This is a genomic window from Mycolicibacterium sp. P4_G11, assembly GCF_056555145.1.
In genome coordinates, this window is record NZ_JBFUJW010000006.1 from 1 (window position 1) to 115343 (window position 115343).

At 66.6% G+C, this 115343-nt stretch carries 108 protein-coding genes and 1 pseudogene (1 of these 109 running past the window's edge); 46 read left to right on the forward strand and 63 right to left on the reverse strand.

Going from position 1 to position 115343, the window contains the following annotated elements:
* The 3 genes from AC1U2B_RS14260 to AC1U2B_RS14270 all read left to right on the forward strand — a co-directional run.
* The coding region (locus AC1U2B_RS14260; RefSeq protein WP_480217735.1) for a DUF3237 family protein at window positions 1-159 on the forward strand (159 nt) is incomplete at its 5' end.
* Window positions 156-1088 (forward strand): alpha/beta hydrolase, encoded by a 933-nt coding sequence (locus AC1U2B_RS14265; protein WP_480217310.1) that lies wholly within the window; start codon window positions 156-158, stop codon window positions 1086-1088. The genes AC1U2B_RS14260 and AC1U2B_RS14265, both read left to right, overlap by 4 nt.
* A 101-nt stretch (window positions 1089-1189) precedes the next feature.
* Entirely contained in the window at window positions 1190-2035 is an 846-nt protein-coding gene (locus tag AC1U2B_RS14270) for an LLM class F420-dependent oxidoreductase (RefSeq protein WP_480217311.1), read from the forward strand.
* 15 nt (window positions 2036-2050) lie between these two features.
* On the opposite strand, the gene AC1U2B_RS14275 is transcribed toward AC1U2B_RS14270, so the two are convergent.
* Complete coding sequence (locus AC1U2B_RS14275) at window positions 2051-2611, reverse strand: TetR/AcrR family transcriptional regulator (RefSeq protein WP_480217312.1); 561 nt, start codon at window positions 2609-2611, stop codon at window positions 2051-2053.
* Window positions 2612-2725: 114 nt separating this feature from the next.
* Here AC1U2B_RS14275 and AC1U2B_RS14280 point away from each other — a divergent pair, with 114 nt between their 5' ends.
* Window positions 2726-3817, forward strand: coding sequence for a saccharopine dehydrogenase family protein (locus tag AC1U2B_RS14280; protein ID WP_480217313.1), 1092 nt, complete (start codon window positions 2726-2728; stop codon window positions 3815-3817).
* Between the two features lie 48 nt (window positions 3818-3865).
* Here AC1U2B_RS14280 and AC1U2B_RS14285 read toward each other — a convergent pair whose 3' ends face one another.
* Window positions 3866-5149, reverse strand: a complete 1284-nt coding sequence (locus AC1U2B_RS14285; RefSeq protein ID WP_480217314.1) for a PucR family transcriptional regulator — start codon at window positions 5147-5149, stop codon at window positions 3866-3868.
* Between the two features lie 348 nt (window positions 5150-5497).
* Window positions 5498-6868: an amidohydrolase family protein gene (locus AC1U2B_RS14290; RefSeq protein ID WP_480217315.1), complete on the reverse strand. Its 1371-nt coding sequence runs from the start codon at window positions 6866-6868 to the stop codon at window positions 5498-5500.
* A 90-nt stretch (window positions 6869-6958) separates the two neighbouring features.
* Here AC1U2B_RS14290 and AC1U2B_RS14295 point away from each other — a divergent pair, with 90 nt between their 5' ends.
* A complete protein-coding gene (locus AC1U2B_RS14295) occupies window positions 6959-7585 on the forward strand; it encodes a TetR/AcrR family transcriptional regulator (RefSeq protein ID WP_480217316.1) in 627 nt (208 codons plus the stop codon).
* A 44-nt stretch (window positions 7586-7629) separates the two neighbouring features.
* Here AC1U2B_RS14295 and AC1U2B_RS14300 read toward each other — a convergent pair whose 3' ends face one another.
* On the reverse strand, window positions 7630-8571 hold the full coding sequence (locus AC1U2B_RS14300) for an SDR family oxidoreductase (protein ID WP_480217317.1): 942 nt from the start codon (window positions 8569-8571) through the stop codon (window positions 7630-7632).
* A gap of 178 nt (window positions 8572-8749) precedes the next feature.
* On the opposite strand from AC1U2B_RS14300, the gene AC1U2B_RS14305 reads away from it, so the two are divergent.
* A complete protein-coding gene (locus AC1U2B_RS14305; protein ID WP_480217318.1) occupies window positions 8750-9622 on the forward strand; it encodes a helix-turn-helix transcriptional regulator in 873 nt (290 codons plus the stop codon).
* Here AC1U2B_RS14305 and AC1U2B_RS14310 read toward each other — a convergent pair.
* Entirely contained in the window at window positions 9612-10550 is a 939-nt protein-coding gene (locus AC1U2B_RS14310; RefSeq protein WP_480217319.1) for a helix-turn-helix transcriptional regulator, read from the reverse strand. The two genes, AC1U2B_RS14305 and AC1U2B_RS14310, sit on opposite strands and share 11 nt — an antisense overlap.
* 440 nt (window positions 10551-10990) lie before the next feature.
* Between AC1U2B_RS14310 and AC1U2B_RS14315 the strand changes: the two genes are divergently transcribed.
* From AC1U2B_RS14315 to AC1U2B_RS14335, 5 genes are all read left to right on the forward strand, one after another.
* On the forward strand, window positions 10991-12451 hold the full coding sequence (locus AC1U2B_RS14315; protein WP_480217320.1) for an FAD-dependent monooxygenase: 1461 nt from the start codon (window positions 10991-10993) through the stop codon (window positions 12449-12451).
* A 52-nt stretch (window positions 12452-12503) separates the two neighbouring features.
* Window positions 12504-13202, forward strand: a complete 699-nt coding sequence (locus tag AC1U2B_RS14320; RefSeq protein WP_480217321.1) for a DUF899 domain-containing protein — start codon at window positions 12504-12506, stop codon at window positions 13200-13202.
* Window positions 13199-13684: an SRPBCC family protein gene (locus tag AC1U2B_RS14325; protein WP_480217322.1), complete on the forward strand. Its 486-nt coding sequence runs from the start codon at window positions 13199-13201 to the stop codon at window positions 13682-13684. The genes AC1U2B_RS14320 and AC1U2B_RS14325 overlap by 4 nt, the downstream gene beginning before the upstream one ends.
* A gap of 246 nt (window positions 13685-13930) precedes the next feature.
* Complete coding sequence (locus AC1U2B_RS14330; protein WP_071289264.1) at window positions 13931-14386, forward strand: DUF5994 family protein; 456 nt, start codon at window positions 13931-13933, stop codon at window positions 14384-14386.
* Window positions 14387-14472: 86 nt separating this feature from the next.
* Window positions 14473-14676, forward strand: coding sequence for a cold-shock protein (locus AC1U2B_RS14335; RefSeq protein ID WP_043396795.1), 204 nt, complete (start codon window positions 14473-14475; stop codon window positions 14674-14676).
* Window positions 14677-14716: 40 nt separating this feature from the next.
* On the opposite strand, the gene AC1U2B_RS14340 is transcribed toward AC1U2B_RS14335, so the two are convergent.
* Window positions 14717-15268, reverse strand: a complete 552-nt coding sequence (locus AC1U2B_RS14340; RefSeq protein ID WP_231575607.1) for a DUF5994 family protein — start codon at window positions 15266-15268, stop codon at window positions 14717-14719.
* 300 nt (window positions 15269-15568) lie between these two features.
* Window positions 15569-16435, reverse strand: coding sequence for a MaoC family dehydratase (locus AC1U2B_RS14345; RefSeq protein WP_480217323.1), 867 nt, complete (start codon window positions 16433-16435; stop codon window positions 15569-15571).
* Between the two features lie 88 nt (window positions 16436-16523).
* Here AC1U2B_RS14345 and AC1U2B_RS14350 point away from each other — a divergent pair.
* A pseudogene (locus tag AC1U2B_RS14350) lies at window positions 16524-18464 on the forward strand (SDR family oxidoreductase); the annotation flags it as partial.
* Here AC1U2B_RS14350 and AC1U2B_RS14355 read toward each other — a convergent pair.
* Window positions 18365-19789: an ammonium transporter gene (locus AC1U2B_RS14355; protein ID WP_480217324.1), complete on the reverse strand. Its 1425-nt coding sequence runs from the start codon at window positions 19787-19789 to the stop codon at window positions 18365-18367. The pseudogene AC1U2B_RS14350 and the gene AC1U2B_RS14355 sit on opposite strands and share 100 nt — an antisense overlap.
* 203 nt (window positions 19790-19992) lie before the next feature.
* Between AC1U2B_RS14355 and glnT the strand changes: the two genes are divergently transcribed.
* The 8 genes from glnT to AC1U2B_RS14395 all read left to right on the forward strand — a co-directional run bounded on the left by glnT (window position 19993) and on the right by AC1U2B_RS14395 (window position 28681).
* On the forward strand, window positions 19993-21330 hold the full coding sequence (glnT, locus tag AC1U2B_RS14360) for a type III glutamate--ammonia ligase (RefSeq protein ID WP_480217325.1): 1338 nt from the start codon (window positions 19993-19995) through the stop codon (window positions 21328-21330).
* A 62-nt stretch (window positions 21331-21392) separates the two neighbouring features.
* Window positions 21393-22304, forward strand: a complete 912-nt coding sequence (locus AC1U2B_RS14365) for a class II glutamine amidotransferase domain-containing protein (protein WP_480217326.1) — start codon at window positions 21393-21395, stop codon at window positions 22302-22304.
* Entirely contained in the window at window positions 22301-22981 is a 681-nt protein-coding gene (locus AC1U2B_RS14370; protein ID WP_480217327.1) for a protein glxC, read from the forward strand. The genes AC1U2B_RS14365 and AC1U2B_RS14370 overlap by 4 nt, the downstream gene beginning before the upstream one ends.
* A gap of 13 nt (window positions 22982-22994) precedes the next feature.
* Entirely contained in the window at window positions 22995-24350 is a 1356-nt protein-coding gene (locus AC1U2B_RS14375) for an FMN-binding glutamate synthase family protein (protein ID WP_480217328.1), read from the forward strand.
* On the forward strand, window positions 24350-25528 hold the full coding sequence (locus tag AC1U2B_RS14380; RefSeq protein ID WP_480217329.1) for an NAD(P)/FAD-dependent oxidoreductase: 1179 nt from the start codon (window positions 24350-24352) through the stop codon (window positions 25526-25528). Before AC1U2B_RS14375 ends, AC1U2B_RS14380 begins: the two co-directional genes overlap by 1 nt.
* Window positions 25529-25611: 83 nt before the next feature.
* Window positions 25612-26928, forward strand: coding sequence for an allantoate amidohydrolase (locus tag AC1U2B_RS14385; protein WP_480217330.1), 1317 nt, complete (start codon window positions 25612-25614; stop codon window positions 26926-26928).
* Entirely contained in the window at window positions 26882-27529 is a 648-nt protein-coding gene (locus AC1U2B_RS14390) for a helix-turn-helix domain-containing protein (RefSeq protein WP_480217331.1), read from the forward strand. The genes AC1U2B_RS14385 and AC1U2B_RS14390 overlap by 47 nt, the downstream gene beginning before the upstream one ends.
* A gap of 93 nt (window positions 27530-27622) precedes the next feature.
* Window positions 27623-28681 (forward strand): nucleoside hydrolase, encoded by a 1059-nt coding sequence (locus tag AC1U2B_RS14395; RefSeq protein ID WP_480217332.1) that lies wholly within the window; start codon window positions 27623-27625, stop codon window positions 28679-28681.
* Window positions 28682-28753: 72 nt separating this feature from the next.
* Here AC1U2B_RS14395 and AC1U2B_RS14400 read toward each other — a convergent pair whose 3' ends face one another.
* From AC1U2B_RS14400 to AC1U2B_RS14410, 3 genes are all read right to left on the reverse strand, one after another.
* Window positions 28754-29176: an organic hydroperoxide resistance protein gene (locus AC1U2B_RS14400; RefSeq protein WP_071289271.1), complete on the reverse strand. Its 423-nt coding sequence runs from the start codon at window positions 29174-29176 to the stop codon at window positions 28754-28756.
* A 48-nt stretch (window positions 29177-29224) separates the two neighbouring features.
* Window positions 29225-29656, reverse strand: coding sequence for a MarR family winged helix-turn-helix transcriptional regulator (locus AC1U2B_RS14405; RefSeq protein WP_043396805.1), 432 nt, complete (start codon window positions 29654-29656; stop codon window positions 29225-29227).
* Window positions 29657-29731: 75 nt separating this feature from the next.
* The gene (locus AC1U2B_RS14410) at window positions 29732-31036 is read right to left on the reverse strand and encodes an alpha/beta hydrolase family protein (protein WP_480217333.1); all 1305 of its coding nucleotides are present in this window, start codon (window positions 31034-31036) and stop codon (window positions 29732-29734) included.
* 87 nt (window positions 31037-31123) lie between these two features.
* Here AC1U2B_RS14410 and AC1U2B_RS14415 point away from each other — a divergent pair, with 87 nt between their 5' ends.
* Together AC1U2B_RS14415 and AC1U2B_RS14420 are read left to right on the forward strand one after the other, a co-directional pair.
* A complete protein-coding gene (locus tag AC1U2B_RS14415) occupies window positions 31124-31711 on the forward strand; it encodes a TetR-like C-terminal domain-containing protein (protein ID WP_480217334.1) in 588 nt (195 codons plus the stop codon).
* Entirely contained in the window at window positions 31708-32646 is a 939-nt protein-coding gene (locus AC1U2B_RS14420) for a fumarylacetoacetate hydrolase family protein (RefSeq protein WP_480217335.1), read from the forward strand. Before AC1U2B_RS14415 ends, AC1U2B_RS14420 begins: the two co-directional genes overlap by 4 nt.
* Window positions 32647-32698: 52 nt before the next feature.
* On the opposite strand, the gene AC1U2B_RS14425 is transcribed toward AC1U2B_RS14420, so the two are convergent.
* Both AC1U2B_RS14425 and AC1U2B_RS14430 read right to left on the reverse strand, forming a co-directional pair.
* On the reverse strand, window positions 32699-34279 hold the full coding sequence (locus AC1U2B_RS14425; protein ID WP_480217336.1) for a DNA polymerase Y family protein: 1581 nt from the start codon (window positions 34277-34279) through the stop codon (window positions 32699-32701).
* Window position 34280: 1 nt separating this feature from the next.
* Window positions 34281-34976, reverse strand: a complete 696-nt coding sequence (locus AC1U2B_RS14430; RefSeq protein ID WP_480217337.1) for a DnaE2-dependent mutagenesis accessory factor ImuA' — start codon at window positions 34974-34976, stop codon at window positions 34281-34283.
* A 207-nt stretch (window positions 34977-35183) separates the two neighbouring features.
* Between AC1U2B_RS14430 and AC1U2B_RS14435 the strand changes: the two genes are divergently transcribed.
* Genes AC1U2B_RS14435 through AC1U2B_RS14445 form a run of 3 tightly spaced genes read left to right on the forward strand, consistent with a single transcriptional unit; the run spans window position 35184 to window position 39051 of the window.
* On the forward strand, window positions 35184-35450 hold the full coding sequence (locus AC1U2B_RS14435; protein WP_043396811.1) for a hypothetical protein: 267 nt from the start codon (window positions 35184-35186) through the stop codon (window positions 35448-35450).
* A gap of 59 nt (window positions 35451-35509) precedes the next feature.
* A complete protein-coding gene (locus tag AC1U2B_RS14440; protein WP_480217338.1) occupies window positions 35510-37144 on the forward strand; it encodes a S53 family peptidase in 1635 nt (544 codons plus the stop codon).
* Between the two features lie 23 nt (window positions 37145-37167).
* Entirely contained in the window at window positions 37168-39051 is a 1884-nt protein-coding gene (locus tag AC1U2B_RS14445; RefSeq protein WP_480217736.1) for a zinc ribbon domain-containing protein, read from the forward strand.
* A 3-nt stretch (window positions 39052-39054) separates the two neighbouring features.
* Here the strand turns inward: AC1U2B_RS14445 and AC1U2B_RS14450 are convergent, their stop codons facing one another.
* From AC1U2B_RS14450 to AC1U2B_RS14460, 3 genes are all read right to left on the reverse strand, one after another.
* Entirely contained in the window at window positions 39055-39366 is a 312-nt protein-coding gene (locus tag AC1U2B_RS14450; protein WP_480217339.1) for a DUF732 domain-containing protein, read from the reverse strand.
* A gap of 113 nt (window positions 39367-39479) precedes the next feature.
* Window positions 39480-41039, reverse strand: a complete 1560-nt coding sequence (gene guaA, locus AC1U2B_RS14455; protein WP_480217340.1) for a glutamine-hydrolyzing GMP synthase — start codon at window positions 41037-41039, stop codon at window positions 39480-39482.
* Window positions 41040-41048: 9 nt separating this feature from the next.
* Window positions 41049-41606, reverse strand: coding sequence for a TetR/AcrR family transcriptional regulator (locus AC1U2B_RS14460; protein WP_480217341.1), 558 nt, complete (start codon window positions 41604-41606; stop codon window positions 41049-41051).
* Window positions 41607-41672: 66 nt separating this feature from the next.
* Here AC1U2B_RS14460 and AC1U2B_RS14465 point away from each other — a divergent pair, with 66 nt between their 5' ends.
* Window positions 41673-42542 (forward strand): TauD/TfdA dioxygenase family protein, encoded by an 870-nt coding sequence (locus AC1U2B_RS14465; RefSeq protein ID WP_480217342.1) that lies wholly within the window; start codon window positions 41673-41675, stop codon window positions 42540-42542.
* A gap of 61 nt (window positions 42543-42603) precedes the next feature.
* On the opposite strand, the gene AC1U2B_RS14470 is transcribed toward AC1U2B_RS14465, so the two are convergent.
* From AC1U2B_RS14470 to guaB, 3 genes are all read right to left on the reverse strand, one after another.
* Window positions 42604-44328, reverse strand: coding sequence for a GMC oxidoreductase (locus AC1U2B_RS14470; protein ID WP_480217343.1), 1725 nt, complete (start codon window positions 44326-44328; stop codon window positions 42604-42606).
* Window positions 44329-44395: 67 nt separating this feature from the next.
* A complete protein-coding gene (locus tag AC1U2B_RS14475) occupies window positions 44396-45523 on the reverse strand; it encodes a GuaB3 family IMP dehydrogenase-related protein (RefSeq protein ID WP_197063808.1) in 1128 nt (375 codons plus the stop codon).
* A gap of 32 nt (window positions 45524-45555) precedes the next feature.
* Window positions 45556-47097 carry an IMP dehydrogenase gene (gene guaB / locus AC1U2B_RS14480; protein WP_043396833.1) on the reverse strand — a complete coding sequence of 514 codons (1542 nt, stop codon included), beginning with the start codon at window positions 47095-47097 and terminating at the stop codon, window positions 45556-45558.
* Window positions 47098-47240: 143 nt separating this feature from the next.
* On the opposite strand from guaB, the gene AC1U2B_RS14485 reads away from it, so the two are divergent.
* Window positions 47241-47645, forward strand: coding sequence for a DUF5319 domain-containing protein (locus tag AC1U2B_RS14485; protein WP_020102483.1), 405 nt, complete (start codon window positions 47241-47243; stop codon window positions 47643-47645).
* Window positions 47646-47836: 191 nt separating this feature from the next.
* Here the strand turns inward: AC1U2B_RS14485 and AC1U2B_RS14490 are convergent, their stop codons facing one another.
* From AC1U2B_RS14490 to AC1U2B_RS14500, 3 genes are all read right to left on the reverse strand, one after another.
* On the reverse strand, window positions 47837-49087 hold the full coding sequence (locus tag AC1U2B_RS14490) for an anti-sigma-D factor RsdA (RefSeq protein ID WP_480217344.1): 1251 nt from the start codon (window positions 49085-49087) through the stop codon (window positions 47837-47839).
* Window positions 49080-49658 (reverse strand): sigma-70 family RNA polymerase sigma factor, encoded by a 579-nt coding sequence (locus tag AC1U2B_RS14495; RefSeq protein ID WP_480217345.1) that lies wholly within the window; start codon window positions 49656-49658, stop codon window positions 49080-49082. The genes AC1U2B_RS14490 and AC1U2B_RS14495 overlap by 8 nt, the downstream gene beginning before the upstream one ends.
* 91 nt (window positions 49659-49749) lie before the next feature.
* On the reverse strand, window positions 49750-50571 hold the full coding sequence (locus tag AC1U2B_RS14500) for a hypothetical protein (RefSeq protein WP_480217346.1): 822 nt from the start codon (window positions 50569-50571) through the stop codon (window positions 49750-49752).
* Window positions 50572-50994: 423 nt separating this feature from the next.
* Between AC1U2B_RS14500 and AC1U2B_RS14505 the strand changes: the two genes are divergently transcribed.
* The gene (locus AC1U2B_RS14505) at window positions 50995-51285 is read left to right on the forward strand and encodes a WhiB family transcriptional regulator (RefSeq protein WP_043396841.1); all 291 of its coding nucleotides are present in this window, start codon (window positions 50995-50997) and stop codon (window positions 51283-51285) included.
* 84 nt (window positions 51286-51369) lie between these two features.
* On the opposite strand, the gene AC1U2B_RS14510 is transcribed toward AC1U2B_RS14505, so the two are convergent.
* A complete protein-coding gene (locus AC1U2B_RS14510) occupies window positions 51370-52866 on the reverse strand; it encodes a potassium/proton antiporter (protein WP_480217347.1) in 1497 nt (498 codons plus the stop codon).
* Window positions 52867-52961: 95 nt separating this feature from the next.
* Here AC1U2B_RS14510 and AC1U2B_RS14515 point away from each other — a divergent pair, with 95 nt between their 5' ends.
* Window positions 52962-53621 (forward strand): potassium channel family protein, encoded by a 660-nt coding sequence (locus AC1U2B_RS14515; protein WP_480217737.1) that lies wholly within the window; start codon window positions 52962-52964, stop codon window positions 53619-53621.
* On the opposite strand, the gene AC1U2B_RS14520 is transcribed toward AC1U2B_RS14515, so the two are convergent.
* Window positions 53618-54289, reverse strand: coding sequence for a hypothetical protein (locus tag AC1U2B_RS14520; RefSeq protein WP_480217348.1), 672 nt, complete (start codon window positions 54287-54289; stop codon window positions 53618-53620). The genes AC1U2B_RS14515 and AC1U2B_RS14520 overlap by 4 nt on opposite strands.
* Window positions 54290-54293: 4 nt before the next feature.
* Window positions 54294-54767: a nuclear transport factor 2 family protein gene (locus tag AC1U2B_RS14525; RefSeq protein WP_480217349.1), complete on the reverse strand. Its 474-nt coding sequence runs from the start codon at window positions 54765-54767 to the stop codon at window positions 54294-54296.
* 91 nt (window positions 54768-54858) lie between these two features.
* On the opposite strand from AC1U2B_RS14525, the gene AC1U2B_RS14530 reads away from it, so the two are divergent.
* Window positions 54859-55476 carry a TetR/AcrR family transcriptional regulator gene (locus AC1U2B_RS14530; protein ID WP_480217350.1) on the forward strand — a complete coding sequence of 206 codons (618 nt, stop codon included), beginning with the start codon at window positions 54859-54861 and terminating at the stop codon, window positions 55474-55476.
* A 10-nt stretch (window positions 55477-55486) separates the two neighbouring features.
* Window positions 55487-55933, forward strand: coding sequence for an OsmC family protein (locus tag AC1U2B_RS14535; RefSeq protein WP_480217351.1), 447 nt, complete (start codon window positions 55487-55489; stop codon window positions 55931-55933).
* Here AC1U2B_RS14535 and AC1U2B_RS14540 read toward each other — a convergent pair.
* Both AC1U2B_RS14540 and AC1U2B_RS14545 read right to left on the reverse strand, forming a co-directional pair.
* Window positions 55930-57033, reverse strand: a complete 1104-nt coding sequence (locus AC1U2B_RS14540; protein WP_480217352.1) for a ferritin-like domain-containing protein — start codon at window positions 57031-57033, stop codon at window positions 55930-55932. The genes AC1U2B_RS14535 and AC1U2B_RS14540 overlap by 4 nt on opposite strands.
* Before the next feature lie 79 nt (window positions 57034-57112).
* Window positions 57113-57886 (reverse strand): enoyl-CoA hydratase, encoded by a 774-nt coding sequence (locus AC1U2B_RS14545; RefSeq protein ID WP_480217353.1) that lies wholly within the window; start codon window positions 57884-57886, stop codon window positions 57113-57115.
* Window positions 57887-57966: 80 nt separating this feature from the next.
* On the opposite strand from AC1U2B_RS14545, the gene AC1U2B_RS14550 reads away from it, so the two are divergent.
* A complete protein-coding gene (locus AC1U2B_RS14550; protein WP_480217354.1) occupies window positions 57967-58800 on the forward strand; it encodes a mycofactocin-coupled SDR family oxidoreductase in 834 nt (277 codons plus the stop codon).
* Here the strand turns inward: AC1U2B_RS14550 and AC1U2B_RS14555 are convergent.
* Both AC1U2B_RS14555 and AC1U2B_RS14560 read right to left on the reverse strand, forming a co-directional pair.
* Window positions 58741-60078, reverse strand: a complete 1338-nt coding sequence (locus AC1U2B_RS14555; protein ID WP_480217355.1) for an adenylate/guanylate cyclase domain-containing protein — start codon at window positions 60076-60078, stop codon at window positions 58741-58743. The genes AC1U2B_RS14550 and AC1U2B_RS14555 overlap by 60 nt on opposite strands.
* Window positions 60079-60238: 160 nt before the next feature.
* A complete protein-coding gene (locus tag AC1U2B_RS14560; protein WP_480217356.1) occupies window positions 60239-60613 on the reverse strand; it encodes a group I truncated hemoglobin in 375 nt (124 codons plus the stop codon).
* Between the two features lie 215 nt (window positions 60614-60828).
* Between AC1U2B_RS14560 and AC1U2B_RS14565 the strand changes: the two genes are divergently transcribed.
* A complete protein-coding gene (locus AC1U2B_RS14565; protein WP_480217357.1) occupies window positions 60829-60999 on the forward strand; it encodes a hypothetical protein in 171 nt (56 codons plus the stop codon).
* A gap of 58 nt (window positions 61000-61057) precedes the next feature.
* On the opposite strand, the gene groL is transcribed toward AC1U2B_RS14565, so the two are convergent.
* The 7 genes from groL to AC1U2B_RS14600 all read right to left on the reverse strand — a co-directional run bounded on the left by groL (window position 61058) and on the right by AC1U2B_RS14600 (window position 69357).
* Window positions 61058-62677 (reverse strand): chaperonin GroEL, encoded by a 1620-nt coding sequence (gene groL / locus AC1U2B_RS14570; RefSeq protein ID WP_480217358.1) that lies wholly within the window; start codon window positions 62675-62677, stop codon window positions 61058-61060.
* An 80-nt stretch (window positions 62678-62757) separates the two neighbouring features.
* On the reverse strand, window positions 62758-63060 hold the full coding sequence (gene groES / locus AC1U2B_RS14575; protein ID WP_029367666.1) for a co-chaperone GroES: 303 nt from the start codon (window positions 63058-63060) through the stop codon (window positions 62758-62760).
* A gap of 351 nt (window positions 63061-63411) precedes the next feature.
* Window positions 63412-64446, reverse strand: coding sequence for an HNH endonuclease signature motif containing protein (locus tag AC1U2B_RS14580; protein ID WP_480217359.1), 1035 nt, complete (start codon window positions 64444-64446; stop codon window positions 63412-63414).
* A gap of 104 nt (window positions 64447-64550) precedes the next feature.
* Window positions 64551-65333 (reverse strand): universal stress protein, encoded by a 783-nt coding sequence (locus AC1U2B_RS14585; protein WP_480217360.1) that lies wholly within the window; start codon window positions 65331-65333, stop codon window positions 64551-64553.
* A gap of 24 nt (window positions 65334-65357) precedes the next feature.
* Window positions 65358-66767 (reverse strand): DUF445 domain-containing protein, encoded by a 1410-nt coding sequence (locus tag AC1U2B_RS14590; protein ID WP_480217361.1) that lies wholly within the window; start codon window positions 66765-66767, stop codon window positions 65358-65360.
* A gap of 30 nt (window positions 66768-66797) precedes the next feature.
* Window positions 66798-67643 carry an Abi-alpha family protein gene (locus AC1U2B_RS14595; RefSeq protein WP_480217362.1) on the reverse strand — a complete coding sequence of 282 codons (846 nt, stop codon included), beginning with the start codon at window positions 67641-67643 and terminating at the stop codon, window positions 66798-66800.
* A gap of 445 nt (window positions 67644-68088) precedes the next feature.
* Window positions 68089-69357, reverse strand: a complete 1269-nt coding sequence (locus tag AC1U2B_RS14600; protein ID WP_480217363.1) for a PucR family transcriptional regulator — start codon at window positions 69355-69357, stop codon at window positions 68089-68091.
* Between the two features lie 167 nt (window positions 69358-69524).
* On the opposite strand from AC1U2B_RS14600, the gene AC1U2B_RS14605 reads away from it, so the two are divergent.
* The 4 genes from AC1U2B_RS14605 to AC1U2B_RS14620 are packed head-to-tail and all read left to right on the forward strand — an operon-like array spanning window position 69525 to window position 74494.
* Window positions 69525-70769 carry a cytochrome P450 gene (locus AC1U2B_RS14605; protein WP_480217364.1) on the forward strand — a complete coding sequence of 415 codons (1245 nt, stop codon included), beginning with the start codon at window positions 69525-69527 and terminating at the stop codon, window positions 70767-70769.
* Window positions 70766-71740: a PDR/VanB family oxidoreductase gene (locus AC1U2B_RS14610; protein WP_480217365.1), complete on the forward strand. Its 975-nt coding sequence runs from the start codon at window positions 70766-70768 to the stop codon at window positions 71738-71740. The genes AC1U2B_RS14605 and AC1U2B_RS14610 overlap by 4 nt, the downstream gene beginning before the upstream one ends.
* The gene (locus tag AC1U2B_RS14615) at window positions 71737-72768 is read left to right on the forward strand and encodes a Rieske 2Fe-2S domain-containing protein (RefSeq protein ID WP_480217366.1); all 1032 of its coding nucleotides are present in this window, start codon (window positions 71737-71739) and stop codon (window positions 72766-72768) included. The genes AC1U2B_RS14610 and AC1U2B_RS14615 overlap by 4 nt, the downstream gene beginning before the upstream one ends.
* A gap of 10 nt (window positions 72769-72778) precedes the next feature.
* Window positions 72779-74494 (forward strand): GMC oxidoreductase, encoded by a 1716-nt coding sequence (locus AC1U2B_RS14620; protein WP_480217367.1) that lies wholly within the window; start codon window positions 72779-72781, stop codon window positions 74492-74494.
* Window positions 74495-74498: 4 nt separating this feature from the next.
* Here AC1U2B_RS14620 and AC1U2B_RS14625 read toward each other — a convergent pair whose 3' ends face one another.
* From AC1U2B_RS14625 to AC1U2B_RS14670, 10 genes are all read right to left on the reverse strand, one after another.
* On the reverse strand, window positions 74499-74945 hold the full coding sequence (locus tag AC1U2B_RS14625) for a nuclear transport factor 2 family protein (protein ID WP_043396882.1): 447 nt from the start codon (window positions 74943-74945) through the stop codon (window positions 74499-74501).
* 34 nt (window positions 74946-74979) lie between these two features.
* Complete coding sequence (gene tsaD, locus AC1U2B_RS14630) at window positions 74980-76005, reverse strand: tRNA (adenosine(37)-N6)-threonylcarbamoyltransferase complex transferase subunit TsaD (protein WP_480217368.1); 1026 nt, start codon at window positions 76003-76005, stop codon at window positions 74980-74982.
* Window positions 76002-76502, reverse strand: coding sequence for a ribosomal protein S18-alanine N-acetyltransferase (gene rimI / locus AC1U2B_RS14635; RefSeq protein ID WP_480217369.1), 501 nt, complete (start codon window positions 76500-76502; stop codon window positions 76002-76004). The genes tsaD and rimI overlap by 4 nt, the downstream gene beginning before the upstream one ends.
* Window positions 76499-77122, reverse strand: coding sequence for a tRNA (adenosine(37)-N6)-threonylcarbamoyltransferase complex dimerization subunit type 1 TsaB (gene tsaB / locus AC1U2B_RS14640; RefSeq protein WP_480217370.1), 624 nt, complete (start codon window positions 77120-77122; stop codon window positions 76499-76501). Before tsaB ends, rimI begins: the two co-directional genes overlap by 4 nt.
* Window positions 77119-77580, reverse strand: a complete 462-nt coding sequence (tsaE, locus tag AC1U2B_RS14645) for a tRNA (adenosine(37)-N6)-threonylcarbamoyltransferase complex ATPase subunit type 1 TsaE (RefSeq protein WP_043396892.1) — start codon at window positions 77578-77580, stop codon at window positions 77119-77121. Before tsaE ends, tsaB begins: the two co-directional genes overlap by 4 nt.
* Window positions 77573-78664, reverse strand: a complete 1092-nt coding sequence (locus AC1U2B_RS14650) for an alpha/beta fold hydrolase (protein ID WP_480217371.1) — start codon at window positions 78662-78664, stop codon at window positions 77573-77575. The genes tsaE and AC1U2B_RS14650 overlap by 8 nt, the downstream gene beginning before the upstream one ends.
* A 5-nt stretch (window positions 78665-78669) precedes the next feature.
* Window positions 78670-79815, reverse strand: a complete 1146-nt coding sequence (alr, locus tag AC1U2B_RS14655) for an alanine racemase (RefSeq protein ID WP_480217372.1) — start codon at window positions 79813-79815, stop codon at window positions 78670-78672.
* Window positions 79816-79914: 99 nt separating this feature from the next.
* Window positions 79915-81294 carry a glutamate decarboxylase gene (gene gad, locus AC1U2B_RS14660; RefSeq protein WP_071287932.1) on the reverse strand — a complete coding sequence of 460 codons (1380 nt, stop codon included), beginning with the start codon at window positions 81292-81294 and terminating at the stop codon, window positions 79915-79917.
* Window positions 81295-81313: 19 nt separating this feature from the next.
* Window positions 81314-82726 (reverse strand): NAD(P)H-hydrate dehydratase, encoded by a 1413-nt coding sequence (locus AC1U2B_RS14665; RefSeq protein ID WP_480217373.1) that lies wholly within the window; start codon window positions 82724-82726, stop codon window positions 81314-81316.
* 73 nt (window positions 82727-82799) lie between these two features.
* Window positions 82800-83873, reverse strand: coding sequence for a zinc-dependent dehydrogenase (locus AC1U2B_RS14670; protein ID WP_480217374.1), 1074 nt, complete (start codon window positions 83871-83873; stop codon window positions 82800-82802).
* A gap of 192 nt (window positions 83874-84065) precedes the next feature.
* On the opposite strand from AC1U2B_RS14670, the gene AC1U2B_RS14675 reads away from it, so the two are divergent.
* On the forward strand, window positions 84066-86069 hold the full coding sequence (locus tag AC1U2B_RS14675; RefSeq protein ID WP_480217738.1) for a PTS mannitol transporter subunit IICBA: 2004 nt from the start codon (window positions 84066-84068) through the stop codon (window positions 86067-86069).
* Window positions 86070-86093: 24 nt separating this feature from the next.
* Complete coding sequence (locus AC1U2B_RS14680) at window positions 86094-86852, forward strand: DeoR/GlpR family DNA-binding transcription regulator (RefSeq protein ID WP_480217375.1); 759 nt, start codon at window positions 86094-86096, stop codon at window positions 86850-86852.
* 3 nt (window positions 86853-86855) lie between these two features.
* Here the strand turns inward: AC1U2B_RS14680 and AC1U2B_RS14685 are convergent, their stop codons facing one another.
* Window positions 86856-87965: a GGDEF domain-containing protein gene (locus tag AC1U2B_RS14685; protein ID WP_480217376.1), complete on the reverse strand. Its 1110-nt coding sequence runs from the start codon at window positions 87963-87965 to the stop codon at window positions 86856-86858.
* 199 nt (window positions 87966-88164) lie between these two features.
* Window positions 88165-90033 carry a glutamine--fructose-6-phosphate transaminase (isomerizing) gene (glmS, locus tag AC1U2B_RS14690; protein ID WP_260937630.1) on the reverse strand — a complete coding sequence of 623 codons (1869 nt, stop codon included), beginning with the start codon at window positions 90031-90033 and terminating at the stop codon, window positions 88165-88167.
* A gap of 85 nt (window positions 90034-90118) precedes the next feature.
* Here glmS and AC1U2B_RS14695 point away from each other — a divergent pair, with 85 nt between their 5' ends.
* Entirely contained in the window at window positions 90119-90970 is an 852-nt protein-coding gene (locus AC1U2B_RS14695) for a dienelactone hydrolase family protein (protein ID WP_480217377.1), read from the forward strand.
* Window positions 90971-91190: 220 nt separating this feature from the next.
* On the opposite strand, the gene AC1U2B_RS14700 is transcribed toward AC1U2B_RS14695, so the two are convergent.
* Both AC1U2B_RS14700 and AC1U2B_RS14705 read right to left on the reverse strand, forming a co-directional pair.
* Window positions 91191-92564: a hypothetical protein gene (locus AC1U2B_RS14700; RefSeq protein ID WP_480217378.1), complete on the reverse strand. Its 1374-nt coding sequence runs from the start codon at window positions 92562-92564 to the stop codon at window positions 91191-91193.
* A gap of 2 nt (window positions 92565-92566) precedes the next feature.
* The gene (locus AC1U2B_RS14705; protein WP_043987011.1) at window positions 92567-92863 is read right to left on the reverse strand and encodes a hypothetical protein; all 297 of its coding nucleotides are present in this window, start codon (window positions 92861-92863) and stop codon (window positions 92567-92569) included.
* Between the two features lie 107 nt (window positions 92864-92970).
* On the opposite strand from AC1U2B_RS14705, the gene AC1U2B_RS14710 reads away from it, so the two are divergent.
* On the forward strand, window positions 92971-93546 hold the full coding sequence (locus AC1U2B_RS14710) for a 3'-5' exonuclease family protein (protein WP_043400861.1): 576 nt from the start codon (window positions 92971-92973) through the stop codon (window positions 93544-93546).
* A gap of 11 nt (window positions 93547-93557) precedes the next feature.
* Here AC1U2B_RS14710 and AC1U2B_RS14715 read toward each other — a convergent pair whose 3' ends face one another.
* From AC1U2B_RS14715 to AC1U2B_RS14765, 11 genes are all read right to left on the reverse strand, one after another.
* Window positions 93558-95411 (reverse strand): putative nucleotidyltransferase substrate binding domain-containing protein, encoded by a 1854-nt coding sequence (locus tag AC1U2B_RS14715; protein WP_480217379.1) that lies wholly within the window; start codon window positions 95409-95411, stop codon window positions 93558-93560.
* 19 nt (window positions 95412-95430) lie between these two features.
* Window positions 95431-97017, reverse strand: coding sequence for a GMC family oxidoreductase (locus AC1U2B_RS14720; RefSeq protein WP_480217380.1), 1587 nt, complete (start codon window positions 97015-97017; stop codon window positions 95431-95433).
* A 52-nt stretch (window positions 97018-97069) separates the two neighbouring features.
* Complete coding sequence (locus AC1U2B_RS14725; RefSeq protein WP_480217381.1) at window positions 97070-98590, reverse strand: APC family permease; 1521 nt, start codon at window positions 98588-98590, stop codon at window positions 97070-97072.
* Between the two features lie 12 nt (window positions 98591-98602).
* Window positions 98603-100072, reverse strand: coding sequence for an aldehyde dehydrogenase family protein (locus AC1U2B_RS14730; protein WP_480217739.1), 1470 nt, complete (start codon window positions 100070-100072; stop codon window positions 98603-98605).
* A gap of 181 nt (window positions 100073-100253) precedes the next feature.
* Complete coding sequence (locus AC1U2B_RS14735; RefSeq protein ID WP_480217382.1) at window positions 100254-101381, reverse strand: aromatic ring-hydroxylating oxygenase subunit alpha; 1128 nt, start codon at window positions 101379-101381, stop codon at window positions 100254-100256.
* Between the two features lie 49 nt (window positions 101382-101430).
* Window positions 101431-102630, reverse strand: a complete 1200-nt coding sequence (locus AC1U2B_RS14740) for an NAD(P)/FAD-dependent oxidoreductase (protein ID WP_480217383.1) — start codon at window positions 102628-102630, stop codon at window positions 101431-101433.
* Window positions 102627-102989 carry a bifunctional 3-phenylpropionate/cinnamic acid dioxygenase ferredoxin subunit gene (locus tag AC1U2B_RS14745; RefSeq protein WP_043400847.1) on the reverse strand — a complete coding sequence of 121 codons (363 nt, stop codon included), beginning with the start codon at window positions 102987-102989 and terminating at the stop codon, window positions 102627-102629. The genes AC1U2B_RS14740 and AC1U2B_RS14745 overlap by 4 nt, the downstream gene beginning before the upstream one ends.
* Before the next feature lie 152 nt (window positions 102990-103141).
* On the reverse strand, window positions 103142-104683 hold the full coding sequence (locus tag AC1U2B_RS14750) for a BCCT family transporter (RefSeq protein ID WP_480217740.1): 1542 nt from the start codon (window positions 104681-104683) through the stop codon (window positions 103142-103144).
* Window positions 104684-104993: 310 nt separating this feature from the next.
* The gene (locus AC1U2B_RS14755) at window positions 104994-105776 is read right to left on the reverse strand and encodes an IclR family transcriptional regulator (protein WP_480217384.1); all 783 of its coding nucleotides are present in this window, start codon (window positions 105774-105776) and stop codon (window positions 104994-104996) included.
* Between the two features lie 51 nt (window positions 105777-105827).
* Entirely contained in the window at window positions 105828-106505 is a 678-nt protein-coding gene (locus AC1U2B_RS14760; protein WP_043987004.1) for a GntR family transcriptional regulator, read from the reverse strand.
* Between the two features lie 136 nt (window positions 106506-106641).
* On the reverse strand, window positions 106642-107322 hold the full coding sequence (locus AC1U2B_RS14765) for a GntR family transcriptional regulator (protein ID WP_480217385.1): 681 nt from the start codon (window positions 107320-107322) through the stop codon (window positions 106642-106644).
* A 117-nt stretch (window positions 107323-107439) separates the two neighbouring features.
* Between AC1U2B_RS14765 and glyA the strand changes: the two genes are divergently transcribed.
* From glyA to AC1U2B_RS14790, 5 genes are read left to right on the forward strand one after another with little or no spacing between them, the layout of a single operon-like run.
* A complete protein-coding gene (gene glyA, locus AC1U2B_RS14770) occupies window positions 107440-108756 on the forward strand; it encodes a serine hydroxymethyltransferase (RefSeq protein WP_480217386.1) in 1317 nt (438 codons plus the stop codon).
* An 11-nt stretch (window positions 108757-108767) separates the two neighbouring features.
* The gene (locus AC1U2B_RS14775; protein ID WP_480217741.1) at window positions 108768-109991 is read left to right on the forward strand and encodes a sarcosine oxidase subunit beta family protein; all 1224 of its coding nucleotides are present in this window, start codon (window positions 108768-108770) and stop codon (window positions 109989-109991) included.
* A 15-nt stretch (window positions 109992-110006) separates the two neighbouring features.
* A complete protein-coding gene (locus AC1U2B_RS14780) occupies window positions 110007-110282 on the forward strand; it encodes a sarcosine oxidase subunit delta (RefSeq protein WP_043400840.1) in 276 nt (91 codons plus the stop codon).
* On the forward strand, window positions 110282-113131 hold the full coding sequence (locus tag AC1U2B_RS14785; protein WP_480217387.1) for a 2Fe-2S iron-sulfur cluster-binding protein: 2850 nt from the start codon (window positions 110282-110284) through the stop codon (window positions 113129-113131). Before AC1U2B_RS14780 ends, AC1U2B_RS14785 begins: the two co-directional genes overlap by 1 nt.
* Window positions 113124-113708, forward strand: a complete 585-nt coding sequence (locus tag AC1U2B_RS14790; protein ID WP_480217388.1) for a sarcosine oxidase subunit gamma — start codon at window positions 113124-113126, stop codon at window positions 113706-113708. Before AC1U2B_RS14785 ends, AC1U2B_RS14790 begins: the two co-directional genes overlap by 8 nt.
* A 218-nt stretch (window positions 113709-113926) precedes the next feature.
* Here AC1U2B_RS14790 and AC1U2B_RS14795 read toward each other — a convergent pair whose 3' ends face one another.
* Together AC1U2B_RS14795 and AC1U2B_RS14800 are read right to left on the reverse strand one after the other, a co-directional pair.
* Complete coding sequence (locus AC1U2B_RS14795; RefSeq protein ID WP_480217389.1) at window positions 113927-114559, reverse strand: MBL fold metallo-hydrolase; 633 nt, start codon at window positions 114557-114559, stop codon at window positions 113927-113929.
* Window positions 114556-115343: the 3' portion of an S-(hydroxymethyl)mycothiol dehydrogenase gene (locus AC1U2B_RS14800; protein WP_043986999.1), read on the reverse strand. The gene runs 298 nt beyond the window's last position; 788 of the gene's 1086 nt are visible here — the last part of the coding sequence; the start codon falls outside the window, past its right edge; it ends in the stop codon at window positions 114556-114558. Before AC1U2B_RS14800 ends, AC1U2B_RS14795 begins: the two co-directional genes overlap by 4 nt.

Genomic DNA, 115343 nt, shown 5'->3' on the forward strand with positions numbered 1-115343 from the left:
CCCGGCACCAACTACGGAGACCACTACTTCGTCACCACCCCACGCCTGGAATCCGGAGACCCCCGATACGCCTGGGTCAACCAAACCATCTTCGTCGGACAAGGACGCGTCCAACCCGGACCCGTCGTCGAATTCCAAGTCTTCCGCGTCACCGCATGAGCGGGCTGAATACGCAGGTTCAGCAGTTATTGCAGTCTTTGCCTGAACGCCCTGCCGCGCAGCCGTGGGAGATGTCGATCGCGGCTTACCGCGAAGCCGGCGATAAGTTGATCGCGCTGGCGGGTGACGTTGAAACACGCTGCACGGTAGATGATTTCACCGTCCCGGTGCGGGAAGGGACGGTCACTGTACGCCGCTACCGGCCCAGCGTAGCCGGACTGGCGTTGCCGGGCGTCGTTTATCTACACGGCGGGGCATTTGTCCGCGGAAGCCTTGACACCCATGATCGGCTCTGCCGAAAACTCTGTGTCAGAGGCGAATTCATCGTGATCTCTATTGCCTACCGCCTGGCACCGGAGCATCGCTTTCCCCGTGCCCACCACGACGGAGCCGATGCTTTTTCGTGGGTCGCTGAGCACGCCGACGAGCTGGGCATCGATGCCGACGCCCTGGCGATCGCCGGAGATTCTTCCGGGGGCGCACTCGCGGCAAGCATCGCACTTGCCTCACGTGAACAGGGCCCTCCGGTCAAGGCACAAGGTCTGATGTGCCCGGCGCTCGATGCCACCATGAGCAGCGACTCGGTCGAACGGTACAGGAACGGCCCGTTTCTCACCCGGGCCGCGCTTGAATGGGCTTACGACATGTACGTACCCGAGACCGACGACCGCCGTTCAAGTCTCGCCTCGCCGTTGCTGACGCATGATCTCCAGGGCGCCCCGCCCGCCGTGATCGTCAGCGCTCAGGTGGATCCCGTCGCCGGCGATGCCCACCGCTACAGCGAAAGGCTCGCTGCCGCGGGAATCAAAGTCCGAACCCATGAGTACGCGGGCATGCCACACAGCTTCCCATTGTTGGCGGGCGTACTCGACGATGGCGACGTCGCCATCTCCGTATTCGCGAGAGAACTCGCTGCGTTGCTCAAATAGACGATGCCGCAATCGCTTCTTCACCGGTTGCCATACATTCAAAGCCGCAGTGCCGCAGTCTATTTCCAACATTCTCGAGTGCACGACAGGTGAACCGAACCATGACTGGACCAGCTCTGGGCACCTTCGGCGTATTCGGCCTGTTCCAGCAGTGGAAGCAAATGACCGCCGCCCAGCTGAGCGATATCGAGGCGCTCGGCTACGGAGCAATCTGGGCCGGTGGCTCGCCGCCGGCCGAACTCGACTGGGTTGAGTCAATCCTTGAGGCGACCAAGACGCTGAAGGTGGCAACCGGCATCGTCAACATCTGGTCGGCGACCGCCGATGCGGTCTCCGAGTCGTTTCACCGCATCGAGGCCGCCCATCCCGGCCGATTCCTGCTCGGCATCGGGGCCGGGCATCCCGAATTGACCGCCGAGTACAAGAAACCCTACGACGCGCTCAACGAGTACCTCACCAAGCTGGACGAATACGGGGTGCCCAAGGATCAGCGCATCGTCGCGGCGCTCGGTCCCCAGGTCGTCAAGCTGGCCGCGCGCCGTAGCGCGGGAGCCCATCCCTACCTGACCACCCCACAGCACACTGCTCAGGCGCGCGCACTGGTCGGACCAGATGCGTTCATCGCCCCCGAACACAAGGTGGTGCTGACCACGGACGCCACCCAGGCCAGGGCCATCGGACGGAAGGCTCTCGCCGTCTACCTCAACGGGACCAACTACGTGAACAACTGGAAGCGATTGGGGTTCAACGACTCCGATGTCGCCGCACCCGGTAGTGACGCCCTGATCGACGCGCTCGTCGCGTATGGCGGCACTGACGACATCGCAGGCAGATTGAAAGAGCATCTCGCCGCTGGCGCGACCCACGTGCCCGTGCAGGTTCTGACCGGACCTCGCCAGCTGATTCCCTCACTTGCCGAATTGGCCGGACCGCTCGGCCTCAACTGAACCACATTGCGCGGATCAAAGGCCCGCGTCGCGAAGGTCATCCGTGACTGCCCGCAAGCAGGACGTGAAGTCCTTGCTTCCCTGCCCGTCGATCCACAGGTCGAAGGCATTTTGGAAGGCGATCGTGGCGACCTGTGAAACCAGCTTCGCTGTGCGAGGCTCGACGTGGCGGCACTGGAGCGCTTCGTAGATCGCGGTAGTGACAGCGGCGAGTTTGGTGCGTTCGCGTTCGGTGAGCTCTCCGCTCGCGGCAATCACCGCGCGGCGAGTTGCCGAGTTCTCCACGTGCTCGACAAGGCGTGTGCCGGCGTCGGCGACGGCGCTCAGGGCCGCAGACAGTGGAGCGGCGGCCTCATCGGCAGCGAGGACGGCATCGTGCACAGCGGCCGGAAGCCGTTCCGAGCCGGCGAACAAGACCTCGCGTTTGTCGGCGAAGTACCGGAAGTACGAGCGACGGGTGATACCGGCACGCTCGGCGATCTGCGTCACGGTCACATTGTCGTAGCCGTGCTCTGCGTAGAGCTCCAACGCGGCCTTGGTGAGGCGTTCTTCGGTTCCCGGATCCCACCTCGCCATGGACGGAACCCTAGCAAGCGATGTCTCAGCGTGTCATTACTGATAGCCTTGTGATGACACACTGAGACATCACTCGGTTCAACCCTTCGACGCGGCCCGAAGAGAGGAGTACCAATGGCGCACAACACGTTCGGTAACAACGGTGAGGTATGGATCTTGGGCGCGACCGGCCGGATCGGTGTCGCCGTCGCCGCGCGCCTGGCCGCCCGAGGCTTACCGGTGACGCTCGTCGGACTCGACCGCGCACGGCTGGACAAGGTGCGGACCGATCTCGGCCAGAGTGATCTGGTGAAGGTCGTGGTGGCCGACTCTTCGGCGAGCATGGCGGCTCTGATCACCGCCGAGCGCCCGGCTGTGGTGTTCAACGCCATGGGCTCGTACACCGAGACGGCGGTGCCCATCGCCCGCGCGTGTATGCCGGGCGGCCACTACGTGGACCTTGCCGCTGATCTCGTGGCGATCCCCAAGCTGCTCGACCTCGACGAGACCGCGCGCGCGGCCGGCAGCACATTGGTGACCGGTGCCGGATTCGGCGTTCTGGCCACCGAGGCCGTCGTCGCCAAGCTGTGCGAAACGCGTCCCACGCCAAGTCATGTACGCGTCGACGCACTGTCTTCGGTGTCCACCGAGGCCGGGGTGGTCGGTACGGCTTTCGCCGCCGCGATGGTGGACCTCATCACCACTGGTGGACGCCGCTACGACAGCGGTCGTCTGGTCAACGCTCGTCTCGGCTCCGACGTGCAAGTCCATCGGCTCCCTGATGGTCAGACGATGAAGTCCGCGGCTGCGCCGGCCGGTGAACTCGTCGCCGCCCATCGGATAAGTGGAGCGCCGAACGTGACAGTCACCACCGGTCTCGCCCCGACCTCCGCCATCGTGCGGGTCGCCTTGCCAGCGCTGGCCGCACTGTTGTCCATCCCCAGCCTGCAGCGGTTGGCCGTACGCCAATTGGCCAAGGCCACACTCAAGGCAGCGCCCCGCCCGCGTGCCCACTCCTGGGGTCATGCCGTCCTCACCTGGGCTGACGGCACCAGTCGCGAAGGCTGGCTGCGCGCCGACGACGGCATGGACTACACCGCCGCCGTCGCCGCCGAGACGGCAGCGCGACTCGCCCGCGGCGAAGGCAAGCCCGGTGCCTACACGCCGGCAGCCGCCTTCGGCGCTGACCTTGCCACCGCCGCCGGCGGAGCCTTCATCCTCGACTGAGGCACGCCGCCTTCGGCCCCGATCGAACGCCGGCATCATCGGCCGCTCTCACCGGCCGGCGTCCGCCGGATCAAGCAGCCGATCCCCGAACAGACTGCACAGCAACAGCGCGACTTCCACGTCGAGCCGGTCGTCCTCGATGGGCCGGCCCCGGCGTTCGATCGCCCGCTGCACCCGGTATTTCACCGAGTTCGTGTGCAAATTCAATTCCTCGGCCGCAGCCTTGTTACTGCCACCCGCCTTGAGGAAGGCCTGCAGCGTCTCCCGGAGACGCTGGTCGCTGACGGTCGAACAGGCCAGCGGGCCAAGCACTTCCGTGGCCCACGCCGACAGCGCATCGACATTCGACCCCAGCAGCGCCGCGAGCGCGACACCGCGGTGGCCGAACGCGGTAAACCGGCGCCGTCGGGGACCCGACGCCACCGCGACGACGCGGGCATCCTCGGCCTGCCGGTGCGACAGCCGGAAGCCGGCGACCCCGCACTGCGGAGTACCGGCGGCCACATACGGGCCATCGGCCGGCACCAATGTGCCCAACGTTGTCACCGCCTCATCTACGACCGCCGCAGGCACGGCGACCCAAGTCCATGCCGTGGCCCGATCGACCGAGACGAAAAGCGGCGAGTCCGCAGCGCCGATCGACGCCGCGAACTGCTGAACCAACTGCTCCATCTCGGCCAGGCGGTCCTCGGAGTCGTCGCACCACAGCACCACCGCGAGATGGATCCGCTGCAACGGATATCGAATGGCCACAGTCGCGGCATCGACATCCATCTCGCCACCAGCAAGAAGATTACGAATCTCTGTAATGCGCAGGCTATTTCGGTTCCCCAGCCAAATCTCCCGCGCCTGCTGGTATACCTCGATAACCTCTTGCGAAATCCGGTCGATGTAGTTGAACAACACCGTCGACATCGCGTCGAAAACATCCAACGCCAGTCGCGGATCGAGGTCCGCGGCGCGGATCTCAGCCAACACTGCTTGCAGTACACCTTGGTGGCCGAGGCGGTATGAGCGGGCCAGGACATTGGCAGAGATGTCCCGTTGAGCCAGGCGGCGCGCGATTTCCACCGCCGCCGCCGGAGCCTGCACAAACTCGACGGCGATTCCGTGCCGGACCGTGGAGACGAACGAAATCATGTTCGCCGCGACCGAGTCGAATATCAGCTGACGAAGCTGCTCCTCCTGACGCAGTTCGGCGATCTCGGACAGCAATAGGTCAAGCACCGACCCGGTGATCTCGGCCAGCTTGGCGTCAAACCTCGCCGAGATTGCGGTCGCCGCTTGCGTCAACGGCTCACCCGCGCGGGTGTCTTCCCCGACTCCGACCATGTCAGCTGCCTGTCTTCCCGGCCACACCCAAACCGTAGTTCGTCGTCAGTCTCTTTTGACCCCGAAAGACAACAACCGCCAGATATTTCGGCGTACCACATGACTTTTGAGCCGTCACCATCTGTTCCCAGATGCCGGCGCCTCTGACGCCGTTAACTATGCCGTACTCAGTCGACCTCGGCAGCCAGCTTCGCGATCACACCGTCGTCCGCGGCGCAAGTAAGCCATCAAAAGTTCAGGTTTCGCCGCACCGGTGCCGGTGTGGGTGGGACGTGCCGACGTCCAGATAGCCGGGAACCCGTTTCGTCTCTGAGAAGAATAGGCTCGGCCACAACAGCATTCGCGGCATCACGCAGGATGCGTAGTCGCCAAAGGACGTGCTGGCAAGGCGGTGCGATCAATTGCGGCGCCCCCTTGGAAAACATCACTAATCGCCCGCAGGTTGCGGATATCATCGAGTGGATCACGTTCCAAGAGAACAAAGTCTGCAAGCTTCCCTGCTTCAATCGACCCGATCACATCGTCTTTGCCGTATCCGCGGGCCACGTTGAGCGTGGCACCCGAGATGGCATCCAGGGGTGACATGCCTTTCTCGACCAGCGACTGCGTCCAATGGAAGTGGTCGCCTCCTAGAGTCCACGGGCGGTCCTCACGCTCGTTTAGGGGAAGGTCGCGTTGGTGGTCAATGCTCGGACAGCCTGCGTCTGTGCCCATCATGATTTTTGCGTTGGCACCGATGAGCGTGCGCTCGTTGTCGGCGTAGGCGCCTCCGCCAATAGCGGCACCAAAGCTGCCGTTCCCTTCGAGTGTCTGTAGGTACTGTTGGTGCACGGTCTGCAACTCCGCCCAGGAGTTGCTCGCGACGATACGGTCGACAAGCGAATGCGGGTAAGGCTGGCCCATCGTGTAATTGGCATGAATGAGCACGTCGGCCCCTAGCTCTAGCGACGTCGCCAGCGCTTCGATGGAAAGGCTGTGCGTGAGCACCGGTACGCCCGCCGAGCGCGCCTCTTCGACGATGGCGTCGAGGACCGGGCGGGTGAACGTTTGGTACGAGCGGTCGGTGCCGACCGTCATGAAGATGTGGTCGCTGACTGCAATTTTGAGCATGTCAACGCCACGGCTCAGATAGTCGCGTACCTGCGCTCGAACCTCATTGCGCGGCAACAGGCTGAGCTGGTGTCCGACGCCAGCTTCGAACATGGCATCGATTCGGTTGACGAAGGTTTGTGAGGCAGCCCGCCGTCCGGCGAAGTGGAAGTCTGCACTGAATGGGCCACCCATGCCGATGATCGCGCCCGCCGCGAATATGCGGGCCCCCTGCGAGACGCCTGCGTTGATTCGGTCGCGTGCGGCGAGGACCGGCTCCACGGCGTTGTAAGTGTCGAACACAGTAGTCACGCCGTTGCGCAGCACCACTTGTGCGGCTTCCTCGATGACCTCGACATAACGGCCTTCCCACCGGGCCAGATACTCGATGGTGCCGGGTCCCATCATGAACATCCACGCGTCGAGAAGGTGGACGTTGCCGTTGATGAAGCCAGGGACCATCCAGCGGTCGGTGCCGTCGATCACGGTCGTACCTGCCGGTATTTCGGTACTTGCTGTCGGGCCAATGGTCTTGAAGCGGTCACCTTCCACGATGACTGTGCTCGTCGGTCTCGGCGGGCCGCCGCGACCGTCGATCAGATGCACGTTGGTGATGGCGGTGGGGGTCATTCGGCTCTCCTTTGTAGACCAGACCCGAGTGATGGTATCCGAATCGTTCGATTCGGTAAAGTGGTTGTTCGAATTGTGTAGGCTTGCTTGATGACCAAATCGGCAGGCAGTGCAGGGGCCGCCGCGGACGGGCGCACACTGCGGTGGGAACACAGGAAGCCCGAACTCCTTGCCGCGGCAACCGATTACGTGCTCGAAGCCGGCGTGGCTGATTTGACGTTGCGCCCCCTGGGGTCCGCGATCGGCGCCTCGATCACAACGCTGATCCGACATTTCGGCAGCAAAGAGAACTTGGTGCGTGAGGTCTGCCAGGAGATCCTGGGCGAGACAATCGAAGTGTTCGATCAATTTTGGGCACGCAGCGACGGCCAGCCTGCCGAAGTGCTTCGTGGCCTGTGGAACCTCTGGCTGGCTCCGGAGTACTCCCGACAGTTCGTCTTCTTCTTCGAGCTTTACGGGCTCGCACTACGCGAACCAGAGGCCTACGAGTGGTTTGCAGATTCGGTAGTCCACAATTGGATCGCGCCCCTTCAGCGTGCACTGACCACCCATGGCATCGAGCCCCGGCGGGCCAGCACGATCGCAACCCTGTTCCTTGGATTGGTCCGCGGGCTGTATCTGGATATCGCCGCAACCGACGACGTCGAGCGCGTGGGTGCCGCCTACGACTTAGCGATGACACTGCTCGAACCAGCCTTGAAGGCTGACGGCGCCTGACCTGTTCGCAGTCGCCAACAGCGGAGCAACCGCAGCAGGCTGGTTCAGCGGGTGGCGAATTGAACGCCGACGAGTTCCTCCGACCTTTCCCACACTCGCGCGGCCTCCTCGCCGTCGCGCGCCGGCCGATAGACCTTCTGTTCGGCGGGAGGTCCCGACAAGTGCAGAAAACCGCTGGGTCCATAGAACTTGCCGCCTTCAGCATCTGGATGCGTAGCCGCATAAAGAGCGGGGAGCATTCCTTGTTCAGCCGACCGGTTCAAAAGGCCGAACCGCGCGAACGCCTTCACCATCCGGAAACCCAGAGTGTCGCGGGAACGGCCCATATGCGGCTGTGCCTTCAGCAGATTGGTGGGAGTCACGCCGGGATGGGATGCGTTGCTGGTGATACCCCACCCGGCGGCGATGCTGCGCCGATCGAGCTCCAGGGCGAACATCAGATTCGCAATCTTGGACTGACTGTAAGCCTTGGAGTCCGAATAGGACTGTTCGAAATTGAGGTCATCCCAATCGATCCCGTTCATCTGCGCCGAGATACTCGACTGAGTGGTGACACGAGCGGTGCCGGCACTCAGAAGCGGCAGTATCCGGGCTGTGAGCGCAAAGTGCGCCAGATGATTGGTCCCCCACTGCAGTTCGAATCCGTCCACAGTCGTCTGCCGCTCGGGCGGGCTCATGACGCCGGCGTTGTTGACCAGCACGTTGATCGGGCGCCCAGCGCTCAGCAGACTCTGCGCAAGATCGGCGACCGACTGCAGAGACGAAAGATCCAGCGGAAGGAGCTGAATGTCAGCTTCCGGCGCCATGGCACGGATCTCCTGAATCGCCTTGTCGCCCTTGGCGAGATTACGAACAGGCAGCACCAGGTCAGCCCCGGCGCGGGCGAGTCTGCCGGCAAGGGCGAAGCCGATGCCGTCGCTTGCACCTGTGATCACGGCGAGTCTTCCCTGCATGTCTGGCACGACAACCTGCGATCTGCTGCTCACTCCGGCTCCTTTCGTGTCACCTGCGTTTGCCGCTGATCCGACACTGTCACGTCGCGCCGCCTCATTTCAGGCCGAAGTTATCCGCTGATCGACGCTCCCCCTTTCACGTCCACGGATCACCGATCCGCGGATGCTCAGGTCCTTCCACCGGTCCGCAGTGCAGCCGGATCATCGAGACGTGAATGCACCGGATGTCGATCTCGGCCGGATGGCGGAGTTCCTGCGAGCACGGCGCTGGGCGCTGCAGCCCGAGGACGTTGGCTTCGCCCGTGGTAGGCGCCGGCGCACGCCGGGTCTTCGTCGCGAAGAAGTTGCCGAACTCTGTTCGATATCGACCAACTATTACAGCCGGCTGGAGCGGCCTCGCGACATCCAAGCGTCTGGGCCGCGTCCCTCGCCCACTACGTTGGCCGGCATGGCACGGGGCCTTCGGCTCACCCGCGAGCAACGTGACACCTTGTTCGCCGCAGCCGGTTACGCCGCCGATGACGATGGGGGCTACGCGCATGTCGATCCGGGAGTGATGCTGCTGCTCGACAGACTCCCCGACACACCGGCGCACGCCGTCGGCCCGCTGGGCGAGGTGCTCTGGCAGACAAGGGCTTCCATATCGCTGATCGGAGACCTCAGCAGGTACACCGGGCGAGCACGCAGCGGTTATTATCGCTGGTTTCTCGCCGCCGGCGAGCGGCAGCGTTACGCGCTCAGTGATCACCGCGCAATCAGTGTGGAGATCGCTGCGGACCTGCGGCGCGCGCAAGCAAGCGCGAGAACAGGTCGTTCCGTGACCGACCTCATCGCGTTGTTACGCAGTCGAAGTGACGAGTTCGCCGTGCTCTGGGAAAGCGACGACCTCAGAGACGAACCCTCGACCATTGAGGCGCGCTGCTTCGTCCATCCGTCACTCGGTCCTCTCACGTTGCAGCGCGAAGTACTCGCGGTGACCGACCGCAGCCAACGGTTAGTGATTTATCACGCGATTCCAGGTTCTGCCGATGACACCACCATGCGGCTGCTGTCAGTCATCGGTCACCACCGATTCAGCTGCTGAGCGGTGCCTGCCCGGCGCCGGCTTCAGCAGGGGCGTCACGCTGGTAATCGTGCGGGGCGGCGCAGAGCGCCGCGAGCTTGCCGCGGCTTGTCGTACCGGGATCTGCGGTGAACACGAGCAGCGTGTGGAGGTGTGCCACATCGTGGAGCACCTGACACTGAAGCTCGAGAATTCCCAACCGCGGGTGCACAATTCGCTTATTGAGCTCGTGTGACTGGTCCACATCGTGTTGCGCCCACTGCTCAGCGAACTCCGGGCTGCGCTGCAGTAGCGAGTCGATCACTTGGGCTGCCCGGGATTTGGCGCCGTCACGCACATAGGCGATGCGAGCGCCGGCAACAAAAGACCTCCCCACCTTCGGATGATCCTCGACCGGATATACGCTGCGCGCGGCCTCATCGGTGAACCACCGGTACAGGATGCTGCGGGACAGCCCTTCGTACCTGGTCTCATCACCGAGAAGTGCACGCGCCGGCGGCGTCTGGACCAGGGTCTCCCCCAGCGCCGACATTACTTGTGCCGGCGTGTCCTGCAGTCGATCCAGTATGCGCATCATCGCAGCGCTGACCTCGTTGCCGACCGGGGTGCGCGCAGGCGCATTGTGTCCGGCCAGTCGGAACAGGTGGTCCCGTTCGTCGAAAGACAGGCGCAAAGCCTTGGCCAACGAGGCGACCACATCCACCGAAGGTTGTGAGGCGCGCTGCTGCTCCATGCGGCAGTAGTAGTCAGTGGAGATCATTGCCAGTGCCGCAACTTCCTCGCGACGCAGGCCACTCGTGCGACGCCGCGGGCCGCCGGGCAACCCGATTTCCTCAGGAGTCAGCGCCAGACGCCGGTTACGGAGGAATTCGGCGAGTTGACATTGATCCATGCGCCCATTGTCCCTGCGATCGGGCGAACATCCAGGGACTCGCACACCCCCGATCATCGGATGGACATCGCTGGCACTCGCGCAACCATCACGCCAAAGTACCGGCGGCACCCCTCATACAACCCGACCGACTGCGCGGCGGACATCTCTATGTGGGGCAAATTAGCCCTGGTCGGCGACGACCGCGGCAACTCGGCTTTCGGTGTGTTTGCTCCTCGCCAGAATTCAAAATGCAGCCGACCGGGCAACGCCAGGCGCCAGAGTGCCATCCCACGACGTCGAGAACCGCATACCGCCAGTGCATCGTGCTCAAGACTGCAACCTTGCCACGTTGTGCGATCTGAAATGACGAATTGCCACGCAGAATAAGGAGTCACACTCCCTCCAGCCACTTTCAACATATAGCGCACCCGGGGGCTTGTGGCAAGACCCCCCTCATGCTCCAGAATCGCTGGGCTGCAACGCAACTTGCGGCTTGATCGTCTTGAGGGGGACGCATGACAGACACCGACGTGATCATCGTGGGCGCCGGACCGACCGGCCTGACCCTGGCCACCGAACTCTGCCTGACCGGGGTCAAACCGCTTGTGCTGGAACGGCTCACCAACATCCGCGAGGTCGCCAAGGCCGGCGGCATCGGCGGTCAGATCCTGAACCTCTTGCGCTACCGGGAACTCGGGGAACTGCTCGACGACGCGGCGGGCGCACCCGTCACCGCCAAACTGCCGTTCGGCGGCATCCATGTCGACCTAACTGAGCTCGATGAGTCACCGATGCAGGTGCAGCGACTCCCCCAACCGCAACTGGAGGCGCTGCTGGAGGACCACGTCCGCGGGCTCGGAGTGGAGGTCCGGCGCGGCCACGAGGTGACCGGCCTACAGCAGGACGAGGACGCCGTGCACCTCGATGTCCAGGGACCTGACGGCCCGTACCGCATCAGCGCGCAGTACGTGGTGGGCTGCGACGGGGTGCGTAGCCGGGTCCGGGAACTGGCCGGCATCGAGTTTCCGGGCATCGTCTACCCCGAGGTCCATCGGATGGCCAACGTCACGTGGCCGCACGAGATCACCGTCCGCGACGACGGCGACTACGACGTGCCCGGATACGGCCGTCTGCCCTGGGGGTACAGCCAGACCGAAGGCGGAATCTTCGCCATCGCGTCGTCGGAGCCCGGACGGCTGGGCATGTACACCAGCGAGGCTCCCGATCACGACTACGACGATGACGACCCGATGACGCTGGACGAATTCCGCGACAGCGTCCACCGCGTGCTCGGCGTGGACATTCCGCTCGGCGAGTCACAACGGCTGACCCGCTTCACCTACGCGGCCCGGCACACCGAGCATTACGTCGCGGGCCGGGTGCTGCTGGCCGGCGACGCCGCCCATCAGATTCCGACGGGCGGCGTGGCCGTCTCGGCCGGGATGCTCGACGGGGTGAACCTCGCCTGGAAACTGGCCGCCACGATCCAGGGCTGGGCCCCACCCGGACTGCTCGACACCTACCACTCCGAGCGTCACCTCGCGGGTGAGCGGCTACTGCTGCACGCTCAGGCCCAGGTGTCGTTGCGGCGTGGACACGACCCGGCCGACGAGGCGCTGCGAAAAGTGTTCAGCGAATTGGTCTCCGACGCGCCCGCACTCGCGCGGGTCGGCGCGATGATCGCGGCGTCCGACGTCCGGTACCCGATGACCGGCGCGCAGCCGCACGCCCTGGCGGGCGCGTTCGCGTCGGGCCTGCCCGACGACGTCGTGGCGGCTCTGCGCGCGGCGCGACCGGTCTTCGTCGGACCGACCGAGCTGTGCAACGTCGCGGCGCCGTGGGCCGACCGCGTCGACATCCTCGATCACCCCGGTGACGCCCTGCTGATCCGGCCGGATGCGCACATCGCCTGGGCGGGTGCCACAGAAACGGGACTGCGCGACGCGCTCACCCACTGGTTCGGCGAGCCGCGATGAATATTCGGGCCCGCACCGGTCTATCCCATGAACACACTCTTCAGGAGGCAACATGACCGAGCAGACCGCCCTGCCACCGGTGGTCGACCAGGACACCTGGCGTGCCGCCCTCGACGACCTACGCCGACGCGAAAAGGCCGCGACGCGCGAACTCGACGCCATCGCCGCGCAACGGCGCCGGCTGCCGATGGTCGAGCTACCCGACTACACGCTGATCGGTGCCGACGGTCCCATCTGGCTGGCCGACATCTTCGACGGCCGGTCGCAGCTGATCGTCTACAACCACATGTGGACCGACGGTGCCGAGTGGCAGTGCTCCGGCTGCACCGGCTACACCTCGCAGTTCACCCGGCTGGATTTCCTGGCCAACTACGACGCCCGGTTCGTCATCGTCACCAACGGACCCATCGAGGAAGCGCTCGCCTACAGGAACAAGGTGGGCAACCAGATGGATTGGTACTCGTCGTCGGACAGCACCTTCGGATCCGACGTGGATGCCGCACCGGGCGACGGTTTCGCGGTGAATGTGTTTCTCCGAGACGGCGACACGGTGTACCGCACCTGGCACACCAACGGCCGCGGCACCGAGCAGCTGGGCCACAGCTTCTCGCTGATCGACGTTCTGCCCTACGGCCGCCAGGAGCAGTGGCAGGATTCGCCCGACGGCTGGCCCAAATCGCCGACTTACTCCAAGTGGGCCGGCTCCCCCGATATCGCACGCCTCTACGGACCGAACGGACAGCACCGATGACCAGCAACACGACGGCACAAGAACGCTTCGTCGCCACCCGCACCATCGCCGCGACGCCCGCGGCGGTGTTCGCCGTGCTGGCCAACCCTGCGCGGCACAAGGACACCGAGCCGGGCGACTGGGTCCGCGACGCCATCGACTCCGCTCCGATCACTGGTACCGGCCAGGTTTTCGCCATGAACATGTACCTCGACCAGGCCGGCGGCGACTACATCACGCACAACCGGGTCACCGACTTCGAACAGGACAAGACCGTCGGCTGGGCGACGGGGAGTCTGGACGACTCGGGCGAATACATCCCGGGCGGTTGGTGGTGGCGCTACGACCTGGCCCCGAACGGCGACGGCACGGATGCCACCCTGACCTACGACTGGACCGGAACGCCGCAGGCCTTCCGCGACCAGATCGGCGGCATGCCACCGTTCCCCCTCGGGTTCATCGAGGCGTCGCTGGCTGCCCTCGATCGGGCCGTCACCGGCTGATTCAGACCGCCCACCCCCACGCGACAACCTTTGCACAACAAAGGATTTGACGCGTGGGGGTGGGCGGAACAACGCACGATCGATCGGACCGTCGGGTTACGAGCATCGATCAAGCCGATTTGCCCCTGGGCGGATCCCGGGTATGCTGATTGCATCGGCGGTACTTCGTCGCGTGGCTGATCATTGCCACGCCGTCGCCGATTCGAAGAAGTTTGGCCGATTCGCGGTCAAGGCAGGAGCGTCGGAATGACGCCGCAACATGACCACACGACCCTGATCGACCGCACCACCCCGACGCACACTCCCCGTTTACGGTTGAAGCCCAAGGCTCCCCACAGCGGATATGTGGACGGGGCGTGGTGGCCGCACACCAGCAACCTGAGCAGTGAACTGCCCGACCTCTTGTCCGTGCTGTCGGTTCGTCTCGGACGGATCGACCGAGTGCTGTACAACGTCGGCGAGTGGTCGGGCGCACCGTCCAAACTCGACACCGGCGGACGGCAGGTCCGTCTGGACGGATATCAGCGCCAGCCCATCAACACCGTTGAGGTGATTGGGCTCGACCGTGACAGGATCGTCCTCCTGACGGTGCCCGCAGCCACGGATCCGGCGGAAGCCCATAACGCGCTCATGAACGCCGCGCGGCCCGATGACCACACGACCGTGCTGGGCATCCTGGCTGCCGCGCAGCATGCCGACTAGCCAGCTAAGAATCCCTTACGCTGCGCCCCAACAGATTTGGATGCGCCGATGCGCATTCATGATGAAAAAAAGAAAGTAGTAACAGCATGACCGAAGGTACCGTGAAGTGGTTCAACAACGAGAAGGGCTTTGGATTCATCGCCCCGGACGGCGGCACGCCCGACGTTTTCGTTCACCACACCGAGATTCAGGGCAGCGGCTTCCGCTCGCTTGAAGAGAACCAGCGAGTGAAGTTCGACGTCACCCAGGGCGCCAAGGGCCCGCAGGCCGTTGGCGTTACCGTCCTCTAAGCACGCCAAAAGTCCTGGGCTGGCGCGGGTTTGCCCCGCGTCAGTCCAGAATTTTGCCTGAAACCCTTTGCCGCCGTGCGGCTGTCAAGATTTCTTCAGCCGTCTGCAACATCGCCTCTTCGCCTCGCCGCAGGTCCACTGCTTGACTGGCTGCGCGTCGCAGCACCATGCCGGCCAACGAGCTGTTGGTCGTGCTCGGCACGATGAGCAGAGTCGCGCTCGCGTCAGATCCCCTGATCGTCATGATGTGTTGAGGCTTGGTGCGCCAGTCCCGCCAATTGAGATTTGGCGGATTGTGCAGCGGCGACCAATTGAGCTCCACCGAAACGATTTTCCCCAATCGGTCTTCCAAAACCGTCACCAGACCGGCCAATTCGTCGGCCAGGGCTCCGGTGTATGGCCACCACGCGCCGTCGAGCCGGCCGCCGAGATCATCAGCCAGACACAGCCGTACGGGTTTGTCTGCGCGTATCCGCTGCGTGAGGTATGCCATCAGAGCATCGCAGAGTGTCTGAGCCGGTCCGTGCGCCATGCCATGAGAAATCCTTACGGTCGATGCCGCGACGACCACCGGCAAAACGGCGACGGACATTACGCTGCAACTCAATTTGAGCCGAGCCGCCGAGCGGCAACGACACGGCCCCCTCAATGACGCTACGCCGTCTGCGCGGCCGCCGGTACGCGTAGAGTCGATATATGGCCCCGAAATGCCCCCGATGCGGCAGCACCGGCATGTATCCACTGGCCAGTACCAGCCCCAAACCCGCCGCGAACGGCGGGCGGCGATGGGAATGCGTCGATTGCGGCAAAAACGTTTTCCGCAGTGGCCCGGTTCCCGATACGCCCGCTTCCGCCGGTCACTGACACGCCGCGCCAACGCGGCGCGGAATCGTCAGTCGCTGTACTCCGCAGTCCCATCCTCGAGCACCAAGCGGGCATTACTGCCGTCGGTCCCGGCGGCTTCGGTGCGGAACACCGCGCGCCCGGGCTCAGTGCGCCACACCGACGTCGTCAACGTCTCGCCGGGGAACACCGGTGAGGTGAAGCGTGCGCCGACAGCCTTGATCTTGGCGGCATCGCCACCGCCGAGCTCGGAGACCAGGACCCGGCCGGCGACCCCGTAGGTGCACAGGCCGTGCAGGATCGGCTTCGGGAATCCCGCGAGGGTCTGCGCGAACCACGGGTCGCTGTGCAGCGGGTTGCGGTCACCCGAGAGCCGGTAGATCAGCGGCTGGTCCTCGGTGGTGGGCAGCGCGACGACGGCGTCCGCAGGGCGATCCGGGATCTCCGGAGCCGCGGCCCGCTCCCCCGGTTGTCCACCGAAACCACCCTCGCCGCGGATCACCGCGGTCGACCACGATTCGGCGATCACGTTTCCGTGGTCGTCGGTGGCGGTGCCCTTGAACGTCAGGATGGCGTTCTTGCCCTCGCCCTTATCCTGGATGTCGACCACCTCGGAGCTGACGTTGAATCGGCCCGACGGCGGCAGCGGCGCATGCAGCCGAATCTGCTGGCTGCCGTGCAGCAGCTTGCCGAAATTGAAGCTGCCGACCTCGCCGACCGCGCCCCAAGCCGGGCAGCAGATGACCGCGTACGTGGGCAGCACCTGCTGGTCGATGTCGTGGCTGTTCTCCGTGGTGAACGCCAAATCCTTGGTCCCGCAACCGACTCCGAGTGCGTAGAGCAGGGTGTCGCGTTCGGTCCATTCGAAGGGCTGCGGTGCGGTCTTGGCTCCGACGGCGTTGGGGTTGATCGGCATTCGGCGGTTCTCCCTCACAGGTGGGTGTGACAAATTCGGACCCTACGCGCTATTGACCTCGGCCCGCGAGAGGTTCACGATGACTCGCATGCGATATGTCGTTACCGGCGGTACCGGGTTTATTGGCCGCCGCGTCGTCAGCCGGATTCTGGCTCAGCACGACGAAGCCGAAGTGTTCGTTCTCGTTCGTCGGGCCTCGTTGGCCCGCTTCGAGGAACTGGCCGCGGACTGGGGTGACCGGGCGAAACCGCTGGTCGGTGACCTCACCTCCGCGGATCTGGGCCTGTCCGATCTCGCCGATCTGGGTCCGGTCGATCACGTGGTGCACTGTGCCGCGATCTACGACATGACCGTCGACGCCGCCACCCAGCAGGCCGCCAACGTCGAGGGCACCCGGGCGGTGATCGAGTTGACCCGCAGCCTGAACGCGACCCTGCACCACGTGTCGTCGATCGCGGTGGCGGGCAACTACCGGGGGATTTTCACCGAGGACGACTTCGACGTCTCACAGGAGCTGCCGACGCCGTACCACCAGACCAAGTTCGAAGCCGAACAACTGGTGCATGCCACCCCCGGTCTGCGCTACCGGGTGTACCGGCCGGCCGTCGTGGTCGGCGACTCCCGCACCGGCGAGATGGACAAGGTCGACGGGCCGTACTACTTCTTCGGAGTGCTGGCCCGACTGGCCGCGCTGCCGAAGTTCACGCCGATGATGGTGCCCGACACCGGACGCACCAACATCGTGCCGGTGGACTACGTGGTCGACGCCCTGGTCGCGCTGATGCACGCCGACGGCCGGGACGGCCAGACGTTCCACCTGACGTCACCGAATCCGATTGGGCTCAAAGACATCTACCGCGGCGTCGCGGGCGAGGCCGGGCTGCCACCGTTGCGTGGCACGTTGCCGCGAGCCACGGCCGCCCCGGTGCTCAAGGCCACCGGCCGGGCCAGGGTGCTGCGCAACATGGCCGCCACCCAGTTGGGCATCCCGGGTGAGGTGCTCGACGTCGTCGACCTGGCGCCGACATTCGCGTCGGAGACCACCGTCGCGGCACTGCAGGGCACCGGCATCGCGCTGCCCGAATTCGCCTCCTACGCACCGAAACTCTGGCGCTACTGGGCCGTGCACCTGGACCCCGACCGCGCTCGCCGGGATGACCCGCGCGGCCCGCTCGTCGGCCGCAACGTGATCATCACGGGCGCCTCGAGCGGCATCGGCCGGGCCTCGGCCGTCGCCGTCGCCGAACGCGGCGGACGGGTGTTCGCACTGGCCCGCAGCGCCGACGCCCTCGACGAACTGGTCACCGAGATTCGCCAATTCGGTGGCGAGGCATACGCTTTCACGTGTGACGTCGCCGACGGCGGGTCGGTGGAGCACACCGTCAAGGACATCCTGGGCCAGTTCGGCCACGTCGACTACCTGGTGAACAACGCCGGCCGCTCGATCCGGCGTTCCGTGGTCAACTCGACCGATCGCTTCCACGACTACGAGCGCGTGATGGCCGTCAACTACTTCGGCGCGGTGCGGATGACGCTGGCGCTGCTGCCGCACTGGCGGGAACGCCGGTTCGGTCACGTGGTCAACGTGTCGAGTGCCGGGGTGCAGGCCAACAGCCCGAAGTACAGCGCCTACCTACCGAGCAAGGCCGCACTCGATGCCTTCTCCGAAGTGGTTGGCACCGAGACCCTTTCGGACCACATCACGTTCACCAACATTCACATGCCGTTGGTGGAAACCCCGATGATCGCACCGTCGAAGCGACTGAATCCGATGCCGCCGATCACCCCGGAGCACGCCGCGGCGATGGTGGTGCGTGGCCTGATCGACAAGCCGGCCCGAATCGACACCCCGATGGGCACACTGGGCGACCTCGGAAACTACTTCACCCCCAAGCTGTCTCGCCGCGTGTTGCACCAGTTGTACCTCGGCTACCCGGATTCGGCGGCGGCCCGCGGTGTCTCCGAAACCCCGCCGGTGGCCGATCGCCCCCGGAACCCGCGCCGACCCAAGCGGCCCAACGCCGTCACCCGCATCCGGGTGCCCCGGCCGGTCAAGCAGGCGGTGCGCCTGATCCCCGGCGTGCACTGGTAGACGGCGTGCATTGGTAGACGGCGTGCACTGGTAGCGCATACGGCGGGGGGGGGGGGGGGGGGGGGGCGGCGGGCGGTCTCGGCGGAGATCCGCAGACCCATGACCTTCTTGATCACCAGCGCGATCACGAGTGCGACCGTGAACGAGTAGGCCAGTACCGCCCCTGCGGCGACAGCCTGCTTGAGCAGCAGGTCTGCACCGCCGCCGTACAGCAGGCCGTCGACCCCGTTCGGCATTCCCGCGCTGGCGAAGAATCCGATCAGCAGCGTGCCGACGATGCCGCCGACGAGGTGCACGCCGACGACGTCGGTCGAATCGTCGTACCCGAACTTGTGCTTGAGCCCGATCGCGAACGGACAGATCACCGCCGGGATGAATCCGACGAAGATGGCACCAACCGGGGTCACCGCACCACACGCCGGGGTGATGGCGACCAGGCCCGTGATCGCGCCGGAGGCCGCACCGATGCCGGTCACGTGACCATCCTTGAATTTCTCCACCAGCAGCCAGCCCAGAACCGCCGCACACGTCGCCACAAAGGAGGTGACCATGACGATCGCCGCCGGCTTGCCGGCGGCCAGCGCCGAGCCGCCGTTGAACGCATACCAACCGGCCCACAGCAGGCCTGCACCGAGCAGAGTCAGGGGCACGTTGTGCGGCCGGCGCGACGTCCAGGTCGCCGACCTGCCAAGGACGAGCGCAACAGCCAAGGCGGCCGCACCCGCGTTGATGTGCACGGCGGTGCCGCCGGCGAAGTCGATCGCATGCAGCTTGTTGGCGATCCAACCGCCCTTGGCATCACTGGTGACGACGCCGTCCACCGCGAAAACCCAATGGGCGACCGGGAAGTAGACCAGGATCGCCCACGCCGTCGCAAAGCTCATCCACGCCGCGAACTTCATCCGATCCGCGGCAGCACCCGAGACGATGGCCACGGTGAGGGCCGCAAAGAGTGCCTGGAACAAGGCGAACAAGCTCACCGGCAACCCATTGATGGTCGTCATCGGGTCCAGGAGATTCTTCATCCCGGCGAACTCGGTGAAGCTGCCGACGAAACCGCCGTAGGAGGTGCCGAAAGTCATGGAGAATCCGAACAACACCCACAGCACACCGACGACGGCCACCGCGCCATACGTCATCATCATCATGTTGGTCGAGCTCTTCACGCTGACCATGCCGCCGTAGAACAGTGCCAGCCCAGGGATCATGATCGTGAGCCCAATGATGCAACAGAGCATGAATGCTGTTGTTCCGGTATCCATTTCGCCTCCTCGCAGATTCGGGGGCATACACATGCCCGTCTCTGCTCAGTAGACACCGTTTTCTTTGCGGAGACACTCCGTAGCGTGTAACAACCTCGTGAACCGGAGCGTAACGCCGAAGTTACACCACCACAGTTGCAATCACTAACCACTCCGTGTCTACTATTGAGAAACATTGATTCCTATCAGTAGTCGGAGTTGGTATGACGAATCGCAGTGAGTTGGCCACGCTGGCCGAGCAGTCCGGAACCAAGTTCATCCTCGCGCTGTTCGTCGACCTCAACGGCAAGCCGTGCGCGAAACTGGTGCCGGTCGAAGCAGTCGAAGTACTCGCCACCGAGGGCGTCGGGTTCGCCGGCTACGCGGTCGGCGCCATCGGCCAGGAGCCGAAGGACCCGGACCTGGTCGCCATTCCCGATCCGGCCTCGTTCACCCCCATCCCGTTCGTGAAAGACGGTCTGGCGCTGGTCCATTGCGACCCACATGTCAACGGTGCACCATGGCCGTTCGCGCCGCGCAACATCCTCAAGGCCATGATCGCGCAGGCGATCGACGCCGGATTCGAGCCTTGGATCGGTGCCGAGGTCGAGTACTTCTTGCTCAAACGCACCGCTGACGGGGCCCTGGTGCCCGCCGACGACCAGGACACCGCAGCCCAGCCGTGCTACGACGCCCGCAGCGTCACCCGAATGTACGACCACCTCTCCTCGATCAGCACCGCCATCAACGGACTCGGTTGGGGCAACTACGCGAACGATCACGAGGACGGGTCCGGCCAGTTCGAGCAGAACTTCAACTATGCCGAGGCCCTGACCACCTGCGACCGGGTCATCACATTGCGTTACCTGCTCAACGTGATGGCCGCCGAACGCGGCATGATCGCCACCTTCATGCCAAAACCGTTCGCGGACAAGACCGGTTCCGGCCTGCACATGCACATCTCGCTCACCAGCGGCGGAACTCCGGTGTTCCCCACCGACTCAGGCGAGGACGACCGCGGCCTGGCGATGTCTGCAACCGCATACTCGTTCATCGCCGGAGTACTCGACCACGCGTGCGCCATGCAGGCAGTGATTGCACCAACGGTCAACTCATACAAGCGAACCGGTGCCATCTCGACGGCATCGGGCGCATCGTGGGCACCGCGCTTCCCGACGTACGGGGGCAACGACCGCACCCATTACGTGCGGGTGCCGGACAACAGCCGGATCGAACTGCGCGGCGGCGACGGGTCCGCCAACCCGTACCTCGCTGCCGCCGCGGCGCTCGCTGCCGGACTGGACGGCATCAAACGAGCTGCCGACCCCGGCGCGCTCGGCACCGGCCCCAAGCAGGAACGACTGCCCGCCACCCTCCTGCATGCCATCGAGCGGCTGGAGACCGACGAGGTGATGACCGGTGCGCTGGATGCGGCCATCCCACCCGGCTCCGATGTTCCCAGTGTCGCAGCGTATTTCGCCCGGCTGAAGAAGACCGAATTCTGGGACTGGCACTCCGCGGTCGGCGCGTGGGAGCACGAACGCTACCTGACCGCCTTCTGAGAACCGCAAAACCCCTGTCGGCCATCCACATCCGGCCCAGACGCGAAAGGAACAACACAACCATGTGTGGAATCGTCGGGTTGCACCTGCGCACCCCCGAGCTCTATCCCCGGCTAGGTGAGCTGCTCACCGGCATGTTGACAGCGATGGAGGCACGCGGTGCCGACTCGGCCGGCATCGCCGTCTACGGCGACCCGCAGTGGTCGCCGGCCGGGCAGAGCACCATCTCCCTGATCGAGGTCGACGCGTCGCCCGACCAGATCGTCGACGAGCTGAGCGCCCGGGTGGGTGCCCCGGTTTCGGTCACCGTGCGCGACGTGACCTACCTGGTGTCCGCGGACACCACTGCCGATGAACTGCTGACCGCCGCCAAGGCGGCCTATCCCCACGTCCTGATCGGAGGGTTCGGCACGGACGTGGCGGTACTCAAGGGTGTCGGCACACCCACGTCGCTGGCCGCCAGCTGGGGTCTGGCGGGAGCGCAAGGCTGGCAAGGGGTCGGCCACACCAGGATGGCCACCGAGTCGGCGGTCACCCCCAGTGGCGCCCACCCGTACGCGGTGGGCCCGGACCAGTGCCTGGTGCACAACGGTTCCTTCGCCAACCATGCGACCATCCGGCGCGATCTGCGCGCAGCCGGTATCGAGTTCGACTCGGAGAACGACACCGAGGTCGGCGCGCGATTCGTGGCCCACGAACTGGCCGCGGGATCCGACGTCGAGCAGGCCTTGACCAGTCTGACAACAACATTCGACGGCTTCTACACGCTGCTGGTCTCCAACAGCGACAGCTTCGCGATCGTCCGCGACGCCATCGCGTGCAAGCCGGCGGTGATCGCCGAGACCGCGGACTGGGTGGCCATGGCATCAGAGTTCCGCGCCCTGGCGCACCTGCCCGGGATCGAAGACGCCCGAATCTGGGAGCCAGAACCCGAAGTGGTCTACGCCTGGAGCCGAGAGGCGGTGTCGGCATGAGCGACACCGCAACCACTTTCGACCTGTCGTCCGTCGCACTGCGGGAGGTCAACGCCGCCCTGCACGGCGATGACATCGACGGTCAGTACGTCATCGTCAATCCACAAGGGGCACACAACGTCGCCGTCGGCGTCAACGCGCCGGTCGAGATCACCGTCAACGGGCACGTCGGCTACTACGCCGCCGGGATGAACCAGAAAGCTGAGATCACCGTCAACGGCAATGCCGGACAGGGCCTCGCCGAGAACATGATGAGCGGCGTCGTCCACGTCACCGGCGACGCGTCGCAGTCCGCCGGCGCCACCGGACGCGGTGGCCTACTGGTGATCGACGGCAATGCCGCTGCCCGCTGCGGCATCTCGTTGAAGGGGCTCGACATCGTGGTCGGTGGCTCGGTCGGACACATGAGCGCTTTCATGGCCCAGCGTGGCCGCATCGTCATTCGCGGCGACGCCGGCGACGCCCTGGGCGATTCGATCTACGAAGCGCGCCTGTACGTCCGCGGTGAAGTGAAATCCCTTGGCGCGGATTGCATCGAGAAGACCATGGAGACCGAGCACCTCGAGGAGCTCGCCGGCCTGCTCAAAGCCGCCGGCTACGACGACGACCCCGCCTCCTACCGGCGGTACGGCTCGGCACGCAACCTCTATCACTTCCAGGTCCACAACTCCTACTGATCAGGATCAGCACATGACCTTCTCGGCAGACGACCGATCCCAACGTGGACTACGTGAGTCCGCGACCTTCGACCGGGCCACCATCGCCGCCATCCACCGGGCGGCGGAAACCGGCATCTACGACATCCGAGGCTGGGGCGCCAAGCGCGCCCTCCCCCACTTCGACGACCTGCTGTTCCTCGGCGCATCCATGTCGCGCTACCCGCTGGAGGGGTATCGAGAAAAATGCGGCACCGACGTGGTGCTGGGCGGCCGGAACGCGAAATACCCTCTACACCTGGATATTCCGGTCACCATCGCGGGAATGTCCTTCGGAGCGTTGTCCGGCCGCGCGAAGGAGGCCCTCGGACGAGGCGCCTCGGAGGTCGGCACCTCCACCACCACCGGCGATGGTGGCATGACGCCAGAGGAACGCGGTCACTCCAAACATCTGGTGTACCAGTACCTGCCGAACCGGTACGGGATGAACCCCGACGACCTACGCCGCGCCGATGCCATCGAGGTGGTACTGGGCCAGGGCGCCAAGCCGGGGGGCGGCGGAATGCTGTTGGGACAGAAGGTTTCCGAACGCGTGGCCGGTATGCGCGACCTGCCGCAGGGAATCGACCAGCGGTCGGCGTCTCGGCATCCGGATTGGACCGGGCCGGACGACCTGACCATCAAGATCAATGAACTACGCGAGATCACCGACTGGGAGAAACCGATCTACATCAAGGTCGGAGCCTCCCGCACCTACTACGACGTCAAACTCGCCGTGCACGCAGGCGCCGACGTGGTGGTCGTCGACGGCATGCAGGGCGGCACTGCCGCCACCCAGGAGGTCTTCATCGAGCACGTCGGCATCCCCACACTGGCCGCGGTACCGCAGGCAGTGCAGGCGCTGCAAGAGCTCGGCGTCCATCGCAAGCCCGACGGCGTGCAGCTGATCGTGTCCGGCGGCATCCGTACCGGCGCGGACGTGGCCAAGGCGCTGGCCCTGGGCGCGGACGCCGTCGCCATCGGCACCGCGGCATTGATCGCGCTCGGCGACAACCATCCCAAGCATGAGGCCGCCTACGCCCAACTCGGTTCGGCAGCAGGGTTTTACGACGATTACCAGGACGGCCAGGACCCCGCCGGCATCACCACCCAGGATCCGGCGCTGCAGCAGGCGCTGGACCCGGTCGACGGCGGCCGGCGCGTCGCCAACTACCTGCGGGTGCTGACCATGGAGGCGCAGACGATCGCACGGGCGTGCGGCAAGGCGCATGTCACCCACCTGGAGCCTGAAGACATGGTCGCGGTGTCCATCGAAGCCGCCGCGATGGCGCGGGTGCCGCTGGCGGGCACATCCTGGATTCCGGGTCACGCCGCGGCAGGTGGGTTCTGATGGCGTCGAAGGCAGTGATCATCGGCGGCGGACTGATCGGCCTGTCCATCGCCCGTTCCCTCACCGACCGTGGCCTGTCCGATGTCGTTGTGCTGGAAAGACATCAGTTGGCCAGCGGCGGCACCGGGAAGTCATCAGGCATCGTGCGGACCCACTACGGTGTCCCATCGATCGCCGCCATGGCCTGGCGCAGCCTGCCCTTGATCGAGCAACTGGGCGACGCGATCGGATTCCGGCAGGTCGGCTACACGGTGCTGGTCGGCAAAGAAAATGCCGACGCGCTGGCCGCGAACACGGCCATGCACCAGTCACTCGGCGTCGAAGTCGATCTGATCGACACCGACCGGTTGCAGGAACTGTGGCCGATGCTGGAGACCTCGGACGTGGCACTGGCGGCATACGAGCCGCGTGGCGGGTTCGCGGACGCAACCCAACTGGCGCTGCATTTCGGGCAGGTGGCCCGAGCGGGCGGCGCCAAGATCCGGCAGAACACGCCCGTGGCCCGCGTCCTCACCGCGGGCGACCGAGTCAGCGGGGTGATGCTGGAGAACGGCGACACCATCGATGCCGATCTGGTGATCGTGGCCAATGGCTGGTGGTCGGCAAAGTTGTTGGCCGACATCGGAATAAGCTTCCCCATCGAGGCATACCGATCAGAACTGCTGATCGTCGACGCCGGCGAGCCACTCCCCGATCTGCCGGTGATCTCCGACCTGATCAGCCTCCAGTACTGCCGAGTCGAAGGCTCCGGCCAATTCCTGGTAGGCAACAGCGATCACGCCGATTTCCAGAAGAAGTTCGTCGACCCGGACAACTATTCCAATGTCGCCGCGGAAGCCTCCGTGATGGCATACGGCGAGAAGGTGATGCACCGCTTCCCCGGTTTCCCCGAGCCGGCGGTCACCCACACCTACGCGGGCGTGTACGACGTTCCACCGGACTGGAATCCGGTGATCGCCCCGATCGCCGGGGTCGACGGACTGATCCTGGCGGCCGGTTTTGCCGGCCACGGCTTCAAGATCAGCCCCGCCGTCGGAGAACTCGTCGCTGATCTGGTGTTCGAGGGAGACAGCACCGACCCCGACGTCCCGGCCGCGGATTTCCGATTGGAACGGTTCGCTGAAGGTAAGCCGCTGTGCAGTCTGCACCCGTATGTCGGAGCCGGCGAGATGCGCTGACCGCGGCGCGTTGTTTTCCCGTCGCTTCGAGTCTTTCCCGTCGCTTCGCTCGCCCCGAATCCGGCTTCCTACAAAGGAGTTTCATGTCCGACACCGTCACCTCGCTGCTCGCCGAGATCGCTTCGACCGGCACAGACACCCGGCGCGGCGGCTACACCCGACCCGTGTATTCCACGGCAGAACTCGACCTGCGATCGTGGTTTCTGGCACACGCGGCAAAGCGGGGCCTGGATGTGGAAACCGACCGCAACGGGATCATCTGGGCCTGGTCGGGCGGCGTCGGCGACGGCGCGGTGGTGACCGGCAGTCATCTGGATTCAGTACCCGGCGGCGGCGCATACGACGGGCCGCTCGGGGTGGCATCCGCACTGGTCGCCTTCGACCTGCTGGCCGCCCGCGGCATCGGGGGCCGCCGAGCCATCGCGGTGTTCCCCGAGGAGGAAGGTTCCCGCTTCGGCGTGGCCTGCCTGGGCTCGCGGCTCATGACCGGGGCGATCGATCCGGACCGGGCCCGCAGCCTCGCCGACCAGAACGGCACCACCTTCGCCGAGGCAAGCCGTTGTGCCGGAATCGATCCCACACACCTCGGACCGGACCCAGAAGCGCTCTCGCGGATCGATACGTTCGTCGAACTGCACGTCGAACAGGGCCGCGGACTGGTGGACCTGGGCCGGCCGGTGGCCGTCGCCTCCTCGATCCTCGGCCACGGCCGGTGGCGGCTGTCTTTCACCGGCGAGGGCAACCACGCCGGCACGACGCTGATGACGGACCGGTCAGACCCGATGGTCGCCGCCGCCCGACTCGTGGTGGCCGTGCAGGCGCAGGCCCGGGCCATCAGCGAGGCGCGCGCCACGGTCGGGCGGATCGTCCCCGTTCCCGGCGGCACCAACGTCATTGCCTCCCAAGTGAATCTCTGGCTGGACGTGCGTCACCCCGATGACGCGGTGACCAAGTTCCTGGTGCACGAGATCGCCCGAGAGGCCAACGCCGCTGCCCGCGCGGAGGGCTGCGGCGTGACCATGACCGAGGAGTCATTCAGCCCCACAGTCGATTTCGACTCACAGGTGCGAGACAGCCTCAGCTCCACGCTCGACGATGCGCCGATATTGGGAACCGGAGCCGGTCACGACGCCGGAGTCCTGAAGGACCACGTCAGCACCGCAATGTTGTTCGTACGCAACCCTTCCGGCATTTCACACGCCCCCGCCGAGGCGGTCGAGAACGCCGATGCCGAAGCGGGTGCGATCGCGCTGGCCGACAGCCTTGCGCATCTCGTCGAGTCCCGGTCGCGCCAGATCGAATCCTCTACGCGTTGTCCACTGACAGTAGACGTCGATGCGTTACGGTTAACCGATGGAGAACGACGAAACGCTGCTTCGCAATGCGGGCACCACGCGTGACCGGCGGCCCGATGACAAAGTTGAAGAGCTCGAGCTCGAGGTGGCCATCGCTCGCAATGTTCGCCAGCTACGCCACAATTCGGGACTATCGGTCGGCGACATGGCAGCCCGGATCGGCATCTCGAAGGCGATGCTCTCCAAGGTCGAGAACGCACAGACCTCCTGCTCACTGAGCACCCTGGCACTGCTGTCCAAAGGATTCGACGTTCCGGTGACGTACCTGTTTCGCGGCGCCGACACCGAGCGACCCGCGTCGTTCGTCAAGGCCGGCAAGGGCACCCCGATCGTCCGCAGCGGCTCACAGGCCGGCCACGAGTACCACCTGCTGGGCGGGCTCCGCGGCGAGCACAAGCGACTGGAGTGCTTGATGGTCACCCTCACCGAGGCCAGCGATGTTTACCCCCTGTTCCAGCACCCGGGCACAGAGTTCATCTACATGCTCGACGGGGTCATGGACTACAGCCATGGCCGCTCGGAATACCGCCTCGAACCCGGCGACTCCTTGCAGTTCGACGGCGAAGGCGTCCACGGACCAACCCGGCTGATCCGGCTGCCGATCCGTTTCGTCTCGGTCATCGCGTTCCCCGACGGCACGGTCTGATCGCCGGGGCGGCCACGGCCGCCCGCGGGACGATCAATCGAAATGCCCAGCCCTCGGTATCCCCTTATCGTTGGCGGCATGACAGGGAGTGGGATGCCTACGACCCAGCCGGTTTTTGCTGACGTCGACACGGGCGTAGACGATGCGATGGCGCTGGCCTACCTGCTGGCCAGCGCCGACGCCGAGTTGGTCGGCATCGCGTCTACCGCGGGCAACGTCCCGGTCGACCAGGTATGCGTCAACAACTTGGGATTGCTGCAGTTGTGCGGGGTGGGCCCCATCCCGGTGTCCCGCGGCTCGAGCGTCCCGCTGGCCGCACCCCTGCGTACCGCCGAGGACACCCACGGCCCGCAGGGTTTGGGGTACGCCGAACTGCCCGAACCGAGTCCGGAGTCCGAAACCGGCGGCGTGCTCACCGAGTACGACGCCGCCGAGGCATGGATCCAGGCCGCCCGCGAATACCCGGGCGAGTTGATCGGTCTGGTCACCGGTCCGTTGACGAACTTCGCGCTGGCGCTACGGCTGGAACCGTCACTCCCCCGGCTGTTGCGTCGGCTGGTGATCATGGGCGGGGCCTTCGACTACCGGGGCAACACCACGCCGGTGTCCGAATGGAACATCAGCGTCGACCCGGAGGCCGCGGCTGAGGTGTTCTCGGTCTGGGGTGCGGCGTGGGGCCTGGACGATCCGGCCCATCTGCCGATCATTCTGGGGCTCAACCTGACCGAGAACATCGCGATGACGCCATCGCTGCTGAGCCGCCTGGCGACCGCAGCGGGCGGGCCGTCGTCGCCGATGAGCGTGCTGGACGAGCGCGGCACGCGCTCCACGTCGTCCAACTCGCTGATCCGGGTCCTGGAAGACGCCATGCGGTTCTACTTCGAGTTCCACTACGACCAGGGCGAGGGCTATCTGGCACACCTGCACGATCCGCTTGCGGCGGCGGTGGCCCTGGACCCGGATATCGTCCGGTATCAACGGGCGACGGTCGACGTGGAACTGCTGGGCACCCTGACCCGCGGCATGACGGTGGCCGACTGGCGTGGGCATTGGGGGCGCCAGCCCAATGCCCACATCGGCGTCGAGGTCGATCCGGTGGCGTTCTTCGACCGGTTCATCGAGCGGGTCAGCAGGTTCGCCTCCACCCTCTGACGCCGAATGGCCACTTGCGACACGGAAATTCGCGGATCTCGTGTCGCAAGTGGCCAGTCGGCGTGGTGACGATCAGTCGTCGGTGACGGTGATCTTGACGTCGATGTTGCCGCGGGTGGCGTTGGAGTACGGGCACACCTGGTGGGCCTTGTCGGCCAACTCCTGAGCGGCGTCGTGCTCCAGGTTGGGCAGGGTGATCTCCAGCTCGACCGCCAGACCGAATCCGCCGTTGTCCAGCTGCCCGAGCGAAACCCGCGCTCCCACAGACGAATCGGTGACGTCGGCCTTGGCCTCGCGGGCGACCAGACGCAGCGCCGAGTGGTAGCAGGCGGCGTAGCCGATGGCGAACAGCTGCTCGGGGTTGGTGCCGTTACCGCTGCCACCCATCTCCTTCGGGATGGCCAGGTCCAGGTCCAGCTTGCCGTCGGAGGTACGGCCGTGGCCGTCGCGACCTTCGCCGGTGGCCAGGGCTTCTGCGGTGTAGAGCGCCTTCATGTCGATCTCCTTGTGGTTGGTGCCGGTGACGCGGGTTGCGTCGGTAACTCAGTGCGATGCGGTGAGGGCATCGGTCAATCGGTGGATCGCGTCGCGCAGGTCCGCCGCTTCCTGCTCGGTGATGCCCGTCTGGGCACCCAGCCGCTCGGGAATGCACTGGGCCTTCCCTTCGAGCTTGCGGCCGGCCGGGGTGAGGGTCACCTCGACCTGACGCTCGTCCTGCAGCGACCGTTCACGACGGATGAATCCATTGGCTTCCAACCGTTTCAGTAGCGGTGAGAGAGTCCCCGAATCCAGCTGCAGCCGTTCACCCAGCCGCCCGACCGTGACCCGATCCTCTTCCCACAGCACCAGCAGCACCAGGTACTGCGGGTAGGTGAGGTTCAGCTCGGACAGGATCGGCCGATAGGCCGCCGTCATCGCCCGCGACGCCGAGTACAGGGCGAAGCAGAGCTGGCGGTCCAAGGTGAGTGCGTCCACACGGAGAACTGTAGACCACAATTCAATTGTGCACAACTATTATTTTCTGGACGGCTCACAGCCGGGCCGGCCGCATCAGCGGAGGTGTCGTTGCAGCCAGTCGACGCTGTACGCGAGCCATTCGGTGTAGTGCCCCATGGCGCAATGGTCGTCGTCGGGATACAGGATCAGTTCACTGTTGGGCACAGCAGTCGCGAGGTCGACGGAGTCCTGGGTCGAGACGAGAGTGTCGGTGTCACCGTTGATGACCAACAGCGGCACGGTGATATCGGGATAGAGGGCTTGGAGCGACAAAGCATGCAGCCGCCGGCCCAGGTCGACGAGGCTGGTTGCGCCGGTGGTGTTGCGGAGGGTTTGCAGGATGATCTCGGGCTTGCCGAAGGTGGATGCCGGCGCGAAGCTGCGGCGGTAGAGGCCGCCGTTGCAGACCGCTGCTTTGATTCGCTTGTCGCGCGCCGTCATTCGCGCCGACCAGTGCGCACCGAAGCTGACCCCGACCATGCCGATCCGGTCGGCGTCGACGCGAGGATGCGCAGCGAGGTGGTCAAGCATTGCCGTGTAGATGTTTTCGGATTCGAGTGAGAGCGGCTTGCGGTAGGCGAAGGTGCCGGGCATCTCCATCGTGACGACAGCCATGCCATTGTGGCGGTACTTCAGGATCGGGAGCGCAAGCTCTTGGCTGGCGCCTTCCAGACCGTTGGTGACCAGGACCGTGGCGACGGGCTCGCTCCCCGCCGGGAACGCGGCATAGCCCTTGATGGTCTCGCCGTCGGCGTGCAAGGTGATGACCTCGACGTCGACGCCCATCGCCGGAGCGAGCGCGCGCAGCAGCGCTTCGAACAGGCATTGCGACTCGGCGTAGGCCCGGAGCCGGCGGGGTGTCCAGCCGGGCCACGATGCGGCGAACAGGTACGTCATGGCTTTGACCAGCGCGTCGACGGCGACGGCGGCATCGGCGTGGTCAGGGTTGTCGGCGATGAACGAGGTCACCAACTGTTGGACGGTTTCCGGTGAGCGCTCGGCGAACACGTCCACAGCCGGCGCCAGTACCGCGCCGAGCCGGGCGACCAGGTCGGCGTCGGCCGGTTCGAGCAGCTCGCTCGGGGCAGGACCACCCAGTCGGGCCAGCGCGGGCGCGGCGATGTCGAGGTGCAGGGCGGCCAGTCTGCGCCAGTAACCGGCCCATGCCTCGTCACCGAACGAGCGGCATTGCTGCAGCTGAGTTGTGAAGAGCCGCTTGTCGATTCCGCCCATGTTGGCGAACCGGTCGACGGTCAGCTCCGGCAGAAAATAGCCGACGCCGACGCGCCGAGCGGCACGTTCGGTTGTTCCGGTCAGCGCGCAGAGGCTGACGATCAGGTTCTTGGCAATGCGTGACATGGGGACCTCCGGTCGGGGCGTGGCAGCACGCCGATGGTAGGCAGAGATTTCCCACTAACGCAATGATCTTTGCGTTACACTATGGCCATGGAGGAACCCGATGAGGTCTCACGCCGCCCCGGCGGACGATCCGCGCGCATCCGCACGGCTGTCCTGACCGCCGCCCTGGATCTGCTCGAGACCGGGGTCACCCAGTCGAGCCTTCCCGAGCTGGCGACCCACGCCGGGGTGGCGCCATCGTCGGTCTATCGCCGTTGGGGCACCTGGGAAAACGTCATCGCCGACGCGCTACTGGCCAGCAGCCAGGCCGCGATCCCCGTTCCGGACACCGGCACGCTGCGCCAGGATTTGATCGAATTCGCCACGTCGCTCGCGAAATACCTGGAGTCGCCCCGCGGATACGCGTTGACCCGAGCTGCCAGCTCGGTTGGCGCGGACTCCCCCGACATCGCTGCCGCCCGAACACGGTTCTGGACCGAGAGATTTCAGGTCGCCAAGACGATCATCACCCGCGGCATCGACCGCAACGAGGTGCCTGCCACCACCGATGCGGCCCTCGTCATCGAAACCATCATCGCGCCACTGCATTTCCGGCGCCTGGTCACCCACCAGAACGTCAGGCACGGACTTGCCGCACGGATCGACCTGGTGCTGAAAGGAACACAAACCACATGATCGACGAAACCCAAGTGCAGGCGATGCGGCGACGGCACGTCAATGGCGCCACCGTCGTCGAGGTGCGCTCAGGTGCCGGCTGGCAGCAATGGTCGAACGATCAACTGCCGCTGGGGCTTCCACCGGTTCCCCAGTGGCGTGACGCTGCCGCGGACGGTCAGTCGGCCGACGCTCTCCTGCCGTTCGCTCCCGTGTCATTCCGCGACTTCATGCTCTACGAACAACACGTCATCGATGCGTCACGAGCGATGGCGCGGCGGTACCTGCCCGGCAGCTACCGGCTGACCGCGGCGTACGAACGCATCACCGGATCGACGTTCCCGATGTTCAAACCGAACCGCTTGTGGTTCGAGCAGCCGATCTACTACATGAGCAACGCACTCACGTTTGTGCCCAGCGGAACCCCGGTCACCACACCGGCCTACGCCCGCGACCTGGACTACGAGCTCGAACTCGGTTTCGTGATCGGCCGCCCACTGCGCAATGCCACGCCGACCGAAGCCGCCGCGGCCATCAGCGGCTACGTCGTCCTCAATGACCTATCCGCCCGCGACGTCCAAATAGCCGAGATGCGTAGCGGTTTCGGACCGCAGAAGGCCAAACACTTCGCCAGCTCCATGTCCGACACCGTCGTCGCCGCGACGCCGAGCATCGACCCAGCCGGACTCGAAGCCGAAGTCAAGATCAACGGGGTCACCGTGACGCGAAGCTCCACCAGAGGTATGCGGTACACGCTCGGCGAAGCCCTGGCCCACGCCTCCAAGAGCGAACAGCTCTATCCCGGCGAGCTTTTCGGCACCGGCACATTGCCGGGGTGCTCGGGAATCGAGTCCGGTCATCTTCCCCAGGAGGGGGACAGGCTCGAGCTGACCATCCACGGCATCGGCACCATCACCCACGAAGTCCGGACCCACGCCGAAAGACACCGCGGATGAACATCATCCAGGTGAACGACCAGGTACACATGGTCACCGGCACCAACGTCAACTATTCATAAACCCCCTCCACGTACCAGTGCCGCTGCCGGTAGCACAGCAGCAGCGCACGGCTCTCCCCATCGCCCCCGAGCAGTACCTGAGCCCGAGCCGTGCGGCCTTTCCCCCGCTCCGGGTCCCACCAGCGCTCGTCGACGGGCCACGGCCCCGCCCACCAGCGCAACGCCCCGCGATAGCCCGAACCCGTCAACCCCACGGGATCGGTGGAGAACATGCCCCGGTCCGTCACCCGAACCGAATTACCCTGTACATCAACAAGTTCCACCGGATCATCCAGCAGGACCACCGGAGCCGGCTCCGGTAGCCGTCCCGGCCAGGGGTGAGTCGGATCGCTGCGGGGAACCACCTCATCCCCCAGCGGGGTGAGCGTGATGCGTTCGGCCGGTCCCCGCCCACCGCTGAGCACCGGCACCTGCACCGCTTCCGGCCCCAGCAGACCCTGAACCCGCACCAGCGCCCGCCGGGCCCGCATCCGGTCGTCATCCCCGGAGGAGCCCCACAACGGCAACTGCAGCGCCGCGGCCGAGACGACCTCGACCGGATGCAACCGCAGCACCGTGATGGGCCCGGTAGGCCCAGCCCTGCCCAGCCCCCGTCTGGTCAACCAGCCGTCCAGCTGCCACCGCACCCGGTCCGCGGTGGCGTCCTCGGTCAGTGGTTCAGCGCACCGCCAAACACGTTGCAATTCTTCACCATTGGCGGTCACCGCATCGATGGCCAGCCGGGTGCACCCCACCCCGGCGGACTCCAGGCTGCGGTGCAGCCGGCCGGCCAGCGAGCGCCCGGCGAACGCCGCCGCATCCACTCGGTCGATCGGTGGGTCGCAGTCCATCACGGCATCGAGGTCCGCCGGCGTCTCCGGCCCCGATGGTCGCCGCGCCGGTTCACCCCGCGAAAACCGGTGCGCGACCACGGCATCCGCCCCGAACCGGGACGCCACGTCGGCCCGGGACAGCGCCGCGAACTGCCCAATGGTCCGAATACCCATGCGCCACAGCAAGTCCGACAGCTCTTCCCGCCCCTCGCCGGACAGGCTCGGCTCGGTGGCCAGCTGCCGGATCGACAATTCGGCAAGAAACTGCGCATCCTCACCCGGCGCGAGGATCCGTCCCACCCGGGCCGCGAACACCGCGGTGGGCAACTGGTCGGCGATGCCCACCTGGCATTCGACCCCGGCCGTCCCCACTGCGTCGACCAGCCGTTCGGCCGCGGCCTGTTCGGACCCGAAGTACCGGGCCGCTCCACGGACCGGCAACACCAGCAGTCCGGGTCGCAGCACCTCCGCGCGCGGCACGACCTCGTCGACCGCAGCCGTCACTCCCTCGAAATGCCGGGCGTCCCGCGCCGGATCGGCTGTGGCGACATGCAATTGGGGGCAGCGGGCCTGCGCCTCCCTGCGCCGCAGCCCCCGGCGCACCCCTAGCGCCCGGGCCGAGGCCGAACAGGCCGCCACCCGGTTCGCCAGAGTGACCGCGACCGGCTCGGTCACCGGCAGCCCGGCCGCCACCGCCGCGGCCACCGCCGGCCAATCCATGCACCAGATGGCCAGTACCCGGTGTGCAGGATCGGACATCTCACCCACCCACGGCTTGGAGCGGGCGCATCGAGCGGCCCCGAGCCCGCGTGTCCAGCCGTACCCGGCCGATCCGTCCGCACCCCGGGACCGGGTCCCCGGCCCCCGCGCCGACCACCTCATACCCGCGGACCCTGGCCTCCAACCGGGCCGTCGCCCCAGGCCAGTCGCCATCGGTGACCAGCAGGGTGCACTCGCGCTGCCGGGCCCGGGACGCCACCACCCGTGCCCGGCCGGCCGGCACCGACTTGCCACCCAGGCCGAGCAGCACCAGATCGAGCCCGTCCATGAGCACCGCGGCCACCTCCACCGGGTCCGGTCCCGGATCCGGGATGAGCGCGATGCGTTCCAGGTCGGCCCCCATCTCCACCGCCGCCAGCAGCCCGACCTTGGGCTGACCGACGATGGCCGCGTACCCACCGGACGCCGTCACCGCAGCCACCATCCGCAACGGCAGCGACCGGGCCCCCGAGAGCACCGCGACCGTGCCACGGGGCAACACGTCGGGCAGCAGCTCAGACCGGAAATCCGGCGGTTCCAGCAAATTTTCGACAGCCTTCGGAGCCGGCTCCGCCCGGCCCCGGTCCCGGGCACGCAGACCTGCCGGCCCGGACATCTCGGCGATCTTGCGCCGGAGCTGTTCCAGCTGGTCAGCGCGGTCAATTCGGCTATCCGCCAGACTGGTCACAGCCGCCACAACAACACCTCCCGCACCATCAGCCACTATCAATATTCGAATGTTTGTTCGATACCGTGAGTAAACACCCACCCACCGACACGGTCAAGCCGCCGACGACCCACAACGCCGTCACCGCAGCGCTCTGACCTGTACGCTCGTAATTGGAATAGGTCTGGAATCCCACTCGGGCTTGGCTGACCGTTGCGCTAGTGGAAGGCATGCATCGTGCGTTCGAATCGTCTGGTCCACCGCATCACAGTCGCCGCAGGCGGCACCGCGCTCATCGCGATGATCGGCCTCACCGCAGGCTGCGGCGAAGAGAAGAAAGCCCCCGAGACACCCTCGTCGACGACCACCACGACCACGACGACGACGTCGGCGGCGGTCACCCCGACCGAGAAGTCGCTCAGCCCGAACGGTGGCAACCTGTTCACTCCGTCGGTCACGGCCAACCCGGCGCCCACCGCCACACCGGGCACCCACCGCAACTGACAACAGACCCGGGTTGCCTACCGGCCCAGCAGAATCCGGGTTCGCGCTACCGTTGCTACATGTCACCGCCGATTCGGACACCGTCCAAGCGATGGCTGTTGGCCCTGGCGCTTGCCGCCACCTTGGTGCTGGTCTTCAACCTGCCCATCCCGGGCCGGCCGACCGCGGCGCCTGACCAGCCGTCGGGCACCATCGACGGCCCCTTCGCGTCGCTGCTTGCGTCCTCCACCGATCTCGGACGCGCGCATGCGCAGCAGCGCGTCCAGCTCACCGCCACTCTCGACGACGGCTACCGGCCGGATGCCCTGATCAATTGGGCTGAGTTGCAACGACTTTCGGTGCGCTGGCGGCCGGGCGACACCTGGGCCGTCGTCGAAGGCGACCCCGACCGCATGGGCACCGCCTTCGGCGTCCAGGTGCACGACTACCGCAGCCGGCGTGGGCAGGAGTTCTACGCCGCGCCGCAACAGCCCCAAGTCCCCACCGAATTGCACGGCACGGTCACCGAATTGGGCCGGATCCTCAGCTACACGCCGCATCACGAATCCACCCCGCCACCCCGGCCACTCGGTGTGCCGGAACGCGGCCTGACCCCCAGCCACCTGCTCAGCGCCTATCACGCCGACAAGCTGGCCGCCGCCGGCTACACCGGCAAGGGCACCACGGTGGTGGTCTTCGCTTTCAACGGCTACGACCAAGCCGACCTGGATCAGTTCGCCACCACCTTCGGCCTGCCCAAATTCACCCCGGTCCTCGTCGGCGGGAAACCCGGCGACGAGCACGGCGAGACCACCATGGATCTCGAGGTGATCCACGCCATCGCGCCCGACGCCCGGCTGGTCGTCGTCAACGCCCGTCCCACGGTCACCGGCGACGGCGCCTACCTGAAGATCGGCGAGATGTTCGAACAGGCCGACCGCGATTTCCCCGGCGCGGTCTGGAGCCTGTCGATCGGCTGGGGTTGCGACAAGCTGACAACCGCGGCCGACCTCGCGCCCGTCCGTTCCGCGTTGGCCGCCGCAGCATCACACGGCACCACGGCCTTTGACGCCAGCGGTGACCTGGCCGGGCTGGAATGCAAGGGCGGCGACGACTGGGATTCCCCGCCCGGCCCGAACGACGTCGGTCTGGATTCGGTGGCGTCCCTGCCTGAGATGACCAACGTCGGCGGCAGCACCCTGTCCACCGACGCCGAGGGCCAATGGCTGGACGAACAGGCCTGGTTCAACGTCCCGCTCTCCCAGGGCACCGGCGGCGGGGTTTCCGCGCTGTTCGACCGGCCACGCTGGCAGTCGAATGCGGCGGACCACATCGACCCGAAACGCGGTATGGGGAAGCGCATGACGCCGGACATCTCGGCCGTCGCCGATCCCTACACCGGCGTGAGAATCGTTGTGGACAAAGAGGTTGTCGTCGGCGGCGGCACCTCACAGGCGGCGCCGATCTGGGCCGGGCTGACCGCCGTCATGAACCAGCACCTCACCGCGAACGGCGGGCGATTGGTCGGCGCCCTCAACCCACAGCTGTACCGCATCGCCACCGGCGCCCCGCACCCCGCGTTCCGCGATATCACCCTGGGCGGCAACGCCGTTGACACCGCGGGCCCCGGCTACGACCTCGTCAGTGGCCTCGGCACCCCGAATCTGGAGAACCTGGTGGCCGACCTGGCGCTGTTGCAGAAGGTGACGCAGTGAGCACCCAACTCGAAGACCGGCCGATGATGGAGTGCGGGGTCTGCCAGCTGGACGTCCCGGCCGGTGAGTACTGCGGGCTGTGCGGCGCACCGTTGAGCGAACACCGCCGCGACGGACCGAACTGGTTGCGGGCACGGTCGTTCAGCGCCGCCCCCGGCCAGCATCTGCTTCGCCTGTCGATCACCAGCTCGCTGTTCCCGCACCTGTCCCCGCGGTCGCGCACGTCGTTCATGCTCGGACTCATCGCCCTGGTGCTCGCACTGGTGGCCACCGCGATGCTCCGCCTGCCCGGGGCACTGGTTGCGGTCGCCGTCCTCGGGCTGCCCGTGATCTTCGGAATCTACTTGCGGGAATCCGAATTCAATCGGGACGCACCCCGCGGCAACCTGTGGCTGGCCGCGGGCATGGCCATCACCCTGGGCGTCGGGTGGGCACTGCTCACCGGCGCCGTGGCCGCCCGGTCCTACGGCATCCCGCTCGGTGCCGGTATCGCGGCGGCCCGCATGTTGCGGACCGGTGTCGGCGTCACGCTCGGTGGCCTGTTGCTCATGCAGGCACCGGCGCTGACCCTCCGCCTAGTCCGGCCGGGCCATCGAGAAGCCTTGCACGGCTATGCCATTGGCGCCCACTCCGCCATCTATTTCACCGCGGCGGCAACCCTGACGCGGCTGGCGCCGCAGTTCGGCACAGGCATGGTCAACCGCGACCGGCCGTTGCAAGGCTTGCTGGTCGAGGCCGGAATCCGTGGTCTGGCCACCCCCATCATCGCGGCCACCGTCGGCGGCCTGATCGGCGCCGCACTGTGGTTCACCCGGCCACCGAACAAGGCACACCAACATCGCGGCTACGTCCGGCTGACACTGACCCTGATCGCGGTGATCGTCGGCGTGGTCTACGCACTGCTCGGCCTGATCGACATGGTCCAGTTGCCCCAGTTGGTACAGCTGGCAATGTATTTCGCACTCACCCTCATCGCGCTACTGGCGTTGCGGGTCGGATTGCACCTGGCACTGCTGCACGAGGCCCACGACGAATACAACATGGACGAGCCGCTGCTGTGCGCCCAGTGCGGCCACGTGGTGCCCGACGCCCCGTTCTGCGCAGCCTGCGGTGCTGCCACCCGGGCATCGTCACGGGCCGCACGTCACGGCCAGCGCGCCGACCGCCCGGTACCCACCGACAGCCTGACGGTGGGGCTCCTCCCTGGCTACTCGCTGCATGCCACGTCCTACTCGGCGACGCCGACCCGGACGACGAAACGCGTTCAGGTGACGCTGATCTTCGCCCTCGCCGCGGTGGTCGTGGCCGCACTCCTCGTCGGGGTGTCCGGCCTGCTGGAGAAACCGGCGGTGCGGTACGTGTGTCCACCCGAATGCGGTCATCCGCCCATGGGCCAGCCCGTGACCGTCAACCCCCGGTTCACCGCGCCCGACGGCTCGTTCAGCGTCGCCTACCCGGCCGCCGGCGCGGCCTACGAGGTGACCAAGGACGACAACGGCGTCCTGGCGAAGCTGCTGGCCGGCGACGGCGGGATGCTGCAGTTGTTCAGCCGGCCCGCGACCGGACGGCAGCCGAAAGACATTGCCGCCGAACTGATCACGTCGAGCTATCCGGACGCCAAGACCGCGTACGAGGTCCCCAACGCCATGGTCGGATACCAGGCGGGCTACGGCCTGGTCGCCGACTGGTATCCGCAGGGCGCCAGCCGCAAATTCTCCCGCATGCGGCTGCTGGTGCTGGTCGCCGTCAAGAACGACCTGGCACTGATCGCCGCCGCTACAGGGCCGTACCACCCGTTCGGGCCGGACTTCGGGTCCGGAAAACCGTCCGCCGTCGGCCTGCAACTGGCCCTCGACATGGGCCAGTACGTCAACAGCTTCGCATGGCGGGGCGACCCACCGCGCTGAGAATCAGCCGCGCGCCGAGGTGCAGAGGATGCCATGCGCCCGGCGCACCAGCGCAGCGGCGGGGGCGGGATCGGCACCGGTCTCACCGACGATCCCGTCGGTGGCACCCTGGGTCCCCGAGCCTGTCATCAGCATCTGGCACGCCCGGAGGCCGGCCTGAAGCACGGCATCGTCATCGCCGGGGAAGCCGGCGGCGCGGGCCTGATTGATGAAACGCTGCTGTTCCGGCGTTATCGGGATGGGCCACGCGGAGGCCGTCCCGGCACTGATCCCGAATGCAGCCCCAGCCACGAGCACCGCGTTCGCTACCCGCACGACAAATCCACGTGATGACATGAGCTTCCCCCGCTCCCCTGCGGCGCGGGCGTCCCAGATCGAGACGCCTCGAACGGCCGACGGCACACAGCCTACGCCGGGCTAGCGCGAACTCACTCCCATTCGATGGTGCCCGGCGGCTTGCTGGTGATGTCCAGCACCACGCGGTTGACCTCAGGCACCTCGTTGGTGATCCGGGTCGAAATGCGTTCCAGCACTTCGTAAGGCACGCGGGTCCAGTCGGCGGTCATGGCGTCCTCGCTGGACACCGGACGCAGCACGATCGGGTGCCCGTAGGTCCGTCCGTCGCCCTGCACGCCGACCGAGCGCACATCGGCAAGCAGCACCACGGGGCACTGCCAGATGCTCTGGTCCTGGCCCGCCGCGGTGAGTTCCTCACGAGCGATCGAGTCCGCCCGGCGCAGCGTGTCCAGGCGGGGGCCCGTCACCTCGCCGACGATCCGGATACCGAGACCGGGGCCCGGGAACGGCTGGCGCCCAACGATTTCCTCGGGCAGGCCCAGCTCGCGGCCGACGGCCCGCACCTCGTCCTTGAACAGCAGCCGCAGCGGCTCGACGAGTTTGAACTTCAGGTCCTCGGGCAGGCCGCCCACGTTGTGGTGGCTCTTGATGTTGGCGGTACCGGTACCGCCGCCGGATTCGACGACGTCCGGGTACAGCGTGCCCTGGACGAGGTACTCGATCTCGGACTCGCTGCTGCCGAGGGTGTCACGCACCGCGCCCTCGAAAGCCCGGATGAACTCACGGCCGATGATCTTGCGCTTGCCTTCGGGGTTGGTCACGCCGGAGAGGGCGTCAAGGAAGCGGTCGGCCTCGTCGACCGTGACGAGCTTGGCACCGGTGGCGGCGACGAAGTCACGTTCCACCTGCTCACGCTCGCCCGCGCGCAGCAGGCCGTGGTCGACGAATACACAGGTCAGCCGGTCACCGATGGCGCGTTGCACCAGTGCAGCAGCCACCGCCGAGTCGACGCCGCCGGACAGGCCGCAGATGGCCTGGCCGTCGCCGATCTGCTCGCGCACCTGCTCGACCAGCTGGTCGGCGATGTTGGCCGCGGTCCAGGTCGCGCCGATACCGGCGAAGTCGTGCAGGAAGCGGCTGAGCACCTGCTGGCCGTGCGGGGAGTGCATCACTTCGGGGTGGTACTGGACGCCGGCCAGCTTGCGGGCCCGGTCCTCGAACGCGGCGACCGGGGCGCCGGCGCTGCTGGCCACCACCTCGAACCCGGCGGGCGCCGCGGTAACCGCGTCGCCATGGCTCATCCACACCGGCTGCGAGTCCGGCAGCCCTGAATGCAGTTCTCCGCCAGCTACTTTCAGCTCAGTCCGGCCGTATTCACTGGTGCCGGTGTGCGCCACGGTACCGCCGAGCGCCTGGGCCATGGCCTGGAATCCGTAGCAGATGCCGAACACCGGGACGCCGAGATCGAAGATCGCGGCGTCCAGTTGCGGAGCGCCCTCGTCGTAGACGCTGGACGGACCACCGGACAGCACGATGGCCTGCGGGTTCTTGGCCTTGATGTCCTCGACCGTCGCGGTATGCGGCAGGACCTCGGAGAAAACCCGCGCCTCGCGCACCCGGCGGGCGATCAGCTGCGCGTACTGCGCACCGAAGTCGATGACCAGAACGGGCTGTGAAGCTGGTGTTTGCACCCGCTCAGTCTAGTGGTGGGCAGCCGGAGGCACTGCCAGCCGCTCGACGGCCACGCCCACGGCAGTGCGGACCTCGTCGTCGGTCATCTCGCCCAGCCCCAGCGCCGATCGCAGGAACGGCCCGAGCAGGCGCCAACCCAGTTGCAGCGCAATGATGTTGGCCACCGCGATCCGAGCCTGGTTCTCGTCGGCGTACCGGAGCATGAATTCGTCGAGCAGCCGCGTCATGTTGGGAAATGTGGTCTGCAACTCCCCCACCGGGTAGCCGTCGAGCGCTGCCCGGGCGATCACCCGTAGCTGCTGATCCACCGCCGCGTCGACCACGTCGGCGGGCGCACCGGCCTCGATCAGCTCCTTGAGCCGCTGCCCAAGATGGTCCAGCACCGCCCCGACCAGTTTCTCCTTGGAGCCGAGGTGCCGGAACACCAGCCCATGGTTGACGTTGGATTTCGTGGCGATATCCCGGATCGACGTGGCCGCGGGTCCGCGCGCGGCGAACAGCTCGGCAGCGGCTTCGAGGATGGCCGCGACGACCTCGTCCCGGCCCACTGGCACGCCTGTAGTCATGTGGCTACACTAGCGTCCAGGCACTGTAGTCAACTGACTACAGTCGCTTCGGTCGAAAGGATTGCCATGTTCACTGCCACCAAACTGACCAGCAAGATCGGCGCCGTCATCGACGGTGTGCGCCTGGGCGGTGACCTGTCCTCCGAGACCGTCTCCGACATCCGTGCCGCGCTGCTGGAGCACAAGGTCATCTTCTTCCGTGGCCAGGACCACCTCGACGACGCACAGCAGCAGGCTTTCGGGGAACTGATGGGCGATCTGGTCGGCCACCACTCGATGAAGCGCGCCGACGCCCCGAAGGTCGCTCCGATCGACTCGGAGTACGGCAAGGCCAACCGCTGGCACACCGACGTCACGTTCATGCCCGACTACCCTTCGGCGTCGGTCCTGCGGGCGGTCACCCTGCCGACCTACGGCGGTTCCACCCTGTGGGCCTCCACCGCCGCGGCCTACGACGGACTGCCGGCTCCACTCAAGGCGCTGGTCGAGAACCTGCGGGCCGTGCACTCCAACCGGTTCGACTACCTCAAGGACGTCACCGTGGATACGGCCCAGCTGTCCGAGGAGCAAAAGGGCTACCAGGCCGAGTTCCAGAAACCCGACTTCCGCACCGAGCACCCGGTGGTGCGCGTGCACCCGGAGACCGGGGAACGAACCCTGGTGGCCGGCCAGTTCGTGCGCGGCTTCGTCGGCCTGGACAGCTACGAGTCAGCGGCCCTGCTGGAGCTGCTGCAGCGCCGAATCACCATGATGGAGAACACCGTTCGCTGGGACTGGCAGCCCGGCGATGTCGCGATGTGGGACAACCGGGCCACCCAGCACCGCGCCGTCGACGACTACGACGGCCAGCACCGGCTGATGCATCGCGTCACGCTGACCGGCGATGTCCCGGTCGACGTCCACGGGGCACCGAGCCGGGTCATCAGCGCCGCGTAACCAGGCGCGATTCGTGCACGTCTGGTCTCGCCGAGCGTGACCAGACGTGCACAAGTCCCTACTAGATCGGGGTGATCGGCAACCGGCGCAGTGCGCCGGGGGCGTCGACCGGGACGACGGGGCGGTCCGGTGCGACCGGTTCGATCCGCTGGTAGGGCTCGCCCTGGGCCGGCCGCGCGTCGTCCTGGCCCTTGTTCGGCCACAGCGACGCCGCGCGCTCGGCCTGCGCCGCGATCGAAAGCGACGGATTCACACCGAGATTCGCCGAGATCGCGGCACCGTCGGTGACGAACAGCGTCGGGTAGTTGTAGACGCGGTGGTACGGGTCGATGACCCCGGTCGCCTGGCTGTCACCGATCGCCGCGCCGCCCAGGAAGTGGGCGGTCAGCGGGATGTTGAACAGCTCGCCCCAGGTGCCGCCGGCGATACCGCCGACCTTCTCGGCCATCCGCCGGGTCGCCTCGTTACCGACCGGGATCCAGGTCGGATTGGGCTCGCCGTGGCCCTGCTTGGACGACATGATCCGGAAGCCACCGGGCCCACGCTTGGTGAAGGTGGTGATCGAGTTGTCCAGGTGCTGCATCACCAGCGCGATCACGGTGCGCTCACTCCAGTGCTGCGGGTTGAGCAGGCGGATCAGCTCACGCGGGTCCTCGCCGGCCTGGTTCAGGAACTGCTTCCACCGCGGCACGTCGGTGCCCTGCGGACCGGCGCCGTCCGTCATGAGCGTCTGCAGCATGCCCATCGCGTTGGAGCCCTTGCCGTACCGCACGGGTTCGATGTGGGTATCCGGCGTCGGGTGAATCGACGAGGTGATGGCCACGCCGTGCGTGAGGTCCATGTCCGTGGGCACCTCGCGGGTCTGGGCACCCACGATGGACTCGGAGTTGGTCCGGGTCAGCACGCCGAGCTTGTCCGACAGCTTGGTCAGCTTGCCGGTGTCGCGCACCTTGAACAGCAGCTTCTGCGTGTTGTAGGTACCGGCCGCGACGATCAGGTACTTGGCGGTGAAGGTCCGCTTGCCGCGCCGCACCCGGCCGTTGGTCCGCCGGGTCGCCACCTCCCACAGCCCGTCGCCGCGCTGCTGGAAGCTGGACACGGTGGTCAGCGGATGCACTTGTGCCCCCGCCTTTTCCGCGAGACCCAGGTAATTCTTCACCAGGGTGTTCTTGGCGCCGTGCCGGCAGCCGGTCATGCACTCGCCGCACTCGATGCAGCCGGTGCGGGCCGGGCCGGCCCCGCCGAAGTAGGGGTCCGGAACCGTCTTGCCCGGCGTCTTCTCACCGTCGGCCCCGAAGAACACGCCGACTGGCGTCGCGACGAACGTGTCGGCGCAACCCATGTCCTCGGCGACCTCTTTGATGATCTTGTCCGCGTCGGTGAACGTCGGATTCTGGACCACGCCGAGCATGCGCTGCGCCTGCTCGTAGTGCGGCATCAGCTCGGCGCGCCAGTCGGTGATGTCCTTCCACTGCGGGTCGTTGAAGAACGGGTCCGGCGGGATGTACAGCGTGTTGGCGTAGTTCAACGAACCGCCGCCGACGCCCGCGCCGGCCAGGATCATCACGTTGCGCAGCAGGTGGATCCGCTGGATGCCGTACATGCCCAACTTGGGCGCCCACAGGAACTTTCGCAGGTCCCACGAGGTCTTGGCGAAGTCGGCGTCCGAATACCGGGGGCCGGCTTCCAAAACCCCAACGCGGTAACCCTTCTCGGTGAGCCGGAGGGCGCTGACGCTGCCTCCGAACCCCGAGCCGATGATCAAGACGTCGTAGTCAGGCTCCATGGCAAAAGTATGGACCTACCGCTCGGTAACCAGCTACCAAGGTATGCCTAACTCGCTACCGCCGGTACTAGCTACCGACGGTGAGGCCGACCTTCTGGAATTCCTTGAGGTCGCAGTACCCGGCCTTGGCCATCGACCGGCGCAGACCGCCGACCAGGTTGATCGAACCGAACGGGTCGTCGGACGGGCCGTTGAGCACCTGATCGAGCGACGGACGCTCGCCCAGCGCGACCTGCATCAGGGCACCGCGCGGCAGCGACGGGTGCGCCGCAGCGGCCGGCCAGAACCAGCCGTCACCAGGCGCCTCGGCGGCAGCGGCCAGCGGGGTGCCCAGCACAACCGCGTCGGCGCCGCAGGCGATGGCCTTGGCCAGGTCGCCAGAGGTGTGAATATCGCCGTCGGCCAGCACGTGCACGTAGCGGCCGCCGGTCTCGTCGAGGTATTCGCGGCGCGCGGCGGCAGCGTCGGCGATGGCGGTGGCCATCGGCACGCTGATACCCAGGACCTCGTCGCTGGTCGTCGCCCCGTAGGTCGAGCCGTAGCCGACGATGACGCCGGCCGCGCCGGTCCGCATCAGGTGCAGCGCGGTGCGATGATCGAGCACGCCACCGGCGACCACCGGCACGTCGAGCTCGGAGATGAAGGTCTTCAGGTTGAGCGGCTCGCCATCCTGGGCGACCCGCTCGGCCGAGATGATGGTGCCCTGGATGACCAGCAGGTCGATCCCGGCGGCGACCAGCGTCGGCGTCAGGGCCTGGGCGTTCTGCGGGCTGACCCGCACCGCCGTGGTGACACCGGCTTCACGGACCCGCGCGACAGCGGCGCCGAGCAGCTCCGGGTCCAGCGGGGCCGCGTGGAGCTGCTGCAGCAGCCGGACGGACGCCGACGGGTCGTCATCCTTGGCGGCGAGCTCGACGACCTGGGCGAGCTTGTCCTCGACGTCCCGGTGCCGGCCGATCAGGCCTTCGCCGTTGAGCACGCCGAGGCCACCGAGACGACCCATCTCGATCGCGAACTCGGGCGACACCAGCGAGTCGGTCGGATGGGCCAGGAGCGGAAACTCGAACCGGTAGGCGTCCAGCTGCCATGCGGTGGACACATCCTGGCTGGAGCGGGTCCGCCGGGACGGGACGATGTTGATGTCATCGAGTTCGTAGGTACGACGAGCGGTCCGGCCCATGCCGATTTCAACCATGTCACGCATGTGTGTAATGACTTCCTTGTCAGTTAGCGCGAGGAGTAGTTCGGGGCTTCGACGGTCATCGTGATGTCGTGCGGGTGGCTTTCCTTCAAGCCCGCCGCGGTGATCTGCACGAACTGCGCCTGCTGCAGATGCTCGATGGTGGCCGAGCCGGTGTAGCCCATGGCCGCCCGCAGACCGCCGGTGAGCTGGTGGATGACCGTCGACAGCGGTCCCCGGAACGGCACCCGGCCCTCGATGCCCTCGGGCACCAGCTTGTCCTCGGAGAGCACGTCGTCCTGGAAGTAACGGTCCTTGGAGTAGGACTTGCCCTGACCGCGGCCCTGCATGGCGCCCAGCGACCCCATCCCGCGGTAGCTCTTGAACTGCTTGCCGTTGACGAAGATCAGGTCACCCGGCGATTCGGCGGTACCGGCCAGCAGGGAGCCGAGCATCGCGGTCGAGGCGCCGGCGGCCAGCGCCTTGGCGATGTCGCCCGAGTACTGCAGGCCGCCGTCGGCGATCACCGGCACGCCGTAGGGACGGCACGCGGCGGTCGCCTCCAGGATCGCGGTGATCTGCGGCGCGCCGACACCGGCGACCACGCGGGTGGTGCAGATCGAGCCGGGCCCGACACCCACCTTGACGGCGTCGGCGCCGGCCTCGCACAGCGCGGCGGCGGCGGACCGGGTGGCGACGTTTCCGCCCACGACCTCGATTTTGTCGCCGACGGCCTTCTTGAGGCGGGCCACCATGTCCAGCACGCCGCGGTTGTGGGCGTGCGCGGTGTCGACGATCAGCACGTCGACCCCGGCATCGGCCAGCGTCATGGCGCGCGTCCAGGCGTCGTCACCGACGCCGACGGCGGCACCGACCAGCAGACGTCCGTCGCTGTCCTTGGTGGCCAGCGGGAACTGCTCGGTCTTGACGAAGTCCTTGACGGTGATCAGCCCGGTGAGCTTGCCGTGCCCGTCGACGATCGGCAGCTTCTCGATCTTGTGCCGGCGCAGCAGGCCCAGCGCAGCCTCGGCCGAAACGCCCTCCTGGGCGGTGATCAGCGGAGCCTTGGTCATCACTTCGGCGACGGCCTTGTCCTGGTCGACCTCGAAGCGCATGTCGCGGTTGGTGATGATGCCGACGAGCTGCCCGGCGGTATCCACGACGGGCAGGCCCGAGATTCGGAACCGGGCGCACATGGCATCGACCTCGGCGAGGGTGTTGCTCGGCGAGCAGGTGACCGGATCGGTGACCATGCCGGCCTCGGACCGCTTGACGGTCTCGACCTGCGCGGCCTGCTCACTGAGCGGCAGGTTGCGGTGCAGCACGCCCATGCCGCCGGCACGGGCCATCGCGATGGCCATCCGCGACTCGGTGACGGTGTCCATGGCCGAGCTGACCAGCGGCACCCGCAGCCGGATATTGCGCGTCAACTGGCTGGACGTATCGGCGGTGGCCGGGATGATGTCCGACGCCGCGGGCAGCAGCAGGACGTCATCGAAGGTCAGCCCGAGCATCGCGACCTTGGTCGGATCGTCACCGCCGGTCGGCACCGGAACAGAAATGGGAACGCTGCTTTCAGCGATCGACATGGGTGGGGCCTCCAGGGCAGACACAGTCGTGGATCTAAAAACCCATCCTATCGGCCCTTACTATGTGCGCCGAACCCCACTCGGTGACGGCTCGCCGGGGTAACGGCTGGCGCATCGCCAGGGGTGATAAGTAGGGTGGACGTGTGCGTGACCACCTGCCGCCGGGCTTGCCACCCGACCCGTTCGCCGACGATCCCATGGACCCGTCGGCTGTTCTGGACGCGCTGGAGCCGGGGCAACCCCTGGACCCGCAGGAACGCATGGCCGTCGAGGCCGATCTGGCCGATCTGGCGGTCTACGAAACCCTGTTGGCACACAAGGGCATTCGCGGCCTCGTCGTCTGTTGCGACGAATGCCAGCAGGACCACTACCACGACTGGGACATGCTGCGGGCGAACCTGCTGCAGCTGCTGGTCGACGGCACGGTCCGCCCGCACGAGCCCGCCTACGATCCCGAGCCCGATGCCTACGTGACGTGGGACTACTGCCGCGGCTACGCCGACGCGTCGCTGAACGAGGCGACCTCGGAGCACGACGGCTACCGCTGATTTTTTCTCTTGACGTGCTGGACATCACGCCTGGCGCGTTGATCTTGCGCTGAGGGCGAAAAAGCCGAGTACGCAGCGCCGTAGTTACAGAGTCAACGACCAAGCTGCGTTCACGCTGCGCTCAGGGCGCAAAAAGTCGAGTAACCAGCGCCGTCACTACAGAGTCAACCGCTGGACCGGCGCGGCGTGAATCAGTGCTGCCCGTGTCCCGAACCCGAACCCGACGGCACTTGCGTGGTGGTCACAACCGACCTCTCGCGCGTCGGCTCCTGCTGGGCTTCCTTGGTGGTCGGAGCGACAGTCGCCTGCACCGGCGGGTTTGTTGGTGCCGGTGTGGTCACCGAGGGCACCGTGACAGTCGGGGCGACGGTCGTGACCGTCTGGGCAGGTGCCGGGGTCTGGGTCGGTGACGGCGCAACCGTGGCCGACGCCGTGGGCGGGTTGGTGACGACGGGCTCGGTCGAGGGCACGGTCGCGGGCTGGGTGGCGGTGGCCGTCGCAGTGGGCGGCACCGTCGACGGCGCAGACGTGGCCGTCGATGCCGAGGACGACGGCGTCGACGTGGCGGTCGGGCTGCTCGATGCCGTCGACGACGGGGAACTCGACGTTTCGGTCGGGGACGTCGCGCTCGTCGACGAGGACGTGGCCGTCGTCTCCGACGGCGACGTCGATGCGCTGCTCGACGTCGAGGACGTGTCGGTCGACGTGGCTGTCGTGGACGACGAGGTCGTCGTCGACGTGCTGGACGTCGCGCTCGACGACGACGTCGGCTCGACCACCGGGACCGGCAACAGGGTCAGCGGCGAGGACGGCAGGACCGGCTGCGGCTCCCCCGGCGGCGGCAGCGTGGCCGCGGGGTTCTGCTCAACCACCTTGTAGGTCAAGGCATTCCACTGCTGGATCAGCTGTTGCTTGTGCTCTGGGGCGTCGACGCTCTGCACGGTCGGGCTCAACGCCTGCAGCTTGTCCTGCGCCTGCTGCCACTGGCCGTTGTCGATCAGCTGCTGCACTTGCTGCATCTCGGTCTGTGCAGCCAGCATCACCTGCTCGTCACTGACCCGTGGGGCGCCGAACATGGCGGTGTGCAGGCCGTACAGCGAGGAATTCGGTCCGGCTGTGTAGATCGCGGTGCCGAAGCCACCGAGGCACAACAGCGCGGCCGCGACCGAGCCGACGATGGTCAGCGATGTCCGAGATTCCTTGCGGTGCAACCCCTTCTGGAGGGCCGCCACAGCGTCACGGGCGGTGACGGGCGTCGTCACCGCGGGTTCGCGGATGCCGTCGCGCCAGTCGGCGAGCAGGAAGGCCAGCTCGGCTTCGGTGGAGTCCGTCGAGTACGCATGCTCGTCGGCGGCGAGCGCGTCGAAGAACCGGTCGACGCGTCGAATCTCGTTGAGCGAGGGGTCACCGCCGCCCGGTGACCATTGTCCGGAGTCAGGCATGGCCACGCTCCGTCGAACCGATCTCGGACTTCAGCCGTGCCAGCGCCCGGTGCTGAGCAACGCGTACCGCGCCGGCGGTGCTGCCGACGGCCTCGGCGGTCTCCTCGGCGCTCATGCCGACGACGACGCGCAGGATCAGGATTTCGCGCTGCTTCTCGGGCAGCACCGCCAGCAACCGGTTCATCCGGGCCGCCGCGTCGGCATCGATGGCCAACTGTTCGGGGCCCAGTTCGGTCGAGGGGCGGTCCGGTAGATCGTCGGTGGCTTCAGAGCGGTTGCAGCCGGCGGCGCGATGCGCGTCAGCAACCTTGTGAGCGGCAATGCCGTACACGAAAGCCAGGAACGGCCGTCCCTGGTCCTTGTACCGCGGCAGCGCCGTGATCACAGCTAAACACACCTCCTGAGCCACATCGTCTGCGGAAACACCCTGTCGTTCACCGACCCCGAAGCGCGCACGGCAGTACCGAACGACGATCGGGCGGATGGTTTCCAACACCTTGCGGAGCGCGTCGCGATTGCCGGCAACTGCGTCAGCAACGACAGCATCGAGACCATCTCCCGAAAATGTCATCGTGTGCGCGTTCTCCAGCGTTACGGACGAGGCGGTGCCGTGGTTGGTATGTCAGGACAACAGTAATGACTGGTGCGGGCGGCCAGACTCATCACGCCCATCGCCCGCCGCGGTCGCGTACCGTCGCGGCGGCGTCGTCGCGGATCTGCGCCATCGCTTCCGGGCTGTGCTCGGCGCTGCCGATATCACTCAACAGGCAGCCTAATGCCCAGGTCAGCGGTACCAAGCCGAATTGTTGGGTATGCCCCAGTGCGGCGTCGGCGACCCGGCGGGACTCGTCGAACCGGCCCGCGCTGCACAACGCCGCCGAGTACACCACGTCGGTCTTCACGGCGTGGCGCGGCGAGCCAAGGTCACCGACGAGCTCCCGCGCGCGTTCGGCGTGCGCGACGGACTCCTCACCACGGCCGCTGACCATAGCTAATTCGGCACTGACCCAGGCCAGCCGGACACGTTGACGCGGTACCCCGCTGTTCGCGGTGTCGATCACGGCCCGCTCGAGCAGCCGCTGCGCCACCCCGAACCGGCCGATCCCAAGGGCGTCGGCGGCCAGACCGACGAGCGCGTCGGCCCGCGCCTCGGCGGCGTCGGGCTGATGCGCGACCAACGCCCACGCCCTGCCGTCGGCGACCCGGGCCAGGCGGTGCCAACCGACCTGTCGGAGAAACGAGGCACGGGTGCTCTGCGCCAGCGACAGCAACGAACCGTTGCCGCGACGCGCGACGGAGTCCAGGTCAGCAAACGCGACGGCGTAGTGGCCCTGACCGCCGGCGGCGACGGCGCGCAGCCACAGCTCATCGACCGAGTGCGCCGTCGGCAGCGGCCAACATGGCAGATCGTTGCCAAAAGCGGCGGCCCGGAGTCGGGCGGCTGGCTGGTCGGCAGAGGGCGTCGCGGTATCGGTTGCGGTCATCGAGTCAGCACGGTATCAATGGCGCGCCGCCGCACGGCCGCGTTCCCTGACGCTGCGAGTTGGGCAGGTTTCGTTAATAATTAATGCTCGCCGTGTTAACAACATGTCAACGACATCCAATTCCGCCACAAATTGTTCGATGTGGCGAACTGACGCGAACTGCAAAAACAGGGGCCTTCAGGCAGTGACAGACAATATCGCCACCATGCGTTTCGTTTCCAAAGCATCGCGTAGATGAACGTGATGTAAATTCTTGACCTGCACTTATGGGGTTTCGCACAGAGCGTGGCTATTGACGGAATTTGCCGAGTCCTTCTACGTTGTGTGCACGAGTTGTCATCGGCGACAAGTCCTCGGGCCATTTGCAGATCGACGCGCATCCAAAGATTTCAAATTGGAAGCGCGGGGAGGAGTTCTTTCCCAATGCCACAGCCGCAGCAGCTTCCCGGACCCAACGCCGATATGTGGGATTGGCAGATGCACGGCACTTGCCGGGGCGTCGATTCCGCGGTGTTTTTTCACCCCGATGGCGAGCGCGGCCGCGCTCGCGCTCAGCGCGAAATGCGCGCCAAAGAGATGTGCCGGGCCTGCCCGGTGATCACGCAATGCCGGTCGCACGCATTGGCCGTCGGCGAACCGTATGGCATCTGGGGCGGGCTCAGCGAAGGCGAGCGCGAACTGTTGCTGAAACGGGGCATCCGCCGCGCGTCCTGATCACGTCCGCCGAAACGGCGTTCCAGCAGTGAGCTTCTCGAGCTTTCGCTGCTGGAACGCCGTTTCGCGTAGGCAGCACGCCCGTCAGTCGGGCTCTCCGTATTCGTCGAACCAATAGGCCAGTTTCCCGCGGCGGCTCACTGCGCGAAGTCTGCGTTCGGTGGCCTCGCGGGTGGTGCTGGTGCTGACGATCAGCAGTTCATCACCGGCTTCCAGGCGGGTGTCGGGCTGCGGCACAAAGGTATTGCCCTTGCGGATGATCAACGTGATCACGCTCGGATCGGGCAGCCGCAGCTCCAGCACCGTCACGTTGTGCAAGCGCGACTGCGGCAGCACCGTGAGCGTCAGCAGCTCCGCGTCGAGCACGTCCAGGGGCGCCGCTTCCACCTGAATCTCGCGGGTGACGTCGCGGCGGATCAGTCCGAGCCGGTGTGCGACCGGCTTCAGGCTCGGGCCCTGCACCAGGGTGAACACCACCACCAGCACGAACACGACGTTCAGCAGCCGCTGACTGTCGGGCACCCCGGTGACGATCGGATAGGTGGCCAGCACGATCGGCACTGCGCCGCGCAATCCGGCCCACGACAAAAACACCTGCTCGCGCCAGGGCACCCGGAAGCCGATCAGCGACAACACCACCGACAACGGCCGCGCCAACAGCAGCAGAACCAGGCCGATGACGACGGCCGGCAGCAGGTCGTCGCCGAGCTGGCTGGGCGTGACCAGCAGCCCAAGCAGAACGAACAGCCCGATCTGCGCCAGCCAACCGAGTCCCTCGGCGAACGACCGGGTGGCCGCGCGGTGCGGCAGTCCGGAGTTCGCCAGCACCAGGCCGGTCAGGTAGGCGGCGAGGAACCCGCTGGCGTGCGTGACCCCACAGGCCGCGAAGGCCACCGTGCCCAGGCCGAACGTCGCGAGGGGGTACAGACCCGACGCCGGGAGCGCGATGCGGCGCAGCGTGACGGCGCCGAGGTAGCCGCACAGCACGCCGATCGCCGCGCCGACCGCCAGCTCGTACACGAGGTTGAGCAGTCCGTGTCCCGGATTGAAGGCCAGCGGGACGACGCTGAACATCAGGACCAGGATCACGGCGGGCGCGTCGTTCAGGCCGGACTCGGCCTCCAGCAGACCTGCCAGCCGCCGGGGCAACGGCAGCACCCGCAGCACGGAGAACACCGCCGCGGCGTCGGTGGACGAGACGATGGCGCCCAGCAGCAGCGCCAGTTGCCAGTCCATCCCCAACAGCAGATGCGCACCCGCCGCGGTGATGGCCGTGCTGACGGCCACGCCGACGGTGGCCATCACCGCGGCCGGCGCCAGACTCTTGCGGACGTCGCTGAACTTGGTGGTGAGACCACCTTCGATGAGGATGATCGCGAGCGCCGCCGTCCCCAGGTCCCGGACCAGGGCGACGTCGTCGAACCGCAGGCCGATGCCGTCTTCGCCGACCAGCACCCCGAGGCCGAGGAACAGCAGCAGACTGGGCAGGCCGACGCGGGTGGCGAGTCGCGTGGCCACGATGCTGGCCAGTAGCACCAGCGCGCCGATGAGCAGCACCTTGTTCAGCTGCTCCAGCGTCATCCACGTCCTCATTCCGATCGGCGGCCGAAGCAAATGTATCTGGGAACCTGCTGCGGGCTGCGGTAGGCGACAATGACTGCGTGAGCACCCGGGGCATGCGAGTCGCGATCGCCGGCGCCGGCGCGGTGGGCCGGTCGGTGGCGCAGGAACTCGTCGCCAACGGTCACAAGGTCCTGCTGATCGAGCGAGACATCCAGAAGTACGAGCCGCCGACGGTCCCCGAGGCCGACTGGCTGTGGGCCGACGCCTGCGAAGTGGCCTCGCTCGAGGAATGCGGCATCCAGACGTGCGACGTGGTGATCGCCGCGACGGGCGACGACAAAGCGAACCTCGCGATGGCGCTGTTGGCGAAAACCGAGTTCGGGGTGCCGCGGGTGGTCGCGCGCGTGAACAACGTGGCCAACGAGTGGTTGTTCACCGACGACTGGGGTGTCGACGTCGCGGTGTCGACGCCGCACGCGATGGCCGCCGGGGTCGAGGGCGCCATCGATGTCGGTCACCTGGTGCGGCTGATGGGGCTACGTCAGGGGCACGCGAACCTGACGAAATTCACGCTGCCACCGGACAGCCCGTTGATCGGACGCACCATCAGGGACCTGACCCTGCCGCCGAACACACTGTTGGTGACGGTGCAGCGCGGCAGCAGGATCATCGTGCCCAAGTCCGGGGACAGCTTCGAGGACGGCGACGAATTGCTTTTCGTCGCAGACGAATCCGTCGACGGCGACATCCGCGACCTCATCCACGGCAGTTAGAGCGCGTAGCAGTACCTGCTGGTCGGCACCGAGTCGAGATTGGTGTGGGCGCCGAAGCGCATCACGCTCTCGACCATGAGAGTCATGCGGCGCTGCAGTTCCGCATCGTCGCCCCCGCTGCCGTAGAACGCGTGCACGTCGGTCATGGCCGCCATGTGGAACAGCTCCTCGACGACGGCGTCGACCCGCTCGGTGCCGTGCACCGTGCGCAGGACCCGGTTCTGCACGTAGCCGAACGTGTCCTGGGTGTCGATGGCAACGCTGGTGTGTTGCCCCTGCCAGATTTGGAGCCAGTCGGCCGGATCGAGATCCGCCGGGATCCGTAGGAAGCCGATCTGCGCCAATGCCGTTGTCCGAACACCGTTCTCCACATCGGGCGGGACCAGCCGCACCGTCTCCTCGACTTCCCAGCCGGCACTGCGCGCAGAGATCGCGGCCAGCAGGTCGGAGATGGGGTCCGGGTCGACGCCGTCGTCGGTCCACACACTGACCACCGCCGGAACCGGGTTGTCGAAGGTGGTGATGCGCAACATCGCCGCCTCGACGTCGGCGTCGTCGACGTTGATCTGCAACCGGCCCACCCCGGCGGCCCGCAGCAGTACATGTAGTTGGGTCGACTGCAGGGCGGTGTCCAAACCGGCGCCCCACAAGGCGTAGATCAGCTTCACGACGTCAGCCGTGCTTCGCAGCCATGGGCGCGGACTGCATGACGCCACCGGCCTTCAGCCACTCACCCACGACGCGCGGCGCGTCGCGCACGGGGTTGTAGACGTCCTCCTCCGAGGAGAACAGGTTGTCCCCGGCGTAGACGAGGCGGGTGATGTTGGGGAAACCGAACACCTTGCCCGGCTCGGTGGGATGGGCCAGGGCGTTGATGATCTCGGTGACGATCGCGCCGTTCTCCTCGTCGATCGCGACCCAGGTGTGCGGGAATCGCATGTGCGGGAACGGCTTCATCACGCCGATGATCCATTCGCGGACCGCCTCGCGGCCGTGCATCTCGCCATAGGCGTGCTCGATGTAGTGCACGTCCTCGGTGAACAAATCGGCGAACGGGCCCCAGTCCCCTGTGTTCGAACAGACCTCGACGACCTTGGTGTAGTGATCGAGCGCGGCCATCAGCTCGTCCCGGGTGAAGCGTGGCATGTGCAAACCTCCAAGAAGACTAGAATCAATTTCAGTTTTGGGACTCTACCCAACATCTAGAATTCGTTCCAGACCCAAAAAGGAGCTGCCCGTGGCAAGAATCGCCGAACCGCGCCCGGCCGCCGAGCCCAGCTCGGCCGTGCAGCAGCAGCGTCGTGCCGCGATCCTGCAGGCCACCGCAGCCCTGGCCGCACAGAAGCCGGCCGACCAGGTCCAGATGAACGAGGTCGCGCGCGCGGCCGGGGTCGCACTGGGCACCCTGTACCGCTACTTCCCCTCCAAGACCCACCTGTTCGTCGGCCTCATGGCCGACCGGGTGGACCGGATGCAGGACGGCATCCGTCGCCGGAAGGTGCCGGCCGGAACCGCCGCCGATCGCGTCTTCGATGTCCTGTCGCGCGCCACCCGCCCGATGCTGCGTCAGCCGCACCTGACCGCCGCCATGCTCAACTCGCTGAACACCGCCGATGCGACGGCCGTGGCTGAGGTGGGGCACATCGACCGCCAGGTCCGCAGCATGTTGCTGACCATCTGCGGGGTGGATGATCCAGGGCCACAAGATATTTCGTTGATGCGGCTGGTTCAGCACACCTGGCACGGCATCCTGCAGTCCAGCCTCAACGGGCGAATCTCCGCCGACGAGACGGAGGACGAAATTCAGCTGGCCTGCCGGCTGATCCTGGCACCGCTGTCCGACGTCCCCGGTTAGCCTGGTCGGCATGACAACACCATCGCCCGAAGGCACCGTCACCGTGGCCGAGAGCGGCGCGGGGACCTACACGCAGGAGATCATCGCCGGCGGGCACCGGTTGATCGCCGACGAGCCCCGCCCGTTCGGCGACGACGCGGGACCGTCACCCTATGACCTGCTGCTGTCGGCCCTGGGTGCGTGTACCTCGATGACGGTGCGGATGTATGCCAACAAGAAGGGCTGGCCGCTGGAGCAGGTGCGAGTTTCCTTGCGGCACGCGAAGATTCACGCGAAGGACTGTGCTGACTGCGAAACCGAGCAGGGCATGATCGACCACATGGACCGCGAGATCGAACTGATCGGCGACCTCGACGATGACCAACGGGAGAAGTTGCTGTCCATCGCCGAACGCTGCCCCGTGCACCGGACGCTGACGTCGACGGTGCACGTCTCCACGACGCTGCGGCCGGCCTAACTCGCCGCCTGCGTGATGATGTGGTCGACTTCCGCAGCGCGAACGGCCATTTCGGCGTGCGCCTTGTCGAGCGCTTCGGCCTGATCCTCGTCGGCCTTCATCAGCGCCTCGATATCGAGACCCGCCATGTCGAGGACGCCCATGTCCGCGAACGCACCCTGCACCTTGGGACCCCACAACCCGATGTCCTTGACGATCGGCACGATGCGGCTGAACAGGTGCGCGCGGAACTGCTTCATCATGGGTGACGACGTGTCGACCCACTCGGCGCACGCCTTGACGTCGAGGCCGAGGGTCTCGAAAACCTCCTCGCCACGGAATCGGTCACGCATCAGATAGCAGGCGTCCACGACGAACTCTTCACGCTCGTCCCGCTCGGCTTCGGTCAGCTCGGAGTAGTAGTCCTTCAACGAGATTCGGCCGAAAGCGACGTGCCGCGCCTCGTCCTGCATGACGTAGGCGAGCACCTGCTTGGCCAGCGAGTCCGGAGCCGCCAAGTCACGCAGTGTCCCGAAGGCAGCAAGTGCCAGACCTTCGATGAGAACCTGCATGCCGAGGTAGGGCATGTCCCAGCGTGCGTCGCGCAGGGTGTCCCCCAGCAGCGCGGTCAGGCTCTTGTTGACCGGATAGACCAGTTCGACCTTCTCCTGCAGGAACCGCGAGAACGTCTCGACGTGCCGAGCCTCGTCCATGGTCTGGGTCGCCGCGTAGAACTTCGCGTCCAGGTCCGGGACCACCTCGACGATCTTGGCCGCACACACCATCGCACCCTGCTCGCCGTGGAGGAACTGCGAGAACTGCCAGGCCTGGGAGTGATGGCGCATCTCGGCGCGCCGCTTCTCGTCGGCGGCGTCCCACATCGGGCTGCCGAACAGCGGATGGAACTCATCGGGCAGGCCGATCGGGTTCATCGGATCGACGTCCTGCGACCAGTCGATCCGCGACTGGGCGTCCCACTGCTTGTCCTTGCCCTTTTGGTACAGGGACAGCAGGCGCGCGCGGCCGTCGTCATATTCCCAGGTGAAGCGCGCATCGCCGCCGCTCGGAACGTCCCAGGAGTAGGGCGTGGGCACCTGCGTGTACTTGTCCTTCGTGGTCACGAACGGCCGCCTCTCTGCCCCCGATGTGTCCAGATAGAAATATGACCTGTATCACAGTGCGCCGCGGGCGGCCGAGTCGTCAACTACCGGGTTGGCGTTTCTCGATGAAGGCCAACACGCCCTCGAGTGCGCTCGGATCCATCATGTTGCAGGCCATCGTCGTTCCGGCGTCCGCGTAGGCGGCTTCGATGCCGACCTCGATCTGGCGGTAGAACAACGACTTTCCCATCGCGACCGCGACGGCCGGCTTGGCGACAATGCTCGCGACGATGGCCTCGACCTCGTCGTCGAGTGCCTCCGGGGCCGCCACCCTGTTGACCAGCCCCAACACCTTGGCCTCCTGCGCAGAGATGAATTCTCCGGTCACGAGCATCTCGAACGCGGCCTTCTGCGGAATGTTGCGCGACAGCGCGACTCCCGGTGTCGCGCAGAACAATCCGACGTTGATGCCGCTGACCGCGAAGCGTGCGTCGTGGCTCGCCACCGCGAGATCGCACATGGCGACGAGCTGGCAACCGGCAGCGGTCGCCAGACCCTGCACCCGGGCGATCACCGGCACCGGTAACCGCTGGATCGCGAGCATCACCTCGGTGCACTGCGCGAACAGATCCTGGTAGTACTCCAGTGACGGCTCCGCGCGCATTTCCTTGAGGTCGTGCCCGGCGCAGAACGCCTTGCCGGATGCGCCGAGTACGACGGCCCGCACCGTCCCGTCGTTGGCGAGTGCCGCGAAGGCCTCCCCCAATTGCGTGAGCATCGCCTCGGACAGCGCGTTGAAGGCCTGCGGACGGTTCAGCGTCAGCGTGACGACGCCGCGGTCGTCGCGGTCATGCCGCAGCAGCGGTTCGGTCATCGTCGGACGCTAACACCGATTTTCCGACCAGGACCCGGCCGACGGCGCGATACTCGATTCACCGGCGGACGGAGACCCTCATGGCAGGTCAATTCGAAGGCAAGGTCGCATTCATCACCGGCGCCGCGCGCGGCCAGGGCCGGTCGCACGCGGTCCGTTTCGCGGAGGAAGGCGCGGACATCATCGCCGTCGATCTGTGCGACCAGATCGCGAGCGTCGGCTATCCGATGTCGACCCGCGAAGACCTCGACGAGACCGTCAACCTCGTCGAGAAGACCGGCCGCCGAATCGTCGCCGAGGAGGGGGACGTCCGCGACTTCGACCGACTGAAAGCTGTTGTGGCCCAAGGTGTCGCCGAGTTGGGCCGGCTGGATTTCGTGCTCGCCAACGCGGGCATCCTGCCGGCCTTCGGGGAGCAGCGGCACGAGATGGCCGCCTTCGATGATTCCGTCGCCGTGCTGCTCAACGGCGTCTACTACACGATCGAGGCCGCGCTGCCGTACCTGCTGAGCCAGGGCGAAGGCGGCGCCATCGTGATCACCAGCTCGACGGCCGGCCTGAACAGTCTGTGCCCGACGCTCTCGAGCCAGAGTCGCGGCATGGCGGGCTACCACGCCGGCAAGCACGGTGTCGTCGGCCTGATGCGGTACTACGCAACCTCATTGGCGGCGAACAACATTCGGGTCAACACAGTCCATCCGACCGGAGTGGCCACCCCGATGATCCTCAACGAGGGGTTCGCAGAACTGGTCGCGGAGAACCCCCAGGACGTAACCGGACTGCAGGCGCCGTTGCCGGTCGAGCTCATCGACGCATCCGATGTCAGCGAGGCGATGGTGTACCTCTGCGGGCGGTCAGGCCGGTACATCACCGGAATCACGCTGCCGGTGGACGGCGGCATCTCGGTCAAGTAGGGCGCCCTCCAGGAAGTACGTCGTCATGGGTCCTTTGCCCTTGACGTCGACCACCTGTGGGTCACTGAATTCGTAGCGGTGCGCGAGGAGCGCGTGCGTGGAGGCGGACACCTGGATCCGGTGCGGGCGGCCACTCGATTCCATGCGGCTCGCCGTGTTCACGGTGTCGCCCCACAGGTCGTAGATGAACTTGCGCTGCCCGATCACGCCCGCGACCACCGGGCCCGACGAGATGCCGATCCGCATCGAGATCGGACTCGGCCAGCTCGATGACAGGCGGGTGACGGTGCGTTGCATGTCGAGAGCCAACTCGGCCATCGATGCGGCGTGGTCCTCATCGGGGTTGGGCAGACCCGCAACGGCCATGTAGGCGTCACCGACGGTCTTGATCTTCTCGATGCCCCGCCGGTCGCACAGCTCGTCGAACGCGCGGAACATCGCGTCCAACAGCTGCACCAGCGCCTCGGGTGTCAGCGTCTCGGACACCGGGGTGAAGCCGACGATGTCGGAGAACAACACGCTGACGCTCGGCGCCGAGTCGGCGATGGTCAGCGCGCCGTCGCGCAGCCGGTCGGCGATCGGGGCCGGCAGCACGTTGTACAGAATCTCCTCGGTCCGGGCCCGCTCCTGCTCGACTTCCCGCTGCCCGAGGAAGTCGATACGCCGCAGCCGCTCCAGCGCATAGGCGATCAGAATGCTGATGGCGGCTAGTCCCGCGATCTGCGGCACCAGCATGCCGAGCTCGTCGAGGCTCCCCCGGACACTCGGCAGCGCCAGGCACACCGCGATGAACACCACGGCGTTCGCCAGCGCCGCGTGCATGCGCAGCCGCAGCAGACCGACGGCGCCCAGGAGCGTGACGGTGGCAGAGGTCATCAAGTACTGGGTCGGGAAATCCGCGACACTTGCCAGCACCGGCCCCAGCAGCACCTGGACGATCGTCAGCAACGCGACCGTGCCGACCTGCAGATGGTCCTGGACCATTCGCACCCGGCGGATCACCACGATCCCCAAGAGGAAGAAGCCGATGGTGGCCGCTCGGACGATCAATGCACCTGCGACGAACCCGTGCAGAACGAGGAGATCCACCACCGCGTACACGGCAGTGAACAGGATGCCGACCACCTGGGCGAAGGTGGCCGCCCGCAGCCCGTTCGCGTCGTCGTGCGCCCGGAACTCCCGCTCGGAGTCTTCCTCGTCGAACTCCAGCATCCACTTGCGCATATGGAGCTGGGCATGCCGCTGCTGCACCCAGCACCGCACCGTTTGCGCGTCCACACGGCGAAACTAGCCGAGACCCGGGCCTGCCGACCTGAGTTCTGCTTGAGCCCGATCACAATGTCGGCCTGAGCGCTCAGCTAACCGTATATAGCCTCAAGCGAGCTCTCAGGCCGACATTGCGTCAGCGCACGCCAACAATCAATCCCCGGTCACACAGCTATTCGACGATGTCACCGCGGTAGCGCTCGAAAAGCGCCAGGAATTCGGCTCTTTCAGCCTCGGCTACGCCGTTCTTGATCAGTGCGGCATCGGCATGCTTCATGTTGGCGTCCCATTCGGCGCCGGAGATCGCCAGTCCCTCATGGGAGGTCAACATGTCACGCCCGATGTAGTGGCACGGTCCGCCGGCGAGCTCGCACATCTGATCAACGAGCAGCTGCCGGGTCCGCAGGTGGGAGTCCGTGCTGCGGCCCGATCCGAAACGCGCAAATGCCGGGTCAGCACGTAACGCCGCGAACATGTCGTCGATGATCGCGGCGATCACGTCGTAGCCACCCAGCCGTCGGTAGAGCGAAAGCGTCGTCTCGGTCACCGCGCCCTCCTTACCAAGTAAGCATCGCGCCGACTGTGAGCCCTGTGCACGGAAATTCGCAAGATCGCGTGCATACCCCTCACAGTCGGCCCGCCAACCGACGACAGGGTTAATTCTGCCAACCGTGGATCAAATCCTGCCGACCGGAATGTGCCTGCAACACAGCAGGTTTAAACCATCAGAGCACCAACAACAACCGAAGAAGGGGTTTCGAAATGAAGAAGTTCGGCTTTGCCACCCTGATCGCATCGAGCATGACCGCCGCCGTCCTGGGCCTGGCCGTTCCCGCTCAAGCGACCACCGGAACCCCGATCGGTCCGCACTACGGCGTCGACAACCACGACAACGTCAACACCACCAACGGGTTCTACGACCAAGCGTTCTAACCAGAAACACGAAAACGCCCCCGGCCCAACAGGACCGGGGGCGTTTCGTTGGAACTACCTAGTGGGCGTGGCCGTGGTGGCCGTGCCCGTGATCGGCTTCCTCAGCCGGCTTCTCCACGATGGCCGTTTCGGTCGTCAGGATCATCCGGGCCACCGAAGCGGCGTTGAGCACCGCGGACCGGGTCACCTTGGCCGGGTCGACGATGCCGTCGGCCAGCAGGTCACCGTAGGTCAAGGTGGCGGCGTTGAAGCCCTGCCCGAGGGGCAGCTCGGACACCTTGTTCACCACGACCGAACCGTCCAGGCCGGCGTTGGTCGCGATCCAGTACAGCGGGGCCGACAGCGCCGAGGAGAAGACCTCGAGGCCGATCAGCTCGTCGCCGGTCAGCGAGCCACGCAGGCCGTCCAGTGCGGAACGGGCCTGGACCAGAGCGGCGCCACCACCGGTGACGATGCCCTCTTCCACCGCGGCCTTGGCGGCGGCGACGGCGTCCTCGACGGCTTCTTTGCGCTTCTTCAGGTCGGTCTCGGTGGCAGCGCCGACCTTGATGACGGCCACGCCGCCGGCCAGCTTGGCGAGGCGCTCTTCGAGCTTCTCGCGATCCCAATCCGAGTCCGAGGCCTCGATCTCACTGCGCAGCTGCGCCTTGCGGCCGTCGATGGCCTCGGCGGTGCCGCCACCGTCGACGATCACGGTGCTGTCCTTGGTGACCACGACGCGACGGGCGGTGCCCAGCACGTCCAGGCCGGCGTCGCGCAGGACCAGGCCCACGTCCGGGTTGACGACCTGGCCACCGGTGACGACGGCGAGGTCCTCGAGGAACGCCTTGCGGCGGTCACCGAAGAACGGCGCCTTGACCGCGACGGCCTTGAGGGTCTTGCGGATGGCGTTGACGACCAGGGTCGACAGCGCTTCGCCCTCGATGTCCTCGGCGATGATCAGCAGCGGCTTGCCGGCCTGGGCGACCTTCTCCAGCAGCGGCAGCAGGTCGGGCAGCGAGCTGATCTTGTCGCGGTGCAGCAGCACCAGCGCGTCCTCGAGGACGGCTTCCTGGGAGTCGAAGTCGGTGACGAAGTACGCCGACAGGAAGCCCTTGTCGAAGCCGACGCCCTCGGTGACCTCGAGCTCGGTGTTCAGGGTCGAGGACTCCTCGACGGTGACGACGCCGTCTGCACCGACGCGGGTCATGGCCTCACCGACCAGCTCGCCGATCAGTTCGTCGCGCGACGAAACGGTCGCGACCTGGGCGATGGCGGTCTTGTCGGACACCGGCTTGGCCGCGGCCAGCAGGGCCTCGGACACCGCGTCGGCGGCCCTCGAGATGCCCACACCGAGCGCGATCGGGTTGGCGCCGGCAGCGACGTTGCGCAGGCCGGCCTTGACGATGGCCTGGGCCAGCACGGTCGCGGTGGTGGTGCCGTCGCCGGCGACGTCGTTGGTCTTGGTCGCGACGGACTTGACCAGCTGGGCGCCCAGGTTCTCGAACGGGTCTTCCAGGTCGATGTCGCGGGCGATGGTGACGCCGTCGTTGGTGACCTGCGGGCCACCGAAGGCCTTGGCCAGCACCACGTTCCGGCCGCGCGGGCCGATGGTGACGCGGACTGCGTCGGCGAGCTTGTCGACACCGGCTTCCATGGCCCGGCGCGCAGCTTCGTTGAATTCAATGAGCTTGCTCATTAGAGCCTTTCGCTGATACGCATACCGCCCCGGACATCACCCGTGCGGACACGGGGATTTCCGGGGCGGGACACGAATGCTTACTTGGAAACGACAGCCAGCACGTCGCGGGCCGAGAGGATCAGGTACTCCTCGCCGTTGTACTTGATCTCGGTGCCGCCGTACTTGCTGTAGATGACGGTGTCGCCCTCGGCAACGTCCAGGGGGATCCGCTTCTCGCCATCCTCATCCCAGCGGCCGGGGCCAACTGCGACGACGGTGCCTTCCTGCGGCTTTTCCTTGGCGGTATCGGGGATGACCAGACCGGAAGCGGTCGTGGTCTCGGCCTCGTTGGCCTGAACGAGGATCTTGTCCTCGAGTGGCTTGATGTTGACTGCCACGATGGAAGCCCTCCACTTGGTTGGGGTGTCGATCCAGGGCCAATCCCCGGATGCCAGGTTGTTCGGCAAGCGTCCTGACCACACACCGTCGTCGCGGGTGCCGGAGCGCGGTTGGCCGCGTGCCACCTAGCACTCTATACATGCGAGTGCTAGCGCTCAAGGGTGGGGCAGTGCCGGATCGATCGAACTCGCTGTGGGCTGAAACGGCATGCTGCGGACCTGCCTGTACCGGCGGTCGTCTTGTGATCGGCGATGATGGGTAGGACTAATCGTTGAGAGTGCATGCCATCACGCCGTGGCGGCTGGTGGGTTGCCGAGTCCAGGTCTTACCAAGCGCATTCGCGCAGGAAGAGATTACCGAAGCCTGACTTCGAAGGTATATCGGGAAAACCGTGTATTACCGGACAATATCGACAGCTCGTAGATTCCTGGCGCCGCAACATCGAACCCAACCATGGCGACACCGGAATTCCGATTGATAGCCCCTTGCGGGTCAGGGACAACCACATTTCCGGCACCGCGCCCGCACTCGGCACCGGATTCGTTGCTTACCGCGAACTCGAAGCGAAGCAGTGTGTTCGCGGCGATTGGCCCAAAATCGACGGTATATGCCACGGAAATCGTGGCCCGGCATGGCACTTCTGTTACCCAAATGTGGTCCCAGCCTGCGCCGAGAATATGAAGGAGCCCGTCTGCTAACTGACCAGCGTTCACAGGGAAGAACAACGGAACGGTCAGACCAGCTGCCACGTCGTCCGCGGTTGCCGGTCGTCCTTCGAACGCCAGTACTCCAGCACCTCCACCGCCGGACCCAGGATATTGACCAGGCCCTCCGGCTAGATCGATCCTCATCTCGCGCTCGATGTCCGAGGGCAAACTGGCGATCCCAACGATGGTCAAGGTGCCGCCCTGTCCACCAGGGCCGGCAAGGGTCCCACCCTCCCCTCCGACCTTGAACACAGCGTTGCGGAAGTCCATGTGTGTAGCGCCAGCCTGGTACACGGCGACAGTCCATGAGAGCGCAGTGATCACGTCGGGCGGCGTCGGGATTTCTCCAGATTTGCGAGCCCGGTCTTCGTGAGTGCGTTTTACTTCCCTCAGCCACTCGTCGGAATACTTAGCGACGTTCTCGACGGCGTCTATGACCTTGTGGCAGTTTCGGCACATCAAGACCAGATTGTCGAAGCCATGCCGATCTTCATCCGTCTGCGACGCGAGGTACCGCGGCCCTCCGACATTCTGCGCGTGAATATGGCAGACCTCCCCGATGACCGTTCTTGTATCAATGGTCACTAGTTGCGTCTGACAATCTGGGAACGCGCATACGTTCATCGACAGTGCGTACAGACGTCTAACCGTGGACTCACGCGGTTTATTCAAGGTCGCCATTCCGACCACCGTAGCCAAGCGATATCACCGGTGATGTCGCGTTTCGCGGTGGTGTGCACCAACTCTCGACTTGTCCGGCAATCGCGGTGCCGCGCACCTGCCCCCTACTCAGCAGCCGGCGCCGTGTTGACCAGGAGCAGGTTGGACGTCGCCCGATGGGTGATGGTGTTGGCCGTGGAGCCCAGGACGCGGGCGAAGCCCGCCATGCCACGGTTTCCGATCACGACGAGGTCATATTCGGCGGCCGCGAGCACGTCGGCCGGATCACCGAGCAGCGCCTGCCGGTCCAGCGAGCCAGTGACCCCCAGTCGGCTTGCGACATTCTTGAGCGTCTCCTCGGCCGCGGCGGTGTCCCCGGCGACAGTGACCAGGACCGGCCGGACGCCGAGGGCGGCCGCCAGGTCATACCCGGCACGCACCGCGCGCACCGAGGTGTCGGAGCCGTCGGTGGCCAGGGCGATCGTCTGCACTGCCGCGACCGCCTTGCGCACGAACAACACATCCACAGGGCTGCGGTGGGACAGCTCGTTCGAGGTGCTCCCCCACAACCGGCTGGAAGTCTGGCCGAGGCCTGCCGCACCGACCACGATCAGCGAGCGGTCGGACTGCGCCGCGGCGTCGACCAGTGCGTCGAACGCGCTGCCCTTCACCGGAATCCTCTCGATCGCCGTCACTCCCAGCGCGGTGAGATCGACGTCGGCGCCCTCGGCCGTCAGATCCGCCCACGGCTGTTCGCGCCCTCCGGGCACCGAGACGCTGGGCTTCCACGCGGTCACGACGGTGACCGGGACACCGAGCGCAGCCGCCACCACACCAGCGACGGTGACGGCGTCGGTTGCCTCGTCGGATCCGTCGGTGCCGACGATGATCCTGGAATAGGGCGCCATTGTGGTCCTTTCGGTCACGTGGGATCAGGCCCCGAAGACGAGGATGTGGACGGCGCCGACAAGGATGCCCAGCAGCCCGCCGTGGGCGTACAGCAGCCACGCATCCTGCTCGATCGCCGAGTACAGCATCTCGCCGAACCGGTCGGGCGGCAGCGCCCGGAACTTCTCGGTCGCGAACGTTTCGATCTTCTTGGCCTGGGTTTTGTTGAACCCGGGGTCGTAGAGGACGCTCGGGGCGAAGTCGACCAGCTTGTCACCGGCGCCGCGCTGCAGCCCCTCGACGTCGACGACGCCGAAGGAGTTGCGGGCCACGACCAGGTACGGCCCCAGGATGCGCTCGGCCTCTTCCCCGACCGCGGACTGGATGAGCGCCCGGGTCTTGTCAGCACTGGCTCCGTTGAGCAGTTCGTGCGCGAAGTTCTTGACCGTCAGAACTTGCAGCGACAGCATCGTGGCGAGTTCGTGCGCCGCCTGATGCTGGCGCTTCGCGAAAAGCCCTTGCTTCCAAAGGTATTTGTAGCGCGGCTGCGGCTCCCCCGGCTCGAACACCACCTTGATCGCGATGATGTTGACGACGATGCCGATGACCGCGGCACCGCCCAGCACCCACAGCCAGGTCGGCAGGAAGTGCAGGATCGAGTCGACGAATCCCGGCAGGTGGATGAAGAAGCCACCGTGTTCCTTGGCCTCGTCGCTGGAGTAATAGATCAGCGACAGCCACAGCGCCAGCAGGATGCCGAACGGGAAGCCCAGCGCGCCGATGCGCACCATGAACCGCAGTTCGGGCACCGCCATGCCTTTGATGATGTCCCGCAACACTTCTGGATTACGGCGCAGGAAGTTGACGGTCATCAGCTTGACGTTGAGCAGCTGGTCGATGTTCTCGCCGATCTTGGCGAAGGCGCGCTTGGAAATGGTCGGCAACTCGGCGTCGACCGTCTGCAGCACCTCGTCCTTCAACGGCTGCGGAAGCGACCGCCACATCTGCGGATGCCGGGCCTCGATGATCTCGGTGGTCAACCGGCCGATATCCGGTCTGGCGGCCACCGCGATCGCTTTGGCGAGTTTGTCGGGATTGAGTTGTTCATAGAAGTCCGAGATCTTGCCGATCCGGGCGATGGACGTGTCGACGATCAGGCTGGCCATCTTCTCGGCGCGACACGGAATGAATCCCTGGAAACCCAGAATTCCGTTGGGCGCGAAGGTCGGCAGAATCTGAACCTTGCGCGGCAGAAAGGGAAATATCCGTTTCAGGCCCGGCACGTAGAACCCGGTGAACCGCACCGGCGCGAACAACATGATCACGCCGGTCCAGTTGGTTATCAAACCGGCGATCATGCTGAAGATCGGCACGCTGATGATGTCGACGATGAATTTCGATTGTCCGGTGAGCTCCTCCCAATCAAGAAAGGGCCCGGCAGCGAGCGTTGTCATTGAATGTCCCTGGGCTTGTCGGGGTCGGGGTCAGTGCTGGTGCTTATGCGCGGCAGGGTCAGGCGGGCCTTTCCCGATGATCTTGTCGCCGCGCTCGTCGGTGGCCCAGCCGCCGGCGTTGTAGCCGTCGGTGTCGATGCAGACCTCGCAGAACTGCTCGCCGAATTCCGACAGGTAGATGCTGCGGTACACGCTGATCGTCTTGGGTGTCGACTCCGTCACCTCGAGTGCTCGCGGTTGCACTTCGAGCAGCGCATAACGCCGGTAGTCGGCCACGGGTTCAGACGAAAAACGCACCAGGCCAAGACGATTCAGATTCGCGAGATAGCGTTGATCGGCCTCCGGCCAGCTGCAACCGGCCATGTCCGCGATCATGTTCACACCCCTGACGAGCCGCTCCGAGCCGACCTGGAACATCGTCTTCGTCCGGATGTCGATGGCGGGCTGGACGCCGGCAACGGCCAAGAACCGCAGCATCCGAACTTCGTCGGGCGCAAGTTCGTCGAGAATGTGTCCGAATGCCGGATGCCGGTGCGCCTGTTTACGGGTCGGCTTCTGCGACTTGGCAATCAGTTCGTCACCCCAGTGGCGCAGATCGGCGTCGCTGTCTTGCTTGGCGGATTTCTTGTCAGCGTCGTGGTGGTCGGCCTTTTTCTTGCCAGGGTTGTCGGCACCGCCGATCACGCGACGTACGGGTGTGACGGCGGCGCCGAGGACGGCCGCCGGATTCAGCGCCGACTCGGCGGCGCGCTTCAGGCCGCCGAAGATTCCCTGGCCTTCGATAGGCGACGGGTCCGGCGCCACGACGGGCAGCACAGTGGTTGGGGCACCGGCATTTTCGTCATCGGCGTCAATATCGTCGTCGGCGTCGGCCACTGCCGGCGCCGGCGAGATCGCCACCGGCTCTGGACGCGTCTCGCGTCCGGGTAACCGGCTCAGCAGGTTGACGACCTTCAACAGGTCGCCCGCGGCAGCGCGGGTCGATTGCACGGCGGCCGCGATGTCCCGCGCGGTGTCGATACCCAGCTTGGTGAGCGGATCGACTATGGCCCCCAAGGGATTACCGCTCGGTTGTTGACCGCGATCGTCGGAGGGCAGCGCGTCGTGCGCTTTGTCGGATTTTGGATCGTCGCCCATAATTCGCCTCCGTCAGAGTGTGCGAGTAATTATCCAAAGGACGGGCTCGCTGACATGCGTTTCGCGTTGATCCAAAAACTACTGACGGCAGCGCAAGCGAACTACGTCGCAAACAGCCAAAGTTCGCGCGGCACCCTGGGCGCGCGTTGTCGGCGGTCCACAAATGCCCCGCCGTGACGAATTGTCAGTTCAGAACTGCTTGCCCGAACCAGTGGCACAGCAGCAATGCGACCTCGACCTCGATCCGATCGTCGACAATGGGCGTGCCCCGGCGACTGATCGCGCGGTTCACCCGGTATTTGATCGAATTCGAATGCAGGTGCATTTCGTCGGCGGCCGCTTTGAAACTCGACCCGGTCCGCAGGAACACGCGCAACGTCTCGCGAAGCCGTTCGTCGTTTTCGGTGTCACTCGCCAACGGGCCCAGGATTTCGGCCACCCACGCGCCGACCGATCCGACGTTGTCACCGAGCAGCGTCGCGACGGGCAGCCCCGGGTCGCTCGCCGCGGTGATGCGGCGGTCCACCGATCCCGACACCACCGCCACCGCGCGGGCGTCGACCGCTTGTTCGTGCGAACGCCGGAAGCCCTCGATGCCCGGTAATGGGTTGCCCATCGCGATCCACGGCGAATCCTGTTGCGCCGCCGCGAATTCACGGATCCGCTCCGCCGCGTCCTCGGCGCCGTGTGCCGACAGCGGCAGCCAGACCCAGGCGGTGAGGTGGTCGACCGACAGGACCAGCGGCGGCTCATGGGTATCCAGCGACGTGGCGAGATGGTTTGCGAAACGCTCCATGCGCACGAGCTCGTCGCCGCCGTTGTCGTCCGGGTACCACAGTGCCAGCGCCAGGTGCACGCGCTGCAGCGGGTAGCGGATTTCCTCGGTGAGCTCGTCGACGTCACCGCTGGCCGCGGTGAGAATGGCGCGAACCCGTTGGGCCCGCATGCTGTTCCGGTTCTCCACCCACCGGTCGTACTCGCGCTGGTAAGTGGTGAGAACCTGCTGCGAGATCCAGTCGATGTAGCCGAACGACACCGTCTGGAAGTACTTGAAAACGTCCAGGCTCCAACGCGGATCCAGGCCGGACGACGCGATCTCGTCGAGCACGAAGTTCAGCACTTCCTGGTGCCCCAGCCGGTAGGCGCGCACCACCGCATTTGCGGACACCCCGCGCTGCGCCATCCGCCGCGCATGCTCGAGCGCCTCCGTCGGCGGTGCGACGTCCTCGATCGGGATCCGGTGACGAATCGAGGCGAAGACGGTTTCGACATTGGCGGCGACGGTGTGCGCCTGCAACTCGAGCAGTTGCGCATCCTCGCTGAGCTCGGAGATCTCGCTGAGCAGGATTTTCTGGATCGACTGCGTGATGTCGCCCAGCTTGCCGTCGAGGGCGCCGATGATCTCCGCTGCACGTGCGACGACAGCACTCTCGTCGACGCGTCTTTCCGGCATGAAACGACCGTAGATCACGAGGCGCCGAAGTTGCTGCAAATCGGGCTTTGTCGCCGCACGACAACGACGCTCCGCAATCGCCTCGAGAGTTGGTCGTCCCGAGACGTCGATCGGAACCGCCCCAGTGAATAGCTTTCGTAAGCATCAGACCGATAAGGAGGGCAACAGTGACTACTCTCGCCGCAACCGAAGTGGACCTCGCCGCCGTCGACCTCGCCGACCCCGCGGTGTGGGACGACGGTCCGCCGTACGAGTTGTTCGCCCGAATGCAGCGCGAAGACCCCGTGCACTACAGCCCGCAGCGCAACGTGCCCGGCGAAGGCGGCTTCTGGTCGATCACCCGCTTCGACGACGTGCGCACCGTCAGCCGCGACCACCGCACGTTCTCGTCCGAGAAGCGCGGCATCTTCAACGTCGACGACATCGGTGTCCCGCTGGATATTCAGCGCCTGCAGCTGATTTCGATGGACCCGCCCCGGCACGACCGGCTCAAGGCCCTCGTCATCAAGGCCTTCACCCCCGAACGCGTCGCGGCCCACGAAGAGGCCATCAAGCAGATCATCAACGACGTGCTCGACAGCGTCGCCGACCGCGAGAGCTTCGATCTGGTCCGCGACATCGCCCGGCCGGTGCCGGCCCGGGTGATCGGCTCGATGCTCGGCACGCCCGCCGAGGATGACGAGCGCCTCGTCTACTGGACCAACGTGTTCAGCGCGTTCGAGGACCCGGAAATCCGCAAGCAGTGGGATGACGCCGGCGCCATCGTCACCGAGATCATCATGTATCTCAACGATCAGATGAATCAGCGCCGGGAGAACCCGCGCGACGACCTGATCACCGCGGTGATGAACGCCGAAGTCGACGGCGAGAAGCTCAACGAGCTCGAGATGGCCACCTTCTTCGCCCTGCTGATGACCGCGGGCAACGACTCGACCCGGGCGACCTACAGCGCGACGATGCTGGCCCTGATGCAGAACCCGGATCAGCTGATCCTGCTGCAGGAGAATCCCGAACTGCTCGACGCAACCGTCGAAGAGGGCCTGCGCTACGCGCCCGCGTTCGCCTTCATGGGCCGCGCCGCGACAACGGACTTCGAGCTGCACGGCAAGCAGATCAAGGAAGGCGACCGCCTGCTGCTGTGGTACCTGGCCTCCAACCGGGACGAGACCGCGTTCGAGAATCCGCACGAATTCGACATCACCCGTGAGGGGCTGGCGGACAAGCACCAGGCCTTCGGTGGCCGCGGCAAGCACTTCTGTCTGGGCGCCAACCTGGCGCGACTGGAACTGAAGCTGTGGATTCAGGAGACCATCCGCCGGTTCCCCGACCTGACGCTGGACGGCGACCCGACACGCGTCCGGGCGCTGTTCCTCAACCAGTACAAGTCGATCCCCGTTCGGCGGTCGCGATGAGTAACGCCGCCTACCGGGAAGTCGAGGTCGACCTCGAGGTCCGCGGACGTGAGCAGTCCGCGGACGGTGTCGTCACGCTGACCCTCGCCGACCCCTCGGGCGCGGACCTGCCTGAGTGGACCCCCGGCGCTCACATAGACCTGGTCATGACGCCGTCGCTGACGCGGCAGTACTCCCTGTGCGGCAGCACCGCCAGCCGCAGTGAGTGGCGGGTCGGCATCCTGCTCGACCCGAACAGCCGCGGTGGCTCACAGTTCGTCCACGACAAGCTGCAGGAAGGCACCACGATCCGGGTGCGCGGACCGCGCAACCACTTCCCGCTCGCGACCTCGCCGCGCTACCAGTTCGTCGCGGGCGGTATCGGCATCACGCCGATGCTCCCGATGATCGAAGCCGCCGAAGCCACCGGCGCCGACTGGCAGCTGATCTACGGCGGCAGCGCCCGCTCGTCGATGGCGTACCTGGAGGCGCTGGAACGCTTCGGCGACCGCGTGACCATCTGCGCGCGCGACGAAGAAGGCGACGGTTTCCGGACGAAGCTGGCGGCGGTGCTGGCGGCCCCGCAGGAGAACACGCTGGTCTACTGCTGCGGGCCCGAGGGTCTGTTGGACGCGGTCGAGAAGGGTTGCCAGGCCTGGCCCGACGGCAGCCTGCACCTCGAGCGCTTCTCCGCCAAGACCGTCGAAGCGCCGTCGGACGCGCTCGACACGTTCGAAGTGGAATGCCAGCGGTCGGGCATCACCCTGACCGTGCCGCTGGACAAGACGATCTACGACGTCGCCGAAGAAGCCGGCCTCGATGTGCTGGGGTCGTGCATGGAAGGCGTCTGCGGCACTTGTGAATGCGAAATCATCTCCGGCGACGGTGATCACCGCGACTCGGTCCTCACCGATTCGGAGAAGGCCGCCAACCAAACCATCATGATCTGCGTCTCGCGCTCCCGGTCCGAAAGGCTGGTGCTCGACCTATGAGAACCAACTACCCGTTGAACTGCTGGTACGTGGCCGCGCTCAGCGATGAGGTCGGCGAAGGACTGCTGGCCCGGCGCCTGCTCGGCAAGCATGTGGTGCTGTACCGCCGCACCTCCGGTGAAGTGGTCGCGCTGGAGGACCGCTGCGTGCACCGCGCCTATCCCCTGTCGGAGGGCCGACTCGACGGCGACCGGCTGGTGTGCGGCTATCACGGCTTCAGCTACGAGCCCGACGGCTGTCTGGCCGACGTGCCGTCGCAGGAGAACGTGCCGCCCGGCGCCCGCGTCGAGGCGTACCCGATCGTCGAGACCGCACCGTTCATCTGGATCTGGCTCGGCGAGCCGCGGGCCGCGGCCCTGCGCCCGCCGCCGCGCGTGCCGTGGTACCTGGACGGCTCCGGCTGGACCGGCTCCACCGAGGTCGGGCTGGTCGAGGCGAATTACCTTCTGCTGCACGAGCATTACCTCGATCTGACCGATGTTTTCGTCACCCGCCCCGAGATGGTGCCGCCGGACATTCAGCAGCTGCCACCGCTCAACGAGGTCGAGATATCCGAGCGCTCGGTGGCCTATACGCGGACCACTCAGCCGAGTCGCCTCGCCCCGTGGGAGTCGGCCATCACCGGCCTGCCCGAAGAGACGGTGGCCATCCGGCGCGAGGAGGGGACGTTCGTGTCACCCGCCCTGCACACGCAGCACTACGCCATCGACGTCGTGGACGGAAAGTCCTACGAGCTCTTGCGAATTCATGGATTCACGCCGGAATCACCCGGCGCGACGCATGTCTTCCTGCAGCTGGCTCGCAACTACGACAGCGCCGAGGACACCATCACCGAGTACCTGCGCATCATGTTCCACGAGTGGGCGCTACGCAACGCCACGATCCTGGAAACGATTCAGCGCCGGCTCGACGAACCCGGTGCACGCCGGCGCGACATCAACGTCAAGGCCGACCGGGCCGCAATCCGGGCGCGGCGTATCGCCATGGACATGGTCGACGACGAAACCAGCCGTTTCACCGCCAACTGAGGAGAACCAAATGTCCAACACCGACTATGACGTGATCGTCGTCGGGTCCGGATTCGGGGGCAGCGTCACCGCGTTGCGGTTGACCGAGAAGGGCTACCGCGTAGGCGTTCTGGAAGCGGGCCGCCGGTTCACCGACGATCAGTTCCCGAAAACCAGTTGGGACGTCCGGAAATTCGTGTGGGCGCCCAAGCTGGGGTGCTTCGGCGTGCAGCGCATCCACATGCTGCGTGACGTCGTCATTCTGGCCGGCGCGGGCGTCGGGGGTGGTTCGCTGAACTACGCCAACACCCTCTACAAGCCGCCCGCGACGTTCTTCAACGACCCGCAGTGGGCCCACATCACCGACTGGTCGGATGAGCTGTCACCGTTCTACGACCAGGCCAGGCGCATGCTCGGGGTGGTGATCAACCCGAGCATGACCCCGGCCGACGAGATCATGAAGTCGGTCGCCGAAGACATGGGTGTGGGCGACACGTTCGTCCAGACGCCGGTCGGGGTGTTCTTCGGCGAACCCGGCAAAACCGTCCGCGACCCGTTCTTCGGTGGCGTCGGGCCGGACCGCACCGGGTGCATCGAATGCGGCAGCTGCATGACGGGCTGTCGCTACGGGGCCAAGAACACACTGCTGAAGAACTACCTCGGTCTGGCCGAGAATGCCGGCGCCACAGTGCATCCGCTGACCACGGTCGCATCCGTGCGGCAGAGCCCGAGTGGAATCTGGGAGATCGACACCGTGCGCACCGGCAGGACCTTGCGCAAGAACCGTCGCACCTTCACGGCGCGGCACGTCGTCCTGGCGGCCGGCACCTGGGGCACCCAGAACCTGCTGCACAAGATGAAGGACAGCGGCACCCTGCCGCAGCTGTCGGACCAGCTCGGTGTGCTCACCCGCACCAACTCCGAATCGATCGTCGGCGCAATCAAATACAAGGTCGACCCGGCGCTGGACCTGACGCGCGGGGTGGCGATCACGTCATCGTTCCATCCGACCAGCGACACCCACATCGAATCGGTGCGCTACGGCAAGGGTTCCAACGCGATGGGGCTGCTGCAGACCCTGATGACCGACGGCGGCGGCCGGTGGCCGCGCTGGCTGAAGTTCCTCGGGCTGGCGGTGCAGCATCCGCGCGCGCTGCTGCGGGTACTGACGGTCGGCAATTGGAGTGAGCGCACAGTGATTTCGCTGGTGATGCAGAACCTGGACAACTCGATCACCACGTTCACCAAGCGAGGGCTGCGTGGCCGGCATCTGTCGAGCAAGCAGGGGCACGGTCAGCCCAATCCGACGTGGATCCCGGCCGGCAACGACGCGACCCGCCGGGTCGCCGAGAAGATCGACGGTGTCACGGCCGGCACCTGGGGCGAGCTGTTCAACATCCCGCTGACCGCGCATTTCCTCGGCGGGTGCGCCATCGGCTCGGATGCCGACCATGCGGTGATCGACCCGTACCACCGGGTCTACGGCTATCCGACCTTGAGTGTCGTTGACGGGTCGGCGGTTTCGGCGAATCTCGGCGTGAACCCGTCGCTGACCATCACCGCGCAGGCCGAGCGGGCGGCAGCGATGTGGCCGAACAAGGGCGAGGACGATCTGCGCCCCGACCAGGGCCTGCCCTACCGGCGGGTGGACGCGGTCGCACCGGTCAAACCGGTTGTGCCGGAAGGCGCTCCGGGAGCGCTGCGCCTGCCCCTCATCCCGCTCTCGCCGGCCGCGAACGACGCCTAGCGTTCTACAGCGAGATGTTCAGGTGGTCGGACACGTCGCCGACCATCTGAACATCCACGACACGTTCGGTGAAGTACCAGCCGGCGTCGTCGCGCGCGAAGGTATCCGCATAGCGGCCCACCACGATGGGTTGCAGCGGCACGGTATCGGTCTGCTGCACCACACAGAACGTCGACCGGGCGTGGGCGGTGTCGCCGTCGAGTTCGACGATCGGGTTGAGCACCAGATGCCGTGTCCTCGGCGTGTTTCCGTGATCGGGAAAGCGGCGAGTGGTGCGCGCGAAGGTGTTGGCGATCAGGTGCCGGCCCTCGACGCTGCCGGAATTCGGCCCGCCGAACCGGCTGCGCCCCAACAGCTCTCCCACGCCGTCGAAGTCGCCCGCGTCGATCAGCTCGGCGTACCGGTACAGCAGCTCGGTGATGGCCAGCTTGTCTGCCAGGTCGGAAGTCATCCGCGATCCGCCTCCGGCTCCTCGCTGCCCACGCTCATGCGATCTGTCCCTGCACCACCGGCAGGCCCGGATCACTCGGCACATCGAGACGCGACGGCTTGGCTCCCGCCGCGATGAGATGCGCGGCGAACGAGGCGATCATGGCGCCGTTGTCGGTGCACAACCGGGGCCGCGGCACCCGAAGCGTCAAACCCGCCTCGGCACAGCGCTCTTCGGCCAGCTCCCGCAGCCGGGAATTGGCCGCCACTCCCCCGGCGATCAGCAGCGTCGACACCCCGAGGTCGGTGGCCGCGCGAACAGCCTTGCGGGTCAACACATCCGCGACGGCTTCCTGGAAACCGGCTGCCACATCGGCGTGCGACGCATCCGGATGCTTTTCCATGTGCCGGGCGACCGCAGTCTTCAATCCGGAAAAACTGAAGGCGTACGGGTCATCTCGCGGACCCGTCATGCCGCGGGGGAACACGATGGCGCCCCGGTCGCCCGTGCGGGCCAGCTCGTCGAGCACCCGGCCACCGGGATAGCCCAGCCCGAGCAGCCGGGCCACCTTGTCGTACGCCTCGCCCGCCGCGTCGTCGACGGTGCTGCCGAGTTCCTCGATCGGCTCACCGAGCGACCGGACGTGCAGCAGGTGCGTGTGACCGCCCGACACCAGCAGGCCGACGCTCTCGGGCAGGGGGCCGTGGTCGTAGACATCGGCAGCCAGGTGCCCGCCCAGGTGGTTCACGCCGTAGAAGGGCACCCCCCACGCCGCCGAATAGGCCTTGGCCGCAGCCACACCCACCAACAGGGCCCCGGCCAGGCCGGGGCCGATGGTCGCCGCGACCACGTCGGGCCGCTCGATGCCGGCGGTCGCCAGCGCCCGGTGCATGGTGGGCCCCAACGACTCCAGGTGCGCACGCGAAGCGATCTCGGGAACCACACCGCCGTACCGGGTGTGTTCGTCGACGCTGGATGCGACCTCGTCGGCCAGCAGCGTGACGGTGCCGTCGTCCTTGAGTTCACAGATGCCGACTCCTGTTTCGTCACAGGAGCTTTCGATTGCCAAGATGATTGTCATGAGTCTGAATTGCTCCTCACGTCCGCGCCGCCTGACACGCTGCTCACATCCGCGTCCCGCCGCATGGTGTACGCGTCCGCGCCACTGATCCGGTAATACCGCTTGCGCACACCGATCTTCACGAACCCGACGCTCTCGTACAGCCCGATCGCCGGTTCGTTGTCGGTGCGAACCTCCAGGAACACGGTGCCGCCGTCGGCGATGGTCAACAGCCGGTCCAGCAGCTCCCGGCCGATGCCCCGACCCTGATAGGCCGGATCGACCCCGATGGTGTGCACCTCGTACTCGAACGGCGGTTTACGGCCCAGCCGGCTGATGCCGGCGTAGCCCACCAGCAGCTTGCCGTCCCGTGCCGCGACATAGTGGTTGTGGTCCGAGTCGAGCTCGCGGATGAACGCCACCGCCGGCCACGGGTCGTCGCCGGGGAACAGGATCGCTTCGAGTTCGCCGCACCGGTCGGCGTCGCCGACCGTCAGCAACCCATATTCGGTGCTCACGAGAGGCCACGCTCGGCAAGGGTTTTCGCGTCCGGGCGGCGCAGGTACAGCGGCACCAGCGCCGCGGGCGGCTGGTCCCAGTCGGCGGCGGTCACCAGACCGGTGACCGTCGGATACTCGACCGCCAGCGAGGGCAACGAGAACAGCGCGGCCTGCGCGGCAGGGCCGGCGACCGAACCCGATCCCGGCGCGACGTCGGCCGCGGCGCTGACCGCCGGTCCGTCGACCCGCACGCCGTCGCGGTACCGCGCCCAGTACACCTCACGGCGACGAGCATCGGTGACCACCAACAACTCTCCGGACGTTTCGGGGGCGATCGCATCCAGGCTGCACACGCCGTACACCGGGATACCGAGTGCCTGTCCGTACGCTGCCGCGGTGGCCATGCCGACGCGCAGTCCGGTGAACGGTCCCGGCCCGCAGCCGACGACGACAGCCTCCAGGTCGGCGAACGTGATCCCGGCATCGGCAACGGCGGCAACCACATTGGGCGTCAACTGCTCGGCGTGCGCGCGGGCGTCGATGGTGATCCGTTCGGCCAGCACCTCGACGCCGGCAGCGGTGCGCCGGGCGACCCCCGCGGTCACCGCCGGGGTCGCAGTGTCGATTGCGAGGATCATGCGCGGCTCCAATGCCAGACAGCAGTACGGGTGTCGTCGTCGGCACGCTCCAACCGGATGTCCAGATGGCTGGCCGACAGTCGCTCGGCCAGGCCCTCGCCCCACTCGACGACCACCACGGCGTCGTCGAGGTCGGTGTCGAGATCGAGCGAGTCGAGTTCTCCGAGCAGGTCGGTGCTGCCCGAGTCGAGCAGCCGGTACATGTCGACGTGCACCATCGCGGGATATCCGGCACGCCGGGCGGGATGCACGCGGGCCAGCACGTACGACGGCGACGTCACCGCACCCTCGACGTCCATGCCCTGGGCAATTCCTTTGGCCAGCATGGTTTTTCCGGCCCCCAGCGGACCAGTGAGCACCACGACGTCGCCGACCCGCAGCTCGGCGCCGAACCGGGCGCCGAGGGCCTTGGTGTCGGCTTCGGTCGGCAGGTGCACGGTGCCGTGCGAATCATCCATTGCGCTTGGCCTTTCCACGCAGATGCCGGGTCAGCGCCACCAATCGGGACGGGGTGGCATGCTCGACGAAGCGCTCCAGCGCCTCGTTGATCAGTTCGGGTTGCTCCATGTGCACCATGTGTCCGGCGCCTTCGACGATCACCAGTTCGGACTTCGGCAACTGCCGGGTCATCGCCTGGGATTTGGCCAGCGGGGTGAGCAGATCCTGGTCACCGCAGGCGATCAGCGTGGGCACCTGCTGCAGCACCGCCAGCGCGCCGGCCTCATCGTGCACTTCGAGGGCGTGCAGGAACCCCACAGTGGTTCGCATCGAGGTCTCATGCATCATCTTCTCGACATACCGCGCCACCGACGGGCTGACCGCGGCATCGCCGAACGATGCGGCCTTGAGCACCGGGCCGATGACGGCCTTGGCCGCACCCCGGCCCGCACTCACCGCTCCGGGCGCGAAACGCACCGCCACCTTGGCCGCCTCCAGCGCCGGGTTCTGCAACACCTCCCCCAGCGGTGATCGGGTAACCCCTTGTGCCGCAGAGGCGATGAGCGCCACCCCGCACACCCGGGACGGGTAGTTCCGGGGGAACTGGCGCGCGTGGGACAGGACCGTCATGCCACCCATCGAGTGACCGACCAACACCACGGGACCGCGCGGAGCCATCACCCGCATCACCGATTCGAGGTCCTGACCGAGCCGCGGGACGGTGTACGAGTCGACCGGCCCGGCCGACGAGCGGCCATGACCGCGCTGGTCGTAGAACACCATCCGGACCTGATCGCCCCACCGCTCGGCGAGGCGGGCCCGCTGAAAATGGAAGGAGCCCATGCTGTTACAGAAACCGTGCGCGAAGAGCACGGTCAATCGGGCGTCTTTCGGGCCGACCTCGCGCACCGCCAGCGGCACCCCGTCGGTGGCCGTGACGACGCAGCCGCGGTCGGCATCGAGGGTCGTGAAATCCTCACCGGCGTAGGGATCTTCACCACTGCGGCGGCGCAGCGAGCGGGCCACGCTGATCCCGGCGACCGACCCCACGGCAGTGAGACCGGCCATGCCCGCCAGCCACCGGGCATTCTTGTTGTCGCTCATGGGCGTCAGCCTGTCGACTCGCGATAGGTCCGGGCGATCCTGCCCCGTGGGCTGGTGACGACCTCGTAGTTGATGGTGCCGAGTAGTTCGGCCCAGTCCTGCGCGGTCGGCTCACCGGCGGCACCCGAGCCGAACAGCACCGCCTCGTCGCCCACCGCGACGCCGGCACCGTCGGGGCCGAGGTCAATCACGAACTGGTCCATACAGATTCGCCCGACGTTGCGGTACCTGGCGCCGTTGATGCTGACGTCGATGCGTCCGCTCAGGCCGCGGAACACCCCGTCGGCATAACCGAGCGGGATCAGCCCGACGGTGGTGTCACGGTCGGCGATCCACGTGTGCCCGTAGGAAACCCCGTCGCCGGCCTTGATCGAACGCACCGCGGAGACAGGACATTTCAGCGTCATGACGGGCTGCAGACCGAAATCGCCGAGCGCGGGAATCGGCGTCTGCCCGTAGACCGCGATACCGGGCCGCACCACATCGAAGTGCAGATCGGGCCGGGTCAGCGTGGCGGGCGAGTTGGCCAGGTGCGCCACCTCGAAGCGCACCCCGGCGGCGAGCGCCTGTGCCCGGGCCGCGGTGAGGCGCGCGGCCTGGGTGTCGTTCATCGGGTGCTGCGGATCGTCTCCGCACGCGAGGTGGCTCATGATGCCGCGCGGCCGGACAGCACCGTCGACGGTGGCCCGGGCGATCGCCTCGAGCAGCGCCGGGTATTCGGCGGGGCTGACGCCGTTGCGGCTCAGGCCGGTGTCGACCTTGACCGTGATGGTGGCGGGCGCGCCGCTGCGGCGCACCGCGTCGAGCACGTCGTCGAACTGGCGCACCGAGGACACCCCCACCTGCACGTCGGCGGCCAGCGCGGGAGCGAAGTCGGTGCCGGGCAGGTTCAGCCAGGACAACACCGGCGCCGTGATGCCGGTCTGCCTCAGTGCGAGCGCCTCGGTGATGTTGGTGACACCCAGCTCGGCGGCCCCGGCCGCCAGGGCGGCGCGCGCCACCTGCGGCGCGCCGTGCCCGTAACCGTCGGCCTTGACCACCGCCATCACCGCTGCGCTGCCAGCGCGTTCCCGCAAAAGCCGCACGTTATGCGCAATTGCGCCCAGGTCGATGACGGCCTGGGCAGCAGGTTGGGGACTCGGCGAGCTCATATCGCTTCCGATTCTCCCAGACGCCCGCTGACTCGCGTCGAGCGTGAGCTTGTGCACCGCGATTTCGAAGAATCTCGAACACAAGCTCACGTTCGGCGGCTAATGCGCGAAGGGCTGCACCTCGTCGAACTGCCCCTTCGGTTTGAGCTCGTCCAGGCTGTTCAGCACGGTGATCAGGTCGTCGCGCAGGGCGCGGGCCAGGTCCGCAGAGAAACCCTCCCGGACCACGATCCGCAGCACCGCGATGTCCGTCGCGTCGTCGGGCATCGTGTAGGCCGGGACCTGCCAGCCGTAGGCCCGCAAGGCGTGCGAGACGTCGAACTCGGTGTAGGGCCGCTTGCCCTTGAGCCGGCAGGAGATCACCGGGATGGCCGAACCATCCGTGATCACCTCGAAGTGCTCGCTCTTGCGCAGCTCGTCGCCGATCCACCGGGCGGTATCCGACAGGCAGTGCATGATCTGCGTGTACCCGGCCCGGCCGAGACGCAGGAAGTTGTAGTACTGGCCGACGACCTGGTTGCCGGGCCGGGAGAAGTTCAGGGTGAAGGTCGGCATGTCGCCGCCCAGGTAGTTGACCCGAAACACCAGATCCTCGGGCAGGTGCTGCCCGCTGCGCCACACCACGAAACCGATGCCGGGGTACGTCAGTCCGTACTTGTGGCCGCTGACGTTGATCGACACCACCCGCGGCAGCCGGAAATCCCACTGCAGGTCCGGGTGCAGGAACGGCACGACGAAGCCGCCGCTGGCGGCGTCGACGTGCACGGGTACGTCCACCCCGCCGTCGGCGGCGAGCTTGTCCAGGGCCGCACAGATCTCGGCGATGGGTTCGAGCTCGCCGGTGAACGTGGTGCCCAGGATGCCCACCACACCGATGGTGTCCTCGTCGACGTTGGCGAGTACCTGTTCGGGAGTGATGACGTAGCGGCCTTCGGTCATCGGCAGGTACCGGGGCTCGACGTCGAAGTAGCGGCAGAACTTCTCCCACACCACCTGGACGTTGGAGCCCATCACCAGGTTGGGTGTGCGTCCCTTCCAGTCCCCCACCTTCTCGCGCCAGCGCCATTTGAGGGCCAGCCCGGCCAGCATCACGGCCTCACTGGAACCGATGGTCGAGACCCCGCAGGCCGACGCCGGGTCGTCGTCACGCAGGTCCTCGGCGTGGAACAGGTCGGCCACCATCGACACGCAGCGGGACTCCATGGCCGCGGTCGCCGGGTATTCGTCCTTGTCGATCATGTTCTTGTCGAACGTCTCGGCCATCAGCTTCTCGGCCTCGGGGTCCATCCATGTGGTGACGAACGTCGCGAGGTTCAGCCGGGAGCTGCCGTCGAGCATCAGCTCGTCGTGGATGAAGCGGTACGCGGCCTGCGGGTCCAGCGGGTCGTCGGGCAGCCGCAGCGACGGGATCGGCGCGGTGGACAACCGCCCGGTGTACGCAGGGCTCATGGTCGGTCCATGAACGTGCTTGCGCGACATACTGATTCCCCTTTGTTGGTCAGAGCGATGCGATGGCGGCCCGAACATGGGCCAAGATGCGGTGCGCCGMCGTCGGCGCGGGGTGCGGCCCGGGATCGGCAGCCGACAGGCCCGCGGCGCGGGCATGCACGAAGGCCGCCATCGCGGCGGCCTCACCGGGTGCGATGCCGGACGCCAGCAGGGCGCCGATGACGCCGGACAGCACGTCGCCGGATCCGGCTGTGGCAGCCCAGGATTGGCCGGCCGGGTTCAGGTAGGTCGGGCCGGCTGGATCGGCGATGACGGTGACGTTGCCCTTCAACAGCACCGTGGCGCCGAGCCGTTCGGCCAGCTCTCGGGCGGCACCGACGCGGTCAGAACCCGGCGGATGTCCTGCGAGCCGGGCGAATTCACCGGCATGTGGGGTCAGCACCGTGGGCGCCGTCCGGTCGGCGACCAGATCGAGATCGGCGGCCAGCAGCGTCAGCGCGTCGGCGTCGACGACCACCGGGAGGTCGGTGCCGAGCGCGAAACGCAGCGCCTCGTCGCCCGCGGTGTCGGTGCCCAGCCCCGGGCCGACCACCCAGGCCTGGACCCGCCCGGCTGCCGACGCATCCGACGCCACAACGACTTCCGGCCAGTGGGACACCACTTCGGCATGGGCGGCGCCGGCGTAGCGGACCATCCCGGAGGTGGCGGCGACCGCGGCACCGGTGCTCAGGATCGCCGCACCCGGATAGGTGGCCGATCCGGCCAGTACCCCTTTGACGCCCTGGCTGTACTTGTCGTCCGCCGGCCGCGGCACCGGCCAGCGGGTACGGATGTCGTGCGCTTCGAATCCCAGCAGCGCCGGCTCAGGCAGGTCCAGGCCGATATCGATCAGCTCGACACGCCCGCAGTCGGCCAGTCCGTGCACCGGTTTGAGTCCGCCGAAGGTGACGGTCAGTGCCGCCTGCACGTGCGGCCCCCCGGCCGCTCCGGTCTGCACATCGATGCCACTGGGGAGGTCGACGGCCACGACGGGCGCGGTGTTGGCGTCGAAGACGGCGGCAGCGTTGGGCCGCAGCGGCCCGGTGGCACCGATGCCGACCACGCCGTCGATCACTAAATCCGTTGTCGGCGGGATTGTTTCGACGACGCGTCCACCTGCTTTGCGGAACGCTGCCAGCGCTGATGCGTGAGCGCGGTCCGGGTTCAGCAGTACCGCTGTTGCGCCCACACCGCGCCGGCGCAGGAAGGTCGCCGCCCACAGCGCGTCGCCGCCGTTGTCCCCCGAGCCCACCACTGCACAGACGCTGCGCCCGCTCACGCCACCCGTGCGGGCCTTGAGCTCGGTGGCGATCGCCGTCGCCAATCCATAGGCAGCCCGGCGCATCAGCACGCCATCGGGCAGGGATGCCAGCAGCGGCGCCTCGGCCGCGCGGATCTGCTCGGCGGTGTAGTAGTGCCGCATAGCTCCGAAGGTTACGCAGATCCAGCCGCTCGGGTTGACTGGTGCGTCAGATTCGGCCGTCGAGGGCTGAGTCTCAGACGAGAACCGCGCTGGGCTCCACCGTCACCTTGATCGCCTCACCGTTCTGGACGATCGAGAAGGCATCGAGCACCTCGTCGAGGGCGATGTGGCGGGTGATCAGGTCCCTCACGGGCACCTGACCGGTCGAGATGTACTGCAGCGCGCGCTTGTTGTGCTCAGGCGCGGATCCGTTGGCCCCGTGGATGTGCAGCTGCCGGTAGTGCACCACGTTCGAGTCGCACGTGATGGTCGGGTCGGTCTTGGGCAGGCCGCCGAAGAACGAGATCCGGCCGTTGCGCGCGGCCATCGCGATGGCCTGTTCCTGGGTGACGTTGGCCGCGGTCGCGGTGATCACCACATCGGCGCCGCGGCCACCCGTCAGCTCCATCACCCGCGCCACCACATCGGTCTCGGCTGCGTTGATGACCTCGTCGGGATGCACCGCATCGGCGGACATCTGCAGCCGGGCGTCGTTGACGTCGACGAGGTAGACGGGCCCACAGTTGTGCACGCCGCGGGCGATGCGGATGTGCATGCACCCGATGGGGCCGGCCCCGAACACCACCACGGTGTCCCCCGGCTCGATACCCAGCAGATCCTGAGCGTTGATGGCACACGCGAACGGCTCGGCGGCGGACGCCTCGTCGTAGCCGACGTTGTCCGGAATGCGGTTCAGCCCATCGACTTTGAGCACCTGACGGGGCACGATCATGTATTCGGCGAACCCGCCGTCGTACTGGTAGCCCATGGATGTCTGGTTCTGGCACACCGCCATCCAGCCCTTCCGGCATTCGTGGCAGTCCCCGCACGGCACGGCGGCGATCACCTGGACCCGGTCGCCCTCGGCCCAATCGGTGCCGTAGGCGGCATTCACGTTGGCGCCCACCGCCACGATGTCGCCCGCGATCTCGTGCCCGATGATGCGCGGCGGGGTCAGGTTCTGATGCCCGTTGTGCAGGATCTTGACGTCCGTGCCGCAGGTCGAGCAGTTGCGCACCCGGATCTTGACCTCGTCGGGTCCACACACCGGTTCGGCCACATCTTCGAGCCGGACGTCCTCGGGTGCGTAGTAGCGCAGCGCTTTCATGGCGTTCCTTCCGGTACTCCGGCCTGGCCGGTGGGTGTGTCGTGGTTCACGTTGCGCCCACTCTAACCGCAAATCGGGCATAACCACAAACATTTCTCTGCCCATTTATGCCCATTTGCTTGCCAAGCTGCCCATTTGTGGGCTTTACTCGTAGCACGCGGTGATGTGACGGGCATCACCTTCATGTGCGACATGCGGAGGTCCAGCACTGTGACTGCAACGACGGAGACACCGCGGCGCAGCAGCCTGCGGGTGCGTGTTCAACAGCTCGGCACGTCACTGTCGAACATGGTGATGCCGAATATCGGCGCCTTCATCGCATGGGGCCTGATCACCGCTCTTTTCATCAAGACCGGTTGGCTGCCCGGCCTCTTTCACAGCCTGCAAAACCCCGACGGCTGGGTGGCCCACATCGGCGGCTGGGGTGCGTACGAGAAGGGCGGCATCGTCGGGCCGATGATCACCTACCTGCTGCCGATCCTCATCGGATCCACGGGCGGCCGGATGGTGTATGGCACCCGCGGAGCCGTGGTCGGCGCCATCACCACCATGGGAGTGGTTGCGGGCGCAGATGTTCCGATGTTCATGGGCGCGATGATCATGGGGCCCTTGGGCGGATGGGTCATCAAGAAGCTGGATGCGTTGTGGGACGGCAAGATCCGCCCCGGCTTCGAAATGCTGGTGAACAACTTCTCGGCCGGCATCGCCGGCCTGGTGATGGCCGTCATCGGCTTCTTCGGTGTCGGCCCGGTGGTATCGGCCTTCACCCGCGGCGCCGGCCACGGCGTCGACTTCCTCGTCGGGCATGATCTGCTGCCGCTCACCTCGATCTTCATCGAACCTGCCAAGGTGCTCTTCCTCAACAACGCCATCAACCACGGCGTGCTGACTCCGCTTGGCACGACCCAGGCGCTGGCCACCGGCAAGTCCGTGCTGTTCCTACTGGAGGCCAACCCCGGTCCCGGTCTGGGAATCCTGTTGGCGTTCATGGTGTTCGGTCGCGGAGCGGCAAAGGCATCGGCGCCGGGAGCGGCGATCATCCAGTTCCTCGGCGGCATCCACGAGATCTACTTCCCGTACGTGCTGATGAAGCCGAAGCTCATCGCCGCCACCATCCTCGGCGGGATGACGGGCGTCTTCATCAACGTGCTGTTCGGCTCGGGCCTGCGCGCCCCGGCCGCGCCCGGTTCGATCATCGCCGTCTACGCCCAGACCGCGACGGGCAGCTACGTCGGCGTCACGCTGTCGGTGTTCGGGGCGGCCGCCGTCTCGTTCGCGGTGGCCGCGCTGCTGCTCAAGACCGACCGGGCTACCGACGAACCGGATCTGGCCGCCGCCACAGCCGAGATGGAGTCTCTCAAGGGCAAGCGGTCCAGCGTCGCCTCGGCGCTGGTCGGCAGCTCCGCGGCCACCCCGATCTCCAGCGTCGTGTTCGCCTGCGACGCCGGCATGGGTTCGTCGGCGATGGGAGCCTCGGTGCTGCGCAAGAAGATCCGCGAGGCGGGGTTCACCGACGTGACTGTGGAGAACCAGGCCATCTCCAATCTCACCGACACCTATGGGCTGGCTGTCACCCACCGTGACCTCACCGAGCGGGCGCGGCAGAAGACCCCGTCTGCCATCCACGTCTCGGTCGACGATTTCATGAACTCCCCCCGCTACGACGAGATCATCGAACTGCTGGGCCGCACCAACAACGCCGCCCCCGCGACTCCGGCCGAACCCGCTGAAACCACGGTCGAACCCGTCGCCTCGGACACGCAACCCGATGACGTGCTGGCGCTGGACTCGATCGTGCTGGCCGGGTCGGCCACCACCGCCGAGGCCGCCATCAGCGAGGCCGGCGGCCTGCTGGTCGCCGCGCACGCCGTCGACGCCTCCTACGTCGACGCCATGCACGAACGGGAAAAATCGGTATCGACCTACATGGGCAACGGTCTGGCCATCCCGCACGGCACCAACGACGCCAAGGGCGCGATCCGCCACAGCGGGATGTCCTTTGTCCGCTATCCCGAACCCATCGACTGGAACGGCAAACCCGCCGAGTTCGTAGTGGGCATCGCCGGCGCCGGTAAGGACCACATGGCGCTTCTCACCCGGATCGCCCACGTGTTCCTGGACAAGGACGAAGTCGAGCGGTTGCGCCAGGCCAGCACACCCGAGGAGGTCCGGGCGGTGCTGAGCGCAGCGCGGTAGGTGGCGACCGCAAGAATGTCATCCGTGGATTCCGACAGCCGTCAGCGCCGCATCGTCGAGTTCGCCCGCACCCGCGGGCGGGTCGAGGTGCTCGCCCTGGCCGACGAACTGAACGTGGCATCCGAGACCATCCGTCGCGATCTGAAGGTGCTGGCCGGGCGGCGCATGCTCAAGCGGGTGCACGGCGGCGCGATACCGCTCGAGACGGCGGCCTTCGAATCGACCGTGGAGTACCGCAGCCAGGTCGACCTGGCACAGAAGCACCGGGTCGCCGCCGCGGCCGCGGATCTGCTGCACGGAGCCGAAACCGTCTATCTCGACGAGGGTTTCACGCCGCGGCTGATCGCCGAACGCCTGGCCGACCAAGAGCTGACGGTCGTGACGTCGTCGCTGCTGGCCGCTGAAGCGTTGGCCCACAGTGAGACCGTGACGGTGCTGCTGCTCGGCGGCCGCATGCGGGGACGCACCCTGGCCACGGTGGACAACTGGGCGGTCGAGCGACTGCGCAGCCTGGTCATCGACATCGCCTACCTCGGCACCAATGGCATCTCTGTCGAGCACGGCCTGACGACCCCGGACCCCGCGGTGGCCGCGGTCAAGCAGACCGCCGTGGCCGTCGCGGAGCGCCGGGTCCTGGTGGCCGCGCACTCGAAGTTCGGCGTCACCAGCTTCTGCCGGTTCGCCGAGGTACGCGATTTCCAGACGATCGTCACCGGCACCGAGTTGTCGGCCGCGGACGCCCACCGCTACGAGGCGCTCGGTCCGTCGGTCGTCCGCACCTGAAGGTCACCACGAAGCCCGAACCGCGTCGGGCATCGGTGGCAGGTAGCTGACAGCGTCGCCGCCGCCACGCTTCGCGACGAACATCGCTTCGTCCGCACGAGCAACCAAGTCGCCGAGCAGTTCCGCGTGGTCACAACCCGAGTCGAAGAAATACTCCATTGCCGTCGCGGTGATCCCGATACTCGCCGTTATCGGCGCGTGGTCGCCGCGGCCTGACAACGCGACACGCATCCGGTCGGCCACGGCCAGCCAATCCCCCGGCTGGAGAACATCGACAACCACGAACTCCTCGCCACCGACCCGCGCCACCAGCGCGCCGCCGTGCACCACTGACGCCAACCGAGCGGCACATCGGACCAGCACCTCGTCTCCGACGTTGTGGCCGAATCGGTCGTTGATGACCTTGAACCGATCCAGATCGATCACGATGACCGCAACGCACGCCGCGCGCTTGTGATGGCCGCGCAGCAGATCGTCGATGTGCAGATTGAGACCACGCCGGTTGAGCAATCCCGTCAACGGGTCGTTCGAGGCTTCGTTGGCTTCATTGCGCAAGGCCCAGATACCGAAATGGGCCGCTATCGGCGCCACCGCGAGCGCCCCGCCCGACAGTAACTTCACAAACGCGAGCACAAGATCGCCGCCGCCCATGATCGCGATCTCGACAGCCATCGCCGCGATCGAGACCACCGCCCAAGTGCTATGCACGGCAAGGGTTTTCGGTCCATCGAAGAAGATGATGTAGAACGACACCAGGAGCAGGGCGCTCAGACCGAACATCCCGGACAGCACCCGCTCATTGAGCAGGGTCACCACGGTGACGCCGATATCGACGTTGATGATGAAGGCGTGCGACAGCCGGTACGACGGCCACGGGCGGAGCCACCACACCCAACTCCAGACGAACATCGCCGTGACGAAAACACCCGACACAACTCGGACGGCCACGCCGGCGGGTTCGACGCCGGACCACTGGGAAATCAGGGTGATCAAACCGACCATGCCGACGCCGAGTCCGATGAGGAACTGGATCAGCCCCGTCAGCGACCGCTTGGCAAAGTACTCGACCTGGGCGTCGTAGTCGGTGGGCGTGTTCCACCATTCGCGGACCATACAGACGGTCGCACGACGCGCAGCAGCATCCAGCAACAATCCACGGCCCTCACAGCGAACACCTTCGACTGACACTCACCCCGCGATCAACCGCGTATCCGCAGCTAATTTCCAACAAGATGTGCAGATGCGGCTGACCAGCGTTTTCCCATGCTAGGGCATAGACATGGATAGCGCCAGCGAACGGGCTACCGCGGACCTACTCGACGGTCACCGATTTCGCCAGGTTGCGGGGCTTGTCCACGTCATAGCCCCGCTCGCGGGCCACCGACGCGGCAAACACCTGCAGCGGGATGGTCGACAGCAACGGCTGGAACAACGTCGAGGTGGCCGGGATTTCGAAGATGTAGTCGGCGTACGGGCGCACCGTCTCGTCGCCTTCCTCGGCGATGACGATGGTGACCGCACCGCGGGCCTGAATCTCGCGGATGTTCGACAGCAGCTTGGCGTGCAGCATCGCGGCGCCCTTGGGCGACGGCATCACCACGATCACCGGCAGACCGTCATCGATCAGCGCGATGGGACCGTGCTTGAGCTCACCGGCAGCGAAGCCCTCGGCGTGCATGTACGCCAGCTCCTTGAGCTTGAGCGCACCTTCGAGGGCCACCGGGTAGCCGACGTGCCGCCCCAGGAACAGCACCGTGGGCGACTTCGCGAACTGCCGCCCCAGATCGGCGATCGGGTCCAGCCGCTCGAGCACCTGCTCGACCAAGGCCGGCATGGCCTCCAACTCGCGGTATTCGCGGGCTACCTCGTCGGGGTACTTGGTGCCGCGGGCCTGGGCCAGCGCCAGGCCGACCAGGTAGTTCGCGGCCAACTGGGCGAGGAAGGTCTTGGTGGCGGCGACGCCGATCTCCGGCCCGGCCCGGGTGTAGAGCACCGCGTCGGCTTCGCGGGGAATCTGCGAGCCGTTGGTGTTGCAGATGGCCAGCACCTTGGCCTTCTGGCCCTTCGCGTGCCGGACGGCCTCGAGGGTGTCCGCGGTCTCGCCGGACTGCGAGATGGCGATCACCAGCGTGCTGCGGTCCAGCACGGGGTCGCGGTAGCGGAACTCGCTGGCCAGCTCGACCTCGACCGGGAGCCGGGTCCAGTGCTCGATGGCGTACTTGGCGAGCAGACCGGAGTGGTACGCGGTACCGCAGGCGACGATGAAGACCTTGTCGACGTCGCGCAGCTCCTGGTCAGAGAGCCGCTGCTCGTCGAGGACGATCTTGCCGTCGACGAAGTGGCCGAGCAGCGTGTCGGAGACGGCCGTGGGCTGCTCGGCGATCTCCTTGTACATGAAGTAGTCGTAGCCACCCTTTTCGGCGGCCGACAGGTCCCAGTCGATATGAAAAGGCCGAGCACGGTCGGACGCATCGGCGCCGTCGAAGTCCAGCACCTGGTAGCCGTCCGCGGTGATCACCACGGCCTGGTCCTGCCCGAGCTCGACGGCGTCACGGGTGTATTCGATGAAGGCCGCGACGTCGGAGCCGATGAACATCTCGCCGTCACCGACGCCGACCACCAGCGGGGTGGACCGGCGGGCCGCGATGATGGTGCCCGGCTCGTCGGCGTTGGTGAACACCAGCGTGAAGTGCCCCTCCAGCCGGCGCAGCACGGCCAGCACCGACGCGACGAAGTCGCCGGCCGTCGGCCCCTGCCGGTAGGCCTGCGCGACCAGATGAACGGCCACCTCGGAGTCGGTGTCGCTCTGGAACTCGACGCCGGCGGTTTCCAGCTCGGCGCGCAAGACCGCGAAGTTCTCGATGATGCCGTTGTGGACCACCGCGAGCTTGCCGCTGGCATCGCTGTGCGGATGCGCATTGCGGTCGGTGGGGCGACCATGGGTCGCCCAGCGGGTGTGCCCCATGCCGGTGGTGCCTTCGAGCTCGGCGGCATCGGTTTCGGCCAGCGCCTCTTCGAGGTTGGCCAGTCGGCCGGCGCGCCGCCGGATGGTCAGGCCACCGTGGCCGTCGGCCAAGGCGAGACCGGCGGAGTCATAACCGCGGTATTCCATCCGTCGCAGCGCGTCGACCACGATGTCGCGGGCCGGCCGTTGCCCGACATAGCCGACGATTCCACACATGGTTATTCAGGGTAGTGCAGCCGCCGGGGTGCCGGACTGCGCCCGCATCGCGCACAATGCGCAGGCACTGCGCTAACGTCATCGGGTGGCCAAGACGAAGCAGCTCTTCGGTGCCTTGACGCGCCGCGGCCCGCACCGCGTTCTGCGCGGTGACCTGGGTTTTGCCGGCCTGCCGGGCACTGTCTACACCCCGGAGTCCGGGCTGAATCTGCCTGGTGTGGCATTCGGTCACGACTGGTTGCAGGGTGTCGGACGTTACAACGGCACGCTCGAGCATCTGGCGTCCTGGGGCATCGTCGCGGCGGCGCCGGACACCGAGACCGGCATCGCGCCGTCGGTGCTGAACCTGGCGTTCGACCTGGGCACCACCCTCGACATCATCACCGGGGTCCGACTGGGGCCCGGCAAGATCAGCGTGCACCCGACCAAGCTGGGCCTGGTCGGGCACGGATTCGGGGCGTCGGCCGCGATCTTCACCGCCGCCGGTCTGGGCTCATCGGCCAACCCGCCGAAGGCGGTCGCCGCGGTGTTCCCGACCGCCAGCAAGCCCGAGGCCGATCAGCCCGCTGCCGGTCTGCGCGTCCCCGGCCTGATCCTGAACGCGCCGGGCGCCGAGCTGACCATCCAGTCCAATGCCAACGAGCTGGCCGCCGCGTGGCGGACCGCGACGGTGCGGACCGTCGACAAAGCCGTGCCGGGCGGGCTGGCCGAGGGCTTCCGGCTGTCCAAACTGGTCGGGATGCCCGGCGCCGATCGCCGCACCCAGAAGACAGTGCGGGCCCTGTTGACCGGTTACCTGCTCTTCCAGCTGACCGGCGACAAGGCGTACAAGGATTTCGCCGACGCCGACGTGGTGCTGCCGAAGACCGTTGCCGCCGATCCCGACGCCGAGCTCCCCGCGCTGGAAGACAAGGTCGCCGCCCTGCTGAAGGGCTGAGCCGTCAGTGCAGAGTCAACCGCGTCGGCAGCCGCCGGTGCGTTGACCCGGAACTCACGGCACAACCCACTCGAACAACCACGCCCTGATTTCCGGATCAACAGCGTCCACAGCCAGCCACGTGTCGACCCGGAACTGACGGCGCAATGCACTCGAACAACCTCGCCGTGGATGCCGGGTCAACGGTGACGGGTTCGCGGCTGCGTCTCATCGATGCGGATCAGTCCCCCACCATCGGCAGCTGATCTGCCGCGATCTGGCATGGCGTCTTGGTCGTCGGATCCACCTGTTGGGCAACAGGTTCCACTGGCGGCGTGGCCGGCGGCGGGGGCAGGGTCGGCGCGGGTGACGGCTGAACCGGGTCCGAAGGAGGTGGCTCGACCGCCTGCTCGTCGGCATCGGCGGCCACCTTGTCGGCGCCCTCGTCCGCCTCATCGGTCTCGTCGGTCGCGTCCTCTCCGTCGGCCTCTTTCTTCTCCTCGTCCTCGTCAGGGTCCACGTCGTCGTCCTCGGCGGTGTCGACGTCGTCGTCCAGCTCGAGGTCGTCTCCCAGACCGTCCTTGATCTCATCGAGCCCGCCAAATCCGGAGGAGTCCGGCCCAAGACCTGCCATCGAGCCGAGCGCTCCCCCGACGGCATCGGCCAGCTGTTGGCCCAAACCGCCGACGCTCGAGCCCAATCCGAGGTCGCCGGGCATACCGGTGCCCGCCGGAGTCGCAGCCGCGGCACCGAGCGCTTCTTCCGGCACCGCCGCCGTTCCGAGCGCTTGCTCCGGTGCTGCAGGCGCTCCGGCCGGCGTAGCCGACGGGGCCGGCGGCGCCAAACTCGCCGCGGTACCCAGTGTTCCGAAGGGCGCCGTCGCCGCGGCCTGATACATCGGTGCAGCGGTCGACTGCGACGACGGGGGTGGCGCCCATTCTGGTGTCACGACGACGGGCACCGCGAACGACACGCTCGCCGGGGTGACCGCGCAGATTGCCGAATCATATCCTGCCGCAACGGCTTCGGACGCGTCCCGCAACGCGGGTAGCAAGTCCCCGGACACCACGCGAAGCACGAAGGGCTTGAGTTGCTGATCGACGATCTCGCTGGCGGTCGCCACATCTCCGGCCCCACCGAGGACCGCGCGGGCCGCCGCGCTCCACTCGTCACGATGCCCAGAGGCCTGCGCATCGGCCCGCAGCACCGCGTCGACCTTGGTGTCGACGGCACGCCACAATTCGTCGCGCAGCGTAGCCAGCGCCTGCGCGCTGCGCTGCAGGTGCGCGACCACATCCTCGGCCGCGACCGTCAGGGTGCGCAGAAAATCGACGGCGGCGTCGCCACCTGTACCGGACCACTGCACCGTCAGCTCCCGATATCCGTTGCCCTGCAACCGCAATGCGTCCTGCGCGACGACCACGGCAGCCTCGAGCGAGCGGGCATCGGCGGCCAGCGCGGCGAGGTCCAGACCGCTCTCGGCGCGATACAACTCCAGCAGTGACGCCGAAGCCGGCATCCCCAGCACCTGGCAGGCTGCCACGTAGTCGTCAAGGGCAGTCAGCGCGCGGTCGCCCTCCGCGAGCCGCGCGGCGACGTCGAACGTCGACGCCATCGTCAGACCAACCGGCCGGCGAGGTCCGCGTCGGCATCTTCGTATCTTGCCGACGAAACCCGCAGTCCCGCTGCGGCTTCCGCCGAAGCGGACGCCCAGGCGCGAAGCTGATCGGCCGACTGATCCAGCGCGGCGCGGAGGGCGGCCGCCCGCGCGGCGTGGTCACGCCCACCGCAGAACCCGTCGAAGTACCACCGCAGCAACGGGGCCACCGCCAGGGCGTCGGCGACCGCTTCACAGCGCTGCGCGATGTCCCGCACCCCAGAGGGGTCTATCCGAGCGACGTCACGTTCTCCCATGCCTTGCTATGACGCGCGGCAAGGCCGTTCGGTTCCATCGAAACGGAAAAAATCTGGGGAATGCCGTTTCGCGCCTCTGCGGCGGCCGACGGCGATAGCCTGCAACGATGAAACCGCTGGTCTTCCTGGATACGGAGACCACCGGCCTGCACGCCGACCGGCAACCCTGGGAAATCGCCATGCTCCGGCGCGACGACGCCGGCGAATCCCGCATCGTGATGTACATCGATCTGGCCGACCTCGATCTCGACGCGGCCGAGCCCGCGGGCCTGCGCATCAGTCGCTTCGCGAGTCGCCACCCCCAGGTCGTCTACGGGCCCATTCACCTGCCGCTGGTGCACCGCGAACACGAAGCCGCGGAGATCGTTCGTGACTGGACCATGGACGCCACCATCGTCGGCGTGGTGCCCAGCTTCGACACCCACTGCCTACGCAAGATGCTGGCGCGTCATCAACTGCTGCCGGGTTGGAGCCCCACACTCGTCGACGTCATCGCATTGGCCGCCAGGCACGTCCTCGACTACGGCCGCACCCCGGAAAGCGACTCGACACAGCTGTCGCGGCAGTGCGGAGTCCGGCCGCCCGGCGCCAGTTGCCGCCACACCGCGCTCGGTGATGCGCGCTGGGCGATGCGTTGGTACGACCAGCTGGCAGGCCGCCTGGTGTCTCGACTCGCCCAGTAAGGCAAACGAACTCAGCGCAATCCGGGATGCGTCCCCGATTGCCGCGCCCGCCGCTGAACCGCGGCGATCTCACGCAGCCCGTCGCCGAGCAGACTCCGGTTGAGCGGGGACAGATCGCCGACGGTGACCACGTCGTTCGGGGTGCGCCCGTCGGCGATCAACTCGACCTGATGCGTCAACCGCATGCGTTGCAGCATGACGAAAACTTCTGTGAGAGTTCGGGAATCCCGTTCCGTCAGCGCACCGGTGCTCGCCGCCGCCGCGAGCCGGGCCGGCGTCGACGCCGAGGTCATGTCCGCGGTGAGGCCACCCCACCGGGCCAGGTTGACGATCGGCGTCACGGCATGCGTCTTCAGGTCGAAGGTGCCTCCGCGCCGCGACAGCACATCGCGCAGGGACCACGCGCGCACCTTGCCGGACAGCGCATCCAGCAGTTGCAGGCGTAGGGCGTTCGGATGTTCGTCACGCATCCGGCGGAAGACCGTAGGCACGGTGTGCAACGCCCGGTTACCCCACACCACGCGGCCGTCGATCAGCAGTGAGGACAGGATCAATCCCTTGCCGCGCAACGGATCATCGAGCCAGCCCTCAGCGGCCTGCACCCAGTCCGAGGCCGACCGCGCGAACGCCTTGTGCGAGGCGATCGCGCCATTGCTGTCGGCCGGTAGACCGCAACCATCGAGGATCGCGTGCGCCCGGGCCGCGATGGAGCGCAACTGCGCGCACTCGGCATCGCAGCTGTCACTCCAACTCAGCGCACTGTCCACATCCGAGGACGGCATGGCCTCCCGGCGGGCGATGCTGCCCAGCGTGAGCCACGCGAACTGATCCTGCGTCGGCCCGGGTCCCGCTTCAGCCAGAGCGAGCTCCAATGCCTTGCGCACCAACGCATCCAGCACGATCGACGAGATGCTGCTCGCGGCCGACGCCTTCGTCCCGGTGCGAAACAGATCCACCGCGATCTGGGTCACCTCGCGGCCATGCCGCTGCAACGCGGCGGCGTCGGGCGCCTGGGCGATCGCCCGGCGCAATACGAAGCTCTGGCGGGCAGAGGCAGCCAGCAGGTCGACGTCCTCCAGGACGCCCAGCACCTCGCCGCGCGGCGACATCACCGGCATATGACGCATGCCGCGCTCCAGCATGTCGAACAGCACCGTCTCGGCGGTACGGTCGGCGGTGACCGTTTGGGCCGGCGCACTCATCACCTCGGTGATCGGCACGTCGACCGGTAGCCCCGCCGCGACGACCCGAGACCGAAGATCACGGTCGGTGAAGATCCCGACACCGCCCTCGCGCAGCCGGATCAGGGCGTACGACACCCGCTGCTCGCTCATCTGCACGACGGCGTCGCGCACCGATACGCCCGGGTCGACGATCAGTACGTCGCCGCGCACCAATTCGCTGACCGATCGCGAATCGGCGGCGCGGGCCGCCGGCACCTGCGGTGTCGGCGCTGCGGACGAGGCCAGAAACCGCAGCCCGGCGGGCTTGGCGAACTGCGCGCGCACCAGTTCCCCGCGCAGCCGCAACGCTGCCGTGGATTCTATTGCGCGGGCGAGGAATTCGACTCCCCCGCCGGTGAGCATCGGAACGTAGCCGAAGATGCCGCCGGGCTCGATGGTGTCGAACACCTGCCCACCACCGGCCCCGCCCACCTCCTGCAGATTCACCGAACCGGTGAGGACCATCCAGATGTCATCGGGGACGTGGCGGGAGAAATCCGCGATGACCGCGCCGGCCGGGTACGGCTCCACGGTCGACTGCGCCACCAACTCGAGCAACTCGGCGTCGCTGGCCGTCTGGAACGGCGGATGCGCACGGAGAAACTCCACCAGCTCCGGAGCCGATGCGGGAGATGCGGTCACCCCGACATCGTGCCCTACGTCAGGTCGTACGAAGGAGATCGACGCATTTCTCCGCCATGGTCATCACGGTGATGTTCGGATTCACCACGGGCAGCTTCGGCATCGCCGAGGCATCCACCACCCGCAGGTTGCGCACACCCTTGACGCGCAACTGCGGATCGAGCACTGCCATCGGGTCGTCCAGCGCACCCATCCGCGCCGTGCCGGCCGGGTGGTACACGGTGTTGTGCGTCTTGTAGATGTACGCGAGCAGTTCCTCGTCGGTCTGCACATCCGGTCCGGGCGCGAGCTCACGGCCGATCCACTCCTGCAGCGGTTCCTGCTCGGCGATCTTGCGGGCCAGCCTGATTCCGGCGAGCATCACCTTCTCGTCGTGCCCCTCCGGGTCGGTGAAATAGCGGGGGTCGACCTTGGCCCGGTCCCGGAAGTCACGGGAGGCCAGCCGCACCGTTCCGCGTGAAAGACCCTGTGTCACATTGGGAGTCAGGCAGAACCCGTTGTCAGTGGTGGGATACCCGTGCCGCAGGGTGTTCATGTCGAACGGGACGCTGCCGTAGTGCATCATCAGGTCCGAGTGATCGGGGTTGTCGCCGGCGACCTCGGTGGTGGCGAACAGCCCGATCTCCCACCACTGGGTGGAATCGGTGACCATCGGCTTCGCGGCTTCCCAGAACACCAGGCCCTCGACATGGTCGTCGAGGTTCTCGCCGACCCCGGGAGAGTCGACCCGCACCGGGACCCCGACTTCGTTCAGGTGATCCGCCGGCCCGATTCCGGACAGCATCAGCAGCTTCGGGGTATCGATGGCGCCGGCCGTGACGACCACCTCGCGGGTGGCGTGGACGACGTCGTAGCCGGTGAGGTCCGGACGCTGGTACCGGATGCCCGTCGCCACCGGCTCGTCCCCGGAGTCGTCGAACAGAATCTCGGCCACCCAGCTGTTGGTCAGCACCGTGAGGTTGGGCCGCGCCTGGAGGATGGGGTGCAGGTAGGCGTGCGAACTGGACATCCGCTCGCCGGCCTCGTTGGCGTTGATCTGCAGCCAGCCGGCCGCATTGAGGTTCCAGTCGTCGCGGTTGAACTGCACGGTCTCGAGACCCACTTTGGCGGCCGCGTCGAGCACGGCCTGACCGCACGGATCGTTCGGCGGCACGTCGCGCAGCCGAACCGGCCCCGAATCACCGTGCGGCACGCCCTGATACGTGCCGGTGGCGGTGTTGTTCTCTACCTTTGCCGTGAACGGCAGCACGCCTTCGGGACCCCATCCGGTGGCGCCCATCGCCTCCCAGTCACGCAGGCCCTGAGCCAGTGGCCAGAACGCGATACAGGAGTTGTGCGACGAACACCCGCCGAGCACCTTCGCGCGGGCGTGCCGCATGAAGCTGTTGCCCTTCTCCTGCGGCTCGACCGGGTAGTCCCAGTCGTAGCCGGAATCCAGCAGGTGCATCCACTGGTTGAGGACGAGGATGTTCGGATCGTCGACGTCGCTCGGACCTGCTTCCACCAGACATACCGTGACATTCGGGTCCTCGGACAGGCGCGCCGCGACGACACAGCCGGCGGTACCGCCACCGGCGATCACATAGTCGTAGGTCTGGTCAGACATGATGCGAACTCCTCGAAAATTGTTCAGGCAGAAGGGGATCAGCTCGGGCGGGTCATTCGTCGGTGAACGCCGAATGCGAGGCAAGGGTGCCAATGTGGTTGCGGCCCTTGATGAAATACCAGACCAGGCCCAGTCCGAGGATCACGCCGATGTACACGAACGCGCCCCAGGTGTTGTACCACGGGTCGCCATAGATGGCGACGCGCGGCCAGGCCAGGTTGATCGCCATCGCGACGCCCCACAGCACCGCGAAGATGTTGACCGGCAGGCCCCATTTGCCCATCGTGAAATAGCCGCCTTCCTTCAGGTCTTTCGGCGGCCACTGCCCCTGCAGACGCTTCTTCAGGAGCGGACCGGTGACCATCAGGTAGGCCAGGTAGATCATGATGATCGCGATCGAGGTCAGCACCGTGAACACCTTGGGCTGCCCGAGGTTGACCACGAGGATCAGTGCCGCGATGATGCCGATCACGACGGCCGGCACCACCGGCGCCTGAGTCTTGGGGTGGACCTTGGCGAGCTTCTCGCCGAACGGCAGTGCGTTGTCGCGGGCCATCGCGAAGGTCAGCCGGATCGCCGCGGTGTGCACAGCCAGCGAACACACCGTCACCGCCACCACGATGCAGATCAGAAAGATGGTCCCCAGCGGACCCCACATCACCTTCTCGACGATGGACTGCAAGCTGCCGTCGGCACTGCCCAGCGCAGGGTCGTTGAGGTCGGGCGTGGCCATGATGGCGCCCGCGAGGATGGCGCCGCCGATCACGAACGAGGCCAGGATGGCGCGCAGGATGGCCTTGGGCGCGGTGCGGCGGGGTTCGACGGTCTCCTCACCGAGCGAGCTTGCCGTGTCGAAGCCGTACATCACGTAGAGCGACGCCACCGACGCCACCAGGAACGCGCCGAAATATCCACCGGGCAGGCCGGCGCCGTGGCCCTGGGTATCGAAGAACACGCTTGGTCCGCGCTTGATGTTGAACAGCAGGATGACCGCAATGAGCACGGCCGCAATGAGTTCGATGAAAACGCCGGCACTGTTGATCATCGCCATGAGCCGCACGCCGAAGGCGTTGACGACGGTGGTGAACACGATGAGGACGGTGCCCAGCAGGATCGCGTTGGCGGCAAAGTCGTACTGCCCGGTGCCGTCACCGATCACCTGGAAACCGCGCCACAGCCGCGGCAGGTTCAGTTGCAGGGCCAACACCACGGCCGACAGCGTGACGATGGAGGCCGTCAACATCAGCCACCCCGAACTCCAGCCCACGATGCGGCTGCCCAGCTTCTTCGACCAGTTGTAGACGGAACCCGCGACCGGATACTTGGCGGCGAGTTCCATGAAACACAACGCGACCGCCATCTGCCCGATGAAGACCATGGGCCACGACCAGAGGTAGGCCGGACCGCCGTTGCCGTAGCCGACGTAGAACAGCTGGAAGGTACCGGTCAGGATCGAGATATAGCTGACCCCGGCCGCGAAGCTCGCGAATTTTCCGATGCTGCGGTCCAGCGATTCCTTGTAGCCGAAATCCTCGAGTCCGCCGCTGTCCGTATCAGTGAGGTTCTGAGTCATGAAGTTGTGTCCCTAGCCTTCGGTGGCGTCAAACCAGCCGGCCGGCGTTGGCGCGGTGTTGTGCCAGATATGTTTGAGCTCTTGATATTCCGCGAGACCCGAGGGACCGAGCTCGCGGCCGTTGCCCGACTTCCCGAAACCGCCCCACTCCGCTGCCGCGGTGTAGTAGCCGAAGTCGTTCAACCACACCGTGCCGTGCCGCAATGCGCGCACCACACGTTCGCCCCGCGCTGGATCAGAGGTTCGCACCCCTGCCGCGAGACCGTACTGCGTGTCGTTGCCGAGCATGATCGCCTCGGCCTCGTCGGTGAACCGCTCCACCGTCATGATCGGCCCGAAGGTCTCCTCCGTGACGATCCGCATCGAGCGGTCGCAGCGGTCGAAGATCGTCGGTAGGAAGAAGTAGCCATCCGCCAGCGCCGGATCGCTGGGCCGGCAACCGCCGGTGACGAGCTTCGCCCCTTCGGAAATACCTAGTGCCACAAACGATTCCATCTTGTCCAGCTGCTGCTTGGACACCAGCGGTCCGGTCTCGCTGCGCGGGTCGGTACCGTCGCCCATCCGGATCTTCTCGGCCCGCTCGGCGAGTTGGGCGACGAAGTCGTCGGCGATCGAGTCCTCGATGATCACCCGGGTGCCCGCCGAACAGACCTGACCCGAGTGTAGGAACACCCCGGTGAGGACCTGGTCCACCGAGCTTTCCCAATCTGCATCGGCGAACACGATGTGCGGGTTCTTCCCGCCTAGTTCCAGGGCCACCTTGCTCACATGCTCGGCGGCGCTCCTGGCGATGTGCTGGCCGGTGCTCAGACCACCGGTGAACGAGATGAGGTCGACGTCGGGGTTGTCGGTGAGCGCGGCGCCCACGGCAGCTCCGCTGCCCTGGATCAGGTTGAGCACACCCGGGGGCACGCCCGCTTCCTCGGCCAGCCGGACGAATGCGATGGTCGACAACGGCGTCACTTCACTGGGTTTGGCGACCATGGTGCAGCCGGCCGCCAGCGCCGGTGCGATCTTCCAGGAGATCTGCAACAGCGGGTAGTTCCACGGGGCGATCAGCACACACACCCCGATGGGCTCGTGCACCACCCGGCTGATCACCGTCGGGTCGCCCACGTCGACCAGCCGATCGGACTGCGTTGTCACCAGGTTGGCGTAGTAACGGAACACCGAGATCACGTCATCGATGTCGATCCGGCTCTCCGCCAGGGTCTTTCCGGTATCGGCGGTCTCCACCGCCGCCAGCGACTCCTTGTCCCGGGCCAACAGATCGGCGATGCGATCGAGAAGTGCGGCGCGCTCGGCGACCGGAGTGGCCGGCCAGTCACCGGCGTCGAACGCCGCCCTGGCCGCGGCAACCGCCGCCAGCGCATCGTCGTGGGTGGCCTCGTCCACGGTGGCGAAGACCTTGCCGGTGGCGGGATTGATGATCTCCCGCACACCGCCGTCAGCGGCATGGCGCCACTGCGATCCGATGAGCAGATCCGGTGCACCGTCCACATTGCCTCCTCGACTAACCATCACCGCACATCCCGACCACAACCGAGGTGGTGTCCCGGCCCGCCAAGGCCGCCTCTCCAGCCGGCCCGGCGGACCGGGACACCGCACCGACTCCGCAAACATTCGACACCCAACCGGGTTGCCGGGTGCCGAATTTCGCGCATCAGCCGGCGAGCTTGTTTCGCAACCAATGGTGGAACTCACCGAGGTGGTGCTCGCTGGGCACCAGCACTCCACCGTCGCGGTAGACGCGTGAACTCATGGCAGGCTGGCACCGCTCGCACGCGTCGAAGTCCTGCTGATTGACGCGGTGGAACAACTCCACCGACTTGCTGACGTCGCGCCCGGATTCGACGACCTCGGGCAGGTACAGCCAGTCGCATTCCACGATGGTGCGGTCAGCCGCCAGCGGGAACATGCGATGGATGATGACGTGGTCGGGCACCAGGTTGACGAACACCTGCGGGCGCACCGTGATCGCGTAGTACCGCCGATCCTGGTCCTCGGCGACGCCGGGGATGTGCGCGAATCCCTCCGACCCGTCGATGGTGAAACCCGAGACCTCTTCGCCGAACTCCGCGCCGTGGCCGACGTAGAACTGGGCGGCATAGCCATCGGCGAATTCAGGCAGCACCTCGGTGAGTTCCGGGTGAATCGTGGCGCAGTGGTAGCACTCCATGAAGTTCTCGATGATGAGCTTCCAGTTGGCCTTGACGTCGTAGACGATCCGGCGGCCGAGGCTCAGGTCGGCCACGGTGTAGTGGTCGATCGACTCGACATCGCCGAGCCGGTCGACGATCTCCTGCATGACGGTGTCTTCGAACGACGGCGGCTCGTCGGCCAGGCACACCCACACGTAGCCCAGCCATTCGCGCACCGAGATCGCGCGCAGACCGTATTCGACGCGGTCGATGTCGGGCATCTTGGTCAGGTTCGGCGCCGCGATGAGCTTGCCGTCGAGGTCGTAAGTCCATGCGTGGTAAGGACATTGGAAGGCGCGCTTGACCTCACCGCTGTCCTCGGTACACAAGCGCGCGCCGCGATGCCGGCACAGGTTGAAGAACGCCTTGACATCGCCCTTGCGCGACCTGGTCACCAGGACGCTCTCGCGGCCGACCTGAACCGTCTTGAAGGCACCGGGCTTGTCCAGATCCGCGGAGCGCACAACGCAGAACCACATGGTCTCGAAGATCTTCTCCTGCTCGAGGGCGAAGACCTCCGGATCGGTGTAGTAGTGCCCTGCCAGAGTGGAAATGAGGCTTTCCGGCAGGTGCGGCACGGTGGCGGTCATCGAGCTCCTTTTCGGTGTTTCCGTGGTGAGTTTCATTGGCGGGCAACAACTAAACTGCGGCGGCCGTGGGAACCAGCTGGCGGCGCCACCGGGTGAACAGCCGGGGCTGATCGATACCGAGGACCGCCACCAAGCGGCCGTCCCGCCGATACGTGGCCAGCAGGCAGCGTTCCTCGCAGCTGCCGTCCTCGATGGTGATCTCGTCGTCGGGCCGCGCGATGCCGGCGAACTGGATGCGCGAGCCGTACTGGTCGGACCAGAAATACGGCGCCTTCACTGCCGCCTCCTCTTGGCGACCACCGGAGAGCAGCGCGGCGACAGCCGCGGCAGGGCGCTCCAGCGCACCGGTCCAGTGCTCGACGCGATGGTGCGCGTTGGTGGTGGGGTCGAGCCAGGCCGCGCAGTCGCCGACGGCGACGACGTTCGGCAGGGCCGTCTGCCCGTTGGTGCCGCAGAGGACGCCGTTGCCCAGCTCCAGACCACTGCCGTGCAGCCAGTCGATGTTGGGCACGCCGCCGATACCGACCACGACGACGTCAGCCGGCAGGTGGCGTCCGTCGGCGAGGTCGACGCCGGTGACCCGACCGACGCTGCCGGGGGCGCGCAGTGCGCGCTTCTCGCCGACGAGCCCGGCGACGCCGACACCGCAGATCAACTTCGTTCCGTTGGCGGCGTGCGCACCGGCGACGACGCCGCCGAGCCAGCCGCCGAGCTGCATCTGCAGCGGGGTCGGCGCGGCCTCGACCACCGTGACGTCCAGACCGAGCTTGCGCGCCGTCGAGGCGACTTCCGCCCCGATGAAGCCGGCGCCTATGACAACCAGTTGCGCACCGGGTACCAGGTCTGCGCGCAAGGCGCGGGCATCTTCGACGGTGCGGATCACGTGCACGCCGGCCATGTCCGCACTGCCGGGCCAGCGGCGGGCGCGGGAACCGGTCGCGATCACCACACCATCGGCGTCGATGCGCGTGCCGTCCGCGAGTTCGATTGCGCCGCAGCGGTTATCGAGTCCCGTCGCGGAAACTCCCAACCGCCAGTCCGCCTGCAGATCGTCGTCGTCGGACTCCAACGCGAGATCGGCCTCGGAGACGTTGCCGCAGAGGAACTCCTTCGACAGCGGCGGGCGGTCATAGGGCCGCTGCGCCTCGTCGCCGATGACGGTCAGCTGCCCGTCGAAGCCCTGTGCCCGCAGCGCCCTGGCGGCGGACAGACCCGCAAGCGAGGCACCCACGATCGCGACGTGCTTCACAGCTTCCCCGCTCCGCCAAGTCGGGCGCGGACATCCGGCGGCAGGTTGGGCTGCTCGGTGCTCAGTTCGACGTGGATGACGCCGTCGGAGATCACGACGGCGTGCGTGCGAACCGGCAACTTGGCCGGCGGCGCGTCGACCGCTCCGGTGCGGAGGTTGAACCGCGAGGCGTGCAGCGGACACTCGACGTCGCACCCCTCCAGCCAGCCGTCGGCCAGCGACGCGTCCTGATGCGAACAGGTGTCATCGATCGCGAACACCTCGCCGTCCTCGGTGTGGAAGACCGCGATGGGCGGGTCGGATTCCACGCGCCGGGCTTCACCCGGAGGCAGTTCGGAGAGTGGACAGATCTCCAGCATCGTGTGTGCCCTCTCGATACGGTTTGACGCATAACACGCAACGCATTTCGTATTACGCAACAGTGTGGTGGCAGTCACAAGCCCTTGTCAAGGGCAGAACCGCACCGTTTACACAGCCGGAACAACAGCCTCAAATCACCTGAAAACCCACGTCAATCGGCCTTACGCCGAACGGGAGCCTTGTTGCGCAGATGCGCCACCATCGGGTCCCGGGTGACATCCAGATACAGCGACACACACATGCCGATCATCACGACGACGAACGGCGCGGCCACGATGATCGTCATCGTCTGCAGTCCGTTGAGCGCGTCATTGCCGCCGGCCCAGAGCATCAGCACAGCCACCGCACCCGTACTGAGTCCCCAGAACGCCACCGCCCACCGCGACGGGAACAGGGAACCGCTCTGCGACAGCGTGCCCATCACCATCGAGGCCGCGTCGGCGCCCGAAACGAAGAAGATCGCGACGAGCGCCATGACCAACAGCGACGAAGCGCCGGCCCACGGCAGGTGGTTGAGCATGCCGAACAACGTCGATTCCGGCTCGCCCTTCCCGAAGATGTCGATGCCGTCGCGCTGCTGACCGATACCGGCGCCACCGAAGATCACGAACCAGATCAGACTCACCGTGGTGGGCACCAGGATGACGCCGACGACGAACTGCTTGATGGTCCTGCCGCGACTGATCCGGGCCAGGAACATGCCGACGAAGGGCGCCCACGAAATCCACCACGCCCAGTAAAAGATGGTCCACGACGACAGCCATTTCTCGGTGTCGGGCCCCGCCGCTGCCGAACGTGCCGACATGGACGCCAGATTGGCCGCATAGTCACCGAGCGTGGTCGGCAACAGATTGAGGATCAGCACCGTCGGCCCGAGGACGAAAACGAAGATCGCCAACACGAGCGCGAGCACCATGTTGATGTTCGACAGCCATTGGATGCCGCGCGAAACCCCGGACACCGCCGAGGCGACGAACGCCAGGGTGAGGATGGCGACCACGGCGACCAACAACATGGTCCCGGCCTTCTCGACCCAGCCGATCACCTCGATGCCGGACCCGATCTGCAACGCCCCCAGCCCCAGCGAGGCGGCGGTGCCGAACATCGTCGCGAAGATCGCGAGGATGTCGATGATCTTTCCGATGGGCCCCTCGACGCGCTTGATGCCCAGCAACGGGATGAACGACGAACTGATGAGCTGCCTGCGGCCCATCCGATAGCTGCCGTACGCGATGGACAATCCGACGACGGCATACATGGACCACGGATGGAAGCCCCAGTGGAACAGCGCGGTCGCCAACGCGGTGCCGGCCTTGGAGTCGGCGAGCCCCGGCGGCGGTTTCACGAAATGCGTCAACGGTTCGGTGACGCCCCAGAAGATCAGGCCGATGCCCATGCCCGCGCTGAACATCATGGCGATCCAGCTGACGGTGTTGAACTCGGGTTTCTCGCCGTCCTGCCCAAGGGGTATCCGGCCGTAGCGGCTCATCGCGAGCCACACCGCGAACAGCACGAAGCAGGTCGCCGCGATGATGAAGAGCCAGCCGAGGTTGGTCACGACCCAGTTCAGGATCACCGACATCCGAGACTGGAACGACGCCGGCGAGGCCAGGCCCCAGCCCAGGATCGCGACGACGAGCATGGCGGTGGTCCCGAACACGACCTTGTCGGTGATCGGGCGCCGCGCGCACAGCGGAACGTCGAGCTCGTCGTCGTCGAGACCGTCGGGGATCGGAATGCCGGGCCCGGGAAAGGCGTCCTGAATCTTCGCCTTGATCTCGGATTCCAGTGATCGTGGGCTTTGCGATGTCACATCGCGCTCCTAAACCTGGCAACCAACGACGCCACTCGCGCGGCCAGTACCGCACCGGCATCGACTTGCGGTTCGCCGCGGGTGACCAGGTCAGTCAGCGACGATCCGCTGATATATTAGAACGCGACAATCTGATATGCGACCGGAACCGCGAAATTACCCGAATCGGATTGGCGGCGACGCCGGACGATCAGCCCTGATGACCCATCCGGCGGCTGACATCGTCAGCGGCCGAGACCACCGTCGGCGCAATCTCCCGAGCCCGCTCCGCGGTGAGCCGGTACGCCGGCCCGGAGACGCTCAGCGCGGCGATCACCCCACCGATGTGGTCGCGAATCGGCGCGGCGACCGCGTTGAGCCCGTCTTCGAGCTCCTCCAACGACACCACGTAACCGTTCTGCGGCACGTCGCGCAGCTGCGCTTCCAGTCCCTCGACCGACGTGATGGTGTGCTCGGTGAACCGCCGCAGCCCGGCCACCGCCAACAGGTCCCGGCGGGCATCGGCAGCCATGAACGCCAGTAGCACTTTGCCGCTCGACGTCGCGTGCAACGGGGTGAGTTCACCCACCCAGTTGTGCGTACTGACGGCAGCCGGCCCGCGTGCCTGGTCGACGTTCACCACATACTCCGACCGCAGCACCGCGATGTTCACGGTCTCGCCGACTTCGAGCGCCAGCCGCTCGCAGACCTCTCGCCCCTGCTGCGTGACGTCGAGGCGGCCCGACACCGCGTTGGCCAGCCGCAGGATGCCGAACCCGAGTCGGTACTTGCCGCGCTCGAAAGCCTGCTCGACGAGTTCGCGGTCCTCGAGCGCCGCGAGCAGGCGCGAGACCGTCGATTTGTGCACTCCGATATCCGACGCCAGCTCGGTGACCCCGGCTTCGCCGCGGCGCGCAAGGAGCTCCAAGACCTGCAGCGCACGGTCGACGGACTGCACCCCGCCATTGCCGGAGTCAACGACACTGTTGCTCATGGCGCAACAATACCCACGATGTGACGCTAGTGGTCACGTTCGTCGGGCACGTCAGACGATGGCCCGGACGGCCTTCTCGAATCCGGTGACGTGCTCGAGCGCGATCTGTGCAGCGGCATCCCCGTCGCCACCGGCGATGGTCCGCAGCAGTTCGGCATGCTCACCCACGTGGCGGGCCACGGTCGGCAGCCGGTCGAGGAACAGGCAGAAGATACGGGTCGCCAGGTTGTCGTAGCGGACCAGCACGTCCTCGAGATGCGGGTTCCCGGTGGCCCGGTAGATCGCGCGGTGCGCGCGCAGGTCCCACCGCATCAGTTCGTCGCGGTGGATGTTCTCGACATCGAGCGCCTCGGTGCGATCGGCCAGCTCGAGCAGGCCGGCACGCACCTCGGCCGAGGCGTTCTCGGCAGCCGAGCGCGCCGCGACGGGCTCGAGATTGACCCGAATCTGCGAAATGTGGCGGAGGTCGGCGACATCGACACCCGTAGCAAAGGTGCCCCGACGAGGAAACGACACCACCAGCCGGTCCACTTCCAAGCGCTTGAGCGCCTCGCGGACGGGCGTGCGCCCCAGTTTGAGCTCCGCAGCCAATTCGCTTTCCACGATGGCTTCGTTGGGGCGGATGTCGAGCATGATGAGCTTGTCGCGGATCACCAGGTAGGCGCGGTCGGCAAACGACATCTCCTCGGAGGCAACATCATCGAGCTGTTCCACACCCGCAACACTCATCGCCGAACCGCCTTCCCGACGTCACCGACTTCACCAGCCCGCAACTGACCTGCTCTGGTCAGAGCAATGATATATCAGGACCGGTCGCGGTTGGGTCCGCCGGATGGCGAGCAGCCGGCGGCGGACGACGGAGACGTCACAGCAACGCGCGAATGGCCGCCTCGAAGCCGGTGACGTGGGCCAGCGTGAGGGCCGCCGCCTTCGCCTCGTCGCCGACGACGATGGCCTCCAACAGTTCGATATGTTCGCGGACGTGACCGGCCACCCCGGGGAGCCGATCCAGGAACAAGCACCAGATCCGCGTGGCGTGCGCGTCGAGACTGACCAGGATCTGCTCCAGGTGCGGATTGCCCGTGGCCCGGTAGATCTCCCGGTGCACATGAACGTCGTGACGCAGGACCTCATGAGGATCGTCGGTGTCCTCGATGCCGGCGATCGCCTGCGCCAGCGCAGTCAGCCTGGCGCGAGTGTCCGGCGTCGCGACCCGGGCGGCGCGCGCGGCTGCCGTCGGTTCCAGCTGCTTGCGAATCTCTGAGATGTCGGCCAGGTCCGTCATGTCGACAGCCGCGGCGAAGGTGCCCCGGCGCGGGTAGGCGACGACGAGGCGGTCGCGCTCGAGGCGTTTGAGCGCCTCGCGCACCGGGGTACGGCCGAAGCCGAGTTCGGCGGCCAGCCGGTCGTCATTGATCGGGTCGCCCGGCCGGATGTCCAGCATGACCAGACGTTCGCGCACGATCTCGTAGGCACGGTCCGCATTGGTCTCACCGATGGCCGGCGTGCTGTCGGGTTCGCCGAACGACAACTCCGTCAGGGTCATCGCCACTCCTCCAAGAATGTCTGCGGCCTACCTATTGACGTGGCCTCGAGCTGATCCTAATCTAACCGACAGCTGATATATTAGTCCACTGCACACTGCAATGTCAGAAAGGTGCACATGACCCTCGACACCGCACCCACGGCCACGAACCCCACGCTCAGCGCGAGCCTCGCCGAACTGGACCCGGATGTGTACCGGGCCATCGCCGCCGAGTTGCACCGTCAGCAGAGCACCCTGGAAATGATCGCCAGCGAGAACTTCGCACCGGTCGCCGTGATGCAGGCGCAGGGCTCGGTGATGACCAACAAGTACGCCGAGGGCTACCCGGGCCGCCGGTACTACGGCGGTTGCGAATTCGTCGACGTCACAGAGCAACTCGCCATCGACCGGGTCAAGAGCCTGTTCGGCGCTGCCTTCGCCAACGTGCAACCACATTCGGGGGCGCAGGCCAATGCCGCCGCCATGGCGGCACTGCTCTCCCCCGGTGACACCATCCTCGGGCTCGATCTGGCCCACGGCGGCCACCTCACCCACGGGATGAAGCTGAACTTCTCCGGCAAGCTCTACGACGTCGCCGCCTACCACGTCGGCGAGAGCGACCACCGCGTCGACATGGCCGAGGTCGAGCGGATCGCCCTGGAGCGTCGGCCGAAGCTGATCCTGGCCGGCTGGTCGGCGTATCCGCGGCAGCTCGATTTCGCCGAATTCCGGCGCATCGCAGACGAAGTCGGCGCGTACCTGATGGTCGACATGGCACATTTCGCGGGCCTGGTCGCCGCCGGGCTGCACCCCTCCCCGGTGCCGCACGCCCACGTCGTCACCTCGACCACGCACAAGACACTGGGCGGCCCACGCGGCGGCATCATCCTGACCAACGACGAAGCGTTGGCCAAGAAGTTCAACTCCTCGGTGTTCCCCGGACAACAGGGCGGTCCGCTCGAGCACGTCATCGCCGCCAAGGCAGTGTCGTTCAAACTCGCGGCAGCCCCGGAATTCCGCGAGCGGCAGCAGCGCACCCTCGACGGCGCGGCGATCCTGGCCGAGCGTCTGCTGCAAGAAGATTCCCGCGCGGCCGGCATCAACGTGGTCTCCGGCGGCACCGACGTCCACCTGGTGCTGGTCGACCTGCGGGAGTCCGAACTGGACGGCAAACAGGCCGAGGATCGGTTGCACCGCGTGGGAATCACGGTGAACCGCAACGCCGTTCCGTTCGACCCGCGGCCGCCGATGGTCAGCTCGGGCGTGCGGATCGGCACCGCGGCGCTGGCGACCCGCGGTTTCGATGTGGAGAGCTTCCGCGAAGTCGCCGACGTCATCAGCCACGCGCTCCGGCCCGGCACCGACGACGCGTCCTTGGCCGCGCTGCGCGCCCGGGTGGACGTACTGGCCGGCCGTTTCCCGCTCTACCCGAACCTCACGGAGGCCTCGCTGTGACCGCATCGACGATGCCGCCGGGCGCCCATCTGCCCGACCACCCCGAATTCCTTTGGCGCACCCCAGAACCCAAGAAGTCGTACGACGTCGTCATCGTCGGTGGCGGCGGGCACGGTCTGGCCACCGCGCACTACCTGGCCAAGAATCACGGCATCACCAATGTCGCGGTGCTCGAGCGGGGCTGGCTGGCGGGCGGCAACATGGCCCGCAACACCACGCTGATCCGGTCCAACTACCTGTGGGACGAGAGCGCCCGAATCTACGAGCACGCCCTCAAACTGTGGGAAGGGCTCGAAGAGGACCTGGACTACCCGATCCTGTTCAGCCAGCGCGGTGTGCTCAACCTCGCACACAGCCTGCAGGACGTGCGCGACAGTGTCCGGCGCGTCGAGGCCAACAAACTCAACGGCATCGACGCCGAATGGGTGGAGCCCAAAGAGGTCCGCGACCTGTGCCCAATCGTCAACATTTCCAGTGACATTCGCTACCCGGTACTGGGCGCCACCTACCAACCGCGCGCCGGCATCGCCAAGCACGACTACGTCGCCTGGGGCTTCGCGCGCCGGGCCGATGAGGCCGGGATCGACATCATCCAGAACTGCGAAGTCACCGGATTCGTGACCGACGGCGACCGGGTGACCGGCGTGCGCACCACCCGCGGTGACATCGGCGCCGGACAGGTGGCGCTGTGCGCCGCCGGCCACACCTCCACGCTGACCGACATGCTGGGGATCCGCACGCCGCTGCAGAGCCACCCGCTGCAGGCGCTGGTGTCCGAACTGCTCGAGCCGGTGCACCCGACCGTCGTGATGTCGAATGCGGTGCACGTGTACGTATCTCAGGCCCACAAGGGTGAACTCGTCATGGGTGCCGGCGTGGACTCCTACAACGGCTACGGACAGCGCGGCGCCTTCCACATCATCGAACGCCAGATGGCGGCCGCGGTGGAGCTGTTCCCGATCTTCGCCCGGGCACACCTGTTGCGCACCTGGGCGGGCATCGTCGACGTCTGCCCGGACGCGTCGCCGATCGTCGGCCGCGTCGGCTACGACAACCTGTACCTCAACGCCGGTTGGGGCACAGGCGGATTCAAGGTCACGCCGGGTATCGGCTGGTGTCTGGCCGACACCATCGCGAGCGGCGTCGAACACGAATACGTCGCCCCGTTCAGCATCGACAGGTTCGTCACCGGAGCCCTCGTGGATGAGCACGGCGCCGCCGGCGTGGCGCACTAGATCTCAGGAGTCACAATGCAACTCATCGACTGCCCGTGGTGCGGACCACGCGAGGAAACCGAATTCCACTACGGCGGCCAGGCGCACGTCGCCTACCCCGAAGACCCGCAATCGCTGACCGACGAACAGTGGGCGCACTACGTGTTCTTCCGCGCCAACCCCAAGGGGCTGTTCGCCGAACGCTGGACCCACAGTGCCGGCTGTCGCCGCTGGTTCAACGCCATCCGTGACACCGCAACCTACCGATTCGACCGCGTCTACCGACTCGACGAGCAGAGGCCGACCATCTGATGAGCACATCACTACGTACCGAAACCGGTGGCCGTATCGACCGAGATACGTTGCACACCTTCACTTTCAACGGCCGTGAGTACACCGGCCACGCCGGTGACACGCTGGCCTCCGCGCTGCTGGCGCACGGGGTGCACCACGTCACCTCCAGCATCAAGATGGGCCGGCCCCGCGGCTTCACCTCGGCGTGGGCCGAGGACACCGGCGGCCTGGTCCAGATCGAGTACCCCTTTCCCGAGCCCATGCTGCTGGCCACCACCGTCGAGCTGTACGACGGCCTGGTGGCGCGCGGCATCCCGGGACAAGGCCGGCTTGCCGACGTCCCCGACCCCGCGCGCTACGACTCGACCCACGTGCACGCCGATGTCCTGGTCGCCGGAGCCGGCCCGGCCGGTCTTGCGGCCGCACTGACGGCAGCGCGCGCCGGCGCCCGCGTGGTGCTGATCGACGAGCAGAGCGAGGCCGGTGGTGCCCTGCTGGGCAGCGCGGACATCATCGATGGTCGGCCGGCACTGCAGTGGGTCGCCGATGCCGTGGCCGAGCTCGCCACCTATCCCGACGTGCTGCACCTGCAGCGCACCACGGCGTTCGGTCACTACGACGACGGCTTTGTCCTTGCGCTGCAACGGCGTACCGATCACCTCGGTGCCGATGCTCCCGCGGCGGTGAGCCGCCAGCGGGTTTGGCGGATCCGGGCCCGGCACGTCATCGTCGCCGCCGGTGCGCACGAGCGGCCGGTGGTGTTCACCGACAACGACCGGCCCGGCATCATGCTGGCGGGTGGCGCCCGGACCTTCCTGCACCGGTACGGCGTCAAGGTCGGCGAGCGGGCTGTCGTCTTCACCACCAACGACAGCGCGTATTCGGCCGCGATGGATCTGCACGACGCAGGCGTGGCAATCACGGCGATCGTGGATGCCCGCAGCGACGTGGCCTCGGATCTGCGCGCGGCGTGCGCCACCCGTGGCATCGAACTGCGGACCGGATCGGTCGTCAGCGGCACCGAGGGAGAGCATCGGGTCAGCGCCGCCATTGTCACCGGTCCCGAAGGCCCACAGTCTTTGTCCTGCGACGTGCTCCTGATCAGCGGTGGCTGGAATCCCGCGGTGCACCTGTTCAGCCAGGTGCGCGGGCCTCTGCGCTACGACGACGGCATCGGCGCGTTCGTCCCCGGCGCGGAACTCGACCAGGTGACTGTCGCCGGTTCGGCCGCCGGGACCTTCGACCTGCCCGGTTGCCTGCGCGACGGGCGCACCGCCGCGACCCGGGCCCTGTCGGGTCTCGGGTTCACCGCAGCAGCTGAACCGCTGGCCGGAGAATCGGATTCAACCCGCACCGCCGAAGCTCCCCTGGTGCTGTGGCGGGTTCCCGATGCTGACGGTGCGGCAACGCAATTCGTCGACGTCCAGCGTGATGCCACAGTGGCGGACCTGGTGCGCGCAGTCGGTGCCGGCATGCGTTCGATGGAACACATCAAGCGCTACACCACCATCGGCACTGCGCACGATCAGGGCAAGACGTCGGGCGTCGTCGCCTCGGGCATCACCGCCGAGCTGCTCGGCGTCCCCGTTGCGGACCTGGGCGTCACCACGTTCCGGCCGCCGTACACCCCGGTCGCGTTCGCCGCGCTGGCCGGCCGCAGCCGCGGCCGGATGTTCGACCCGGAACGCGTTACCGCAGTACATGATTGGCATGTCGCCCGCGGCGCGGTCTTCGAGGACGTCGGGCAGTGGAAGCGACCCCGCTACTACCCGCTGGCCGGCGAGGACATGGAGACCGCCGTCCTGCGCGAATGTGCCGCCGCGCGAACGAATGTCGGCATCCTCGACGGCTCCACCCTGGGCAAGATCGACGTCCAGGGTCCCGATGCCGGCGCCTTCCTCGACCTGCTCTACACCAACCTGATGAGCACCCTGAAGGTCGGGATGCTGCGGTACGGCGTGATGTGCGGCGTGGACGGCATGGTGATCGACGACGGCACCGTGATGCGCTTGGCCGACGACCGTTTCCAGGTGTTCACCACCACGGGCGGCGCCGCGCACATCCTCGACTGGATGGAGGAATGGCTGCAGACCGAATGGCCGCATCTCCGGGTGCGTCTCACGTCAGTCACCGAGCAGTGGCACACCTTCCCGGTGGTCGGCCCGCGGTCGCGCGACGTCATCGGCACGGTGTTTCCCGGCGTCGACGTCAGCAATGAAGCGTTTCCGTTCATGGCCTGGCGGGACACCCAACTCGACGGCGTCCACGTCCGCATCGGCCGGGTCAGTTTCTCGGGCGAGCTGGCCTACGAGGTCAACGTCATGGGTTGGTACGCAACTGCGCTGTGGGAGAGGCTGATTGCGGCCGGCGAGCCGTTCGGCATCACGCCCTACGGCACCGAGACCATGCACGTGCTGCGGGCCGAGAAGGGCTACCCGATCATCGGGCAGGACACCGACGGCACCGTCACGCCGCAGGACCTCGGGATGAACTGGGTGGTGTCGAAGAAGAAGCCCGACTTCGTCGGCAAGCGCTCCTTCACTCGCGCCGAGAACCTTAATCCGCTGCGCAAGCAGTTCGTCGGGCTGCTGCCCGTCGACGCGCAAACGGTGCTGCCCGAAGGCGCTCAGATCATCGAGACCCCTGGCGACGGTGCGTTGCCGCCGCCACCGGTTCCCATGCTCGGGCACGTCACGTCGAGCTACCGCAGCGCCGAATTGGGCCGCCCATTCGCTCTTGCGCTGGTCAAGGGCGCCCACGCCCGCATTGGAGACACCCTCACCGTTCCGGTGGACGGCACCCTGGTGGCCGTCGAGGTCACCGGGTCTGTCCTCGTCGATCCCGAAGGAGCACGCCGCGATGGCTGAAACCCTCACTCGCCGTAGCCCATTGCAGGGTTGGGCCACCCAGTTCGCGGCGACCGCACCGGCAGCGATTCTCACCGAGGAGCCGTTCGTCACGATGGTCGATCTGTGGGCCGACCCGACGGGACCCGGCGGCGCCGAAGCCGCCCGGCTCCTCGGCCTGAACTCGTTGCCGGCGACGCCGGGGACCTGCGTGTCCGGCACCGATTCGACGGTGATCTGGTTCGGTCCGCAGGAGTGGCTGGTGACCTCGACGCAGCGCGGCGGCGAGGCGCTCGAGACCGAACTGCACGCGGCGGTCGCCGCCGCGGGCGGTGCTGCCGTCGACGTGTCCGCACAGCGCACCACGGTGCGCCTGCGCGGTGCGCACGCCCGCGATGTGCTGGCCAAGGGCTGTTCTCTGGATCTGCATCCGCGGGTGTTCGGTCCGGGCGCTGCCGCCCAGACGATGCTGGCGTTGGCGGCGGTCGTGCTGATTCCGTTGGACGACAAGGGCACCGACTACCGGATCATTGTCCGCTCATCGTTCGCCGGCTATCTGGCCGACTGGTTGATCGATGCGCTGGACGAATACCAATAGGAAGTACCGCCGAACGTGAGCTTGTGTTCTAACACAAGTTCGCTTTCGGCGTCTTCATCGGGAGCAGCGTAAAGAGTCCGCATCGATCCTGCGCTACGGGCGACAAATGTCGAGTGTCTACAGCCCTGGCTACAGAATCTGCGCAGCGTCGAAAGTGGGCTTGTGTTCGAAGAATCTGCGAAACTTCGAACACAAACCCACTTTCGGCGTCAATACAGTCAGTGCCCGCGGGCGATCCACTCCGCCAGATGCGGCGCCTCCGCGCCGACAGTGGTGTGGTCGCCGTGCCCCGTGTGCACGCGGGTGTCCTCCGGCAGCGTCAGAATCGAATCCCGGATCGAGTCGATGATCGTCGGGAAATCGCTGTAGGAGCGGCCGGTGGCGCCGGGTCCGCCGTTGAACAGGGTGTCGCCGGAGAACAGCGCGCCGGCCTCCGGCAGGTACAGGCACACCGACCCCGGCGAGTGTCCGGGCGTGTGGATGACCTCGATCTCGGTGCCGGCGAAGCCGATCCGCTGACCCGCGTCGAGGTTCCAGTACTTTTCGTCGGGATGGCTTGCCTGCCACAGCATGTCGTCGCCGGGATGCAGCAGTACCGGAGCGTGGAGGGCGGTTGCGAGTTCCGGCGCCACGGTCACGTGGTCGTTGTGTCCGTGTGTGACGATGACTGCCACGACATTGCGGCCCGCGACCGCGTCGATGATCTGCGGTGCGGTGTGCGCGGCGTCGACGATGACCACCTCGGAGTCATCGCCGATCACCCACACGTTATTGTCGACGTCCCAGGTGCCGCCGTCGAGGCTGAACGTGCCCGAGGTGACGACCTGGTCGACGCGGAGCGCTCCGCTCACAGCACGACCACCGAACGCAGCACGTTGCCGGCATGCATGGTGTGGAATGCATCCTCGACCTCGTCGAGCTTGATCCGTTCGGAGACGAACCGCTCCAACGGGATTCGGCCCTGCTGGTAGAGGTCGACGAGCATCGGGAAGTCGCGCTCGGGCAGGCAGTCGCCGTACCACGACGACTTCAGCGATCCGCCGCGGGAGAAGAAGTCGACCAGCGGCATCTCCAGCGTCATATCCGGGGTGGGCACGCCGACCAGGACGACGGTGCCGGCGAGGTCTCGGGCATAGAACGCCTGCTTCCATGTTTCTGGGCGGCCGACGGCGTCGATCACCACGTCGGCACCGAACCCGCCGGTGAGCTCCTGCACCGCCTCGATGGTGTCTGTTTCCGCGGCGTTGATGGTGTGGGTGGCGCCGAGTTCCTTGGCCCACTCCAGCTTTCGCGGGTCCCGGTCGACGGCGATGATCTTGCCCGCACCCGCCAGCCGGGCACCCATGATGGCGGCGTCACCGACCCCGCCGCAGCCGATCACTGCCACCGAGTCGCCGCGGGATACGTTGCCGGTGTTGACTGCCGCGCCGAGCCCCGCCATCACGCCACAGCCCAGCAGGCCGACCACCGCCGGGTCCGCATCGGCGTCGACCTTGGTGCACTGCCCCGCGTGGACCAGCGTCTTGTCGGCAAACGCTCCGATGCCCAGCGCCGGCGTCAGCTCGGTGCCATCCTCGAGCGTCATCTTCTGGGTGGCGTTGAAGGTGTCGAAGCAGTACTGCGGACGACCGCGCT

Coding starts and splice junctions, on each gene's coding strand:
- AC1U2B_RS14490 (WP_480217344.1), bottom strand. CDS start 49,087: ATGCCTGACTCCGGACAATGGTCACCGGGCGGCGGTGACCCCTCGCTC.
- tsaB (WP_480217370.1), bottom strand. CDS start 77,122: ATGATCCTCGCAATCGACACTGCGACCCCGGCGGTGACCGCGGGGGTC.
- glmS (WP_260937630.1), bottom strand. CDS start 90,033: ATGTGTGGAATCGTCGGCTATGTCGGGCAACGGCCGGCCCGCGACATC.
- AC1U2B_RS14610 (WP_480217365.1), top strand. CDS start 70,766: ATGAGTAACGCCGCCTACCGGGAAGTCGAGGTCGACCTCGAGGTCCGC.
- AC1U2B_RS14395 (WP_480217332.1), top strand. CDS start 27,623: ATGCCTACGACCCAGCCGGTTTTTGCTGACGTCGACACGGGCGTAGAC.
- AC1U2B_RS14725 (WP_480217381.1), bottom strand. CDS start 98,590: ATGACTCAGAACCTCACTGATACGGACAGCGGCGGACTCGAGGATTTC.
- AC1U2B_RS14615 (WP_480217366.1), top strand. CDS start 71,737: ATGAGAACCAACTACCCGTTGAACTGCTGGTACGTGGCCGCGCTCAGC.
- AC1U2B_RS14295 (WP_480217316.1), top strand. CDS start 6,959: ATGACCAAATCGGCAGGCAGTGCAGGGGCCGCCGCGGACGGGCGCACA.
- AC1U2B_RS14705 (WP_043987011.1), bottom strand. CDS start 92,863: ATGGGAGAACGTGACGTCGCTCGGATAGACCCCTCTGGGGTGCGGGAC.
- AC1U2B_RS14410 (WP_480217333.1), bottom strand. CDS start 31,036: ATGTCACGCATTGCCAAGAACCTGATCGTCAGCCTCTGCGCGCTGACC.
- AC1U2B_RS14325 (WP_480217322.1), top strand. CDS start 13,199: ATGACCAGCAACACGACGGCACAAGAACGCTTCGTCGCCACCCGCACC.
- AC1U2B_RS14620 (WP_480217367.1), top strand. CDS start 72,779: ATGTCCAACACCGACTATGACGTGATCGTCGTCGGGTCCGGATTCGGG.
- AC1U2B_RS14790 (WP_480217388.1), top strand. CDS start 113,124: ATGGCTGAAACCCTCACTCGCCGTAGCCCATTGCAGGGTTGGGCCACC.
- AC1U2B_RS14385 (WP_480217330.1), top strand. CDS start 25,612: ATGTCCGACACCGTCACCTCGCTGCTCGCCGAGATCGCTTCGACCGGC.
- AC1U2B_RS14320 (WP_480217321.1), top strand. CDS start 12,504: ATGACCGAGCAGACCGCCCTGCCACCGGTGGTCGACCAGGACACCTGG.
- AC1U2B_RS14355 (WP_480217324.1), bottom strand. CDS start 19,789: ATGGATACCGGAACAACAGCATTCATGCTCTGTTGCATCATTGGGCTC.
- AC1U2B_RS14780 (WP_043400840.1), top strand. CDS start 110,007: ATGCAACTCATCGACTGCCCGTGGTGCGGACCACGCGAGGAAACCGAA.
- AC1U2B_RS14745 (WP_043400847.1), bottom strand. CDS start 102,989: ATGCTGGAGATCTGTCCACTCTCCGAACTGCCTCCGGGTGAAGCCCGG.
- AC1U2B_RS14545 (WP_480217353.1), bottom strand. CDS start 57,886: ATGACCGAACCGCTGCTGCGGCATGACCGCGACGACCGCGGCGTCGTC.
- AC1U2B_RS14340 (WP_231575607.1), bottom strand. CDS start 15,268: ATGTCCGTCGCCGTTTTGCCGGTGGTCGTCGCGGCATCGACCGTAAGG.
- AC1U2B_RS14670 (WP_480217374.1), bottom strand. CDS start 83,873: ATGAAAGCGCTGCGCTACTACGCACCCGAGGACGTCCGGCTCGAAGAT.
- AC1U2B_RS14565 (WP_480217357.1), top strand. CDS start 60,829: ATGAAGAAGTTCGGCTTTGCCACCCTGATCGCATCGAGCATGACCGCC.
- AC1U2B_RS14375 (WP_480217328.1), top strand. CDS start 22,995: ATGACCTTCTCGGCAGACGACCGATCCCAACGTGGACTACGTGAGTCC.
- AC1U2B_RS14465 (WP_480217342.1), top strand. CDS start 41,673: ATGTTCACTGCCACCAAACTGACCAGCAAGATCGGCGCCGTCATCGAC.
- AC1U2B_RS14685 (WP_480217376.1), bottom strand. CDS start 87,965: ATGGTCCGCGAATGGTGGAACACGCCCACCGACTACGACGCCCAGGTC.
- AC1U2B_RS14370 (WP_480217327.1), top strand. CDS start 22,301: ATGAGCGACACCGCAACCACTTTCGACCTGTCGTCCGTCGCACTGCGG.
- AC1U2B_RS14625 (WP_043396882.1), bottom strand. CDS start 74,945: ATGACTTCCGACCTGGCAGACAAGCTGGCCATCACCGAGCTGCTGTAC.
- AC1U2B_RS14270 (WP_480217311.1), top strand. CDS start 1,190: ATGACTGGACCAGCTCTGGGCACCTTCGGCGTATTCGGCCTGTTCCAG.
- groL (WP_480217358.1), bottom strand. CDS start 62,677: ATGAGCAAGCTCATTGAATTCAACGAAGCTGCGCGCCGGGCCATGGAA.
- AC1U2B_RS14390 (WP_480217331.1), top strand. CDS start 26,882: ATGGAGAACGACGAAACGCTGCTTCGCAATGCGGGCACCACGCGTGAC.
- AC1U2B_RS14285 (WP_480217314.1), bottom strand. CDS start 5,149: ATGGTCGGAGTCGGGGAAGACACCCGCGCGGGTGAGCCGTTGACGCAA.
- AC1U2B_RS14500 (WP_480217346.1), bottom strand. CDS start 50,571: ATGACCGCAACCGATACCGCGACGCCCTCTGCCGACCAGCCAGCCGCC.
- AC1U2B_RS14335 (WP_043396795.1), top strand. CDS start 14,473: ATGACCGAAGGTACCGTGAAGTGGTTCAACAACGAGAAGGGCTTTGGA.
- AC1U2B_RS14460 (WP_480217341.1), bottom strand. CDS start 41,606: ATGACTACAGGCGTGCCAGTGGGCCGGGACGAGGTCGTCGCGGCCATC.
- AC1U2B_RS14315 (WP_480217320.1), top strand. CDS start 10,991: ATGACAGACACCGACGTGATCATCGTGGGCGCCGGACCGACCGGCCTG.
- AC1U2B_RS14280 (WP_480217313.1), top strand. CDS start 2,726: ATGGCGCACAACACGTTCGGTAACAACGGTGAGGTATGGATCTTGGGC.
- AC1U2B_RS14510 (WP_480217347.1), bottom strand. CDS start 52,866: ATGACGCTGGAGCAGCTGAACAAGGTGCTGCTCATCGGCGCGCTGGTG.
- AC1U2B_RS14585 (WP_480217360.1), bottom strand. CDS start 65,333: ATGGCGCCCTATTCCAGGATCATCGTCGGCACCGACGGATCCGACGAG.
- AC1U2B_RS14265 (WP_480217310.1), top strand. CDS start 156: ATGAGCGGGCTGAATACGCAGGTTCAGCAGTTATTGCAGTCTTTGCCT.
- AC1U2B_RS14365 (WP_480217326.1), top strand. CDS start 21,393: ATGTGTGGAATCGTCGGGTTGCACCTGCGCACCCCCGAGCTCTATCCC.
- AC1U2B_RS14275 (WP_480217312.1), bottom strand. CDS start 2,611: ATGGCGAGGTGGGATCCGGGAACCGAAGAACGCCTCACCAAGGCCGCG.
- AC1U2B_RS14420 (WP_480217335.1), top strand. CDS start 31,708: ATGATCGACGAAACCCAAGTGCAGGCGATGCGGCGACGGCACGTCAAT.
- AC1U2B_RS14400 (WP_071289271.1), bottom strand. CDS start 29,176: ATGAAGGCGCTCTACACCGCAGAAGCCCTGGCCACCGGCGAAGGTCGC.
- gad (WP_071287932.1), bottom strand. CDS start 81,294: ATGTCGCGCAAGCACGTTCATGGACCGACCATGAGCCCTGCGTACACC.
- AC1U2B_RS14425 (WP_480217336.1), bottom strand. CDS start 34,279: ATGTCCGATCCTGCACACCGGGTACTGGCCATCTGGTGCATGGATTGG.
- glnT (WP_480217325.1), top strand. CDS start 19,993: ATGACGAATCGCAGTGAGTTGGCCACGCTGGCCGAGCAGTCCGGAACC.
- AC1U2B_RS14775 (WP_480217741.1), top strand. CDS start 108,768: ATGCCGCCGGGCGCCCATCTGCCCGACCACCCCGAATTCCTTTGGCGC.
- AC1U2B_RS14440 (WP_480217338.1), top strand. CDS start 35,510: ATGTCACCGCCGATTCGGACACCGTCCAAGCGATGGCTGTTGGCCCTG.
- AC1U2B_RS14310 (WP_480217319.1), bottom strand. CDS start 10,550: ATGATCGGGGGTGTGCGAGTCCCTGGATGTTCGCCCGATCGCAGGGAC.
- tsaE (WP_043396892.1), bottom strand. CDS start 77,580: ATGGATGATTCGCACGGCACCGTGCACCTGCCGACCGAAGCCGACACC.
- AC1U2B_RS14415 (WP_480217334.1), top strand. CDS start 31,124: ATGGAGGAACCCGATGAGGTCTCACGCCGCCCCGGCGGACGATCCGCG.
- AC1U2B_RS14735 (WP_480217382.1), bottom strand. CDS start 101,381: ATGACCGCCACCGTGCCGCACCTGCCGGAAAGCCTCATTTCCACTCTG.
- AC1U2B_RS14580 (WP_480217359.1), bottom strand. CDS start 64,446: ATGGCGACCTTGAATAAACCGCGTGAGTCCACGGTTAGACGTCTGTAC.
- AC1U2B_RS14590 (WP_480217361.1), bottom strand. CDS start 66,767: ATGACAACGCTCGCTGCCGGGCCCTTTCTTGATTGGGAGGAGCTCACC.
- AC1U2B_RS14550 (WP_480217354.1), top strand. CDS start 57,967: ATGGCAGGTCAATTCGAAGGCAAGGTCGCATTCATCACCGGCGCCGCG.
- AC1U2B_RS14330 (WP_071289264.1), top strand. CDS start 13,931: ATGACGCCGCAACATGACCACACGACCCTGATCGACCGCACCACCCCG.
- AC1U2B_RS14525 (WP_480217349.1), bottom strand. CDS start 54,767: ATGCCACGCTTCACCCGGGACGAGCTGATGGCCGCGCTCGATCACTAC.
- AC1U2B_RS14345 (WP_480217323.1), bottom strand. CDS start 16,435: ATGCCGATCAACCCCAACGCCGTCGGAGCCAAGACCGCACCGCAGCCC.
- AC1U2B_RS14720 (WP_480217380.1), bottom strand. CDS start 97,017: ATGTCTGACCAGACCTACGACTATGTGATCGCCGGTGGCGGTACCGCC.
- alr (WP_480217372.1), bottom strand. CDS start 79,815: ATGAGCTCGCCGAGTCCCCAACCTGCTGCCCAGGCCGTCATCGACCTG.
- tsaD (WP_480217368.1), bottom strand. CDS start 76,005: ATGACAATCATCTTGGCAATCGAAAGCTCCTGTGACGAAACAGGAGTC.
- AC1U2B_RS14675 (WP_480217738.1), top strand. CDS start 84,066: ATGCGGAGGTCCAGCACTGTGACTGCAACGACGGAGACACCGCGGCGC.
- AC1U2B_RS14505 (WP_043396841.1), top strand. CDS start 50,995: ATGCCACAGCCGCAGCAGCTTCCCGGACCCAACGCCGATATGTGGGAT.
- AC1U2B_RS14445 (WP_480217736.1), top strand. CDS start 37,168: ATGATGGAGTGCGGGGTCTGCCAGCTGGACGTCCCGGCCGGTGAGTAC.
- AC1U2B_RS14475 (WP_197063808.1), bottom strand. CDS start 45,523: ATGGTTGAAATCGGCATGGGCCGGACCGCTCGTCGTACCTACGAACTC.
- AC1U2B_RS14755 (WP_480217384.1), bottom strand. CDS start 105,776: ATGAGCAACAGTGTCGTTGACTCCGGCAATGGCGGGGTGCAGTCCGTC.
- AC1U2B_RS14760 (WP_043987004.1), bottom strand. CDS start 106,505: ATGAGTGTTGCGGGTGTGGAACAGCTCGATGATGTTGCCTCCGAGGAG.
- AC1U2B_RS14290 (WP_480217315.1), bottom strand. CDS start 6,868: ATGACCCCCACCGCCATCACCAACGTGCATCTGATCGACGGTCGCGGC.
- AC1U2B_RS14600 (WP_480217363.1), bottom strand. CDS start 69,357: ATGCCGGAAAGACGCGTCGACGAGAGTGCTGTCGTCGCACGTGCAGCG.
- AC1U2B_RS14470 (WP_480217343.1), bottom strand. CDS start 44,328: ATGGAGCCTGACTACGACGTCTTGATCATCGGCTCGGGGTTCGGAGGC.
- AC1U2B_RS14650 (WP_480217371.1), bottom strand. CDS start 78,664: ATGAGCGACAACAAGAATGCCCGGTGGCTGGCGGGCATGGCCGGTCTC.
- AC1U2B_RS14515 (WP_480217737.1), top strand. CDS start 52,962: ATGCGAGTCGCGATCGCCGGCGCCGGCGCGGTGGGCCGGTCGGTGGCG.
- AC1U2B_RS14380 (WP_480217329.1), top strand. CDS start 24,350: ATGGCGTCGAAGGCAGTGATCATCGGCGGCGGACTGATCGGCCTGTCC.
- AC1U2B_RS14765 (WP_480217385.1), bottom strand. CDS start 107,322: ATGACCCTGACGGAGTTGTCGTTCGGCGAACCCGACAGCACGCCGGCC.
- guaB (WP_043396833.1), bottom strand. CDS start 47,097: ATGTCGATCGCTGAAAGCAGCGTTCCCATTTCTGTTCCGGTGCCGACC.
- AC1U2B_RS14495 (WP_480217345.1), bottom strand. CDS start 49,658: ATGACATTTTCGGGAGATGGTCTCGATGCTGTCGTTGCTGACGCAGTT.
- AC1U2B_RS14535 (WP_480217351.1), top strand. CDS start 55,487: ATGACAACACCATCGCCCGAAGGCACCGTCACCGTGGCCGAGAGCGGC.
- AC1U2B_RS14700 (WP_480217378.1), bottom strand. CDS start 92,564: ATGGCGTCGACGTTCGACGTCGCCGCGCGGCTCGCGGAGGGCGACCGC.
- glyA (WP_480217386.1), top strand. CDS start 107,440: ATGACCCTCGACACCGCACCCACGGCCACGAACCCCACGCTCAGCGCG.
- AC1U2B_RS14785 (WP_480217387.1), top strand. CDS start 110,282: ATGAGCACATCACTACGTACCGAAACCGGTGGCCGTATCGACCGAGAT.
- AC1U2B_RS14710 (WP_043400861.1), top strand. CDS start 92,971: ATGAAACCGCTGGTCTTCCTGGATACGGAGACCACCGGCCTGCACGCC.